This is a genomic window from Buttiauxella gaviniae ATCC 51604 (genome assembly GCF_001654835.1).
Classification (GTDB): domain Bacteria; phylum Pseudomonadota; class Gammaproteobacteria; order Enterobacterales; family Enterobacteriaceae; genus Buttiauxella; species Buttiauxella gaviniae.
This window is the reverse complement of sequence record NZ_LXEP01000031.1, coordinates 346,029-461,371: the sequence shown is the minus strand read 5'-3', so window position 1 is coordinate 461,371 and position 115,343 is coordinate 346,029. Positions and strand designations below refer to the sequence as shown.

Here is a 115,343-nt window from a genome sequence, read left to right as displayed (position 1 = left end):
TTTTGATATTTTTGCGCAGGCGGTTCGCGTAATCATCAGCGATCTGGCCTGATTGCACACCCGTGCTGGTGGCAGATAATTGATAGTTTTTCTGAACACAATCCAGCGGGCCGTTCTTCGCTTTAAACTGGCGTTCGGCACGCAGTTGCAGGCAGCTAAGCAAATCCGGAGATGCGCTAAACAGTGACAAATTCCAGCCGCCAAAATGGTTTTTCATATTGCGGCCAAGCAGGCTGTGCAATGCAATCAGCGCAGGTTCGCTATCCAGACGCTCGCCGTATGGCGGGTTACTGACAACCGTACCAACCGGGCCTTCCGGCAGCGGATTGGTTAATTTAGCCACGTCTTTGACTTCGTAACTGATGATATCGCCCAGACCCGCACGACGGGTATTGGCACGAGCGCGTTCGATAACGCGTGAATCGTTATCCGAACCATAGAAACGCGAAGTATATTCGCCAAGGCCTTTGCGAGCGCGAACCTGTGCTTCGGTGGTGATCTCTTTCCACAGATCGAAATCATGGTTCGCCCAACCAAGGAAGCCCCAATGTTTGCGATGTAAACCAGGCGCACGATCGGTGGCGATCATCGCAGCTTCAATCAACAGCGTGCCGGAACCGCACATTGGATCGAGCAGCGGAGTACCCGGCTGCCAGCCTGAACGCATAACAATAGCTGATGCCAGCGTTTCTTTAATAGGAGCAGCACCAGTGCTATCGCGGTAACCGCGCTGATGTAGACCTTCGCCGCTTAAATCCAGCGCGATGCTGGCGGTATCTTTGTTCAGCCAAACGTTAATGCGCAGATCTGGTTGTTCACGTTCAACGTTCGGACGCGGCAAGTTTTTACGTGTGAAGGAGTCAACAATCGCATCCTTCACTTTTAACGCGCCGTACTGACTGTTACGGATAACGTCATTCAGACCACTGAAATGCACTGCAAATGTGGCATCCGAGCCAAACAATGCAGGCCAGTCGATGGTCTGTACACCCAGATATAAATCCAGGTCGCTATAAACACTGCATTCATTTAATGGCAGCAAAATGCGGGACGCAAGACGGCTCCACATCAAGCTTTGATAGAGCAGACGTGAGTCCCCCTGGTAATGTACGCCGCCCTGAACCACCTGGCATGCTTGCGCACCAAGGCCCTCCAGTTCAGTTTTTAATAGCTCTTCAAGCCCACGCGCCGTACTGGCAAACAGAGAATTCATATCGTCACTTAATCAGGTATAAAAAGAAAATTGTGGCGCATTATAGCCAATCCGCCACGCATGTCATAAAGTTGGCCTCTTATATTCTCTTTTTCTTCATTTATGCAAGGAGCGCGTGCGTATCATGATCACCCTATCTCAGCTTTATATTCACCCGGTGAAATCGATGCGCGGCCTTGCGCTCTCCCATGCTCAGGCAACTACCAGCGGTTTAGCTTTTGACCGCATCTTTATGGTGACAGAACCTGACGGCACTTTTATTACCGCACGCCAGTTCCCGCAAATGGTGCTATTTACTCCGGCCATTATTCACGATGGTCTATTTTTGAGCGCGCCAGACGGCAGTTCCGCCACAATACGCTTTAGCGATTTCCGGCCTGAGGCCGCGCCAACGGAAGTCTGGGGAAACCATTTCACCGCGCAAATTGCTCCCGATGATATCAACCAATGGCTGAGCGGTTTTTTCTCACGCCCGGTACAACTGCGCTGGCTGGGTGAAAATTTAACGCGCCGCGTTAAACGTCATGAAGAGGTACCACTCTCTTTTGCCGACGGTTTCCCATTCTTGCTGGCAAATGAAGCATCGCTGCGCGATTTGCAAAATCGCTGCCCGGCGAGTGTAAAAATGACACAATTTCGCCCGAATATTGTAGTCACCGGCGCACAAGCCTGGGACGAAGATAGCTGGCAAGTAGTACGGATTGGCGGCGTAACATTTGATGTCGCCAAACCTTGTAGCCGCTGTATTTTCACCACCGTCAGCCCGGAGCGTGGCCGAAAACACCCGAACGGTGAACCTCTCGCGACATTACAAAAATTCCGGACCGCACTGGATAATGGTGATGTCGATTTCGGCCAAAATCTGATTGCCCGCAATAGCGGTGTGATTCGTGTGGGTGATGAACTCGAAGTACTGGCGACAAAACCTGCGAAAGTTTATGGCGCAGGAGTGACCGAAGAAGCTCTTGAGCCTTTAGAGCAGCAAGAAAGCATGGTGGCGATTGACTGGCAGGGCCAACAATTTCGCGGTAACAACCACCAAATTTTACTAGAACAACTCGAACAACAAGGAATTCGCGTGCCCTATTCTTGTCGGGCCGGGATTTGCGGCAGCTGCCGGATAAAGTTAGTCAGTGGGGAAGTCAAAGCGTTGAAGAAAAATGCTATCATTGATGATGGCACAATCCTTTGCTGTAGTTGTATTCCTGCAGGAGATGTAGAGTTAGCGGGAAACTAAACTGCCTGATCAAGGTTAAGGGCGAGACTTGTTGGTTGCGGCCTTAATCTGTCATTCATCACTTTAATCGCATCACCGAGCTGCATGGTACGACCAGCAAGTTGCAAGCCTGGCTGCGCTAATAAACAAAGTGCAGCGTTATCACCTGTTTCTACCACCAGCAGATTCACCTGCTGCATATCGTCACTTAACCACACACAGGCTGCATCGCCAGGTATTGGCTGCCAGCATTCCCCATGAGAGAGAAAGTGCCAGCTTTTTGGCATCTGCGGCTTGAGATAACGAATCGCTACGAGTGCATTTAATACCAGTTCAGCGCGCTGCTCTTTGCTTAATATGAGATCACGACATTTTTCTTCGAAAGAGAAAAATAGAGCTGCATCATCAACACAAAACCCAGTATTTTCAAAGGCATCGGGAGTTAGCATTTTACGAGGGAAACGGGAACGGAAAAGCATGCCATTGGCTAAATCGAGCATCATACGATCATGCTCCTCATCATAATACCAACGCCAATTATCGTCCGGTTTAATCCGCATAATTATTTGCCCTTATCCCCATATACCTGCGATTAGAAATATCCTTATCACCGCTTCGTAAATGAACACATTAATAAAAGACCAATATGTTCAAATTAGCAACAATGACGGAATATAAAACAACCGGGACTCAAAATAAAGCCCCGGTTGTCCGAAAGTAAAACATTCAGAGATTACAAACCTGAAATAATTTCTTTAATCAGAGGTGGGCCTTTAAATATGAACCCGGAATATATTTGTACTAAAGAGGCACCCGCTGCCATCTTCTCGCGTGCTGCAATCAATGAATCAATACCGCCAACGCCAATAATCGGCAAGCGACCATTTAATTCTTGCGACAAGCGGCGAATAATTTCTGTGCTTTTTAACTGAACCGGACGGCCACTTAAGCCACCCATTTCATCGCAATATTTCATGCCCTGAACCAGGCTGCGATCCAATGTCGTATTGGTCGCAATTACCCCATCAATATTATGGCGTACCAAACTATCAGCTACCTGGATCAACTCCTCTTCAGAAAGATCCGGCGCGATCTTCACCGCCACAGGTACATATTTATGATGCAATTCCTGAAGCGCTTGCTGCTTATTTTTGATTGCAGATAACAGATCATCCAGCGCATCGCCGTATTGCAGCGTGCGTAATCCAGGGGTATTTGGAGATGAAATATTAATCGCTATATAACCCGCGTACGGATAAATTTTATCCATGCAGATCAAATAGTCATCTTTGCCTTGTTCAACTGGAGTGTCTTTATTCTTACCAATATTGATGCCAAGAACCCCATCAAAATGGGATTTTTTGACATTCTCAACCAAGTTATCAACACCGTGGTTATTGAAACCCATACGGTTAATTAATCCTTCAGCCTCTACAAGACGAAAGATTCTTGGCTTGTCATTTCCAGGCTGTGGGCGAGGCGTTACAGTGCCAATTTCAATGGAGCCAAAGCCCATTGCACCCAACGCATCTATGCACTCACCATTTTTGTCCAGACCTGCAGCCAGGCCTAATGGGTTCTTAAAGGTCAATCCCATACAAGTGACAGGTTTCGACGGCACATTTTGCCGCACCAGCCATTCGAGAGGTGTACATGATACACGACGCAATTGCTGGAATGTCACTTCATGAGCGCGCTCTGGATCGAGCTTGAATAGGGCTTTACGAACGAAGGGGTAGTACATGAACTCTCCTGGATTCCCGGTATGCAAACCGGGGCCGTATTATCGTCGATAACGTCATTGAATGGAATTGACCTGTGACAAAAAAGGCTGAATCAGCGCAATCGTTTCCCTTACGCCCTGTTGTTATGCGTTTTTTAGCAATTCTTTTCCAGATAAATCATTTAGTGGAATAAGAGTTCTGCGCGAATATCACAGTCAATTGTTATCAATGTTATCTAAAAGCAAACAATTAGTTATAAGGAAACGATATGCGTGTGATTACCCTTGCTGGAAGCCCGCGCTTCCCATCCCGTTCTAGTGCACTGCTGGAATATGCCCGCGAAAAACTGAGCGCTCTGGATATCGAGGTGTGTCACTGGCATCTACAGAATTTCGCGCCTGAAGATTTGCTGTACGCACGTTTCGATAGTCCGGCTCTTTTAGCGCTCATTGAGCAATTGCAGCAAGCCGATGGCGTGATCATCGCAACACCTGTTTATAAAGCTTCATTTTCTGGCGCTCTGAAAACGCTGCTCGACCTGCTGCCTGAACGTGCACTGGATAAGAAAGTCGTTCTGCCTTTAGCCACTGGTGGCACGGTGGCGCACATGCTGGCAGTCGATTACGCATTAAAGCCTGTCCTTAATGCGCTAAAAGCTCAGGAAATCCTGCATGGCGTGTTTGCTGATGACAGCCAGATTGCGGATTACCAGCACAAACCGGTGTTCAGCAACAACTTACAACAACGCCTCGATAACTCGCTGGAAACCTTCTGGCAGGCTCTGCACCGCCGGGATTTCATTGTCTCCTCCCCTTTTAAGACGCAAGGAGTTGCTCATGTTTAACTTTCTGAAACGAACCGCTCCGTGGCTTGCACTCGCAGGAACATTAAGCCTGAGCGCTACACTTCATGCGGCTGATACTGGGCCTGAGCAGCTACGCATTGGTTATCAAAAAGGCTCGGTCAGCATGGTGCTGGCGAAAAGCCACCAGCTGCTGGAAAAAGAGTATCCAAACACAAAATTCCAGTGGATTGAATTCCCGGCGGGCCCGCAAATGCTCGAAGCGCTGAACATCGGCAGCATCGATCTCGGCAGCACCGGCGATATTCCGCCAATCTTCGCGCAGGCTGCGGGCGCAGATCTGGTGTATGTCGGGTCTGAGCCGGCAAAACCAAAAGCCGAAGTGATTCTGGTGCCGGAAAACAGCCCAATAAAAACCGTGGCGGACCTTAAAGGGCACAAAATTGCTTTCCAGAAAGGTTCCAGCTCCCACAACCTGGTGCTACGAGCGCTGCAAAAAGCTGGGCTGAAATTTACCGATGTCCAGCCTGCTTATTTAACGCCAGCGGATGCGCGTGCCGCATTCCAGCAGGGCAACGTTGATGCCTGGGCAATTTGGGACCCCTACTATTCTGCAGTCTTGTTAAACGGTGGCGTGCGCGTGTTAACCGACGGCAGCGAGCTGAATCAGACGGGTTCTTTCTATCTTGCTTCACGCCCTTATGCCGAACAAAACGGTCCGTTCCTGCAACACGTTCTGAAAACATTTAGCGACGCCGATGCGTTAACCCGTAGCCAACGCGATGCAAGCGTTGCGCTGCTGGCAAAAACCATGGGGCTGCCGGAAAACGTGATTGCCACCTATTTCGATCACCGCCCCCCAACGGTGATTACACCTGTCAGCGCCGAGACTGCGGCAAAACAGCAGCAAACCGCAGATCTGTTTTATGACAACCATTTAGTGCCTAAGAAAGTCGATATTCGCACCCGCATCTGGCAACCCTAACCACAGAAATACCCGAATAATTCGAGTTGTATCGCGGCGGCAAGAGAACGCATCCCAATGAGCTTACTTAAGTAAGTGATTAGGGTGAGTGAACGCAGCCAACAAAGAGACAACTTGAAGTATGAAGGGGATTAAGGAAATAAATCATGAGTTTAAATATGTTCTGGTTCCTACCTACCCATGGCGATGGCCACTACTTAGGCAGCAATGATGCAGCGCGCCCGGTTGACCACGGGTACCTGCAACAGATTGCGCAGGCTGCGGACAGACTTGGCTTTACCGGCGTACTCATCCCAACAGGCCGCTCTTGTGAAGACGCCTGGCTGGTTGCCGCATCTATGATTCCCGTGACGCAGCGTTTGAAATTTCTGGTCGCGCTGCGTCCAAGCGTGACCTCGCCAACCGTGGCTGCACGCCAGGCCGCAACGCTCGACCGACTTTCCAACGGGCGCGCTTTATTTAACCTGGTTACTGGTAGCGACCCTGAAGAGTTAGCTGCAGACGGCGTGTTCCTCAATCATAAAGAGCGTTACGAAGCCTCCGCAGAATTTACCAATATCTGGCGTCGTTTGCTGGAAGGCGAAACGGTAGATCACGAAGGCAAACATATTCAGGTCAAAGGGGCAAAACTGTTATTCCCGCCTGTGCAACAGCCTCGCCCACCGCTTTACTTTGGCGGATCATCGGATGTAGCGCAGGATCTTGCCGCCGAACAAGTGGATCTCTATCTGACCTGGGGCGAGCCACCGCATTTGGTGAAAGAGAAAATTGAGCAAGTCCGTGCGAAAGCCGCAGCTCATGGCCGCACGGTACGTTTCGGCATTCGCTTGCATGTGATTGTGCGTGAAACCAACGAAGAAGCGTGGGATGCCGCTAATCGCCTGATTTCTCAGCTGGATGATGAAACTATCGCCAAAGCGCAGGCCGCATTTGCGCGTACCGATTCCGTCGGCCAGCACCGCATGGCGGCGTTGCACGGCGGCAAACGCGACAACCTGGAGATTAGCCCGAATCTATGGGCAGGCGTTGGCCTGGTGCGTGGCGGTGCGGGTACTGCATTGGTAGGTGATGGCCCAACCGTTGCGGAGCGCATCAACGAATACGCAGCGCTTGGTATCGACAGCTTTATTCTATCGGGATACCCGCATCTCGAAGAGGCTTATCGTGTTGGGGAGTTGCTGTTCCCGCATCTGGATGTCGCGATTCCACAAATTCCACAACCGCGCCTGGTTCATGAAAGGGGCGAAGTGGTAGCCAATGACTTTATTCCGCGCAAAGTGGCGCAAAGCTAAGGAGCAGCCAATGACCCCTTCAACGCATAAACTGTTACTGAGGCTGGCACCGTGGTTTTTGCCGGTTGCGGTTATCGCAATCTGGCAACTATCTTCGAGCGCAGGCTGGCTTTCGTCGCGCATCCTCCCTTCTCCGGAAGGGGTGGTAATTGCATTCTGGAACCTCTCAGCCAGCGGTGAATTATGGCAGCACCTGGCTATCAGCTCATGGCGTGCGGTGATTGGTTTTAGCATTGGCGGTTCTCTGGGGTTAGTGCTCGGGTTGATAAGCGGCCTGTCTCGCTGGGGAGAGCGCCTGCTGGACAGTTCGATTCAGATGCTGCGTAACGTTCCGCACCTGGCACTGATTCCGCTGGTGATTTTGTGGTTCGGCATTGATGAATCAGCGAAAATTTTCCTGGTAGCACTCGGCACGCTGTTCCCGATTTACATCAATACCTGGCACGGCATCCGTAATATCGACCAGGGTTTGTTGGAGATGGCCCGCAGCTATGGGTTGTCAGGCTTTAGCCTGTTTGCCCAGGTGATTCTGCCCGGTGCGTTACCTTCGATTATGGTCGGTATTCGTTTTGCGCTCGGCTTAATGTGGCTGACCTTAATCGTGGCCGAGACTATTTCTGCCAACTCAGGAATTGGTTATCTGGCAATGAACGCCCGTGAGTTCTTGCAAACCGACGTCGTCGTCGTCGCTATTATTCTTTACGCCCTGCTCGGCAAACTCGCTGATATCAGCGCGCAATTACTCGAACGTGTCTGGTTACGCTGGCATCCGGCTTATCAGTTGCAGGAGGAGAACGCATGAATACTGCCCGTTTAAACCAGGGGACTCCCCTGCTCCTTAACAGCGTGACCAAACGCTACGGTAATAAAACGATTCTTGATGAGCTGGAGTTACATATTCCTGCCGGGCAATTTGTTGCAGTAGTTGGGCGCAGTGGCGGCGGTAAAAGTACGTTGCTGCGTTTGTTGGCAGGGTTGGAAAATGCCAACGGTGGTTCGCTGATTGCCGGAAACGCACCACTGCGCGAAAGCCAGGATGAAACGCGCTTAATGTTCCAGGATGCGCGACTGTTACCGTGGAAGTCGGTGATTAACAATGTCGGTCTGGGTCTGAAAGGAAACTGGAAAGAATCGGCAATGAAAGCGCTGGAAGCCGTTGGCCTTGCCAATCGCGCTACCGAATGGCCGGCTGCCCTGTCCGGCGGCCAGAAACAACGCGTGGCGCTGGCTCGAGCGCTAATTCATCGCCCACGCCTGTTATTGCTTGATGAACCATTGGGTGCGCTGGATGCCCTGACGCGTATCGAAATGCAGGAGTTGATTGTCTCTTTGTGGCAGGAACATGGCTTTACGGTATTGCTGGTGACGCACGATGTTAGCGAAGCCGTTGCGATGGCAGATCGAGTGTTACTGATTGAAGAAGGAAAGATCGGTTTGGATCTGACGGTTGATTTGCCACGTCCCCGTAAGCTCGGCTCTGTCCGGCTGGCTGAACTGGAAGCTCAGGTGTTAGAGCGAGTGATGAAACGGCAGGTTATAGAAGAACCGGCACGCGTGGTGCGCACCGGTTAAATTATGTCGGATGTCGCTTACGCTAATCCGACCTACTCAAACTTTTGTAGGGTGGATTAGCGGTAAGCGACATCCACCTTATAAAAGCGATATTAAGCTAACGCTTTAGAAATCTTCTCGAACAGATCGCCTGACAAATTCTCCAGCCCTTTCAGCTGTTCCAGCGCCGCACGCATCATTTCCTGACGTTTTGCATCGTAACGCTTCAGTCGAATCAACGGCTCAATCAGGCGTGACGCAACCTGCGGGTTACGGTGGTTAAGCTCGCTGAGCATTTCCACCATAAACTGATAGCCGCTACCATCCAGTGCATGGAACGCAGCCGGGTTGCCCGCAGCAAATGCACCAATCAGAGAACGGACCCGGTTCGGGTTACCCATGCTAAACGAACGGTGGTTCAGTAACTCACGCACTTTGCTTAACGTGTCTACTGCCGGGCTTGTGGCTTGCAACACAAACCATTTATCCATCACCAGACCGTCCTGATGCCATCTCTCATCAAATGCGGCCAGCAGTTCTACACGGCAAGGCAATTGCGCCGCAACCGATGCAGATAAAGCAGCAATAGAGTCCGTCATGTTATCAGCGCTTGCGAACTGGTTACGCACCAGTTGCTCAGCAAGCTGTTTCTCGCCGAAAGCCAGATAACGCAGGCAAGTATTACGCAGCGCGCGTTTGCCGATATCCGCATGTTCTACGCGATAAGCATCAAGTTTGTTGGCGTTATAAACTGCCAGGAACTCATCAGCCAGCTCATTTGCCAGCGTGCGCGTTAAGGCTTCATGCACGGCGGCAATCGCCTGCGGGTCGATTTTCTGGAACAGTTCGGCAATTTCATTCTGTGATGGCAGCGTCAGAATCTCTGCCGCCAGTGCCGGGTCGATTTTCTCATCCAGCAAAATCGCACGGAACGCATCAGCAACATGCAGCGGCAGCGACAACGGCTGGCCCTGTTGGCTACGATTGACGTTCAGCTTGATGTACGTCGCCAGCAGACTTTGCGCAGCATCCCAACGAGAGAAATCGTTACGCGCATGGCGCATCAGGAACGTCAGCTGCTGGTCGCTCCATTTGTATTCCAGTTTCACTGGCGCTGAAAACTCACGCAGCAAAGACGGAACCGGCTGGAAATAGACGTTATCGAAAACAAATGTCTGCTCTGCCTGAGTCACATTCAGCACATGGTGAATCGGGTGACCATTTTTCTGCAACGGAATCACTTTGCCTTCGTTGTCATACAGTTCAATGTCGAACGGAATATGTAACGGGTGCTTTTCCTGCTGCTCAGCAGTTGGCGGCGTAGTCTGGTTGATGGTCAGTGTATACAGCTCGTTTTCCGGGTCGTAATCATCATGCACGGTGACTACTGGCGTACCGGCCTGGCTGTACCAACGGCGGAAGTGCGATAGGTCAACGTTCGACGCATCTTCCATCGCCTGCACGAAATCATCACAGGTTGCTGCGCTGCCATCATGGCGTTCAAAATACAGCAGCATCCCTTTCTGGAAGTTCTCTTCACCCAGCAAGGTGTGCAGCATACGGATAACTTCTGAACCCTTCTCGTACACCGTCAGTGTGTAGAAATTGTTCATTTCAATGACTTTGTCCGGGCGAATCGGATGCGCCATCGGGCTTGCGTCTTCAGCAAACTGCGCAGCACGCATGGTGCGCACATTCTGAATGCGGTTTACTGCACGTGAACCAAGGTCAGAACTAAATTCTTGATCGCGGAAAACAGTCAGCCCTTCTTTCAGGCTTAGCTGGAACCAGTCGCGGCAGGTCACGCGGTTGCCGGTCCAGTTATGGAAGTATTCGTGGCCAATAACACGTTCGATATCGAGGTAGTCTTTATCGGTCGCCGTTTCAGCACGTGCCAGCACATATTTGGAGTTAAAGACGTTAAGCCCTTTGTTCTCCATTGCGCCCATATTGAAGAAGTCGACAGCAACAATCATATAGATGTCGAGGTCGTATTCGAGACCGAAACGGGTTTCATCCCATTTCATCGATGCTTTGAGCGAGGTCATCGCCCAGCTTGCACGGTCGAGATTGCCGCGATCGACGAACAACTCCAGCGCGACATCGCGGCCAGAACGCGTTTTAAAGGAATCACGTAATACATCGAAATCACCCGCCACCAGCGCAAACAGGTAGCACGGTTTCGGGAATGGATCTTGCCACTGAACCCAATGGCGGCCGTTATCCAGTTCACCTTCGGCAATGCGGTTGCCGTTAGATAAAAGGAAAGGATATTTGGATTTATCGGCAATGATTTTGGTGGTGAAACGTGCCAGAACGTCTGGTCGGTCGAGATACCAGGTAATGTGGCGGAAACCTTCAGCTTCACACTGAGTGCAAAGCGCATCGCCTGAAAGATAAAGCCCTTCGAGCGCGGTATTAGTTGCCGGGCTGATTTCATTAACGATGGTCAGCGTGAAGGCTTCTGGCAGCGATTCAAGAATCAATGCGCCCTCTTCCTGGCGATAATCGTCCCAGGTAGCACCATTGACATCAATTGAAACCAGCGTCAGATCTTCACCATCAAGACGCAGCGGCGCACCAGCGGCGCCCTGGCGGGTAATCTGGCTAATGGCAGTGACCAGGGTTTTTGTGGCATCAAGGTCAAAGGTCAAATCGATATCGGTAATCGTGTAATCCGGCGCACGGTAGTCGTGGCGGTATTTGGCTTGTGGCTGTTGTGTCATAAAAAACCTTATACATCATCCGTAAGTTTGCGGTGTTCAGTCTATACCCTGTTGCCTGAATGTTGCTATGCAGAATCTTCAACTTTTCTGGGCAATTCACTCGAATTGCTACATATATATAACAAGTGGCACGAATCGCCATCGACCAGATTCCCAGCGTATGTTGTGATCCAGGTTTAATAAACAGATAATCAGGGTATACTCCTGCGTCTTTTATCTGCTTAGCCCTTGATGGAAACGCTCCTGTGAGAGGATGCTGCAACGCGCCATGACACGATACGCTTCCCCGATTTTGCAAACGCTTCTGGATACTGACGCCTATAAGCTTCATATGCAGCAGGCGGTTTTCCACCGTTATCACGACGTGAGCGTCGCGGCCGAGTTCCGTTGCCGCGGTGACGATCTGCTGGGCATTTATGCAGATGACATCCGTGAACAGGTTGATTTAATGCAGCACCTCGCGCTGAGCGACGAGGAATTTACCTTCCTGGAAAGTCTGCCGTTCTTTAAAGCAGATTATCTTGCGTGGCTGCGTACTTTTCGCTACGACCCCTCGACAGTCCATATCCGCAATAACAATGGTCATTTAGACATTCGTCTGACCGGCACCTGGCTGGAAGTGATTATGTGGGAAGTGCCGCTGCTGGCCGTGATCAGTGAGGTGGTGCATCAACACCGTTCACCTGGCGTCACGCCGCAAATGGCGCTGGAGAGTCTGGAAAGTAAGCTGGTTCAATTCAAAGAACTGACAGCGGATATCGACCTTTCCACATTCCGTCTGATGGATTTTGGGACCCGCCGCCGCTTCTCGCGTGAAGTGCAGGAGGCTATCGTCAGCCGTCTGCAACAAGAAGCGTGGTTTGTGGGCACCAGCAATTACGATCTGGCTCACCGCCTGGATTTAACCCCAATGGGTACTCAGGCACATGAGTGGTTCCAGGCACATCAGCAAATAAGCCCGACGCTGGCGAACAGTCAACGTGCAGCACTTCAGGCATGGCTTGACGAGTACCCTGACAAACTCGGTATCGCATTAACGGATTGCATCACTATGGATGCCTTCTTGCGCGACTTTGACCTCTCGTTTGCCAGCCAGTACCAGGGATTGCGCCACGACTCCGGGGATCCGGTCGAATGGGGCGAAAAAGCTATCGCTCATTATCAGAAACTGGGTATCGATCCTAAAACCAAAGTATTGGTGTTCTCTGATAATTTGGATTTGCCAAAAGCTATTGAGTTGTATCGCCACTTCGATGCGCGCATCAATTTAAGTTTTGGTATCGGTACTCGCCTGACCTGCGATATTCCACAGGTGAAGCCGCTGAATATTGTTATCAAGCTGGTGGAGTGTAACGGCAAGCCGGTGGCGAAACTTTCTGACAGCCCGGGCAAAACGATTTGCCATGATAAAGCGTTCGTCCGCGCATTGCGTAAAGCCTTCGATTTGCCACAGGTTAAGAAAGCCAGTTAGTCCTGATAAAACCCATAAACAATATTCAACTTGTTTATGGGTTCCTTTCTTTATTGTATTTCTTCATCTCCTTTGATTTTTCTGCTTGTCTGTAGGCTCGCTACAGGTAACATAGATAACCCCCCGTTTGTGGGTAATTATTTTTTGCCACTGACTATTTAATAGAGAGAAAAATATGAGCGTTGTGCCTGTAGCCGACGTACTCCAGGGCCGTGTAGCCGTTGACCAAGAAGTCACCGTGCGCGGATGGGTGCGTACTCGTAGAGATTCAAAAGCTGGTATCTCCTTCCTTGCCGTCTATGACGGTTCCTGCTTCTCTCCTGTACAGGCCGTCATTAATAATACTCTGCCTAATTACAATGAAGACGTACTGCGCCTGACCACTGGCTGTTCAGTCGTTGTCACAGGTAAAGTTGTAGAGTCTCTCGGTCAGGGTCAGAGCTTTGAAATTCAGGCAACTGAAGTTGAAGTGACCGGTTGGGTTGACGATCCTGATACATACCCGATGGCGGCAAAACGCCACAGTATTGAGTATCTGCGTGAAGTTGCCCATTTGCGTCCGCGTACCAACATGATCGGTGCTGTTGCACGCGTTCGTCATACTCTGGCCCAGGCGCTGCATCGCTTCTTCCATGAGCAAGGATATTTTTGGGTTTCTACACCACTGATTACTGCCTCAGACACCGAAGGCGCAGGCGAGATGTTCCGCGTGTCTACGCTGGATATGGAAAACCTGCCACGCACTGACGCAGGCAAAGTCGATTTCGATAAAGACTTCTTTGGTAAAGAAGCGTTCCTGACCGTATCGGGTCAGTTGAACGGTGAAACCTATGCGTGCGCGTTGTCCAAGGTTTATACCTTCGGCCCAACCTTCCGTGCTGAAAACTCTAACACCAGCCGTCACCTGGCTGAGTTCTGGATGTTAGAACCGGAAGTCGCTTTCGCAAATCTGGACGACGTAGCAGGTCTGGCTGAAGCCATGCTGAAATATGTCTTCAAAGCGGTGCTTGATGAGCGCATGGATGACATGGAGTTCTTCGCAGAGCGCGTTGACAAAGATGCAGTAGAACGTTTACAGCGTTTCATCGATGCTGACTTTGCCCAGGTTGATTACACCGACGCTGTTACAATTCTCGAGAATTGTGGCCAGAAATTCGAAAACCCAGTTTACTGGGGTGTTGACCTTTCTTCCGAGCATGAACGTTACCTTGCTGAACAACACTTCAAAGCGCCAGTAGTTGTGAAAAACTACCCGAAAGATATTAAAGCGTTCTATATGCGCCTTAACGAAGACGGTAAAACCGTTGCCGCAATGGACGTATTAGCTCCGGGCATTGGTGAGATCATCGGTGGTTCTCAGCGTGAAGAGCGTCTGGATGTGCTGGATGCGCGCATGGCTGAGATGGGTCTGAATAAAGAAGACTACTGGTGGTACCGCGACCTGCGTCGTTACGGCACCGTTCCACATTCGGGCTTCGGTCTTGGTTTTGAGCGCCTGATTGCCTATGTAACCGGTGTTCAGAACGTTCGTGACGTGATTCCATTCCCACGTACACCGCGTAACGCAAGCTTCTAAGTAGTCGTTTTTCTAAGGCCAGCATTGCTGGCCTTTTTTCTGCCTGTCGTACAAACGTCTTTTTTCTTCAACGAAAGTTAAACAAACGTCAATTTCAACCCCTTCCTGCAACTTGCCCGTTATCAATTGTGTCCATGAAACAGACAAACACAAAATAACCTTACTTTCCGCTTGCATCCTCAGTCTGATGTTTGACTTAGCACATTCGGCCAAAATTTACACAGGCGTCTGGACATCCAAAAAACACTCGAGAAATGTGCAAATGTAAGCGAAGAATTCACTAAGTTTCTCCTTATACGGATTAAACATAAGTAATTCATATATATAGGAATGGAGAGGTCGAATTTCATACGAAGCGGCTAAGAAGTTTGAGTTAGTTCACAAAGTTCCATGAAATACACATTTAGTTACACATAGTTTCTTATTGTAACTCACTCTCGATGTTTGTAGCACTTTCAGACTAGCGAAACGGTTTCATGGATGGAAAGATGCCTGACAGATACAGAAAGACACCAAACTCTCATCAATAGTTCCGTATAGAATTATTGACGGCAGTGGCAGGTGTTACAAAAAAACCTAATGAGGGTAATAAATAATGATGAAGCGCAATATTCTGGCAGTGGTAATCCCTGCTCTGCTGGTAGCCGGTGCAGCTAACGCTGCAGAAATCTATAACAAAGACGGCAACAAAGTTGATTTATACGGTAAAGCGGTAGGCCTGCATTATTTCTCCAAAAACAACGGTGATAATAGCTACGGCGGCAACGGCGACAAAACCTACGCACGTCTTGGCTTCAAAGGCGAAACCAAAATCAACGACCAACTGACCGGTTTCGGCCAATGGGAATACAACTTCCAGGGTAACAACTCTGAAGGTGCTGACGCTCAGGCAGGCAACAAAACCCGTCTGGCCTTCGCTGGTCTGAAATTCGGCGATGCAGGCTCTTTCGACTACGGTCGTAACTACGGTCTGGTTTATGACGCAATCGGTGTTACCGATATGCTGCCAGAGTTCGGTGGTGATACCGGCAACAGCGACAACTTCTTCTCTGGTCGTAACGGCGGTCTGGCTACATACCGTAACAGCGACTTCTTCGGTCTGGTTGACGGTCTGAACTTCGGTGTTCAGTACTTGGGCAAAAATGAGCGTACCGATGCAAGCCGTTCAAACGGTGACGGTTGGGCGACTTCTCTGAGCTATGACTTCGAAGGCTTCGGCATTGTTGGTGGTTACGGCGCAGCAGACCGTACCAACGCACAGGAAGCACTGGCTCGTGGTAAAGGTTCTACCGCTGAGCAGTGGGCAACTGGTCTGAAATACGATGCGAACAACATCTACCTGGCAGCACTTTACGGTGAAACCCGTAACGCAACCCGTATCACTGACGGTTTTGCTAACAAAACTCAGGACTTCTCTGTTGTAGCACAGTACCAGTTCGATTTCGGTCTGCGTCCATCCGTCGCTTACTACAAATCAAAAGCGAAAGATGTTGAAGGTATCGGTAGCGAAACTTACATCAACTACATTGAAGTTGGCGCTACTTACTACTTCAACAAAAACATGTCTACCTATGTTGATTACATCATCAATCAGATCGATGACAACAATAAACTGGGTGTAGCTTCTGACAACACCGCAGCAGTTGGTATCGTTTACCAGTTCTAATTATCCGGCAAATTTGTTGCAAGGATGATTTAAAAACAGGGCTTCGGCCCTGTTTTTTTATGCCTGAAAAGTAGAAAAACTTATCTTGTGACGGGGGCTGTTTCTTTTTGTTGCAAACGGTTGGCATTTGCTAAAACAGCAGTTAACCTGAGAGCGTTACTCCCTCGATATCACAATGGAAACCCGTCATGTTTGAGAACATTACCGCTGCTCCAGCTGATCCAATTCTTGGTTTGGCCGATCTGTTTCGCGCCGATGACCGTCCGACAAAAATTAACCTCGGCATTGGTGTTTATAAGGATGAAACGGGTAAAACTCCGGTTTTAACCTGTGTTAAGAAGGCGGAGCAGTATCTGCTGGAAAATGAGAACACCAAGAACTACCTCGGCATCGACGGTATTCCAGAGTTTGGTAGCTGCACCCAGGAATTGCTGTTCGGGAAAAACAATGCTCTGAGTGCTAACAAGCGCGCTCGTACGGCACAAACCCCTGGTGGTACTGGCGCGCTGCGTGTTGCCGCTGACTTCCTCGCTAAAAACACCACAACCAAACGTGTGTGGGTGAGCAACCCAAGCTGGCCGAACCACAAAAGCGTCTTTAACTCCGCCGGCCTGGAAGTGTGCGAGTATGATTATTACGATGCACAGAACCACTCTCTGAATTTCGATGGCCTGGTCAACAGCCTGCAAGCTGCACAAGCGGGCGACGTAGTTTTGTTCCACGGTTGCTGCCATAACCCGACCGGTATCGACCCAACAGCTGAGCAATGGAAAGTCCTGGCAGAGATGTCTCTGGCCAAAGGATGGTTACCGCTGTTTGACTTTGCATACCAGGGCTTTGCCCGTGGTCTGGAAGAAGATGCAGAAGGCCTGCGTATCTTCGCAGCAAGCCATCAAGAGCTGATTGTGGCGAGTTCCTACTCTAAGAACTTCGGCCTCTACAATGAGCGTGTAGGTGCCTGTACGCTGGTTGCTGCTGATGCAGATACCGTTGACCGTGCATTCAGCCAGATGAAATCTGTAATTCGTGCGAACTACTCTAACCCACCAGCTCACGGTGCATCGGTTGTAGCAACGATTCTTAGCAACGATGCCCTGCGTACACTTTGGGAACAAGAGCTGTCCGACATGCGCCAGCGTATTCAGCGTATGCGTCACCTGTTTGTAAATACCCTGCAAGAGAAAGGCGCTAATCGCGACTTCAGCTTCATCATCAACCAGAACGGCATGTTCTCGTTCAGCGGCCTGACTAAAGAGCAGGTACTGCGTTTACGTGAAGAGTTTGGTGTGTATGCAGTAGCATCCGGCCGAGTAAACGTAGCAGGTATGACGCCAGACAACATGGCGCCACTGTGCGAAGCGATTGTCGCTGTGCTGTAAGCCAGAATAGATAAAAAAAGAGCCGCGCAATGCGGCTCTTTCTATTTCTCCGGCCTGATTTACCAGACAGGTAATTCGTCTTGCAAGAAGGGGTTGTGCAGGCGTTCGTAACCGAGTGTCGATAATGGCCCATGACCGGGAATAAACGTCACATCATCGCCCAGTGGCAATAGCTTACGTTTAATTGAGTCGATGAGTGCTGCATGATTGCCCTGCGGGAAATCGCTACGCCCCACTCCACCTTTGAAAATCACATCACCGGAAATCAGTAACTGGGATTGAGCATCAAAGAAAACAACGTGGCCAGGTGTATGGCCCGGGCAATGCAGAACCTGGAGGGACACATTCCCTACCGACACCGTGTCGCCTTCGTTCAGCCAGCGATCTGGCGTCAGCGGCAAACACTCTTCGAGGCCAAACATTTGGCTTTGTGCCGGCAAACCCTGCAACCAGAATTCGTCTTCTTTTTCCGGCCCAACCACAGGAACACCATAATGCTCAGCCAGTTCAGCAGCGGCTCCAACATGATCAAGATGGCCATGAGTTAACAGGATCTGCGTAATTGTCACGCCTTTCGCAGTAACTTGCTGTTTGATCTTTTCGGCTTCACCGCCTGGATCAACCAATGCTGCCTGCTGAGTTTCTTCGCACCAAATCAGAGAACAGTTTTGGGCGAATGCGGTGACCGGAATAATGTGATAGTTCATGACGCTCCAATACCGGCAACACTCGCCGGATTCCGTTGTTTTACCAGTTCCTTAGTGGCCCGGTATCAATATGCACAAAGTTGCTGCTTGGGTAGTATCCTACACCACCAGCGCGCATAGATAATGCTGCTTTGCGAACATTGCTTAACGAAATCCCTTCAATATGAAAATCCATTGCTTGGCCTTTGGTGTGATAGCTCTTTTTAGCTACACCTCGGCTGTGGGCACGTAACTCATTGTTCGTGTCCAGGGAGCGATAACCAGATACCAGTTGCACCGGTTTGTTGGTTCCTAACAAACCTTGCAGGCGATAAAGCTGGTCAAATAATTTAGGGTCGATGGATTTGATTTTGTTTGCGCGATAATCACGGAAGAAATGATTAAGCCTTGCTAATTCATCCTGAATATAGCCTTTACCATCGAAAAATTCAGCCTTCAATGACTCCCCGGTATGCAGGTTATTAAGAGTCAGAATGCGTGGGCGCGGTGTTGATAGCATGGCAAACGCTTGTGTTGGTAACAGCGAGGCGCCTAAAGCCACGCCACCCAACGCCAGCAGCTTGCGGCGGTTTGCGTCAAATTTGTCCATGATGTCCAGGTCTACAGGTAAAAAACGATCGAATAATATGCACTTTGGGCGCACTGCTGGGCACCTTAACCGCCAAAACAAAGCGAGTCAAGGCGTGCAAAACCCAGTAAAACCGGGCCCTGTAGAGGACCCGGAAGGGCTAAGCAATTATTACGACCGCTAATTCATTAGAATTACTGCATTTAGCGTATTAATAGTTCAGCTTTTGAAAGGATTTGTGCGCCTGATCGCGCGGTGAGATCATAATTGTAAATATCTGTACGGAACTGTGTGCGTCCGTCGTCACCAACAAAAGCAGTCAGGTAATAGAGACTCACCGGGATGGTTTGACGAATATTCACGTATTTAGTATTGCCATCTTTCAGTTGACTTGAAATCCGGGCATCGTTCCATCCTGCGTCTTGCAACAACATGCTTGCCAGCTCAGAGGCTTTGTTGACTCGTACACAACCTGAACTCAACGCTCGCGCATCTTTCTGGAACAAGGTGTGGTTTGGCGTATCATGCAAATAGATAGCATCAGAACTCGGCATATTAAACTTGTAACGCCCTAACGAGTTCTGTACCCCAGGTTTTTGCTGGAAGCGGAAAGGCAAGTTGCTGGCAGTAATAGTTTCCCAATCAACATGCCATGGGTCGATTGCTTCTGCATTATTACTCCAACCGCGAAGCACACTGTAACCATGACGGTCGAGATAGCCTGGGTCCTGGCGCACTTTGGGCAAAATATCGTTGCGTGCAAGTGTTGGTGGAACATTCCACGGCGGGTTAACGACCACATTATTAAGCGCACTGCTCATCATTGGCGTTTTGCGATCAGGTCGCCCAACAATCACCCGCGAAGCCAATACTTCACTACCGTTAAGGTAATAGCTCAACGAATAGTTAGGAATATTGACCATAATGCCAGTATCGAGTTTCTTCGGAAGTAAGCGCAAACGTTGAATATTTAACGCCACCAGCGACGCACGTTGTTGCGGTGTGACGTTCAGCCAGTCGCGTGTTAATTGCCCGATTGAGCCATCAACACCCAAGCCTTGCCACTTCTGGAAACGTTTTACACCTTCAACCAGCTCTTTGCTGTAGGCACTTCGTACCGCTGGAGTTGATTTCTTTTTCTTCCCAGCCACTGCATCTGGCGTCTGTTGCGTGGTTTGCTCGCCGTCTATCTGAATAGCTGACGGGCTAACGGCAACCGCATTCTTAGAAGCACTGTCGCGCTCAGGAAGGGGAATCGAAGGTTCGGCCTGCAACATGCCAGTACGCGCGAGTATTTCCCGTAGCGCTGGAACATCATTGCTCCACTGGCCGGGACGCAGAGTTTCAGCGCTGGTCAATTGAGGCCATGGGCGCGAGTCAGTGAGTAAGTGCACCAACGACTGGTGCAGCTTGGCGTATTGCGGATGCTGAGGGGCTAGCGTTTCAACAAAACTGACTAGCGTCCCTTGATCTACCGCCACTTGCCATTGGTTAATTACCGAGATAGGCGGGGTTTGCAGCTTGTAAGGCTTAGCGCTGTACAACCAGCGATTGCCTTCCGTCGGAATGCCATAAACAAATTGCAAATAACCCATCATCGCATCAGACAATACAATATCGCGCGATAACCCCGTGACAGACGGATCGGTAAGCAGTTCTACCCAAGTAGTAAACTGTGGTTGGATGCCAGAAATGGCAACTTCGGCAAGTTGCTGCTGGAAGGCCTTCACGGCATCGCGATTCTCCCACATCGGTTTCATCTCGCGGGCAGCGTAAAATGCAGACAACGCATTTAGATAAACCGGGGTGTAGCCCGCAGGTAAATGCGCCACGAGCTGAGAACGGCTTTGTGCGGCAGACATGCCGGTAGAATTTAGCGGCAACACTCCCACCATGGTAGCGGTAGCAGCAGATTGCGGTAATGGTTGGTCTGGCGAGCTGGTAGGTTCAATGCTCACAGCAGAGCTGTCAGAAGGAACGACCGCTGGCTCATCGGCCTGCGCCATAAACAGTGGAGCGAAACTCAGTGCCAGCCCGTAACCGAGCGCTGACAGCTTAAAACCGTGCAATTTTGTTAGCAACATCCCTTGCCCCCTGTTTATACCTGTTTTTACATCACCCAGCTTTTGTCGCTGGGTTTTAATAATCAGTATATAAACAGCGAATATTATTTGCCCGTATAAATGTAAATAAAATTAAAGATTAAGAATTCTGAGAAAAGAAAACGCGGGCCGTAGCCCGCGATTTTTATGATGCCTCTATTGTGCCGGCAACCGGCTCGGGAGGCGGTGGTGCAAAGCCCCTGAGTCCTACAACATGGACGTGTTCATGATTCTGAACAACCTTACGTACCAACTTGTAGGTGGTGCCTTTTTCCGGGCTGATGTTCTCTGGCGCTGCAATGATCAGTTGCATTTCAAGTCGCTCACACAGCTCAAACAACGTAGCAATTGACTTCGCATCCAGTCGTGCCGCCTCATCGAGGAACAGTAAACGGCATGGGGAGATATCTTTACCACGCAGTCGGCGCGACTCTTCTTCCCAACTCTGAACAACCATTACCAGTATAGACATACCGGTACCGATAGCTTCACCGGTCGACAATGCGCCACTTTCCGCACGCAACCAGCCATCTGAACCACGGTTTACTTCAACTTCCATTTCCAGGTAATTGCGATAATCGAGCAGCTCTTCACCAATAGTTTGTGGCGTCCGCTGGCCCATATCAATTTGCGGATTCAGGCGTTGATACAGTTTCGCTAATGCTTCCGAGAAGGTCAGACGGTTGCTGTTAAACAGATCCTGATGTTGCTCATGCTGTTCTGACAGTACATCCAGTAATGTTGCATGCGTTTCACGCACGTTCACATTTAAACGCACGCTGTTTACCTGGCCAAAGGAGACGCTTTGCAACCCTTGGTTAAGCATACGGATACGGTTCTGCTCGCGCTGAATCGTCTTGCGAATGATGTTCGCCGCACTGCGCGAACTGATTGCCAGTTTTTGCTCACGAGAGGTCAATTCTTCCGTCAGACGGCTCAGCTCAATTTCCATCTGCTCAATAGCTTCGACAGGATCATCGGTACGGATAATATCCTGACGAATACGTTCGCGCAGATGCTGATAAACCGCGACAAAGAACTGAATTTTGCGCTCAGGTCGTTTTGGATCTTCTGACATACGAAGCACATCGCGCAGGTGTTCGTTATCCGCAACAGCAAGGCGCAAAGCACCCAACGCTTTATCCGAGATTGAACGAAGCTCGTCGCCGGTGACATAGGCCAACTCGCGGCGATGCAAACGACGCTCTACGCCATTTTCTTTCACCATGCGCATCACGGCACACCAGCCTGCTTTCGCGGTGACAACATGCTCACGCATTTCGAAATAGCTGCGCTCAAGTTGCTTGAGCTTGCGGATCAGGTTGTTCATTTCCGCTTCACACATGGTCAGCGCTTTTTCGAGCTGATTACGGCGTGAACGGTTATTGCTCAACGCCGTGTGCAGTTCATCTCGGCGGGCGCGTGCACGTTCTTCTGCCCCGATATCCGCACGAACGCCGATATCCTGCAGCTCTTTATGCAGGTCGGTTAACAGCTCTTTTTTGGTGTCAAAGGAGCTTTTCAACGACGCCATTAACTGGCTGAACTGACTCAGTTGCTGTGCATGGCTACGCAGTGCCTCACGCGAACGGGTACGCTCAGCTTCAGCATGCTCAAGGCGGTTACGCAGTTTTTCATTCAAATCGCTATTGCCATCGAGCATAGCGGCTGAGTCAGAGTAACCAAAGTGCGCACGACGCTGCACCACTTCGGTCAGTGCGAACGCCTGCTGGCGCGCATCGCGCTGAACTTGTTGCGCGTACTGATAATCTTCTTTTAGCTGTTCGAACTGCTCAGGGTCACTTTGCAATACCGAAGCCACAGCTTCGAGTTTAACCAACTGATTACCGAACTGATGGAGGAAACGCGCAGCTTCATCTGCTTCATCCAGACGTTCACGAATTTCGTCACAGCGATCGGCCAGAGTTTCGTCATTGAGCAAACTGATACGAGGCAACAGACGGTTAAGTTGATCAACCCCTTCTTTAGCCTGTTCAAATTGCTGACGCTGTTGCTGATTTTCATTTTCGTGGTTGTTGATAGCGCGTTCAACTTCACCACGACGAGTGTTGAGCTGACGAATTTCCACTTCTGGATCATCATCAAATGCCACACCCAAATGTTGCCCAATAAAGCGGCTAAATGACTGGTGTAAACGCTGAGATTTCTGAACATCAAACGACAAAGTCGCGAAACGTTCCGCCAGGGTTTCACGCTCGGCATGGAGGTTTTCAAGGCGATTCTCACGTGCTGCACGGCCAAACAGAGGCAACACTGGCAAACGAGAATAACGCCACTGGCGCTCGGCAGTTTTTACCAGAACAGCAGCATTAAGCTCTTCAACGGTAAACACGCTGTCATCGAATGAAGATGGGTCCCCTTCAATCAGATACAGGTCTTCCGGGCAATCTTCGAGATTATCCAGTTGATCACGAACCAGTGACAAATCTGGCACCACGATTGCGTGACGCGATGGGCCATACAACGCAGAGAAGTACGGTGCGTCATCGATGCTAATGTCGTCATAAATCTCTGACAACAACACGCCGCCAAAGCGTTCAGCCAAGGCATTTAAACGTGGATCTTCAGCGCCACCAGGTTGGCTAAGACGTTCAATTTCATCGTCGATAGCACGTTTACGCGCACCAACTTCATCACGCTCAACCGTAACTTCACGCTCACGCTCAAGCAGTTGCTGCATGTATTCAGTAACTTGCTGGCTGCTTTCAAACTGCTCATGGCTCTGCTCGCACAACTGTGTGAGGCTGGTTTGTGCCACAAGCCAGATTGGCGCGCGGCTTTGGAGGCGTTTAATACGAGACTGAATCTGCTCTTGTTCCTGACGCAAGTTGGCACGCTGGTCGCTGGCGTCTGAAACGCGTTGCTGTAATGTCTCGATGCGTTCAGAAAGTTCTTCGTGCAACACTTCCAAATCTTCAGGATCGAAGTGTTTGCCCTGACGCTTGCAGAACTCAGCAAACATGCGTTCGGCTTCTTGCTGTTCGCGCAGGCGTTGTTCAAGTTCATTAAGGCGCGCTCTGAGCGGCTGAACTTGTTCCATCAGGTGACGCTGGTTATTGCTGTCACGTAGTAATTCACGCGCAACATTCCAGGCTTCACTACGGCTCACTGGACCATTAATAGCAGTGACTAGCTGATAAGCATGCTCAAACTGGCTATGCGCCGTTTGTGCCACACTCATTTTCTGCTCAAGTGTCAGAAGTTTTTCAGTTGTTTCCTGCTCTTTCGCCTGGAATGTTTCCAGCCACTCTTCCGCGCTTTCAGCAGTCAAATCTGGCAAGTGACAAAGCGCACGCGCGCGTTCAAGTGCTTGCAATGCTTGCTGGTATTGAATAGCACGCGTCTGCTGCACATCAAGTGCTTGCTGGTAATCGGCCAGTTGGTTTTTCAGCTCGTCGACTTCCAGCTCGGCAGCTTCCACGCGGGCTTCGTTCTCTTCTTGCTGCTCTGAGGCTTCGGCAACAATTTCATTTTGTTCTTCGAGGCGCATCTGCAGTTCATCGAGATCAGCTTCGTAACGCTCGATTTTTTCCTGCTGGCGAATCGCCGTTTGCACCAGATTCAGGTGGTCACTGGCCGCCTGGTAATCTGTTTCCAGATCCCCTTCCGAGCCGCTGTGTTCAGCAAGCTCACGCGCCATCTCGACATGTTTGTATTGTTCAGCAGCCAGTTGCTTACGGCTGGTCAACAATTCACGGCGGAATTCGAGCGCCTTATCTAAATGAATGCGGCGTTCGTTGGCATGACGCATGTAGTCCGCAGCCACATAGTTGGTGGCTTCAGAAATCAAATGCTTAAACAGGTCACGGTCAGACTGGGTGACGCGAATCGCTTCAAGCGTCATACGGTTTTCACGCAAAGCCGCTTCCATATCCTGGAAGGCTTTACGCACACCGCCGTTTTCTGGCAACAGGTAGTCGCGCAGTGAACGAGTAATGGCACTGGAAATCCCGCCATACAGCGAGGCTTCAATCAGGCGATAGTACTTGCTACGGTCCGAGGCACTGCGCAGACGACGCGCGACAATACCCAAATCGAACATCAGCGAGTGGTAATCAGTAATCGAGTTGAACTGTTTAAATTGAACGCCTTCGATGGCTTCCACTTTATCTTTCAGTTCTTGCAGACTCAGAACGCGAGCCTGACGTTCGTTTAGCGTTTCCGTCAGCAACTGAGTCGGCTGAATAGAGGACGGTAAACCTTGAATCGCAAACGGCTTAATATCGACTTTACGGTCGCGGCCAGCCACTTGTTGCAGACGCACACCGACCACAACACGCTGATTACGTGAGTTGACCACATCGAGCAAGGAGTAGCAGACACCAGCTTTTAACTTGCCGTGCAGACCTTTATCACGTGAACCTGATGTAGCCCCCGCTTCGGTGGTGTTACGGAAGTGCAACAGTGTTAAGTCCGGGATTAGCGCAGTTACAAACGCCGCCATAGTAGTGGATTTACCGGCACCATTACCGCCAGAAAGCGTGGTCACCAGTTCATCTAAATCAAAAGTACGCGCGAAGAAACCGTTCCAGTTAATCAGCGTTAGTGAGCGAAACTTACCGCGTTCAATCATTCCTGTTCATCCTCCGCGTTATCTGAAGCCAATTGCGACTCTTCAGTTTCATCATTGAGTTGCAAACGAGTCTCTACCGGCATCGCTTCACCATCACGGATCATGCGGAGTTGCGCTTCACGCGCATCGTCGCCAGCACGTACATCGGCACCAAAGCGGAATACTGATTCGGTAATGCGGAATTTGCTGCTGTCATGGCCCATAAACCAGATCATACCAAGACGGCGTAAACGCGTTAATGAGGCACGGACTTTTTCTTGCAGCTTTTGACGGTCAAGATCTGAGCCAGTAGAACGGTTATTCACAAGCTTAAGCAGCTTGTTTTCATCCGCAAGCGTCAGCAGCTCATCGTACAGCTCAGCCTGCGTAAAAATACCTTCGTTCGCCAGACGTTCCGGACTCAAATAGAGGTAACAGAGAATCTTACCCACCATCATGTCCAGCTCAGATAGCACTGAGCGCGGGATCAATGTGGTGGAGCGCGGACGCAAATAGAAGAAACCTTCCGGCGCGCGAATCAACTCCACGTTATAACGGGTATAGAACTCTTCCAGTTCATCCTGGAAGTCCATCAAATAAGCATGATTATCCAGTTCATCGAGCCCAACATGGCGACCTGCGCGCAGTTGGCTATCGAGTGCTGGAAATAACGGATTGGCCAACGCCTGTGCCAGTTTTACTGGCATCACTTTTTCAATATTTGTTGATGACATGCGCCTGTACCTTGGCTCCGTAATCGTTAATTGCCTGCCACTGTGGCGGCAAGCCAGTAAAGTCTGCTTCAGCCACACCCAGACGTACTGCCTGGTCGACTACGATTCTCGCCACATCAAAATGGCGTGCGCGTGGGTATTGCGCCAGATAGTCCCGCATGACAACGCCTAAATCTAGTGGCACTTGTCTGGTTTTGTAGACCTGAAGTGCAGCCTCGATCATTGCGGCGAGTTGTTCACGGATTTCATTGAACTCTTCAAATTCCAGATCACTTGGCAGTTCGCCCATAACTTCATCGTCACGCAACGTCATTTCTTCATCGCGCATATCCAGCAGACGATCGGCGTTAGCGTAGGTCAGAGCCCATGGCGCATCGAAATAGTTTTGAACCGACACACGCAGGCGTTGCGCAAAGACGCGGTTTTTATCCATATCGATGGCGGTACGAATGAATTTATGAACATGGCGGTCATAGCCAATCCACAGGTCGATAGCCTGCTGGCCCCAACTGACGATGCGGTCGAGTTTGCTTTGCAGATCAAACACCAGACGGTCAACAAAGTGCAGATCGTCGCGGCCCAGAATCGAATCTTGAATACGCAATAAATTTGCCTGCAATTTATCGCCCGCAGCTTCCAGGGTGTCCTGCAACTCACGCAACGTGCCAGAAGTTTCCGACAACAGCATTTCGCAGCTGGAGATGGCCGCACGCCAGTCTTTGTTCAGCAGTTGCGCGATATCATCTTTAACCTGTTGCTGGTGTTCATCCATGATGCGCTGTGTGAGATCGATGCTGTCAAAAATCTCGGCGACGGAATATTTCAATGGCGCGAAAACGTTGCGGTGCCAGTGGAACTCATCACCGCCTTCATCCGCAGAGTCGGCTGCACGTTTCAATTCGCCTGCAACTATCGACAATTGCATAGATAAACGCAGCGTTGAAAACTCACGCTGGCGGATGTAGTAATCGGTAATGCCAATACCGAGGGGCGTAAGGCGATAAATGGCATTGCCTTCATTGATTTCACTGACGAAACGGTTGATCAAACGCTGGCGCACCATGTCATTGATGGCGTTGTTGGCACGAACGTTAATTGTTTCGCTGGTCTGATCAAAGCCTTCGCTCACGTAACGGAAAGCGTCAATCAGCTCGCCTTCACTCATTTCGCCGTCTAGCCGCTCACCGTTTAGGGTCGCGATCGCCAACAGAAACGTCAGACGCTCTGTAGGTAGCGAAATCGAGTAGTCATTTTTCCTGGCCCAGGCAACCAGCTCCGGCACTGTCTGGGAAACATCACTCATAATTTTTCCTTGGCTCAAGCGGCTTGATTGCTGTCACGTGGATATAACGGCCGAGGCTAACAAAAGGTTCCTGGCGGCAATAACGCGTTTCCAGTTCAAGCAAATTCTCAAAACCATCGTGTTGTTTATGCTTATCACGCAAGTAATCGTGGAATACTCGCACACCGGTTTTACCGGTAATCTGCCAGCCAATTTGCTCCAGCCAGTGATAGACCTGTTCTGGCTGTAGCGGATTGTCAGGCGAAAGCGTTTTCCGTTTGTTCTTTTTCATACCCTGAAGAACATATTCAAAGTTGCCGACAAACATGTTCCGCATCAGCAAGCCGTTAGCATTGTAGAACATCAGGGATAATGCACCGCCGGGTGCAAGGCAATCCCATAATGTTTTGAGTACGGCTTGCGGATCTACGACCCATTCCAGCACCGCGTGAAACAATATCAGATCAACCGGTTTTTCCAAATGTTGGCCAATATCTTGAGCGGAGGAATGAACGAAATGCATGTTGTCGCTCACACCTTTCTCTTCGGCCTGAGCCTGAGCCCGGGAAATCATCTCAGCGGAAACATCACAAAGCAGAACTTCGTGGCCCCGCTGCGCAAGACCACACGCCGTTTGCCCTTCGCCGCCACCCGCATCCAAAACGCGGATTTTTTCAGGCATGGTTGCCAGCAAAGCATCAAGGTCTTGCCATAAGATGGCTTGGCGGAGCTGTCCTTTGGTTGTACCGTAAATGTTGCGTGAGAACTTCTCAGCAATATCATCAAAATTGCGGTCACGCACGGGTACGGCTCCATGGGGGAAAAGGGTTCATACGAGAAAGTGGGTATTTTGGCACAGCTGCGCCAGGAATGAACCCGTCTGGTGTAATATCACCAGCGTTTGCCTACTATATGGCTAAAAAGGACCCATAATTCATGCTTTTTATCCTGAAAAAATTTATTGGTGGGCTACTGCTGCCTCTCCCTTTTTTATTATTGATGATGGGGGTGGCACTTTGCTTGTTGTGGTTCACTCGTTGGCAAAAAAGCGCCAAAGCGCTATTAAGCGTGAGCTGGTTAGTTTTACTGCTAATTAGCCTGCAACCGGTGGCCGACAAAATGCTCAAACCCATAGAAGATACCTACCCAACCTGGCGTGGTTCTGAGAAAGTGGACTATATCGTGGTACTCGGCGGCGGCTATACATGGAACCCAGAATGGGCACCAAGTTCCAATCTCATTAGCAATAGTTTGCCTCGTCTGGCCGAAGGGGTGCGCTTATGGCAGGCAAATCCAGGTGCGAAAATGATCTTCACGGGCGCCAGAGCAATGACCAACCCGGTGAGTACCGCTGAAGCGGGTGCGCGAGTTGCCGAAAGTTTAGGTGTACCGCGCTCGCAAATAATTACCCTTGATGAACCAAAAGATACTGAGGAAGAAGCCGCTGCGGTGGCAAAAACGATTGGCCAGCAACCATTCTTATTGGTGACTTCAGCTTCCCACCTACCAAGGGCGATGATTTTCTTCCGCAATGCCGGTTTGCACCCTATTCCTGCACCAGCTAACCAATTGGCAATTGAATCACCGCTAAATCCTTGGGAGCGCATAATTCCATCGCCAATTTGGTTAATGCATAGCGACCGTGTTGGCTACGAAACCCTCGGTCGCATATGGCAGTGGTTGAAAGGGCCGTCAGGCGATCCAGGGAAGTAAGTTTTTCGCAGCCACATCGAAGGCGGGTCGATTAAGTCGGCCCGTCTGTAGTAATTGCGCTACGCCATCCCACAGAATATACAACCAACGTCGCCACAGAAATGACTCCGCAACCGGAGCTCGTTGTAAATAATGCCACAGCAGGCTTTCTGACTGGCCGGGCTCAAACAAACGAAATATTTCATATTCACGCGGCGCCCAAAGCATGGTTCCAGGATTGACGATCGCCAGAAGCTGATCGCTACGCCCATCTTTTAACATACTGCTAAGCGTAAAGTTGCCATGCACCAGTACACAGTTGTCGTTAAAGTCTTCGAATAAACGCGGCAAACACTCGCGGGTGCGGAATAAAATGCGCCTGTCTTGCATCGTCAGGCCATTATTGGGGTATTGATTGATGGTTGCCCACAATGTTTCAACATGCTGCCGATACCATGATGGCCAGATATTTTCTTGTGTGTTGTCGACGTTGCCGACACATCCACGGCTATCGACGCGATGCCAGGCGAGAAGCCCTTCAACAATTTGATCTTTTAGATGATCCCAACGATCGGGGGTGCGAGTTGGCGCTTCAACAGGAACACCCCGTAGACGCTCCATTAACAGCACATCTGGCCCCGGCGTCTCGTCATGAGTCACCACGCCATAAACCACAGGCATGCGAATCGTTCCGGAACGCGCTAGCATGGATATTTTCCAGGCTAGCTGAGCTGCGAGCCCCGGAGTACTAAAACTTTTAGCCAGCAATGACATCGCATTGCCGTCACTGTCATACAGCGACCACAAGGTGCTATTTGGCTGTTCATTGATACATTCAATCCGGCTTAGTTTTTCACCCAGCAGATGACTCAATTCCTTGCGTAGCAACTCCATGACTCATTACCCCTGACAACACTGGTGGTTTTATAATGAGCCTGCGCACGAAAGTTGTCATCACCTCAGATCAATATGCCTTCAGATAATAAAAAACCGGCGCTCAGCACCGGTTTTTTTCTAAGCATTGATACCTGCAGATTAAATCATCGCTTGTCGTACACGTTCTAAATCTTCCGGCGTATCAACACCAATACTCGGGACTTCTTTCGCAACCGCAACATGGATTTTTTCACCATTCCACAGTACGCGCAACTGTTCGAGCATTTCGATTTGCTCAAGCTGGCTTGGCTCCCAAGTCACGTAGCGGCGGATGAAACCTGCGCGATAGCCGTAGATACCGATGTGACGTAAAAGGGAATCACCGATCTGTTCACGCGATTGTGCAAAGCGGTCTCTGTCCCATGGAATGGTCGCACGAGAGAAATAGAGCGCGTAACCCTGCGCATCCATCACCACTTTTACTGCATTCGGGTTAAACGCTTCTTCAGCGGAGTCGATTGGCACAGCAAGCGTTGCCATACCCGCCTGACTGTTCGCAAGATTGCTGGCAACCTGGCTAATGATCGCCGGTGGGATCATTGGCTCATCGCCCTGCACATTCACAATCACGGTGTCATCGCTAAAACCGCATTTTTCAATGACTTCAGCAAGACGCTCGGTGCCGGACTGATGATCAGCGCGAGTCATACAAACTTCGCCGCCCGCGGCTTCCACTGCACGAGCAACATCCTCATGATCGGTTGCCACAATGATACGTTCAGCACCCGATTCGCGAGCACGTTCCATAACGTGAACGACCATCGGTTTGCCATTGATATCTTTTAGCGGTTTGCCCGGCAAGCGTGTAGACGCGTAGCGAGCAGGAATTATGGCCACAAAACTCATGGATTTTTCTCGTCAGAGGTCAGAACTCGAGCTTCAGTCTCCAGCAGCACTGGAATACCATCGCGCAGTGGAAACGCCAGATGATCAGGTTTGCAGATAAGCTCCTGCTTTTCCTGATTAAAGTAGAGCTTGCCGTTACAAACAGGACAAGCAATGATTTCAAGTAATCGATGATCCATGGTTACTCCAGAATGGCTGCCATCAAAGGCAGCAGAATAACATAACTTACTCGCTCTCCGGGCTAATTTCCCAGCCTTCACCCCAGGATGCCGCTAACGTGGCGGGAATATTCCCGAGGCGAATCAAGGTTGCACCCTGCCAATGAGCAAAATCGTTTAGTGCCTTGTGTAAGCCGTTAATCAATGATTGCTCAGGCTTAATACCTTCTTCAAGATAGAGACTGATAATTTCCAGCTCGTCACTCTTGCGATGCATTTTGGCGTCCATTCTTCCCACCAACGCGCCTTGATGTAACAGCGGCAGGACAAAATATCCGAACTTGCGCTTAATCGCCGGGGTATAACATTCGAGGCGATAAGAGAAGTTAAACAGCACTTCTGCACGCTTGCGGTCCCAGACGACAGGATCGAACGGCGATAGCACCGCACTATGAGTGGCACGCAGGGTATTTTTCTCAGCTTTTTCCAGCAAAGGCCATAGATCGCGGTGCAACCACATTTCGCCAATTCCCTCGACATCAACGGGAATGACGATGCCCTTTACCTGCCATTGAGCTAGCAGTGGCTTGATTGAGACATGCTTCAGGCGATAATAATCAGCCAGCCATTCAGTACGAAAAATGCCAAGGCTGCGCGCGCTGTTTTCCAGCATTTGCTGTTCGGCATCGGCTTGCTGTATGAGGTGCAAATCGTCATTCCAGTTCGGCATCACCCGTGAGGTAAGATCGTATACACGCTGGAAATTGCGGCGCTCGACCACCATCACTTTCCCTGCGGTAAACAGGCCTTCAAGATGCTTTTTATGCGGTTTCCATTCCCACCAGCCGCTGGCACCTTTGCGAGGGTGCTCAAAATCGACAGAACGCACCGGGCCATTGATCTCGATGTGTGTTAAGAGTTTTTCGATCTCATCGGCGTGCACCACCATCCATTCCGCGCGGTATTTCCAGCCCATTTTTTCGGGATTGAGCATGCGGTGGCGTATCAGCGAAAAATCTTTTCTCGGTAAAAAACAGGCTTCATGCGCCCAATACTCCATCAAATAACCATTCACCAGCGCATCATCAAGCCAGGTTTGTGGGTAACTGCCTAATCGGCTGAACAGCACCAGGTAAGGGCTGCGCGCAACAATATTGATGGTATCAATTTGCAGAAGGGACATGCGGGAAATAGTGGCAACAACATCGGCGGGTTTAGCACGGCGACGAGGCTTTACTAATAAGCCTTGTGCCGCAAGGTGCAGATGACGTGCGGCACGTAAAGTCAGTTGCGGTACAGACATGGAGGATACCTGTCGTCAGCAAACTCAAATGCTGATGCAGTAACGTAGACTTATCGCACCAGCGCCAATAGTAACTGCAATAATTCGTCGGCCTGGGGTTGTGCAAGATGTGCGTCGACCGGCAAATACCACCAGTTATCGTGCCCTGTAACGAAAACACGGCATTTAACTGCATCTTTTTCAGTCATCAGTAAGGTTTGCCCCGGCTGGACTAATTTAACCACATCACTTTCACTCAGAGCCTGATGGTCTGCGAGGCTAACCGTATTAACTGGAGTCACGCCACATTGCTGCAAAGTAGCAAAAAAACGAGGCGGATGGCCAATTCCTGCCATGGCGACCACGTTTTCCAGTGTGTGTACAGGTCGGTGCTCACCAGTAAGTAAATTAACCGCATCGCCCGGGCGCAGCGTCATGGCTATTTCACCAGCCTGAGCATTGCCACCATTGGTGATAATTGCATCGACAGAAGCAAGGCGCCCCGTTCTCTCACGCATTGGACCGGCAGGAAGCCACCAGCCGTTACCGAACCGCCTGACACCATCAACAACCACAATTTCTTTATCACGCCCGAGGGCGTAATGCTGCAAGCCGTCATCTGTAATAATCAGCTGTGGCTGTACTTTTTCCACCAGCATTTGCACAGCATCATTTCGACGGGGCGCAACCGCTACAGCAGCACCAGTGCGTTGATAAATAAGGACGGGTTCATCGCCTGCCTGCAACGTCGTCGTGTTCTGGTCAAGTAACAACGGATAATGCTCAGATTTACCGCCATAACCGCGAGAAACAACACCAACGCGAACTCCGCGCTCCTGTAGCTGTTCGACAAGCCAGATAACAACCGGCGTTTTACCGTTACCTCCGGCAGTCAGGTTACCCACGACCACCACAGGTACCGGCGCACACCAGGTTTTTTTAAAACCTAATCGATAACTAAGACGAATAGCACCGCTCACCAGGCCATAAAGCCAGGAGAGCGGTAAGAGCAAAAGGTAGAGAGGAGATTTCCCCGACCAAATGCGCTCTATCATTGGCCGAATTGCATCCTGTGCAATTGCGCGTAAACACCGCGATGCTCAATCAGTTCTGCGTGTGGGCCACGTTCCACGATACGGCCATCTTCAACAACCACGATCTCATCAGCCTGTTCGATGGTTGATAGGCGGTGAGCAATAACCAGCGAAGTACGGTTTTTCTGGAGTTCATCAAGTGCCGCCTGAATAGCACGTTCTGATTCAGTATCCAGCGCAGAGGTCGCTTCATCCAGAATCAGGATTGGGCTATCACGCAACAATGCACGGGCAATAGCGATGCGCTGACGCTGACCACCTGAAAGCAACACGCCATTTTCACCAATGACAGTATCGAGGCCATTTTCCATTTTATTGATGAAGTCCATGGCGTAGGCCATGCGCGCGGCATTCTCGATATCGCTACGGCTATACTGTTCAGTACGTGCGTAAGCAATGTTGTTGGCAATCGTGTCATTAAACAAATGGACGTTTTGTGAAACCAGAGCAACCTGGTTACGCAAAGAAGATAAGGTGTATTCACGAATATCTACGCCATCAATGGTAATGCTACCTTCCTGAATATCGTAAAAACGCGTCATCAGGCTGGCGATGGTTGATTTACCTGAGCCGGAACGCCCCACCAGTGCCACTGTTTTACCAGCTGGAATGGTCAGGTCGATTTTACGCAGAGCAGGTATTTCACGACCAGGATAGGTAAAGGTCACGTCACGGAATGCAACATCACCTTTCGCACGTTCAATGACGCGAGTTCCTTCGTCTTTCTCTTGCTCGGAATCGAGAATTGAGAACAGAGTCTGGCATGCCGCCATACCGCGCTGGAACTGGGCGTTGACGTTAGTCAGCGATTTCAGTGGGCGCATCAGGGCAATCATAGAAGAGAACACAACGGTGATAGTACCCGCTGTCAGCGTTTCCATGACACTTGGGAAGCTTGCCGCATAAATCACGAACGCCAGCGCCAGAGATGCAATCAGCTGAATAATCGGGTCAGAAATAGACGAAGCAGATACCAGTTTCATACCCTGGCGACGCATACGGTTACTGACTTTGTTGAAACGCTCGGTTTCCACTTCCTGACCGCCAAAAATCAATACTTCTTTGTGGCCTTTCAGCATCTGCTCTGCACTGGTCGTTACCTGCCCCATCGTGTTTTGCATATTTTTGCTGATATTACGGAAACGTTTGGAGACCATGCGAATAGCAAAGGAAACGATAGGCGCAAGGACTATCAGGATCAGCGAAAGCTGCCAGCTATACCAGAACATCAGCACGAATAGGCCAATGATGGAGGCGCCTTCACGTACAACTGTTATCAATGCGCTAGATGAAGATGACGCAACTTGTTCAGAGTCGTAGGTAATACGGGAAAGCAGTGTACCTGTGGACTGTTGATCAAAGAACGAAACTGGCATTCCCATCATATGGCTGAACAAGCGACGACGCATGTTCATTACTACCTGCCCTGAAACCCAGGAAATGCAATAGCTTGAGACATAGCTTGTGATACCGCGCATCACCATAAGCCCGATGACAACCAGTGGCATCCATAACAAAACGGATTTATCCGTTTTACCAAAACCATCATCCAGTAACGGTTTGAGCAGCGATAACATAAACGTATCGCTGGCTGCGTTGAGGATTAACGCAATCCCAGCCACGATCAGACCAGCTTTAAAAGGCGCAATCATCGGCCATAGACGGCGGAAGGTCTGCAATGTGGAGAGATCTTTATCGTTCTGCATTAAGTCGAACCAGCATTTGATGAAATAGCCGCATATTCTACCCATTATCCCGAGATACACCAAACCACTGATGATACCAACGGGGTGAAATTTGTGCTCTGAAGCTATTGATTTGCCATTTATCACTATTTATGTCGATAGTGAGTTGGCCCGATTGCGCGGTGTCATACCATTTGTACCCCTGCGACTGGTAACGTTGAACTACTTTTGCAGATGGCAAATGCCAGGCGTTATAGCGCGATGAAGAAGATAACGCAGCACTTCCAGCGACGGCACGTAACAAAGGTGCACTCGAAGATGTACGGCTACCATGATGAGGGACCTGAATAATATCAGCATATAAGGTACCCCATCGCCTCTTCAGCATAGCTAATTCCGCTTCCGCTTCCACATCTCCGGTTAATAAAATGCGAACGTTACCGTCACTGACCATCACCACGCATGAACCATTATTACCTTTCATGGCTGGCTGTGCAGGAGGCCACTGGACGGTAAATTGTAAACCCTGCCATTGCCATTGATCCCCTTGAAAACATGAGTGATGCCCTTCCCAGCGCAGCGGGCTGCGAATTTTTAGTGCTGGCCATGCACGTTGCAAACTGGGCAAACCACCACGGTGGTCAAGATGTTCATGACTGATGACCACTTGTTCGAGCGATAAATGGTGCCAGCGCAACCAGGGAATAATAATTTGCTGGCCTACGTCACCGTCAGGCCAGGCGTTGCCGGTATCGTACAGAAATACTTTTCCCTGCCGGACAATAGCAATTGCCAGCCCATGCCCTACGTCCAGCATAGTGACTTGCCACGAACCATCTTTTTCTTCTGTTCGCAAAGTGGGCATAACCAATGACACCATCAGAGCCATTATTGACAGGCACGAACTGCGCCACAAGGCTAAACGATGAATAACAACAGCTAGCCAACCACTCAAACTCAGAACCTGAAACCGTTTATCAACGTCCAGCCAACCTTCAGGCAGCAGAGAAAGAGCCTTGAAAAGTAGAGCCAGCAAGCGATCGACGCCCCACCAGAGATATTCTCCTGCCCACGGAATATCGGTAATGACCAGGCCTGCCAGCAACGCTGGGACCACGGCAAATGAAATCAGTGGCACTACGAATAGGTTCGCGATCAATGCGCTAAGACTCATCCCATGGAAAATTAATATCTGCAGCGGCATCAGTAAAAACATGATGCCAATTTGCAGATGCAATAAGGCTAATGGATATCGATAAAACCATTTTGCGGTCTTCAGGCTTCTAGGTAGTGGTATCCACTGATACCAAAAAATCAGTGCGGCTACGGCCAGTGCCGATAACCAAAAGCTATCTGACAAAACCGTCAGTGGGTCGGATATCAAAATCCCGCTTATGCAGCAGAGCCAGACCTCCCAACCAGACCAGTTTCTGCCTTTTAGCCGGAGCAATAGCCATATTATTACGCCAATGAATGCCCTTATCGCGGGTGGGTTTCCTCCTGCAAGCCAGGTATAAATCCCTGCGGCGAAAACACTGGCGATTAACGGTAACCTGAAATGAATACGGTGCGCCGGGAAACTCAGTTGCACTAAACGTGCAACTAACCACCCCATCATCGCTGCCAGTGAAATATGCATCCCTGAAATAGCCATCAGATGTGCGGTTCCCGTCTGGCGCAACAGGTTCTTTTGCTCGTCGCTCATTCCAGACCGCTCTCCAAATACCAGCGCCAGAATGATGCCCTGATAAGGCAACGACTGGGTTATGGCGGTGACATGAGCAAGCCAACGGGCACGCAAATTACAGCTTCCTGTCACGCTTTGGGCCGAGATAATACGCGCACTGAGCGGTTGGCGCTGAGCAAGCGCATAGCGTTGACTATCAAAACCCCCAACATTGAGTTGCCCGTGCACAGGGCGCAGATGCACTTTCATGCGCCAGCGCTGTCCTGCGCATGTGCTATTCGGGAAGTATTCTCCCCGAACTCGAATACCAACAGATGGGAAAACTCTTAGCCCTTCCAACGATACTATTCTCAACTCATGATTCTCTTTGCCATCGCTGCGGTCCATAACCGCCTCCACAGTTACGGGTTTGCCTGTCCACTTTTCGAAGGGTGCCAGGCTTTCTTTTGCATTGATTAGCGCCCAGCAAAAGCACAGCAGAATAAACGCGACATAACGCGCTAAGCGGTACGGAATAAAGGCAATGCATAAAGAGGCAGCGAGCAGCGCGGCTATAACTGGAAATTGTGGGATAGCGGCTAACCACATTAATGGCGCGATGCCGATAATTGAGCAAAAGCAGAACCCTGTTAGATTCCTCACATGCACCTCCTTGTTACAAGGAGTTTGAGGCATCCTGGTATTGGCGTCTGTAGGGGGTTCTTAACTCTACGAGAAGGGTTCCAGAGCTTTAATGCTGGATGAAAAAATATTACAGAGTTTTGCGAGTGGCCTCGAAAACAGCCCATTCAGATATAAAAAAACGGCACCCGAAGGTGCCGTTCTTAAGAATCAAATCCGAAGATTTAATTGCCGTAAATGTTGGCGCGGTCACGTAATTCTTTACCTGGTTTAAAGTGCGGAACGTATTTGCCTTCCAGATCCACTTTATCGCCAGTTTTAGGGTTACGTCCGGTGCGAGGTGCGCGATAGTGTAAGGAAAAACTGCCGAAACCCCGGATTTCAATACGCTCACCTTGGGCGAGAGTAGAGGCCATATGCTCCAGCATCTCTTTAACTGCATCTTCTACAGCTTTCGCCGGGATGTGAGATTGCTGAGTTGCAAGTCTTTCTATCAATTCTGACTTGGTCATGATTCCTCCGGTTTCCTTTCAGGAAAATTAACTTACACCTATCAATCGAACAAGGGCGGCCGTAGCCGCCCTGATTTAGTGCTCGGACGATTACTCGCCTTTAGCTGCTTTGAATGCTTCAGCCATAGCGTTAGAGAAGTTCGGTGCATCTTCCTGTTTGTTGTTAACAGTAGCGATTGCATCTTTCTCGTCAGCTTCGTCTTTAGCACGAACAGACAGGCTCACAACACGGTTTTTACGGTCAACGCCGGTGAATTTAGCTTCAACGTCGTCGCCTACGCTCAGAACCAGAGTTGCATCTTCAACGCGGTCACGGGAAGCTTCAGAAGCACGCAGGTAGCCTTCTACGCCATCTGCTAATTCAACTGTAGCACCTTTCGCGTCAACTGCTGTTACTTTACCAGTAACGATAGTACCTTTCTTGTTCAGTGCAACGTAGTTGTTGAACGGATCTTCTGCGAGTTGTTTAACACCCAGGGAGATACGCTCACGTTCTGCGTCAACTTGCAGAACCACAGCCGCGATTTCGTCGCCTTTCTTGTATTCACGAACTGCTTCTTCGCCTGCAACGTTCCAGGAGATATCAGACAGGTGAACCAGGCCGTCGATGCCACCGTCCAGGCCGATGAAGATACCGAAGTCAGTGATAGACTTGATTTTACCTTCAACGCGGTCGCCCTTGTTGTGGGTTTCAGCGAACAGCTGCCATGGGTTAGATTTGCACTGCTTCAGACCCAGGGAGATACGACGACGTTCTTCGTCGATATCCAGAACCATAACTTCCACTACATCACCAACGTTAACAACTTTGGATGGGTGGATGTTTTTGTTGGTCCAATCCATTTCGGAAACGTGAACCAGGCCTTCAACGCCTTCTTCGATTTCTACGAAGCAGCCGTAATCAGTCAGGTTAGTCACGCGACCAGTCAGTTTGGTACCTTCTGGATAACGCTTAGCGATTGCGACCCATGGATCTTCGCCCAGTTGTTTCAGACCCAGAGACACACGAGTACGCTCACGGTCGAACTTCAGTACTTTAACGGTAATTTCATCGCCAACATTCACGATTTCGCTTGGATGCTTAACGCGTTTCCATGCCATATCAGTGATGTGCAGCAGGCCGTCAACGCCGCCCAGATCAACGAATGCACCGTAGTCAGTAAGGTTCTTAACGATACCTTTAACTTCCATGCCTTCTTGCAGGTTTTCCAGCAGTTGATCACGTTCTGCGCTGTTTTCGGATTCGATAACTGCACGACGAGAAACAACAACGTTGTTACGCTTCTGGTCCAGCTTGATGACTTTGAACTCAAGCTCTTTGCCTTCCAGGTGCAGAGTGTCACGTACCGGACGAACATCTACCAGTGAACCTGGCAGGAACGCACGAATACCGTTCAGCTCTACAGTGAAGCCACCCTTAACTTTGCCGTTGATGATACCGACCACAGTTTCAGCTTCTTCGTAAGCTTTTTCCAGCGTGATCCAAGCTTCGTGACGCTTAGCTTTTTCACGGGACAGCAGAGTTTCGCCAAAGCCATCTTCAACAGCGTCCAGAGCAACATCAACTTCGTCACCAACCTGGATTTCCAGTTCGCCAGCAGCATTTTTGAACTGCTCAATCGGAATTGCAGATTCAGATTTCAGACCGGCGTCAACCAGTACTACGTCTTTATCGATAGAAACTACAACACCGCGAACGATGGAACCCGGACGGGTTTCGATTGTTTTAAGGGATTCTTCAAAGAGTTGAGCGAAAGATTCAGTCATGTTGTTAATCTTCAAGGTTCTTTAGTTTAACGTCCATTTAGCATCCCGCCGAATGGGGTTGTTTCACATACCCCGCCATTGGCTCCATGCCGACAGGGTTTAGGTTACAGGGGTAAAAATCTACCCGATATGTCAGGATACCACTATGGCAATATCATGACAAATATGACAAAACAGACACCAGCACAATATTGACTATTGAGCTGGTGTTAAAATTTTCTGCGCGTATGTCAGCGCTTGTTTGATGACTTCGTCAATTGACATGCTGGTTGAATCCAGCACCAACGCATCTGCGGCTGGCACTAACGGTGCTACTGCACGGTTACGGTCACGATCATCACGTTCTTTAATTTCTGCCAAAAGGCGCTCAAAGTTAACACTAAAGCCCTTCTCCTGCAACTGCAGCATACGCCTTTGGGCACGCTCTTCAGATGAGGCATCAAGGAAGATTTTTACCGGTGCATCAGGGAAAACGACTGTTCCCATATCACGTCCATCAGCAATCAGGCCAGGAGCCTCTCTGAACGCACGCTGACGGCGTAACAACGCCTCACGTACACGAGGAAAAGCGGCAACCTGAGAAGCTGCATTTGCCACGTCCTGCGTACGGATTTCCGCGCTGACGTCTTCTCCTTCAAGAATGACTTCCAGCTCGCCATTGTTGGCAACAAAGCGCACATCAAGATGTGCCGCCAGTGGAACCAGGGCATCTTCAGATGTAACGTCAACCTGGTGATGCAAAGCCGCTAATGCCAGAACTCGATAAATGGCTCCAGAATCAAGAAGATGCCATTGCAACGCTTCCGCCATGGCCTTACAAAGCGTGCCTTTTCCTGCGCCGCTTGGGCCATCAATCGTTATTACCGGGGCGGGTGCCGTCATCGTACTCTCCTCTCGCTGGAATTGCGGATCTAAAATATCAACGCCGCATATTATACGCCGCCAGATTACTGACCGTTATCTTTCCTGCCAATTATCGTAGTTAATGAGGCTGAGTGTAGAAGAATTGCGCAACTTGAGGTGGGGCTGGAAAAAACCAGCCCCAAATTCAGAGAGGTAGTTTATTTTTTATCTGCTGCTATGCGGTCACGGACATTTTGCGCACGTTCAGCTGATGGTGGATGTGAATCAAACATAGACTTCGATGTACCACCATCAAGCGTTGCAAGCTTAGCAAAACTGCTTGCCAGTCCTTGAGTATTGATTTTGCGTTTTTTTAGGAGATCATATGAGAAATCATCAGCCTCTGACTCTTCACTGCGCGAGAACGTCGCATTAACCGCCGCTTCGGCTAAATCACCAAGTTGTGACTGAGATAACTGTGATGCCACTCCGCTGGTTGCAGAAACTGCGTCCTTGGCCGCCATAGTGGCATAGGCTGTTTGCAGTTTTTCCTTTGAATGACCCAAGGCTACGTGACCCATTTCATGACCAAGAACACCTTCAACTTCGTTATCGGTCATCATGTCCATTAAGCCGCTGTAGACACGTACACAGCCGTTGGCCATCGCCCAGGCATTTATATCGCTGGTCAAATACACTTTATAATTTACTGGTGTACCGTCGACCTGATCCCCAAGGGCCTTGGCAATTTTGTTCAAGCGTTTGGCATATTTGCTGGATTTACCCGCGAGTTGGTTTTCACTATCTGCTTGTTTACAGGACTGGTTTGCCACTGCCTTAACATCCGCATCGCTGAGTGTTGCGGCTTTGAAGGCCGACATTCCGGACGATACCAGTTTATCGCCATTCATGTTCTTACACGCTACCAAAGATCCCACCATTAACACTGCCAATACTACCTTTTTGAAAGTCTTCATAGTTATCTTCCGTTGATGAGCTATACATGAAACAAATCATCGATTTGTTGATCAAATCGGACGTGAGATTAACAGTGGTACAAGCAGGTGCAATAAAAGCGGAGGTACGAAAACGGAGTTGATCTTATGCGGGATATTGAGAATTTACTCCGGCACTCAACGTTACCGGAGCAAATGGTGGTGCATTACTTGAGGGTGCTAATACGCGCTAACTGCTCAAAATAGTCCGGAAAAGTTTTCGCGGTACATTTCGGGTCAAGGATAGTTACTGGTGTGTCTGACAACGCCACCAGCGAGAAACACATCGCCATACGGTGATCGTTATAAGTGCCGATTTCAGCAACTTGGAGCTGAGCAGGTGGCGTCACAGTAATGTAATCTTCGCCCTCTTCCACCACCGCTCCGACTTTACGCAACTCTGTTGCCATCGCGCTCAGGCGGTCAGTCTCTTTCACACGCCAGTTATAAATATTACGCAGCGTGGTAGTGCCTCTGGCAAACAAGGCCGCCGTTGCGATTGTCATCGCAGCATCTGGAATATGGTTCATATCCATATCAATGGCGTTAAGTTCCCCGCGCTCACAGGAGATGAAATCATCGCCCCAGGTAATTTTTGCACCCATTTTTTCCAGCACATCAGCAAAGCGGATATCGCCTTGTACGCTGTTACGGCCAATACCCGTGACTTTTACCGTACCGCCTTTAATTGCACCAGCCGCGAGGAAGTAAGAAGCAGAAGAGGCATCGCCTTCCACCAGATACGCGCCCGGTGAAATGTACTGCTGGCCGCCACGAATAACAAAGCTGCGGTAATCACGGTTTTCGACTTCTACACCAAAAGTTTTCATCAGGTGTAGGGTGATATCGATATACGGTTTCGATACCAGCTCACCTTTAATGGTGATTTCGGTGTCGCTTGCCGCCAGTGGAGCAGTCATTAACAGCGCCGTCAGGAACTGGCTGGATACACTACCATCAACCGAAACCTGGCCGCCGCTAAAACCGCCACGCAAACGCAGCGGCGGGTAATTCTCCTGCTCCAGATAATCAATCTGAGCACCACCCTGACGTAATGCATCAACCAGATGACCAATTGGACGTTCTTTCATGCGCGGTTCACCCGTCAGCACGATGTTATTGCTGCCCAGACACAGTGCCGCCGCCAGTGGACGCATCGCCGTACCTGCGTTTCCTAAGAACAGTTCCAGCTCGCCTGACGCTTGCAGTGGACCACCCATGCCAGTCACTTCGCAACGCGTGCGGTCAGCAGAAAGCGTATAGCTCACGCCCAGTGCTTTCAGCGCGTTAAGCATATGACGCACATCGTCGCTATCCAGCAAATTAGTCAGTTCAGTGGTGCCATTAGCCAGCGCTGCCAGCAACAGAGCTCGGTTAGAGACACTTTTTGAACCAGGAAGATTAATTGTGCCGTCGACAAGGGCGATGGGTTGTAACGTCAGGGATTCCAGCATGGGGAAAATACTCTCAACTCAAACAGAATAAAAACCCCGCGAAGCAAGTCGCGGGGAGAATAACAACGAGCAACGATTAACCGTGGCGACGTTCGAAGTCGACCATAAAATTGGTTAACGCTTGTACGCCTTCGAGCGGCATCGCATTGTAGATGGATGCGCGCATTCCACCCACAACACGGTGGCCCTTCAATGCATGCAGACCAGCGGCAAACGACTCTTCCAGGAAGACTTTATCAAGTGCGCTATCAGCTAACTGGAACGGAATGTTCATGCGCGAACGGTTAGCTGAAGCAACATCGTTACGGTAGAAGTCGCTTTTATCGATAACACCATATAACAACTCAGCTTTTGCTTTGTTGATTTTGTCCATTACTTCGACGCCACCCTGCTCTTTCAGCCACTTAAATACCAGGCCGGAAAGATACCAGGCAAACGTAGGTGGGGTGTTAAACATGGAGTCGTTTTCGTTTAGCACGGTGTAGTCAAGAATTGACGGACACGCTTTATGCGCCTTGCCGAGCAAATCTTCACGCACAATAACTAACGTCAAACCCGCAGGACCAATGTTTTTCTGCGCGCCTGCGTAAATCACACCAAAGCGGCTGACATCCATTGGATGCGACAAAATAGAGGATGAGTAGTCAGCTACCACGACTTTATCGCCGAAATTCGGCGTTTCATGAGTCGCGATACCGTCAATAGTTTCATTCGGGCAATAGTGCAGGTAGGCACTGTTTTCAGAAACCTGCCACTCGCTCATCGGTTTGATGGCACGCAGGCCGTCGATGGTAACTTTGGCATCAATAACATTCGGAGTGCAGTATTTATGAGCTTCTTTTACAGCACTGCTCGCCCAGTAACCGCCATCAACATAATCAGCGGTAGTTTTGTCGCCCAGCAGGTTTAACGGTACACCAGCAAATTGGCCGCGACCACCGCCGTGACAGAACAAAACTTTGTAGTTTGAGGGGATTTGCAGGAGATCACGAAAATCTTTTTCAGCTTCTTCAGCGACCTCAATAAACTCTTTACCACGATGGCTAATCTCCATTACGGAGGTGCCTAAGCCTTGCCAGTCGCAGAGTTCAAGTTGCGCACGACGAAGCACTTCAGCCGGCAGCATTGCCGGGCCGGAACTAAAATTGTATACCTGAGCCATTTCCCCTCACCACGCTTAAAGCAATAAGTTTTATCACGCTATCGGTTTTATCACTCAGATGCAGAGGCTGCAACGGTTAATCAGGCATGGCTGGGTAATGTGCGCAAAATCACACAACATAATCAACTAGTGGCTGAATTAAATGCCCGATAACCGCCCGTCACGTCACTCGCGTGGCGGTACAGGCTTTGACCCAGAACTTGTGTTCACAACGTGGGCAAGGCGTTTCATCCCCGGCATTAAGTGTCACCACTTCGCTGCAGTGAATACAGGCGTAATCTGCATCTTCAGGGACTTTAAGAAACCGTTCGCAGCAGGGTTCGGGTAAAATAGGTAACCCCGGCCTGACGAGTTTATCGGGGAAAAAGTAGACGCTGATTTGACCGTTAGTTTCCAGTATGGCTAGCCGTACCTGCCCAAGATGTTCAACACCCACCAATCGTAGTTCCATAAAGAACTCAAATTCAGTCATGTTTTGCGACTTCATTTTTTCCCAGGCAAACTCGCCTTCTTCAATCAGAACCGAAGGTTTGCCTTCAAGCAGGTTTTCAAGTTTTTCGCTGTGGCTCATCAACCACATCACCAGGCGATAAAGCAGCCCCAGCGTGACGAACACAATCAAGACGGGCAACATGGGGACATCATGATAAAACGCCACATCGCCTGCCGCAGAGCCGAGTGTCAGAATGATCAATACTTCAAATAGCGACATCTGCCGAACACCGCGCCGCCCCGTTATCTTCAAAAATAGAAATACCAATATAAAGGTGTAGAGACTGCGTAAAGCGACTTCCCAAAGAAAATCGAGGGGAACGTCATTTAATGCCATCCGCTGGAGATCAAAGGACTTCATTTATACCGCCATAACAGTAGGTTACTGACAATAAGCATAGCCTGTTATGCTAGAACCGCCTGCATGCTGCTGACGATGGCGTCAGTCTGCTAAAACCCGTATCATTGCGCGCTTTGCGTACGACAAAAGTGAAACCTCATGACTCAAACCTTTATTCCTGGCAAAGATGCCGCTCTGGAAGACTCCATCGCTCGCTTTCAGACCAAACTCGCCGATCTTGGCTTTAATATAGAAGAAGCCTCCTGGTTAAACCCTGTACCGAACGTCTGGTCAGTGCATATCCGTGATAAAGACAGCGCGCTGTGCTTTACCAATGGTAAAGGTGCAACTAAAAAAGCTGCTTTAGCTTCAGCACTGGGTGAATATTTCGAACGTCTCTCGACTAACTATTTCTTTGCTGATTTCTGGTTGGGCAAAACCATCGCTAATGGCCCATTTGTGCATTATCCAAACGAGAAGTGGTTCCCAATCCCAGAAGATGAGCAACTGCCGGAAGGTATTCTCGACGATCGCCTGCGCGCGTTTTACGATCCAGAAAACGAAGTGACTGCAGGTATGCTTATCGACCTGCAATCAGGTAATGAAGAGCGTGGGATTTGCGCGCTGCCATTCACCCGCCAGTCAGATCAAGAAACCGTTTACATTCCGATGAACATTATCGGCAACCTGTACGTATCAAACGGAATGTCCGCAGGTAACACTGCCAATGAAGCGCGCGTTCAGGCACTTTCCGAAGTGTTCGAGCGCCACATCAAGAACCGTATTATTGCCGAAAGCATCAGCCTGCCAGAAATTCCACAAGAAGTGCTGGCTCGTTATCCGGGCGTGGTTGAGTCAATTGCTACCCTTGAAGCCGAAGGTTTCCCAATCTTCGCGTATGACGGTTCATTAGGCGGCAAATACCCCGTTATCTGTGTGGTATTGTTCAACCCAGCTAACGGCACTTGCTTTGCATCGTTTGGTGCTCACCCTGATTTTGGTGTTGCGCTGGAACGTACCGTGACAGAACTGCTTCAGGGCCGCGGTCTGAAAGACCTGGATGTGTTTACTCCACCAACCTTTGACGACGAAGAAGTGGCTGAGCATGCAAACCTGGAAACTCACTTCATTGATTCCAGCGGTCTGATCTCCTGGGATATGTTCAAGCAAGATGCTGACTATCCATTTGTTGACTGGAGCTTCTCCGGCACAACAGAAGAAGAGTTCGCCACGTTGATGGCAATTTTTGATGCAGAAGACCAGGAAGTCTACATCGCTGATTATCAGCATCTGGATGTTTATGCTTGCCGCATCATCGTGCCAGGCATGTCCGATATTTACCCGGCTGAAGACCTGCTGCTCGCAAACAACAATATGGGCTATCACCTGCGCGATACGATTTTGGCTCTGCCGGGTAGCGAGTGGGAGAAACAAGATTATCTGGGCCTGATTTCTCAGTTAGATGAAGAAGGCCACGATGACTTCACCCGTGTGCGCGAATTGCTGGGTCTGGCGACAGGTAAAGATAACGGTTGGTACACGCTGCGTATTGGCGAGTTAAAAGCCATGCTGGCTCTGGCTGGCGGCGATACCGAACAAGCGCTTATCTGGACTGAATGGACAATGGAATTCAATGCGTCTATTTTCAGCGCCGAACGTGCAAACTATTACCGCTGCCTGCAAACATTACTGCTTTTGGCAATGGAAGAAGACCGCCAGCCGCTGCAATACCTGAATGCCTTCGTACGCATGTACGGTGCAGAAACTGTTGAAGCGGCGAGTGCTGCCCTGAGTGGCGAAGCTGCATTCTATGGCCTGCAAGCTGTAGATAGCGATTTAAAAGCCTTCCCTGCTCATCAGGCGCTGTTAAGCGCGTATGAAAAATTGCAACGCGCAAAAGCGGCATTTTGGAAATAAAGTAACAAAAAGAAACTCAAAGGTGCGTAAACCATAATGTTTACGCTATATTACGGGGCGATTTTTATCGCCCCGTGTATTTATTGGCAGCGTAATAATTTCACTTGTGACTCAATAGTTAAATATTGGTGAAATATTATTAAGTGAAACTACAAATAATGTTGCCAAATTACTGAAATACTCCATTCTAATTAATCAAACACAGGAGCTTCGAGGTTAAATATCAAATTACACTATAAACTTTAAACTTTATTTTTATCATAAAAATCAATAATCTGAACTGAAAAATAGCTAAACACCTGCTTTTTTCAGGCCTATAAGCTTGGCGAGATATGATCCATATCAAATTTTACTCTATAATGCTTTGTTAGTATCTCGTCGCCGAATTAAATAAGAGAGAGTTAGTGTGAAAGCTGACAACCCTTTTGATCTATTGCTCCCAGCTGCTATGGCGAAAGTTGCCGAAGATGCTGGCGTCTATAAAGCAACAAAACACCCGCTAACCACGTTTTATTTAGCGATAACCGCGGGTATGTTCATCTCGATTGCCTTTGTCTTTTACATCACTGCTACTACCGGTACTGCAACAATTCCGTTTGGTATTGCAAAACTGATTGGCGGTACTTGCTTCTCCTTAGGACTTATCCTGTGTGTCATCTGCGGTGCAGACCTTTTCACTTCTACAGTGTTAATCGTTGTTGCTAAAGCCAGTGGACGTATCACTTGGGGTCAGTTAGCCAAGAACTGGGTTAACGTTTATATCGGTAACCTGTGCGGCGCTTTGATGTTTGTGGTGTTGATTTGGTTGTCAGGCATGTATATGACAGCAAATGGTGCGTGGGGTCTGAATGTGCTTCAAACCGCGGACCACAAAATGCATCACACCTTTATTGAAGCTGTGTGCCTCGGTATTTTAGCTAACCTGATGGTCTGTCTGGCTGTCTGGATGAGCTACTCCGGTCGCAGTTTGATGGACAAGATGTTTGCTATGATCCTCCCGGTCGCCATGTTTGTTGCTAGTGGTTTTGAGCACAGTATCGCAAACATGTTCATGATCCCTATGGGTATCGTAGTACGCAACTTTGCAAGCCCGGAATTCTGGACCGCAGTTGGGTCGTCTCCGGACAATTTCACACACTTGACCGTGTTGAACTTCATCACCGATAACTTAATCCCCGTAACTATCGGGAACATCATCGGTGGTGGTTTACTGGTTGGGTTGACGTACTGGGTAATTTATCTGCGCGGTGGCGATAAGCACTAAGTGCTAACTGTCGTGTAGGGAATAAGAAATCCACATTAGAAGGTAGGTGTTAAATGTCCGAACTTAATGAAAAGTTAGCCACCGCTTGGGAAGGTTTTGCTAAAGGCGACTGGCAGAATGAAGTCAACGTGCGTGACTTTATTCAGAAAAACTACACCCCTTACGAGGGCGACGAGTCCTTCCTGGCAGGTGCTACAGATGCAACTACCGCTCTGTGGGACAACGTTATGGAAGGCGTTAAACAGGAAAACCGCACTCACGCGCCTGTTGACTTCGACACTGACCTCGCATCCACCATCACCTCCCACGATGCTGGTTACATCAACAAGTCCCTCGAAACTATCGTCGGCCTGCAAACTGATGCTCCACTGAAACGTGCAATTATTCCGTTTGGTGGCATCAAAATGGTTGAAGGTTCTTGCAAAGTATACGGTCGTGAACTTGACCCAATGCTTAAGAAGATCTTCACCGAATACCGCAAAACTCACAACCAGGGTGTGTTTGACGTTTATACCAAAGACATCCTGAACTGCCGTAAATCAGGCGTAATCACCGGTCTGCCAGATGCTTACGGTCGTGGTCGTATCATTGGTGACTACCGTCGCGTAGCACTGTACGGTATCGACTTCCTGATGAAAGACAAATTCGCTCAGTTCAACTCTCTGCAGAGCAAACTGGAAAACGGAGAAGATCTGGAAGCAACAATCCGTCTGCGTGAAGAAATCTCTGAACAGCACCGTGCTCTGGGTCAGATCAAAGAAATGGCTGCTAAATATGGCTGCGATATCTCTGGTCCTGCTAAAAATGCTCAAGAAGCAATTCAGTGGACTTACTTCGGCTACCTGGCTGCGGTTAAATCTCAGAACGGCGCTGCAATGTCCTTCGGTCGTGTTTCCACCTTCCTGGATGCATTCATCGAACGTGACCTGAAAGCAGGCAAAATTACTGAGCTTGAAGCACAGGAAATGATTGACCACCTGGTCATGAAACTGCGTATGGTTCGCTTCCTGCGTACCCCTGAGTATGATGAGCTGTTCTCTGGTGACCCAATCTGGGCGACTGAATCTATCGCCGGTATGGGTGTAGATGGCCGTACTCTGGTTACCAAATCTAGCTTCCGTTTCCTGAACACCCTGTACACCATGGGGCCGTCTCCGGAGCCGAACATCACTATTCTGTGGTCTGAAAAACTGCCACTGAACTTCAAGAAGTTCGCAGCTAAAGTTTCCATCGATACCTCTTCTCTGCAATACGAGAACGATGATCTGATGCGCCCTGACTTCAACAACGATGACTACGCAATCGCATGTTGCGTAAGCCCAATGATTGTTGGTAAGCAAATGCAGTTCTTCGGTGCTCGCGCTAACCTCGCGAAAACCATGCTGTATGCAATCAACGGCGGCGTTGATGAAAAACTGAAAATTCAGATCGGTCCTAAAGAAGCGCCAATCATGGCTGACGTTCTGGACTACGATAACGTTCTTGACCGTCTTGATCACTTCATGGACTGGTTGGCTAAACAGTACGTCACCGCGCTGAACATCATTCACTACATGCATGATAAATACAGCTACGAAGCGTCTCTGATGGCTCTGCATGACCGTGACGTTGTTCGCACCATGGCTTGTGGTATCGCGGGTCTGTCTGTTGCAGCTGACTCCCTGTCTGCAATCAAATACGCGAAAGTTAAACCTGTTCGTGACGAAGACGGCCTGGCTGTAGACTTCGAAATCGAAGGCGAATACCCAATGTTCGGTAACAACGATTCTCGCGTAGATGATATCGCTGTTGACCTGGTAGAACGTTTCATGAAGAAAATTCAGAAACTGACTACTTACCGTAACGCTATCCCGACTCAGTCTGTTCTGACCATCACCTCTAACGTGGTTTATGGTAAGAAAACCGGTAACACCCCAGACGGTCGTCGCGCTGGCGCTCCATTCGGTCCAGGTGCTAACCCAATGCACGGTCGCGACCAGAAAGGTGCTGTTGCCTCTCTGACTTCCGTTGCTAAACTGCCGTTTGCTTACGCTAAAGATGGTATCTCTTACACCTTCTCTATCGTTCCTAACGCACTGGGTAAAGACGACGAAGTTCGTAAAACTAACCTCGCGGGTCTGATGGATGGTTACTTCCATCACGAAGCGTCCATCGAAGGTGGTCAACACCTGAACGTGAACGTAATGAACCGTGAAATGCTGCTGGATGCGATGGAACACCCTGAGAAATATCCTCAGCTGACCATTCGTGTTTCTGGTTACGCTGTACGTTTTAACTCCCTGACTAAAGAACAACAGCAGGACGTTATTACCCGTACCTTCACTCAAACCATGTAATTCACGGTTTGTCTGAAAAGGCGTACAATGAAGGCTCCACCTCGGTGGGGCCTTTTCTTATGTCAGAACCAGTTTTGCAAGATAACTGCTACGTTTAGGTTATCTCGCAAAATTGATTCGACGCGGCAAGACTCTATTCGACCGCGCTCAACCTGGTTCCTGCTTTTAAGGCATGGACCAATACTGGAGAGAACACCGCAATGTCAGTAATTGGCCGAATTCATTCCTTTGAATCCTGCGGTACCGTGGATGGTCCCGGTATTCGTTTTATTACCTTTTTCCAGGGCTGCCTGATGCGCTGCCTGTATTGCCACAATCGTGATACATGGGATACGCATGGTGGCAAAGAGGTCAGTGTTGAAGAACTGATGAAAGAAGTGGTGACCTATCGCCACTTTATGAATGCATCTGGTGGTGGTGTAACGGCCTCAGGCGGCGAAGCTATTCTGCAAGCAGAATTCGTACGTGACTGGTTCCGGGCCTGCCGTAAAGAAGGGATTCATACCTGTCTTGATACCAACGGTTTTGTGCGCCGCTACGATCCGGTAATTGATGAATTGCTGGAAGTGACCGATCTGGTCATGCTCGATTTAAAACAGATGAACGACGAAATTCACCAGAATCTGGTTGGCGTCTCTAATCATCGTACGCTGGAATTTGCACGCTACCTTTCTGATAAGAACGTTAACGTCTGGATTCGCTATGTTGTGGTACCGGGCTGGTCTGACGATGACGACTCAGCACATCGACTGGGTGAGTTCACACGTGATATGGGTAATGTAGAGAAGATCGAATTACTGCCTTACCACGAGCTGGGTAAACACAAATGGGTGGCGATGGGTGAAGAGTACAAACTTGATGGCGTACACCCGCCGAAGAAAGAGACAATGGAACGCGTAAAAGGCATTCTGGAACAGTATGGTCACAAGGTGATGTACTAAGTTTTAGATATCCGATTCGTCGCTCAATGCAAAAAGCCCCTTCGAGGGGCTTTTTTGTATCTTCAATTTCAGGCGTGGGCAACTGGTGTTGAATGAGGCCCTGCTTTGCGTAGCAGCATGAGTAAGTAGACAAACGCGACGCCTGCTATCATAACGAACAGCAAATTGTCCGAGAAATTTTGCATCAACATTGAGGTAAACGTTGGGCCAAGCAAGCTACCTACGGTATAGCTGAGCAGGAGAGCCTGGTTCATTGCTACCAACTGATGGTGCTCAACTTTCTCACAGGCCCAAGCCATTGCTACTGGATAAAGAGTAAACCCTGCCGCGCCTAGCACAAACAACGTAGGCCCCATCGCCGCATTGCTTAGCATTGCCAAGCAACCCAGAATCACAATAAATACCTGAACACGCAGCACCAGTAAACGGCCAAAACGATCTGCCAGGCGCCCTACCGGCCACTGTCCGACAATACCTGCACTGACCATCACCGCCATCCAGAAACCAATACCGGCATCGCTGACGCCCTGATGGTTTAGATACAGCGGCATCAACCCATAAAGGGAGCCGAGTACGATCCCGGAAATAATGCAGCCGTTCACGCCAAGACGTGCATGTCGCAGGCGCAGCATTGGCCAGACAGGCGTCACTTCCTGGTTTTCACTCCGATCATTCACAATGCGAGTAAACAACAGCGGAAGAATCGCGGTTAAAATAAGCGCCGTCACCCATGGTAGGACGCTGGCTAAATCGGTCGGCATTTTGCTGATCATCAATTGGCCTAACACCGTGCCAACGTAATAAACCATCATGTAGGCTGCCAGCAAGCGCCCACGATTGTGAGAAGTGCCGCTGCACATCAAGGCGCTTTCAACCACCACCCAAATCATCGCACAGCCGATACCCGCGATGAAACGCCACATCATCCAACTCCAGAAACCGGTCATCAGCCCCAATCCTGCACAACCCGCAGCAAAAATCAGCGAGGCAAGATAGTAGCTACGGTTGAAACCCTGACGTTTAATTAGCCATCCGGTCAGCAAAGTACCCACCAAGTTTCCAGTAAAGTACGATGAACCCACCATCCCGACTTGCCAGGTTGGAAGATTTTCGTGAGCTAACCAAAGTGGAACCAGCGTATTTAAAACCGCTATCGCCAGGGTCAAAAGCATCAGACCACAGAGCAAAAGCATCACTGGCCGGGTATAGGTGGACATGTAGAAACCGCGAGGAAGAGAATAATTTGTGCGCATCATGCCACTGGAAAAATGATTGTCAATCGAGTGCTGACGGGGCCTGGCACGATTTGAAAACTGTCGATTTGAAAAACTTATCTTACTTGTGAGCAAAGCATATAGACGAAATGCTATCTCTCTGTTTTTGATGGGATCAGGTATTGGGAATCGAAGCGGGTTGGATGAAAAATTTCATGGTAAATTGCATGATATTTTTTATCCGAAAAGATTAAATGCGCCCGAAAGCGCATTTAATCGCGATGGCATTAACTTGCGATAGCCATACCAACCGTCATATGCAGACCGTAGAACACACCGCGGCCGATTAGCTCACCAACAATAACCAACACGAAGGCGAATGTCAGAACTGCAGGGTTTGCCTGGCCACCTTTAAGTTGCGGGATAATCCAACAAGCTAATGCAAGCGCCAGCACCAACAAGCGCCATGACATCAATGCACCATATTCAGGAACCAGTGCAGATGCCTGCATGATTGAGCTGTGGATTGTCGCTAAATCCATACCCTGTAACATCACAACCACGGTACTTATTACAACAGCCAGCAATGAAATTGCAGGAAGAAGACGCATTCCCCAACCCGTTACGCCTGCAACGCGTAGCAGTAAGTAACCGAGCAGCGGCCCACCTATAAACATCGTCAGGAAGAAACTGAGCGGAGTATAAACACTATACCAGGTTGGTACGGTATCAATCAGGTAGACCTTACACATCATCCAGACAAAGAACACGCCCAGAATCATCGTCAGCATCATCCAGATTTTACCCAGTGCCTGCGGCATTTTGCCCAGCACGGTAACCAGCCACCAGAAACCACCCACCGCGAAGAAGACTGAGCCGCTGGCAATTTCATTACTGAGTGCTGATTCCCCGATGCGATTAAGCGAGTTGAAGGCGCGTAGTGGTGAGCCGAGATGCAGTACTGAGGCCATAAAACCAATGCCCATCAACACCCACAGCACGATCATTGCCCAATGCACACGCTTTTGCTGTACACGGTCGGAAACACCGGTCAGCAATGCTAATGCCATAACAATAAAACCACCCGCGACGCACTGCCCTAAAACCGTAAAGACCATTAGTGGCCATTCATGCCATCCGTTACCCATCTCACACCTCCTTCGGGTTTGCCAGATAACCGGTTTTATCCCCACATGGGCGGCTGTTGGCGTTAGGTTTAATGACAATATTTGGCTTAGTGAAATGTGCTGATGGCAGCGGAGCAATGGCTGCCTGTTCACCATACTTCGCGCGTAGTTCAGCAATCGGTGCCATATCTAGCGCACGTAATGGGCAGGATTCGACACAGACAGGCTTCTTGCCCTCAGCAATACGCTCATGACAGCCATCACACTTAGTCATGTGACCTTTTTCAGCGTTGTACTGTGGTGCGCCGTATGGGCAGGCCATATGGCAATAGCGGCAGCCAATACAAACATCTTCATTAACGACCACAAAACCGTCTTCACGCTTATGCATCGCACCGCTTGGGCAGACCTTGGTACAAGCCGGATCTTCACAATGGTTACAAGCAATCGACAGATAGTAGGCGAAGACGTTTTGCTGCCAAACCCCGTTGTCTTGTTGCCAGTCACCGCCAGCATATTCATAAATGCGACGGAAGCTGACGTCCGGGCCTAAATTTTTGTAATCTTTACAAGCCAGCTCGCAGGTCTTACAACCAGTGCAGCGGCTCGAGTCTATATAAAATCCGTATTGGGTAGTCATCAGCTATTCCTTACGCCTTCTCGACCTGGACGAGGTTACTGTGGGATGGGTTGCCTTTTGCCAGTGGCGACGGCCGCTGCGTGGTTAACACGTTAATGCTACCCGAGTGGTCAACTTTATTGGCATCCGGGCTATACCAGGCCCCTTCCCCCATCGCGACAACGCCAGGGATTATGCGCGGTGTCACTTTCGCATTGATTTGAACTTCCCCACGCCCATTGAAGATACGCACTATGTCGCCGTTCTTAATCCCACGTTGCTGTGCATCAATTGGGTTGATCCACATTTCCTGACGACAGGCTGCTTTCAACACATCCACATTGCCGTAGGTTGAGTGGGTACGCGCTTTGTAATGGAAGCCCGTCATCTGCAATGGCCATTTCTCGGCCAGCGGATCGCCAAAGTTTTCAAAGCCCGCACTGTAAACTGGTAGCGGATCGATGACGTCTCCTTCATTAAGTTGCCAGGTGGCTGCAATTTCGGCTAACTGTTCAGAATAGATTTCAATTTTCCCTGATGGTGTCGTCAGTGGATTCGCCGCTGGGTCTTCACGGAAGGCTTTATACGCCACGTGGTGGCCTTCAGGGTCACGCTGCTTGAAGATGCCAACTTTTCGGAATTCATCAAAACTCGGTAGGTCAGGAATCGCTTCCTGAGACTGCTGATAGAGATGACGCATCCAGCCTTCTTGCGTGCGCCCTTCTGTGAACTGTTGCTCAACCCCCATGCGTTTTGCCAGTTCAGTAGTCATCTCATAAATAGTTTTGCACTCAAAACGAGGTTTAATCACCTGATCGGCAAAAATCACATAAGCCATGTTGCCGCATGACGCATCGAGGCAGAAGTCCATCTGCTCAGATGCGGTGCAATCAGGCAGCAATATATCTGCGTATTTAGCAGAGGAAGTCATGTGGTTATCGATCACCACAATCATTTCGCATTTCTTGTCGTCTTGTAGGATATCGTGAGTACGGTTAATTTCTGAGTGCTGGTTAATCAGGCAGTTACTGGCATAGTTCCAGACCATTTTGATTGGCACATCGAGATTATCTTTGCCGCGCACACCGTCACGAGTTGCGGTCATTTCTGGGCCGCGCTCGATGGCATCCGTCCACAAGAACATCGAAATACTGGTTTGCACCGGATTTTCCAGCGTCGGCATACGCACAAATGGCAGGCTATAAGAGCCTTCGCGTGCGCCGCTATTACCGCCATTGATTCCCACATTACCCGTCAGGATCGACAACATGGCGATGGCACGTGAAACCAGTTCACCGTTTGAGTGGCGTTGTGGCCCCCAGCCCTGGCTAATAAAAGCAGGTCTCGCGGTGGCGATTTCACGAGCAAGTTTAATAATGCGGTCGGCAGGAATACCGGTAATTTGGGCCGCCCATTGTGGCGTTTTGGCCTGGCCATCGGCTCCTTCGCCAAGAATATAGGCTTTGTAATGTCCGTTAGCAGGAGCCGTTTTTGGAAGAGTTTTTTCGTCGTAACCGACACAGTATGTATCGAGGAATGGCTGATCAACCAGATTTTCAGTGATCATTACCCATGCTAAAGCTGAGATAAGGGCGGTATCAGTACCCGGACGAATTGGAATCCACTCATCTTCACGCCCGGCACCGGTATCGGTGTAACGAGGATCGATGATAATCATGCGAGCATTAGATTTTTCGCGAGCCTGCTCAAGATAGTAAGTCACCCCGCCGCCACTCATACGCGTTTCGCCAGGGTTATTGCCAAACAGCACGACTAATTTGCTGTTTTCAATATCAGATGGGCTATTGCCATCCGCCCAACCGCCGTAGGTATAGTTCAGGCCAGCGGCAATTTGTGCAGTTGAATAGTCGCCATAATGGTTGAGATAACCGCCACAGCAGTTCATCAAACGGGCGATTAATGTTGACCCTGGTGGCCAGGAGCGGGTCATGGTGCCACCCAGCGTACCGGTGCCGTAATTCAGGTAAATAGCTTCGTTGCCGTACTCTTTGATAATGCCTTTCATGCTATTGGCGATGGTATCGTAGGCTTCATCCCAACTGATTTGCTCAAACTTCCCTTCTCCACGCGCACCAACACGCTTCATCGGATATTTCAGGCGGTCGGCATTATAGACGCGACGACGCATTGAACGACCACGCAGGCACGCGCGGACCTGATGCAACCCTTCGTAGTTATCATCACCGGTGTTGTCTGTCTCAACATATTTGATTTCGCCATCCGCCACATGCATACGAAGTGGGCAACGGCTACCGCAGTTTACTGTACAGGCGCTCCAGATAACTTTTTCAGCATCTGTTTGTGTATCAGCGGCAGTCTGTGCAAAAGCCAGGCGGCTAAAGGGAAGTGTTAATGCTCCACTCGCAGCGGCAAGACCACCGATAGCTGTAGTTTTCACCAGCTTACGGCGACTCACTTGTGCGGTAAGGACCGCATTAGAAGTTTTCTCTTTCATAATGACCCACTTGTTTAGTGCTCACATTTAAACAAGCTGGCAACGGTTGCTGACTAAATTGCGGCATGCGTATCCATTGCTCAGCCCAAAAGAGAAAGGAGTGTATTGGTTTATGTCAGGGCCACAATTGGTAGTCCAGTTACATCATGTAATCTGAAACCATCAATTGATAAGGACGCCGAATGAATTGTATTAATAATCACCACTCTCTTTCTGGGAGAGATAATACTCATATAGGGGTATTTGTTATTGTCTGGTGTCAATAAAGGCAGATTATCTATGGGAATGAGAATATTTACGGCATAAAAAAAGCGCCCGCAGGCGCTTTTAAGCAATTAAATAGCACTAATACATTAGCCGATGTACTCAAGCCCTTTCATGTAAGGACGCAGCACTTCCGGAACTTCGATACGACCATCTGCTTGCTGGTAGTTTTCAAGTACCGCAACCAGTGTACGACCTACAGCCAGACCAGAACCGTTCAGGGTATGCACCAAACGAGTTTTCTTATCTGATTTGCTGCGGCAGCGAGCCTGCAAACGACGCGCCTGGAAATCTCCGCAGTTGGAGCAAGAGGAGATTTCACGGTAAGTATCCTGCCCAGGCAACCACACTTCCAGATCATAAGTTTTGACCGCGCCAAAGCCCATATCACCAGAACACAACAACACTTTGCGGTATGGCAGATTCAATAACTCCAGCACTTTCTCCGCGTGGCTGGTCAACTCTTCCAGTGCTTCCATAGAGTCTTCCGGACGCACAATCTGCACCATCTCAACTTTATCGAACTGGTGCTGACGGATAAGACCACGCGTGTCACGACCGTAAGTACCCGCTTCAGAACGGAAGCATGGGGTATGTGCGGTCATTTTCAGCGGCAGAGCATCTTCATCGAGAATTTCATCACGCACCAAGTTGGTCAACGGCACTTCTGCGGTTGGGATCAACGCGTAGTTGCTTGCATCAGCTTCTTCTTCCAGCGGACGAGTATGGAACAAGTCACCAGCAAATTTAGGCAATTGGCCTGTACCATAAAGCGTGTCGTGGTTTACGAGATACGGAACATAGTTCTCAATATAACCATGCTGCTCAGTATGCAGGTCAAGCATGAACTGGCTCAGGGCGCGGTGCAGACGAGCAATTTGCCCTTGCATCACAACAAAACGAGCACCGGTCAGTTTAACAGCAGATGCGAAATCCAGACCTTTAGCCATTTCGCCCAGCGTCACGTGGTCACGCACTTCAAAATCGAATTTACGCGGCTCACCCCAGCGGCAGATTTCAACGTTTTCGCTGTCATCTTTACCCATCGGCACGCAATCGTCCGGGATGTTAGGCAACGTCAGCGCGATGTCGCGGATCTCTGCAAGCAGGATATCAAGTTCAGTTTTCGCTGCATCCAGCTCTTCACCCAACTGGTTGACTTGCAAACGCAACGGCTCTATATCTTCTCCACGCGCTTTCGCCTGGCCAATGGATTTCGATCGCGAGTTACGTTCAGCTTGCAGATTTTCAGTTTTCACCTGCAATACTTTACGACGCTCTTCTAAAGAGCGCAGCGTTTCTACATCCAGCTTGAAGCCTCGGCGTGCCAGTTTTTCAGCGACTGCGTCTGGCTCTGTACGCAGTAGATTGGGATCGAGCATGCTTATCCTGTGCTTATCGAATTAAATGAAGGGGATGCGGCCACAGATTGCAACCACAGTGATAGTTTTCCTAACCTTACCGCAACGTCTGCTTTAGCGGTAGCGTTTTGTCGGGCTATTTTGATCCTGTTCAGCAAGCCAGGCCAGCTTTTCGCCAATCTTGCCTTCAAGACCTCTGTTTGTCGGCCGATAATAGCGCGTTTGTGCCATTTCCTGCGGGAAGTAGACCTCGCCGGAAGCATAGGCATTGGTTTCGTCGTGAGCATAACGATACTCCTGACCGTACCCCATCTCTTTCATCAGCTTGGTTGGTGCATTGCGAAGATGGACAGGAACGTCATAATCCGGGCGTTCACGGGCATCCGCCATGGCCGCCTTGAATGCTGTATAAACCGCATTACTTTTCGGCGCACAGGCCAGATAAACAATTGCCTGAGCGATAGCACGCTCACCTTCGGCAGGGCCTACGCGGGTAAAGCAATCCCAGGCAGAAATAGCGACCTGCATGCCACGAGGGTCAGCATTACCGACATCTTCCGAGGCAATCGCCAGCAAACGGCGAGCGACATATAAAGGGTCGCCACCCGCGGTGATAATACGCGCATACCAGTACAGAGCTGCATCAGGTGAAGAACCCCGCACCGACTTGTGTAAGGCGGAGATAAGATCGTAAAAACGGTCGCCTTTATTATCAAATCGCGCACTGCGTTCACCAGCAATTTCGGTCAAAAGCGCAATTTGTAGAACGCGGTTGCCGCTCGCATCGGTTTCAGCCATATCAGCCATCATTTCCAGCGTGTTCAATGCACGCCGGGCATCACCGTTGACCAGTTCTGCAATAGCAAGACGCGTGTCATCGGGCAGGACAATGTTTTGCCCGCCATACCCACGCGCAGAATCGCTCATCGCCTGGCTCAAGACTTTTTCAATGTCTTCAGTGGTCAGCGATTTAAGCAAATAAACGCGTGCACGCGAAAGCAGTGCTGAGTTCAGTTCAAATGACGGGTTTTCTGTGGTTGCGCCGATAAACGTAATCGTGCCGTCTTCAATGTGCGGCAAAAAAGCATCTTGCTGGCTTTTGTTGAAGCGATGGACTTCGTCGACAAATAGAATCGTTCGCCGCCCCGCGTTGCGATTCTGGCGCGCACGCTCTATGGCTTCGCGGATTTCTTTGACGCCTGAAGTGACAGCCGAAATGCGTTCTACATCGGCGTCAGCATAGTGAGCAATCACTTCAGCAAGCGTAGTTTTGCCCGTACCTGGAGGTCCCCATAAAATCATAGAATGGAGATGCCCCGCTTCGATTGCTTTAGGAAGCGGTTTGCCTGGAGCGAGCAGATGTTGTTGGCCGATGTATTGCGCGAGGTTCTCTGGCCGCATACGCGCAGCCAGAGGTTTGAAGGTATTCTCAGAAAAATCGAGCGACAGGTTGCTCACTCATACCTCTACTTACGTTGGTCGTCCACCGTCACACCAGCAGGCGGGGTAAACGTAAACTTGCTCATATCAACCGCACCATTTTGCTGGGTTTTCAGCGCATAGCTGCTGCGTTGATCGTCTTGCTCAATCGCGCTGAATTGATGGATAGTGCCATCGCTTCCGACATTAATAGTGAATTGCTTGAGATTGCCGGCGCTGGTTTTTGGAGTCAGTACAAAATCATCACCGCTTTGTTTAATGTTGTATTGCTGCCAGTCACTGCTCTGGTTGCGCGCAATCAACATAAACGGTGTATTACCGGTGGCATCTTTCAGCCAGGTCGCACTGACTTGCTCAACAAACGGGTTGTAGAACCACAATGTTTTGCCGTCAGAGACCAGAATACTTTCATCAGGTTGAGTCATGTGCCAGTTAAAAAGGTTTGGACGTTTAACCCACAAATCCCCCTGGCCTTCCTGAACAGCCGCGCCACTACCATCGGTCACTTTCTGCGTGAAGCTGGCGTGGAAGCTGCTGACCTTATCCAGACGCGTTTTCAGGTCGCCTGCGGCATCAGCCCAGGCAGCGGTTGCGGTAAGAGCGGTCAACAAAGCACAAGTAATAGCGATTTTTTTCATTATGATCCCTTTAAATACACGCACCACAAAACGAATACACAGTGGCATTTCTGCTGCCCACTCTAGTCGAGAGCCATTCTGTAGCAACAGAAGAATAAGCTGATTTTCCGGTAATTTACCCATCTTTGCAAAAGAGTCTCAATCACGACTCTTTTGCACAGGGTTACTCAAATGGCGGTGGCGCAAGCACTTCGCGGTTACCATTATGCCCCTGTGGACTCACGATACCCTGCGCTTCCATCTGCTCAACAATTCGCGCCGCACGGTTATAACCAATGCGGAACTGGCGCTGAACACCAGAAATTGAAGCTTTACGCTTTTCAACCACAAACGCGACAGCCTGATCAAATAACGGGTCGAGTTCTTCATCACCGTCAAGACCGCCACCTGCACCGCCTTCACTTTCGGTATCTGAAGTAATACCGGTGATATATTGTGGGCGGCCACGTGCTTTCCAGTCCTGAACAACTGCATGCACTTCCTGATCACGAACAAACGCACCATGCACACGCACTGGCAGCGTAGAGTTTGGCCCGGAATAGAGCATATCGCCCATCCCCAGCAGTGACTCAGCACCGGCCTGGTCAAGAATAGTGCGGGAGTCAATTTTGCTCGACACGGTAAACGCCACACGCGTAGGAATATTGGCCTTAATCAAGCCGGTAATCACGTCTACAGATGGGCGCTGAGTAGCCAGCACTAAGTGAATACCCGCAGCACGCGCTTTCTGCGCCAAACGAGCGATCAACTCTTCCACTTTCTTGCCGACCGTCATCATCAGGTCGGCAAACTCATCTACCAGCACGACGATATACGGCAGTTTCTCAAGCATTGGATGAGAAACTTCCATGCTGTCGCCCGGCTTCCAGAATGGATCTGGGATTGGGCGACCCATACGTTCAGCTTCCAGCACGCGTTCGTTATAACCCGCCAGATTTCGCACGCCTAGCGCGGACATCAGCTTGTAACGACGTTCCATTTCGTTAACGCTCCAGCGCAATGCATTGGCAGCATCTTTCATATCTGTTACGACTTCAGTTAACAGATGTGGAATGCCTTCATACACTGACAACTCAAGCATTTTCGGGTCGATCATAATAAAGCGCACTTCGTCAGGTGTGGCTTTATACAACATGCTGAGGATCATGGCATTAACGCCAACGGACTTACCGGAACCGGTCGTACCAGCTACCAGCAAGTGAGGCATTTTTGCAAGATCGGCAATCACCGGCTCGCCGCCGATGTCTTTGCCCAACACCACTGTTAGCGGCGAAGTACTTTCACGGAATTTGGCACAATCGAGCACTTCGCGTAGGTAAACGGTCTGGCGCTTTTTGTTTGGTAATTCCAGGCCCACGTATGGTTTACCCGGAATAACCTCTACAACACGCACCGCGACAGTCGACAACGAACGCGCCAGGTCACGAGACAGGTTAGAAATACGTGCAGCTTTAACTCCCGGCGCTAAATCAAGTTCAAAGCGCGTGATTACAGGGCCTGGAGAGTAATCCACCACATCGGCTTTAATACGATAATCCGCAAGACGAGCTTCAACCAGACGCGCCATTTGCTCAAGAGCAAAGGTATCTACTGGCTCAATTTCCGCAGGTGGAGACGTCAGCAAGTCCAGAGATGGCAACGGCGTGGTTGGGCGCTGCAACGGACGGTCATCACCATTACGCATCAAGAAAGGATGGATCAAACTCTCTTTGAATGACGGGGCGGTAACTGGTGCAGGTGTCGGTTGTTGTTGGACATGCGGCTGCGGAACAGCCTGCCAATTTTGCGATTGCTGCACAGGAACCGGTTCTTCAACGTGACCCGGCGTAAACAATGGCTCACTAGGTCCATCGTTCACTAACGTTTTCATTGGCGAGAAATCAAAATCATCCAATGAGAACGGAACATTATTTGGCTGTTGTTGATTCGGTTGCTGCTGGGGTGCTGAATAACGCTGTTGCTGTTGTGCAGCGAACTGGCGCGCTAATTCAACCTGCTCAGCCTCATCTTCGTCTTGCTGCAAAGAGTCGTCTTCATACTCTTCGCCGTAACGCTGTTGTTGCTGGGCTGCAAACTGGCGAGCAAGTTCATGCTGTTCCATTTCTTCGGCATCGTCAGCATAGTCTTCTTCAATATCCATACCATTCTGGCGACGCGCTTCTTCTTCAGCCATACGCTGCGACGGCAACTTAATTCCGTAAGAGGCGAGTTCACGACGTGTCGGCACACGTACACGATTTGGACGTGGTAACTGAGGGCCAATCCCCTCTTTAATCTGAGGGCGCGGCGCATCGCTGGCAATGCTGAATACCGGACTAAAGGCAGCCACAGCACTCGCAACTTTTGCCGCATCTTTGACACTTTGAGGAACAGGTGGAGCCGCTACAACAGGAATCTCAGGCAAAACGCCAGAGAAGCCCTGAGGAATAGCTGTCGCTTCAAAGCGTGAAGAATCGGTTACAGACGTTGAGGCAAAAGCAGGAGAGCTGTCATAACCGTAAGGATCAGGTTTTGGCTCATTAACCGGTTGATACCAGGCAGCTAGTTGTTCACGCTCACGAGCACGTTTCGCTTCGACTTCTTCAAAATGATAGAGAGGCGGGCGAACGGCCGGTTTTATCTCTTCAACCGGCTCAGGCTCAACAATTGGTTGCGCTGGGGTTGGATCATAATAAATTGGCTGAACCGGAGCTTGTTCAACAACTGGCTGCACCATTTCTGGCTCTGACCAATGGCTGGTCACCTGTTGAGGGTTGTATTGTTCCGCGGCGCGAGGCGCTTGATAACTTTCAGGTGTCGGCGCAAGCACAGGCTCAGGTGTTACCGTAGTCGGTGCCGGCTGCCAGGCAATAGCCGGAGTCTCTACTACTTCCGGCGCAGGCGTAGCAACAGGAGATACGGTACCTGTCGGCATCACCGGGGCGGCGTAAGCTGGGTTCGCCATAGCGGCCGCAGCAGCGACTGGCGCAACGATAGACTGCCCGTGTAATAACGGATCGTACTCATCGCTTTCCGGCAGCGTTGCTTTATTACCAGAGAACAGTACGTCATCTTCCGGCTGAGTGGCTTTGTTGGACGAGAACAGAACATCATCCTCGGCATCATCCATACGCTTACCAGAAAACAGCGCTGAATCTGTTTTGCGTGCGTTTGGATTAGCGAATTTTTCTGAGATGCGTTGCTTGCGGGCCAGTGCGCCACGCAAAATACGCGCACGACGAGACTCACGCTTTTCTACTGCTGGCGCGTGTTCGTCATCATTTTCTTCTTCGTCGTCGTAATCATCGTCCTGCCAGGTGTTATCCCGACGAGTGCGGTTGCTGGCAAACGTCAGCACGCTTAAAGTCGCGCTACCAATTTTCTCAGCGATCCCGACCCAAGACCAACCAGTAAACAACGTTAACCCTGCCGCCCACACGCACAACAGTGCAATAGTGCCGCCACTGCTGTTAAGCAATGGCATCATTGCTGTACTCAGCAAGCTACCAATTACCCCACCGGAGGCAAAATACCAAATATCATCGGCGTTAATTGAAGCAAGGCCGCAGGCGGTAAGAACCATAGCCAACACGCCTATCAGGCGTAAGGAAACGGCAAAATAATCAATAAACTCTTCGTTATCCCGATTGCGGAAAGTAAACCAACACGCACCGATAATGATAACCGGGATGGTGTAGGCCATTACGCCAAAAATAAACAGCAGTGTATCGGCCAACCACGCACCTGGCATCCCACCTAAATTATGGATAGGTTCATGCCATGCGGTTTGTGACCAACTGGGATCGGAAGGATTAAAACTGAGCAACGCCACCATCAAATAGACGGCAAAAATGGCAACAAGGAGCAGTAAGGCTTCTAATGCCCGACGCCCGCTGCTGAGTTTCCTCAATGTAACTTCTTTTTCTTCGGTGTATTCCTGGCTCAAGTAAGACTCTCCAGGTCCTTAATAACTATGGAGAGCAACAGTGCCGGGCATTCCCGGCACTGTTGCTGTATGAATTACCAGGAGTGTAACCAAAATACGCAGATTTTGCACCTGGCCCGTGTTAACGGGTCTTAATAACCAGACGATTGCTCTGTTTGACCTCTTCCATGACCACATAGGTACGGGTATCGTTCACACCCGGCAGTCGCAACAAGGTTTCGCCTAGTAATTTGCGGTACGCTGACATATCAGGTACGCGGGTTTTCAACAGGTAGTCGAAATCACCGGATACCAAATGACATTCTTGAATTTCTTCAAGTTTTTGAACAGCGGCGTTAAATTGCTCAAACACATCTGGTGCGCCACGATTCAGAGTAATCTCAACAAAAACCAGAAGTGATGCATCCAGATAATGCGGGTTCAGCAGAGCTGTGTAGCCCTGAATGAAACCCTGTCGTTCCAGGCGACGCACGCGCTCAAGGCACGGAGTCGGTGAAAGCCCTACTCGCTTCGAAAGCTCGACGTTGGAAATACGTCCATCCTTCTGCAGCTCGTTTAGAATGTTACGATCGATGCGGTCGAGATCTTTGCCAGGGCGCTTCTTACTATCTACCATTATTATTGTCTCTCTGTGTTCCTTCCTTCACCTGCCATAACCCGGGCAACGTCAATGTTCCGAGTGTACGTGAGAAGACCGGTGCCCAATGGCCGCCATCGACATCACTTATGGCGTCTGTCCACGCCATGAGTAGATTTCAATAACCCGGTAAAATTGCATCAGGTATGCGTGATTATTTTGCAGCTCTCATACCAAATGTTTTTCTTCCTCGAATGTTTTCGCAAATGCTTAGCGGATTGTCAAAGCAAAACATCGAAATTTAGTGGAACGTGCCATATATCCGGGACAGTTGACGATTATTCATCACTTTACCTGCGTGACTAATTACCCTATTCAGATGGATTTTTATGCGCTTTCAGTGAATTGTTCTACGGCTGATTGAGTACAGCTATTGCACATATAGTTAACAAAATCGCTGCACCCTTTTTTTACCCCGCCAAATTCCCTACAATCCCTCGATTGTCTGCCAACGAACAATGAGGATCTCATGGGCACCGCTAAACACAGTAAATTGCTAATTCTTGGCTCCGGCCCTGCGGGCTACACCGCAGCAGTCTACGCGGCGCGCGCCAACCTCAAGCCCGTTTTAATTACCGGGATGGAAAAAGGTGGCCAATTGACCACTACGACTGAAGTCGAGAACTGGCCGGGTGATCCAAATGACCTGACTGGCCCAGCTCTGATGGAGCGCATGCACGAGCACGCAACCAAATTTGAAACCGAAATTCTGTTTGATCACATCTCTAAAGTTGATCTTCAGAATCGTCCATTCCGACTGACGGGTGACAGCGGTGAATACACCTGTGATGCATTGATCATCGCAACCGGCGCCTCAGCACGTTACCTGGGTCTGCCTTCAGAAGAGGCATTTAAAGGCCGTGGTGTTTCTGCCTGTGCTACCTGTGATGGTTTCTTCTATCGCAATCAAAAAGTGGCGGTCATCGGTGGTGGTAACACCGCAGTTGAAGAAGCGCTTTATCTGGCAAACATTGCCTCTGAAGTGCATTTAATTCACCGCCGTGACAGCTTCCGGGCTGAGAAAATCCTGATTAATCGACTGATGGATAAGGTGAAGAACGGCAATATCGTACTTCACACTAACCGCACGCTGGATGAAGTAACTGGCGATCAAATGGGTGTTAGTGGTTTGCGTCTGCGCGATGCGCATAATACTGACCAGACGGAAGAGTTAGAAGTTGCGGGTCTGTTTGTTGCTATCGGTCACAGCCCGAACACTGGGATTTTTGACGGTCAGCTAGAGTTGGAGAATGGTTACATCAAAGTGCAGTCCGGTATCCACGGTAATGCCACGCAAACCAGCATCCCTGGTGTATTTGCAGCTGGTGATGTTATGGACCATATCTACCGCCAGGCAATTACCTCAGCAGGCACAGGATGTATGGCTGCATTAGATGCTGAGCGTTACCTGGACGGACTCGCTGAACAGAATAAGTAACTCTCGTAACCCATAGCGACAGTTTGAAGATACGTAAAGGCGACTGAATAAGTCGCCTTTCTTTTGCCTGCGTTGTAACATTGCCCGCAAATTTTGCCTGATAATTCATCATTTACCTGCACTGGCAACCATGAATAAAACCCGTCAACAAGAACTTAGCCGCTGGCTAAAAACACAAAGCATTATCTCGCGCCGCTGGCTGGGGCTTTCCCGTTTTTTGGGTTTGGTCAGTGGGCTGTTGATCGTTGCACAGGCCTGGATTTTAGCCAGGATGTTGCAGCATATGATTATGGAAAACATACCGCGTGAAGCTTTGCTTCTGTTGTTCGTTATCCTGATTCTGATTTTTGTATTACGAGCCTGGGTCGTATGGCTGCGTGAAAAGGTCGGTTTCTATGCCGGGCTGCACATTCGGCAGGAAATACGCCGTAAAGTGCTCGATCGCGTTCACGAAGCAGGGCCTGCCTGGATTCAGGGTAAACCTGTCGGCAGTTGGGCAACGATGGTTCTCGAACAGATTGAAGATATGCACGATTATTACGCCCGTTACCTGCCGCAAATGTCGCTTGCAGTGATGGTTCCGGTACTAATTTTAATCGTAATTTTCCCATTTAACTGGGTCGCCGCATTGATTTTGCTCTGCACCGCACCGCTAATCCCGCTGTTTATGGCGATGGTAGGTATGGGCGCTGCTGATGCGAACCGCCGTAACTTCCATGCGCTGGCTCGCCTTAGTGGCCATTTCCTTGACCGCCTTCGCGGCATGGAAACCTTGCGTTTGTTTAACCGAGGCCATGCAGAAACAGAGAATATCCGCGTTGCTTCGCAGGATTTCCGCCAGCGGACAATGGAAGTATTACGCCTTGCGTTCCTCTCCTCCGGCGTGCTGGAGTTTTTCGCCTCGCTGTCTATTGCCGTGGTCGCGGTTTACTTTGGTTTCTCCTACCTTGGCGAGCTGAACTTTGGCCATTATAGTACTGGCGTGTCGCTGTTTGCGGGTTTCCTGGCGCTGATTCTGGCACCTGAATTTTTCCAGCCGCTACGCGACTTAGGCACTTTCTATCACGCTAAAGCACAAGCCGTGGGAGCAGCTGATAGTCTGATGACATTCCTCGATGCGCCATTGCAGGAACGTAAAAAAGGCAGTGCGCAATTTAATTGCAACGAGCCAATCTGCATTGAAGCGCGTGATTTAGTTATCCTGTCGACCGAAGAAAAAGTTCTTGCAGGGCCTCTGAATTTCACCCTTTCAGCCAACCAACGCGTCGTTTTGGTTGGGCAAAGTGGTGCTGGTAAAAGCTCACTGCTCAATGTGTTATCTGGTTTTTTACCTTATCAAGGGCACTTGCTAATCAACGGTGTTGAGCTTTCAGAGCTTGACCCTAAATGGTGGCGCGAACAACTCAGTTGGGTTGGGCAAAACCCACAACTTCCGGCTCTAACCATCCGTGAAAACGTGCTGTTGAGTGCTCCAGATGCGAGCTCTGAACAATTAGCTACTGCACTGGAAAAAGCCTCTATCAGCGAATTCCTGCCGTTGTTACCGCAAGGTATTGATACACCGCTTGGCGAAGCCGCAGCGCGCTTATCGGTCGGCCAGGCACAACGTGTTGCCGTAGCACGAGCCTTGCTGATGCCATGCGGATTGTTACTGCTGGATGAACCAGCCGCAAGCCTGGACGCTCACAGCGAGCAGCGAGTGATGGATGCTTTGAGTGACGCTTCCCGCCAACAAACGACGTTAATGGTAACGCACCAATTGGACTACATCAGAGACTGGGATGAGGTGTGGGTGATGCGTGAGGGTCGTATCGTGCAACAAGGAAATTACGCAACGCTTGCCTCTCAGGAAGGCCCGTTTGCTACGTTACTGGCTCATCGCCAGGAGGAGATTTAATGCGCGCTTTACTGCCCTATCTGGCGCTTTATTGCCGTCATAAATGGCTACTGACACTTGGCGTGGTGCTGGCGATTATCACACTGCTGGCAAGCATTGGGCTGCTTACGCTTTCAGGCTGGTTCCTCTCCGCGTCGGCTGTGGTCGGCGTTGCCGGTATTTATAGTTTTAACTATATGTTGCCTGCCGCGGGTGTACGTGGTGGCGCAATTACGCGTACCGCAGGGCGCTATTTTGAACGCTTAGTCAGCCACGATGCGACGTTCCGCGTGCTTCAGCATCTGCGCGTTTCCACTTTTAGCAAACTGCTTCCACTCTCCCCTGCTGGGCTTGCTCATTTTCGTCAGGGTGAATTGCTTAATCGCCTAGTTGCGGATGTCGACACCCTTGATCACCTTTACCTGCGCGTGATTTCGCCGATGGTCGGTGCATTTGTCGTCATTGCCGTTGTCACGTTTGGTTTGAGCTTCCTGGATGTGCAGTTAGCTCTAACGCTCGGCGGTGTTTTGCTTGCGACATTACTCATATTACCGCCCTTATTTTATTACGCGGGAAAATCAACCGGTGAGGCGATTACCGTCCAACGTGGACAATACCGTCAGCAACTCACAGCATGGCTACAGGGCCACGCAGAATTAACCATTTTTGGTGCTACCCAGCGCTATCGCCAGCAACTCGAAGCGACTGAAGACAGTTGGCAAGAAGCACAGCGCCGCCAGGCGGAGCTTACAGCTCTTTCACAAGCCGTTATGCTGCTTATCAGCGGTGTTGCCGTCATATTGATGCTGTGGATGGCTGCGGCTGGTGTAGGTGGAAATACAACACCTGGTGCGCTTATTGCGTTGTTTGTGTTCTGTGCCCTGGCCGCCTTTGAGGCACTGGCCCCGGTGACCGGAGCGTTTCAACATTTAGGTCAGGTTATCGCATCCGCGTTACGCGTAACTGAAATCACCAGTCAAAAACCAGAAGTCGTTTTCACCGAACAACCTCACTCCATCCCTGAAAGCGTAGCTTTGGATATTAACAACGTTAGCTTTGCCTATCCTGAACAGTCTCAAATGGCGTTGCGAGACATTTCTCTCAGAATCAAGGCTGGGCAACATGTCGCGATTCTCGGGCGCACAGGCTGTGGTAAATCAACGCTGCTTCAGTTGCTTACCCGTGCATGGGAACCACAACAAGGCGAGATCAATCTTAATGGCGAAGCGTTAAGCCAGTTTGATGAAACGGCTTTGCGTTCGGCTACTAGCGTCGTCTCTCAGCGAGTCCATCTATTTAGTGCCACGCTGCGCGACAACCTTTTGCTCGCTGCCCCCCAGGCAAGCGATGAACAACTGAGTCGTGTCCTGACGCGTGTAGGTCTTGAGAAGTTGTTAGACGACGCGGGCCTGAATAACTGGCTTGGCGAAGGTGGCAGGCAGTTATCAGGTGGTGAATTGCGCCGTCTGGCGATTGCCCGAGCCTTGCTGCATGATGCCCCGCTGTTTTTACTCGACGAGCCGACCGAAGGTTTAGATGCGGAAACTGAACGCCAGATTCTTGATTTGCTGACTGAAGTGACTAAAGAAAAAACCGTGCTGATGGTGACGCATCGCCTGCGCGGGCTGGCCAATTTCGACAGCATAATTGTGATGGATAACGGGCAAATTATTGAGCAAGGTAATCACCCGGATTTGATGGCCAGCGGTGGGCGTTATTATCATTTCCATCAGCGTTTGTAGGCTATGTAATGAATGCCATCCCAATAGGCGTTATTGTTGCAGTCAGTTTGAACAGGGACAGCGCGCAGGAACATTCTGAGCACAGCCTAGTTTCAAAATGGCAAATTAAATAGCCCTAATGGGATGAGCACTTAGTCTATTATCAATAATTATTGCTGTACTGCGGAGTTCACAAGTCATGCGCCTTATTCAGCTTTCCCGTGACTCAATCGCCTTCCCTTCACCGGAAGGCGCGTTGCGTGAACCTAATGGGTTACTGGCGCTCGGGGGCGATTTGAGCCCGGCTCGTTTGTTGATGGCTTACCAGCGGGGCATCTTTCCCTGGTTTTCACCAGGCGACCCTATTTTATGGTGGTCGCCAGACCCGCGCGCGGTGCTTTTCCCGGATCAGTTTCACCTGAGTCGCAGCATGAAGCGTTTCCACCGCAACTCCCCGTACCGAGTGACGCTGAACCACGCATTCGAGCGTGTTATCGCCGAGTGCGCAGACGATCGCGACGAAGGAACCTGGATTACACCTGAAATCATCGACGCCTATAAACGACTCCATGAACTGGGCCATGCTCATTCGATAGAAGTCTGGGAAGATAAAGAATTGGTGGGTGGAGTATATGGTGTAGCGCAAGGCTCTCTGTTTTGTGGAGAGTCAATGTTCAGTCGCCGGGAAAATGCATCAAAAACGGCGCTGCTGGTGTTCTGCCAACACTTTCTAAGTTATGGCGGCAAACTTATAGATTGCCAGGTACTTAATGCCCATACCGCATCGCTAGGAGCAATTGAAATTCCTCGCCGTGAATATCTGGAACATCTGTCCATATTTCGTCCACAACAACTTGCATCTTATTGTTGGGTGCCACAAATCCTGTCGTAACGATAATGTTTACGGCACATTACTGTTAAGAGTGTTATAATTAGCCCCGCAGAGTGAGCTCTGCTCATTACCCCGCCGCCGTTTGGGATTAGCTTTAACAGGGACAACCCATCGTTTATCTCTTCGCAGCCCTCATCCTAAGCGCCATTAGTGCAGCTTTTGAGTGGGTTTTGGGTAATGCGCAAATTGCACTTTCGCTGGTGATTTCACCAACAATTCTTTACATGATACGTGAACTTGGGCATTATCTTGCCGGTTCAAAACTATGGTAGTGATACCCTCGAGGATTAGATGGCCAAAGAAGACAATATTGAAATGCAGGGTACCGTACTTGATACGTTACCTAACACCATGTTCCGCGTTGAGCTGGAAAACGGGCACGTGGTTACCGCTCATATCTCCGGTAAAATGCGTAAAAACTATATCCGCATCCTGACGGGTGACAAAGTCACTGTAGAGCTGACCCCGTACGACCTGAGCAAAGGCCGCATTGTCTTCCGTAGTCGCTGATAGTTTTATTTAGCGCTGCGGCAACAACAGGCGGCGTGAACAATTAAGTACAAATTAGTAATAGAAAGGCCAGGTCGATGACCTGGCCTTTTTTTATTCCGTCATACGGATAAATTAATGAGCCGCTTCCGGTTTATGTTTCTGCGCACTATGGAAATTATAAATCAGTTTCTGATTCTCTTTATCCAGTGCCACAGATACCTGGCCCCCATCCACCAGTGAACCAAATAACAGTTCGTTAGCGAGTGGTTTTTTCAGGTTGTCCTGAATAACACGCGTCATTGGACGAGCGCCCATTGCACGGTCGTAGCCTTTTTCTGCCAGCCAATCGCGCGCTTCCTGGCTCACTTCCAGAGAGACACCTTTCTGATCCAACTGCACCTGTAGCTCAACAATAAACTTGTCGACAACCTGGTGGATCACATCGGTAGACAGATGGTTGAACCAAATAATGTTGTCCAGACGGTTACGGAATTCCGGGGTAAAGATCTTTTTGATCTCTTCCATTGCATCAGTGCTGTTGTCCTGACGAATCAGGCCAATAGACTTACGCTCGGTTTCACGCACACCGGCGTTGGTGGTCATCACCAGAATCACGTTACGGAAATCCGCTTTACGCCCGTTGTTATCTGTCAGCGTACCGTTATCCATCACCTGCAATAACAGGTTAAATACATCCGGGTGCGCTTTTTCGATTTCATCAAGCAACAACACAGAGTGAGGATGTTTAATGACCGCATCCGTCAGCAGGCCGCCCTGGTCGAAACCAACGTATCCTGGAGGTGCACCAATCAAACGGCTCACCGTATGGCGTTCCATGTATTCCGACATATCAAAGCGCAGCAGCTCAATACCAAGCGATTTCGCCAACTGAACGGTCACTTCGGTTTTACCGACACCCGTAGGCCCGGCAAACAGGAATGAACCCACTGGCTTATGATCATGCCCTAAACCGGCACGGCTCATTTTGATGGCTTCGGTTAACGCCTCAATGGCTTTATCCTGGCCAAACACCAGCATTTTCAGGCGATCGTCAAGGCTTCGCAGTGTGTCACGATCGCTTGCTGAAACACTCTTCTCCGGAATACGCGCAATACGGGCGACCACGGTTTCGATATCAGCAACATTGACCGTTTTCTTACGCTTGCTCACCGGCATCAGGCGGCTGCGAGCACCCGCTTCGTCGATAACGTCAATGGCTTTATCTGGCAAATGACGATCGTTGATATATTTCACCGCCAGTTCCACCGCGGCACGAATCGCTTTTGCGGTATAACGCACGTCGTGGTGCGCTTCGTACTTCGGTTTCAGGCCGTTAATAATCTGAACGGTTTCTTCAACGCTTGGCTCAGTAATATCAATTTTCTGGAAGCGACGCGCCAAAGCACGGTCTTTTTCGAAGATATTGCTGAACTCCTGATAAGTGGTAGAACCGATAACGCGGATCTTGCCACTCGAGAGCAGCGGCTTAATCAGGTTTGCGGCGTCAACCTGCCCACCCGATGCAGCACCCGCACCGATGATGGTATGAATCTCATCAATAAACAGGATGCTGTTCTGATCCTGCTCAAGCTGTTTAAGCAGCGCTTTGAAACGTTTTTCAAAGTCACCACGGTATTTTGTGCCCGCCAGCAGCGAACCGATATCCAGCGAGTAAATGGTGCAATCGGCAATCACTTCCGGAACATCGCCCTGCACAATACGCCAGGCAAGCCCTTCGGCAATCGCGGTTTTACCGACACCCGATTCACCCACTAACAGCGGGTTGTTTTTACGACGACGACACAGAACCTGAATGGCGCGCTCGAGCTCTTTATCGCGACCAATCAGCGGATCGATCCCTCCCACGCGTGCAAGCTGGTTGAGATTGGTGGTGAAGTTTTCCATACGTTCCTCCCCGCCTGCTTGCTCTTCATTGACCGGATTTTCTGCACCGGGTGCCTGATTAGGTTCGTCTTTACGTGTACCGTGAGAGATGAAGTTCACCACATCAAGGCGGCTGACTTCATGTTTACGCAGCAAGTACGCTGCCTGGGATTCCTGCTCGCTAAAGATAGCCACCAGCACGTTTGCGCCAGTCACTTCACTGCGACCAGAAGACTGGACGTGGAACACCGCACGTTGCAGCACGCGCTGGAAGCTAAGCGTAGGTTGAGTGTCACGCTCTTCTTCACTGGCTGGCAGAACCGGTGTGGTTTGTTCGATGAAGGCCTCGAGTTCCTGTCGCAGCGCCACCAGATCTACGCTACACGCTTCCAGCGCTTCACGAGCCGATGGGTTACTGAGCAAAGCCAGTAACAGATGCTCGACAGTCATAAACTCATGTCGGTGCTCGCGCGCTCTGGCGAAAGCCATGTTTAAACTGAGTTCCAGTTCTTGATTGAGCATAGGCACCTCCCCCAAATTTTGCCTTCTTCAGGCTTTTTCTAGCGTACACAGCAGCGGATGCTCATGCTCCCTTGCATACTGGTTCACTAACGCGACTTTGGTTTCCGCTACTTCTGCAGTAAAAATGCCACAGATAGCTTTACCCTGATAGTGCACAGTGAGCATCAATTGCGTCGCACGTTCTACATCATAAGAAAAGAACTTTTGCAGCACGTCAATAACAAATTCCATCGGCGTGTAGTCATCGTTCATTAACATTACTTTATACATGGAGGGTGGTTTAAGCGCTTCGCGCAGTTTATCACCCACTAGCTGGTCAAAATCCAACCAATCGTTCGTCTTACCCATTGCAAATCGTCATCATGTTAAATCGCCCGTTATCATTAAGGCGAAGCCCATAGGTTGAGTGTAATACGCTTTCAGTTAACGTGACTCATTGAGTTCAAAAGGGACAGTAAATCGTGATCGAGAGCTGTGTCACATTAATCACAATAGCGTTAACTGCTTCAAATTTTTGATTCATTTTCAATCGATCCCACCCGTGCAACGCTTGACGACATGGTTAAATTATCTACATTGTACAAGCGTGAGTTGGCGAGGTTTTGAACAGCCCGCCCTCACCCACCGGTTCATTCCATCTCACTTATAAGATTTTCGAAGGATGTAGAAGCATGGAGACGGGTACAGTTAAATGGTTCAATAACGCCAAAGGGTTCGGTTTTATCTGCCCTGAAGGCGGCGGCGAAGATATCTTCGCTCATTACTCCACCATTCAGATGGATGGTTACAGAACGCTTAAAGCCGGGCAAACAGTCAGGTTTGATGTACATCAGGGGCCAAAAGGCAATCACGCTAGCTTGATTGTACCTCTGGAGCTCGAAGCCGCGGTCGCCTGACCTTTTGTTTCATTGTGTACATGCCTAAATCAAAATGCCAGCTTGTACGCTGGCATTTTTATAACCAAACGTAATACCTCAGATTAAAATCATTCACGCGCCAGCGCATCAATCGGGTTCAATCTTGCGGCATTTCTCGCTGGCAGCCAGCCAAAAATAATTCCCGTCGCAGTCGAACAGGCAAATGCGGTTAACAATGCCATCGGCGAGAAACCAATTTCCCAGCCCGGTAACACCAGTTGCAGCGTAAAGGCAATCAGCAGAGATAACGAAATCCCTAACGCACCGCCCACCAGACACACCAGCACCGCTTCAATCAGGAACTGCTGCAATACATCGCTGGCTCGTGCGCCAACCGCCATGCGAATACCAATCTCTTTGGTGCGTTCGGTTACCGACACCAGCATGATGTTCATCACGCCAATACCACCTACCAACAACGAAATGACCGCCACCAAAGTCAGGAACATCTGAAGAGTACGTGTGGTCTTTTCCGCCGTTTTCAATAGGCCGTCCATATTGTAGGTAAAGAAATCCTTCTTACCGTGACGTAACTGCAACAAACGATTGAGCTGCTGCTCAGCTTCATGGCTGTTGTAGCCTTCCTTGACGCGCACCGTGATAGAGTTGAGCCAGCTTTGCCCCATCACTCGCCCGGCCATGGTGTTATACGGCAGCCAGACACGCAGAATTTTACTGCTGCCAAACATCGACTGCTTCTCTTGCGCTACACCAATTACCGTCGCGGGCATATTCCCCACCAGCACGATTTCACCCACCACTTTGGCTTTATCGGGGAACAACTGACGTTTGGTGTTGCTGTCGAGCACCACCACCTGTGCGCGCCCTGCCAGCTGCTCTTCGTTAAAGGTGTTACCTTCACTGAAAGTCATGCCGTAGACGTTAAAATACTGGCTGCTGACACCGTTCACGCTGGCGGCAGCATCAACATTGCCATAACGTAAACGTAAGTTGCTTGAAAGCGCAGGTGTGGCTGAGCTGACCCACGGTTGCTGGCTTATTGCTGCCAGATCGTCATATTTCAGCGCCTGCTGATATTGCGGGTCATCGTCGCCAAAATCTTTACCAGGATAGATATCAATCGTATTGGTGCCTATCGAACGAATGTCCTGCAACACCATCTGCTTTGCCGCATCCCCGACAATCACAATCGACACCACCGAAGCGATGCCGATAATGATCCCAAGCATCGTCAACAGCGTGCGCATTTTGTTCGCCGCCAGCGCAAGCCAGGCCATGGTAAATGCTTCACGGAAACTACTTAGCGTTTGCTGAAATGCCGAGTTTACAGGCTGAGGTTTCACCTCTTTCGGCGCGCCTGCCTGTTGAACCACAGATAGTGGATTGCTGATAATCTCCCCATCACGAATTTCGATAACACGCTGTGCTTGCGCGGCTATCGTCGGGTCATGGGTCACAATAATGACCGTATGCCCCTGCTCACGCAGTTGCTTGAGCGTCGCCATCACTTCTTCACCCGAATGGCTATCGAGTGCACCAGTTGGTTCATCAGCAAGAATAACTTGCCCGCCATTCATCAGCGCACGGGCGATACTGACGCGCTGCTGTTGTCCGCCTGAAAGCTGGGAAGGTAGGTAGTCAACGCGCTCAGCAAGCCCCAGACGCATCAGTAACGCTCGTGCGCGTTGCTGGCGATAAACCCGCGCCGTACCGGCATACACCGCTGGCACTTCGACGTTTTGGGTCGCATTAAGATGCGAGAGCAAATGGTAGCGCTGGAAGATAAAACCAAAGTGCTCACGGCGTAATGTGGCAAGTGCGTCGCTATCAAGCAGCGCGACATCCTGCCCGGCCACTGTGTAGCTGCCACTGCTGGGTTTATCGAGGCAACCAAGAATGTTCATCAGCGTGGATTTGCCAGAGCCTGATGCCCCGACAATCGCCACCATCTCACCGGCTTCAATAGTGATATTGATGCCCTTAAGCACTTCAACTTGTTCGTCTCCCGACGGATAGCTACGGCGAATATCCCGTAGCTCAAGCAGTGCTGTCATGGCGCACTCCCGGCGGTGCTTTTGCCGATCACAACTTCTTCACCTTCGGTGAGGCCTGTGGCAACCTGCGCCTGGGTGTCATTACGCATACCGAGGGTAATTTCGCGGTCACGGGTTTCGCCATTACGTAAAACCGAAACTTTATAGCGGTTATCGCCAACCGGCTCGCCTAGTGCGGCAAGTGGAATGGTTAACACGTCTTTCACGCCACCAAGCTGAATATGCACCTGCGCCGTCATTTCCAGACGCAGCACACCTTTAGGGTTCGGGACTTCAAAACGGGCGTTATAAAAGATCGCGTCGTTGACCTTAACCGGCGTCGGCAAAATATCAATTAACAGCCCTTCATAGCGCGTTAGCGGATCGCCAATCACGGTAAACCACGCTTTTTGGCCGGGCTTCAGGTGAATCACGTCAGCTTCAGAAACCTGAGCTTTCACCAGCATTGTGCCGAGATCGGCAAGTGTCAGAATGTTCGGCGCTTGTTGAGCAGCAATCACCGTCTGACCTTGCTTAGTGGTGATTTCCGTCACTTCACCCGCCATTGGCGCCACTATTTGCGTGTAATCAAGGTTAGTTTTTGCCGTATCTAATGAGGCCTGATTACGTTTAATTTGCGCATCAATAGTGCCGATTTGTGCCTGCCTGACTTCCAGATCGGTCGCGGCGGTGTCCAAATCCTGTTGTGATATTGCCTGTGTTTTGGCCAGTGCCTGCTGGCGGCTTAACGTCACTTGTGCGAGTTTAGCCTGCGCCTGTGCCTGGCGACGCTGAGCACGCAGTTCCATTAACGTCGCTTCTACTTCTTTAATTTGGTTTTGTGCTTGTTCGGGATCGATAACTCCCAACAGCTGATCTTTCTTCACTTTATCGCCGATATTTACCGACAACGTTTTGAGCTGCCCACTCACCTGAGCACCCACGTCAACTTTACGCAAAGCATCGAGTTTACCCGTTGCCAGCACACTTTGTTGCAGCTCGCCTTTGCGCACAATCATGGTCTGATAAACCGGCGCTGGCGCATTCAGAAATTTCCAGAGCCAAATGACGAACAGCAATACCAACAGGCCCAGAAGCCAATAACGTTTTTTTATTTTTCCCTTGAATCTCATAGGTATCCTGCAAACTGACTGGCTAATTAAATAAAGTCTCAACAAAAACCGCGAGTCTACGGCTCTATGGCTACTGATTGAACATTCATTGAACTTAAGAGTGGTGAAATTACACCATTCTTTATCAACCAGGTTTCAATCATGTCGCCAATTACCGTAGACGAACTTATTTCAACACCGCAACTTAGTGGATGGCAGCTATTTCTTTGTCTGGCAAAGGGACAGTGGACGCCTGGTAGCGCGTGGAAAAATCCGGCTTACCGCCGCAAGTTTGTCCTGCGGTTGCTGGTAAATCCATGGGCTACGGCACGTTTACTGAGCGATTTATCTCATCAGCCCTGGCTTGAAAAACTGCTTAACGTGCAGCCTGGTTTACCCTGCCGAACCCATCGCCCTTATTTAACAACGAATTTTAACCGCAAGGCTGTGGCGAATGCATTGTCTTTCCACTACAACGAGCTAACCAATGCCTTGCCTGTAACCCTACTACAGCAGCACTTTTCAGAAAAAGGGGCCCACCTGGCAACCATAACGGGTAAAGATGAATGCTTCTACTACCTGAATTTTTGCGCCATCGCCAATCTCGACAAAGAAGGTGAAGCGACGTTGACTTTCACCCGTCAGGATGGGATTGCGCTTGCTGGATTAACCTTCACTTTGTGCCAGCATCAGGGCCAAAAGACACTGTTTATCGGCGGATTGCAGGGCGCCCAAAGCGACATACCCCATGAATATATCCAGGTCGCCACGAAAGCGTGTCACGGATTGTTCCCAAAACGCCTGGTTCTTGAAGCTGCCTGCCAACTGGCACGCCATTTGGGAGCGGAAAAAATCCTGGCGGTGAGCAACAGCTCGCATATCTATCGCTCATGGCGTTATGCGAAAAAGAAGAAAGATAAAATCCATGCTGATTACGACAGCTTCTGGCAATCAATGAGCGGTGAGTTATTGCCAGAAGGTTTCTTTAGCATGCCTTTGAGCGTGGCGCGCAAACCCCTTGAGGATATCGCCAGCAAAAAACGCGCGGAGTATCGCCGCCGCTACAGCTTGTTAGATGAGATGACAACGCATATTGAGCAGCAGTTTTATTAAGCAACTGCCGGGCTAATCAGCCCGGCCACGTGCCAGCCATAACACGCGTGAGAACATTTTTCGCAACAACGACGGCACGGCATCAACGCCACGCCTGCCCGCCTCCATCGCCACTTCAATAGCTAAATCAGGCTTAGAAGAACGGTGGATGGCTTTTACAATAATGCGCCGCATATTCATCGGCACGTTTTCCGGAAGCTGTGCCACACGGTGAAAAACATCAGCAAACCCCTGGCGGTACATAAAATGCTCCATGTCCATCGCAGGCAATGTCGTCAGATGGTCGCGTTCCTGATCACGATCATTTTCAAGAATGCCGCGCACCACAGACGCATATTTTTTGCCCGCTTCATCGCCATCAACCAGCACGTGCCATTCAATACCCATACGCCTCGCAAATTTAATCAATGGGCGCAGGCCAGACTTTGCAAACTCAATGACCTTCACCCCTTCGGCGTCAAAATGGTGCCCACACTGGCGCGCCAGTTCGTTCATCACCCACACCTCTGTTTCCCCTTCGACTAACAACCAGCAGCGAGCAAACAGTGATGAGGCCCGATTAAAACGGATGTGAAACGCAATGCGGCGGCTATCTTCAGCATTCATTCCGCCAGGACCGAGCCGCCAGGCGGCAACTTTCGAAGATTCACGCACCAGGCGACAGACATTCTCAACCGGGGTGAGTGATAACAATTCACCAGAATTGGTGGTGGTGATTTTTTGCAGCGGCAGCAGGTTTAATAAATGCCAGGCCACTGACAACATAATAGGGTGCAGTCGCGTTTCGGGATCTTCCACCAGCAACAGGGGCCGCGCGTCTTTATCCAGCGCTACGGTACCTTTTGCTTGCAGAAGTGTTGAAAACATTCCCAGTAATATCATGCGATGAGCACGACTATTGGGTTTGTCTATCATGCGGTTGATGACATCCAGATAACGCCAGCTTCGTTGCTCATCGTGCGAGCGACGTCGTAACAGGCGCTGATGTGCGGCAGCACCCTGCTCGGAAAAATAGTGTTCAAGCAATTGCACCATGGCCGACAACCCCTGGCGCAACTGTGCATCTGTGAGATTTTGCGGGCGAGACACCAGTTCACGAGCGAGGAAATCAAGCTGACGGGCCGTCATCTCAGTGTCTGGCATTACCGGGATGCTATCGTTGCGCAGGCGGCGCATAAATCGCGCATCACGCAAGCGTAACACGGGGTTAAGACGGATAATTTGCCGGGCAAGCGTATCAATATCATCAAGCTCAACGGAGTGGCCGTTGTTATCAAGGAAGCTGCGTAGCGTCAGAATTGTGCCATCTTCAGCAAGCTCACCGACCAGACGATACATGATGCGATGGAAGCCATCATTCCCTTCCACCCATACAGGCGCCAGAGAGCGGTAACGCCGTCCGAGATGATGACCAGGTGCTGTTTCCCGAAAGGTCAGCACAATATGTAAATGGTGTTCCCGGCCTTGTAAATCGCCCGGAGGGAAATAGAAATCGTCACGACCGAAGTGATAGAGATTTTCGTGCGGTGACAACAACAAAGTGAGCGCATCCAGCAAGCTGGATTTACCCCATGCGTTTTCGCCAATCAACACGTTATTTTGCTCAAGCATTAACGATAGACGGTTAATACCCCTGAATCCGACAATTTCTACACGCTCGAGAAACATAATCCCTCCAGATTGGTTAATGCTTTCCTTTAGCTACACGCCACAGCCTGCATAGCTCGAGTATATACCCTTCCCCCTCTGGCGACAGGTTAGCCCATCGAGTTATTTGTGGCGTAGCAGGATAGTATTAATTTTTCCATTTTTATTCGCTCCAAAAATAAACAAATAATTTTATTGCTATCACTTGTAATTCCACCAACTGATAAAAAGTGCGTTTAATACAAGACAATTCTTACTTTATTAAAAACTCTTCTATACTTCCAACGTGTTTATTCTTGAAAGGAATGCCATCTCATTGCCCTAAATCAATTTTTTAGGATTTTATAGTGTGGCTCTAACTAAGTGAAATCATTAACATTGCTGCTCTTTTATTATTTACGTTACGTCTTAAACGGTTGTAACAAACAATAATCGGGTAGATGCCTTTATTTACATCACCCGGGATTCACTGTTTTTGAAATGCAGAGGTGGTTATGTTTAGGAAATTAGCGGCAGAATTCTTTGGCACATTCTGGTTGGTATTCGGTGGTTGTGGGAGTGCAGTGTTGGCAGCGGCATATCCTGAGCTAGGGATTGGTTTTGTCGGTGTGGCATTAGCATTTGGTTTAACCGTATTAACTATGGCTTATGCCGTAGGTCATATTTCCGGCGGCCACTTTAACCCAGCAGTCACTCTGGGCTTGTGGGCTGGCGGTCGTTTCCCAGCTAAAGATGTTATTGGTTATATTGTGGCGCAAGTGATTGGCGGTATTGTTGCAGCCGGTATTCTTTATTTAGTTGCCAGCGGCAAAAGTGGCTTTGATGCAGCGGCAAGCGGTTTTGCTTCTAATGGATATGGTGAACATTCGCCAGACCATTATTCCATGCTGTCAGCAATCATTATTGAAATCGTCTTGACCTGCGGCTTCTTGATTGTGATCCATGGCGCAACTGATAAGTTTGCACCAGCGGGCTTTGCACCTATTGCTATTGGCCTTGCGTTAACCTTGATTCACCTGATTAGCATCCCAGTCACCAATACCTCTGTGAACCCAGCACGTAGTACTGCCGTTGCTATCTTCCAGGGCGGTTGGGCATTACAGCAACTGTGGCTGTTCTGGGTGATGCCAATCATTGGCGGTATCCTGGGTGGTGTTATCTACCGGACATTGCTGGAAAAACGTAACTAATTTGATTCAAGCGTCACCGGCTTCAATTTGGCTGGTGGCGCTGTATTTACTTGCCCTACTCCAAATTCTCAACCTGCATAAAAATCCTTTTTTTTCGTAGCTTTACTCATTCTCTTTCTTTGGGTAGTGTGACATACGCCGTTACTTCTATCGCAAGGATTGTCCGCACCATGTTTTCGGGATTGTTAATTATCTTAGTGCCGCTGATTATCGGTTATCTGATTCCTCTGAAACAAACCAGTCTGTTAAAGCTCATTAATCGCCTATTGAGCTGGATTGTGTATGTGATTTTATTTTTCATGGGCATCAGCCTCGCATTTCTCGATAACCTGGCAAGTAACCTGCTGGCAATCCTTCATTACGCTGCGGTCACTGTTGTGGTGTTATTGCTCTGCAATGCTGCTGCACTGCTTTGGCTTGAGCGTTCCATGCCATGGCGACACAATCACGAGCAAGAAAAACTCCCTTCACGAATTGCGATGGCGCTGGAATCACTAAAACTATGCTTCGTGGTGATAGCTGGTTTTCTGCTTGGCCTGACTGGCTGGCCAATTCTGCATCACGCGACCGACGCCAGTGAATACACCCTTATATTCCTGTTGCTGCTGGTCGGTATCCAACTGCGTAATAGCGGCATGACGTTAAAACAGATTGTGCTTAATCGGCGCGGTATGATCGTGGCTGTAGTCGTGGCATTGAGCTCACTTGCCGGTGGTGTTATCAACGCCTTTATTCTCGACCTACCGATTAAAACTGGTTTAGCGATGGCATCGGGATTCGGCTGGTATTCACTGTCGGGTATTTTGATGACGGAATCCTACGGGCCAGTAATTGGTAGTGCAGCATTCTTTAATGACCTGGCGCGAGAACTAATTGCCATCATGTTGATTCCCGGACTGGTACGCCGTAGCCGCTCAACCGCCCTCGGGTTGTCTGGCGCAACGTCGATGGACTTCACCCTGCCTGTTTTACAGCGCAGCGGAGGGCTGGAAATTGTTCCAGCGGCGATTGTTCACGGGTTCATCCTCAGCTTACTGACCCCGCTTCTCATGGCATTTTTCGCCTCCTGATACCTCATTGGCGGTAGGTTTCTGCCGCCAAATTTGCGCTAAATCAATCTCCTTTTAAGTTGTATAAGAAATACCTTTTCCCTGTGTTGCACTGAGCATAACCTTAAACATGTATATCAAATATAACTTTAAAAGGTACGATCATGTTTTGTGTGCAATGTGAACAAACAATCCGCACCCCTGCGGGCAACGGCTGCTCTTATGCTCAGGGCATGTGCGGGAAAACGGCTGAAACATCAGACCTACAAGATTTGTTGATCGCAACACTTCAGGGTTTATCCGCATGGGCAGTGGCCGCACGTGAAGTTGGCATTATCAGTCATGAAATTGATCACTTTGCACCGCGTGCCTTTTTCTCAACACTGACCAACGTCAACTTCGATTCCCCACGCATCGTTGGCTATGCCCGCGAAGCCATAATCGCGCGCGAAAGCCTGAAAGCTAGCACCCTCGCGATTAACCCAAACATTACCGTCACCAATCCAATGGCTGAACTGCAACTTGTCAGCAACGATTTGGGCGACCTGCAACGCCAGGCGGCTGAGTTCGCGCCAAACCGCGACAAAGCAGAAATTGGTGACGATATTCTCGGCCTGCGCTTGCTGTGCCTGTACGGCCTGAAAGGTGCTGCTGCCTATATGGAACACGCCCACGTTCTCGGCCAGTACGACAACGACATCTACGCGCAATACCACAAAATTATGGCGTGGCTCGGCACCTGGCCTGCGGACATGGGCGCACTGCTTGAGTGCTCCATGGAAATCGGCCAGATGAACTTCAAAGTGATGAGCATTCTGGACCGGGGGGAAACCGAGAAATACGGTCACCCAACACCTACGCAAGTTAACGTGCGCCCGGTCGCAGGCAAATGTGTTTTGATTTCCGGCCACGATCTGAAAGATCTGTATAACCTGCTGGAACAAACTGAAGGTACCGGCGTAAACGTCTATACCCATGGCGAAATGCTGCCAGCCCATGGTTACCCGGAACTGCGTAAATTCAAACATTTGGTCGGCAACTACGGCAGCGGCTGGCAGAACCAGCAAAGCGAATTCGCCCGCTTCCCTGGCCCAATCGTGATGACCTCAAACTGCATCATCAATCCGGAAGTCGGCTCCTACACTGATCGCATCTGGACGCGTAGCATTGTCGGCTGGCCGGGTGTAAGCCACCTCGAAGGCGATGATTTCACATCAGTCATCACCCAGGCTACGCAAATGGCGGGCTTCCCATACAGCGAAATCGAACATCTGATCACCGTGGGCTTTGGTCGCCAGACTTTACTGGGCGCTGCCGATACCCTGATTGACCTGGTCAGCCGTGAAAAACTGCGCCACATCTTCCTGGTAGGGGGTTGCGACGGTGAACGCGGCGAGCGTAGCTACTTCACCGATTTCGCCACCAGCGTGCCAAAAGACTGCCTGATCCTGACGCTTGCCTGCGGTAAATACCGCTTTAATAAACTGGACTTCGGCGATATCGAAGGCCTGCCGCGCCTGATCGATGCCGGTCAGTGCAACGATGCATACTCAGCAATCATTCTTGCTGTAACGCTTGCTGAAAAACTCGGTTGTGGCGTGAACGACCTGCCGCTGAGCCTGGTGCTTTCCTGGTTTGAGCAAAAAGCGATTGTTATCCTGCTGACCCTGCTGTCGCTCGGTGTGACCAATATTGTCGCCGGCCCTACTACACCGGCCTTCCTGACGCCAAATCTGTTGGCTGTGCTCAATGAGAAGTTTGGCCTGCGCGCCATTACCACCGTTGAAGACGATATTAAACAGCTGATGGGCGCATAAGGAGAAGTCATGACAATGCCAACGCCACTGTGCCCGTACCGCATGCAGGTGCATCATATTCATCAGGAAACGTCGGATGTCTGGACGCTGTCGCTGATCAATCACGACTTTTATCCTTACAAGGCCGGGCAATATGCGCTGGTGAGTATTCGTGATAGCGATGAAACGCTACGGGCTTACACCATTTCATCCACGCCAGGACTCAGCCCATTCGTCACGCTGACTATCCGCCGTATCGAAAATGGCGTTGGTTCGCAATGGCTGACCCAGGATGTAAAACCTGGCGACTACCTGTGGCTGTCAGAAGGACAAGGGGAATTTACCTGCGAAAACCTGCCGACAGACCACTATCTGTTGATGGCTGCTGGTTGTGGCGTAACGCCAATTATGTCGATGCGCCGCTGGCTGGCAAAGCACCGTCCACAAGCCGACGTGCAGGTTATTTATAACGTTCGAACGCCAGAAGATGTGATTTTTGCCGATGAATGGCGTGATTACCCGGTGACACTGGTGGCCGAGAATAACGCGACGCACGGTTTCATTTCCGGGCGCATCACTCGCGAAATTCTGGCTTGCGTGCCGGATATTACCTCGCGCACCGTCATGACCTGCGGCCCTGCTCCGTATATGGAATGGGTGGAAAAAGAAGTTCAGGCATTGGGCGTGAGCGCGTTTTATGCGGAGAAATTCTTTACGCCGGTCGCCGCACCTGTCGAAAGTGGATTGAAGTTCACGACGCTAAAACCGCTGCGCGAGTTCTACGCGCCGGTGGGCAGCTCGCTGCTGGCGGTAATGGAAAGCAATAAAGTGCAAGTGAATGCAGCTTGTCGTGCTGGTGTGTGCGGCAGCTGTAAAACCAAAGTTGAGTCCGGTGATTACATCGTCAGCAGCACCATGACATTGACCGACGCAGAAGTTGCCAACGGTTATGTGCTGGCTTGTTGCTGCCACCCGCAAGGGGACTTAGTTCTCGCTTGATCCACTCATGCCACTCAGACTCTGAGTGGCACTTTCTGCCCAGCCTCTTCTGTTTCCTTGACTAAGCTTGTTTACGTTAACTGAATCGTGACAAGGAGAACCAATGAAACAGACCGTAGCAGCTTACCTGGCAAAAACACTTGAAAGTGCAGGCGTAAAACGAATCTGGGGCGTCACGGGCGACTCCCTCAACGGACTAAGCGACAGTCTGAACCGCATGGGCACTATTCAATGGATGCCGACACGACATGAAGAAGTCGCCGCTTTTGCCGCAGGCGCAGAAGCCCATCTATCAGGTGAACTGGCGGTGTGTGCGGGTTCCTGTGGCCCCGGTAATCTGCATTTAATCAATGGCCTGTTCGACTGCCATCGAAATCGCGTTCCGGTACTGGCTATTGCAGCGCATATTCCATCAAGCGAAATTGGTAGTGGCTATTTCCAGGAAACCCACCCCGAAGAGTTATTCCGCGAATGCAGTCATTATTGCGAGCTAGTGTCATCCCCGGAACAAATTCCACAGGTACTGGCGATTGCGATGCGTAAAGCGGTATTGAACCGTGGCGTTTCGGTCGTGGTTTTACCCGGCGATGTGGCGCTTAAACCTGCCCCGGAAACCGCCAGTACCCACTGGTACCCGGCACCGCAGCCGATTATTGTGCCACCACATGACGAACTCAAAAAACTGGCACAGCTGCTGCGTTATAACGACAACATCGCGCTGATGTGCGGCAGCGGTTGTGCGGGTGCGCATGAAGAACTGGTGCAGTTTGCGGCCACGCTTAAAGCGCCGATTGTTCACGCGCTGCGTGGCAAAGAACACGTTGAATACGATAACCCTTACGATGTTGGCATGACCGGGCTAATCGGTTTTTCGTCAGGTTTCCATACCATGATGAACGCCGACACGCTGATCCTGCTCGGTACCCAATTCCCCTATCGCGCCTTCTACCCGACCGATGCAAAAATCATTCAGATTGATATCAACCCCGGCAGTATCGGCGCGCACAGTAAAGTGGATATGGCGCTGGTCGGCGATATTAAAGCCACCCTTGCGGCACTCATTCCGCTACTGGAAGAAAAAACCGACCGCAGTTTCCTTGATAAAGCGCTGGATAATTATCGCGAAGCGCGTGAAAGCCTCGATGAACTGGCTCAACCCGGTGACGGCAACGTCATCCATCCCCAATATGTCGCGCAGCAAATCAGCCGGTATGCTGATGAAGATGCCATTTTCACCTGCGATGTCGGCACACCCACCGTGTGGGCTGCGCGATATCTGAAAATGAACGGTAAACGCCGCCTGATTGGTTCGTTTACCCACGGTTCAATGGCGAACGCCATGCCACAAGCGCTGGGCGCAAAAGCGACGGCACCCGACCGGCAAGTTATCGCCATGTGCGGCGATGGCGGTTTCAGCATGTTGATGGGGGATTTTCTCTCGGTCGTGCAGATGAAACTGCCCATCAAAATTGTGGTGTTTAACAATAGCGTGCTGGGTTTTGTGGCAATGGAAATGAAAGCTGGCGGTTACCTGACAGACGGCACGGAACTTCACGATACTAACTTTGCCAGTATCGCCAATGCCTGCGGAATCACTGGTATTCGGGTGGAAAAAGCCGCCGATCTCGACAACGCCCTGCAACGCGCTTTAAGTATTGATGGCCCGGTGTTGGTGGATGTCGTGGTGGCGAAAGATGAGCTGGCGATTCCACCGCAAATCAAACTTGAACAGGCCAAAGGGTTCAGTCTGTATATGCTGCGCGCTATCATTAGCGGGCGTGGGGATGAAGTTATCGAACTGGCGAAAACGAACTGGTTCCGGTAAAAGTAAGGATAATTTTGAACAATAATAAGGATCCACCGTGATTGACTTGCGCAGCGACACCGTAACCCGCCCGAGCGAAGAAATGCTCAAACGCATGATGGCAGCACCCACTGGCGATGACGTCTACGGTGATGACCCAACGGTCAACGAACTACAAGATTACGCCGCCAAACTCAGCGGCAAAGAAGCCGCGCTATTTCTGCCAACCGGCACTCAGGCAAACCTGGTGGCGCTGCTGAGCCATTGCGAACGTGGTGAAGAGTATATTGTTGGGCAACTTGCGCACAATTATCTCTACGAAGCCGGTGGTGCTGCGGTTTTAGGCAGTATTCAGCCGCAGCCTATTGATGCCAACCCGGACGGTTCGCTGCCGCTTGATAAAGTGGCCGCGAAAATCAAACCTGACGATATCCACTTTGCGCGCACCAAATTGCTTAGCCTCGAAAACACCCATAACGGCAAAGTTTTGCCGCGTGAGTATTTGAAGCAGGCCTGGGAATTTAGCCGCAATCACAACCTGGCTTTGCACGTTGACGGTGCGCGTATCTTTAACGCCGTGGTGGAATATGGCTGCACGCTTGAAGAAGTGGTGCGCTATTGCGACACCTTCACGATTTGCCTCTCTAAAGGTCTGGGAACACCGGTTGGTTCGCTGTTAGTCGGCAGCCATGAGTACATTAAGCGTGCGACGCGCTGGCGTAAAATGGTCGGTGGCGGCATGCGTCAGGCTGGAATTCTGGCGGCAGCGGGTTTATACGCGCTGGAGAATAACGTGCAGCGCCTGAAAGAGGATCACGACAACGCCCATTGGCTGGCAGGCGAGTTGCGTGAAATCGGTGTTGATGTCTCTCGTCAGGATACCAATATGGTGTTTGTACGCGTGCCGGTTGAACAAGCAGAAAGCCTCGGTAAATTCATGAAAGAACGCGGTGTTTTGATGAGTGCAGGCCCGGTAACTCGCCTGGTGATTCACCTAGATGTGAACCGTGATCAGTTGGCCGAAGTGGTTTCTCACTGGCAGACTTTTTTACAACGCTAAACAGAGGTCACGGACGATGACACAGCCACAAAACATTCTGGTGCTCGGTGCTAGCGGCTACATAGGCCAACATCTGGTGCCAAAGCTTGCCGCTGCCGGGCATCATGTTACTGCTGCGGCAAGACGTGTCGAGTGGCTGGAGAAACAACCCTGGCCGGGGGTCGTTTGTCGCCATGTCGATTTACAGTGGCCAGGAACGCTTCCCGCACTTCTGGAAAACATCGATACCCTTTACTACCTGGTACATAGCATGGGCGACGGCGCTGATTTTGTTGCCCATGAACGCCAGACTGCGCTCAATTTGCGTGATGCACTACGAGAACATCCGGTAAAACAGCTTATCTTTCTGAGTTCACTGCAGGCTGCCGAAGGTGACGGTGATTCTGCACACCTTCGTGCTCGCCAGCTCACCGCCGATATTCTGCGTGATGCAGGAGTTCCGGTAACTGAAGTTCGGGCTGGCATTATTGTTGGCGCAGGTTCTGCCGCCTTCGAAGTCATGCGCGATATGGTTTATAACCTACCGGTACTCACGCCCCCACGCTGGGTACGCTCACGCACCACACCAATCGCACTCGTAAACTTGCTGCATTATTTAACTGAACTGCTCAATCATCCATCACAGGAAAATCGTGTTTTCGAAGCCGCGGGTCCGGAAGTACTGAGCTATCAGCAGCAGTTCGAGCGCTTTATGGCAATTAGCGGTAAACATCGCCCACTTATCCCTATTCCGTTACCCACCAGTTGGATCTCAGCGTGGTTCCTCAACATGATCACCTCGGTGCCACCAACGATTGCTAAAGCGCTGATCCAAGGGTTGAAGCACGATCTTCTGGCCGACGATCGTGAACTTCGCGCGTTGATCCCGCAAAAGCTACTTACCTTTGATGATGCCGTTCGTGCAACGCTTGAAGATGAACACAAACTCGCTAACTCGCAGGACTGGGGTTATGACGCCCAGGCATTTGCGCGTTGGCGACCAGATTACGGTTACTTCCCCAAGCAAGCGGGCTGCACGCTAAAAACAAGCGCTGAGTTGGCAGATTTGTGGCAAGTAGTTAATCAGATAGGTGGAAAAGAGGGGTATTTCTTCGGCAACGCTCTGTGGAAAACGCGCGGCTATATGGACCTGCTGGTGGGCCACAGGCTGGCAAAGGGTCGCCCTGAGCGGCCAATGCTTGAAGTAGGCGACCATGTAGATAGCTGGAAAGTGATTATTGTTGAGCCACAAAAAGAGCTTACATTGCTGTTTGGTATGAAAGCGCCAGGACTTGGGCGGCTTTCCTTCACGCTGCGTGACCACGGTAAGTATCGAACTCTGGATGTTCGTGCCTGGTGGCACCCCCATGGAAGCGCAGGTTTGTTCTACTGGTTGATAATGATCCCCGCTCATCTGTTCATTTTTCGGGGTATGGCCCGCCGGATTTGCCAGGTTTGCGAACAATTGTCAGAGAAACATCGTTAACTCCTCCTAATCTTTGGCTTTCCCCATTGCAAGCGCCGCCATTTCACGGAAAAATGCGCAGCGTAAATCTCAATTATCATGAGTTGGTCGACATGAAGGTACTGGTAACGGGCGCCACCAGCGGTTTAGGCCGAAACGCGGTCGAATTTCTTCGCGCAAAAGGCATCAGCGTCCGGGCAACTGGTCGTAATGAGGCCATGGGCAAACTGCTGGAAAAAATGGGTGCAGAGTTTGTTCATGCAGACCTAACCGATCTGGTTTCTTCGCAAGCCAAATTGATGCTGGCCGATGTCGATACGCTTTGGCACTGTTCAAGCTTTACTTCTCCGTGGGGAACGCAGGAAGCATTCGATCTCGCCAATGTCCGCGCCACTCGCCGTTTAGGTGAATGGGCCGTTGCCTGGGGCGTGCGCAACTTCGTGCATATCTCCTCGCCGTCGCTCTATTTTGATTACCATCACCATCGCAATATCAGCGAAGAGTTTCGTCCGGTGCGTTTTGCTAACGAATTTGCGCGCAGCAAAGCCGCCAGCGAAGAAGTGATTCAACTGTTAGCGCAGTCAAACCCCCATACACGTTTCACGATTCTGCGCCCGCAAAGCTTATTTGGCCCGCATGATAAAGTCTTTTTCCCACGCCTGGTGCAGATGATGCGCCACTACGGCAGCGTACTGTTGCCACGCGGCGGCGAAGCGATGGTCGATATGACTTATATCGAAAATGCGGTGCATGCGATGTGGCTTGCCACGCAGTGCGAAACGCAACCGTCAGGCAGGGCGTACAACATCACGAATATGGAAGCTCGCCCGCTACGCGTTATCGTGCAGAAACTGATTGATGAGTTAGAGATTAAGTGCCGGATTCGTTCTGTGCCCTACCCTATGCTAGATGTCATTGCCCGCAGCATGGAGCGTCTGGGTAGCAAGTCAGCAAAAGAACCGGTGCTGACTCACTACGGTGTGTCGAAGCTGAATTTTGATTTAACGCTGGATACGAGTCGAGCTGAAACCGAACTAGGCTATAAACCGATTGTCACCCTTGATGAAGGTATTCGTCGTACGGCGCTTTGGTTACGTGACCACGGTACGCTGCACCGCTAGATCCACCATTCTTCGAGTTGCTGCCAGGGACTAACCCTAGCCGTATTTCTCGAGCAACGCTTGTGCAATGGATTCAGTTTGCGCATCCGGCAGGCCCGAATATTCTTTTGGCCGGAAGTGCATCTGGAAAGCCTGAATCACTCTTTTTTGCTGTTCCGACGACATTTCAGGCGTCACCTGATAACCATAACGCGATAGCAAATCGAGCAAACCTCGCTTATCCACAGGCTGGTATGGTCCACGGCCATTCAGATAAAAGGCCACTCTGTTAGCATCCGGCCAGGCACCTACACCCTGCTGCGCCAGTTCTTGCCACGGGAATAGTGGGCCAGGATCAACTTTACGCTGCGGGGCAATATCCGCATGTGCGACCACGTTTTGCGGTTGGATTTGATAACGAGCGATAATCACTTTCGCCAATCTCTCCAGCGCCGAGATCTGCGCCGGGTTGAACGGATAAAACTGCTTTACGCGGCCCTGGCGCGTAAAACCTTTATTCTCCAGTTCAATACCAATCGACGTGTCATTAATCCGCGTCGCGCCACGCCAGAAACTCACCCCGGCATGCCAGGCTAACTCACTTTCAGGCACCAGTTGCCAGATAACCGGTTTGCCGCCGGAGGTGGGTGGTGTATCGGGGATCAAGTAGTGGGAACTGACATTTTGGTCAGTCAAAGTGGATAACGAACCGGCAAAATCATCTGCCGTATAGTGAATAACCAACACTTTCACACGTGGGTAGGCAGCCCGTGCAGTGTGGCTGGTGTCGACTTTAAAATCGCCGTTGTCGACAACGGTTTTTTCAGCAACTTCAGGCTTGCTGGCACACCCCGCGAGCAAAAGCGCGATTAAAAATGCGGCTAGGCAACCTTTCATCGACTCGTTTTCACCGCAGTGCCGGTGACGCTTACCATCAACATGCTGCCATCTTTGCCCACTGTTTCGTAGTCGATATCAATACCCACCACGGCGTTAGCTCCCAGGCTTTCTGCCTGCTCCTGCAATTCTCTAAACGCTATCTCACGCGCTTTGCGCAACTCTTTTTCGTAAGCACCGGAACGGCCACCGACGATATCGCGCACGCCAGCAAAAAAATCACGGAAAATATTGGCACCCAGAATCGCTTCCCCAGTCACCACGCCACAATATTCCGTGATGCTCTGCCCTTCAAGCGTAGGGGTTGTTGTAAATTGCATAAGCTTCTCCTCTCTTTGTATCAACATCTTAGCGCATAAACCCGCCACGCATTTTGACAGCGATACGCTATGCTAAGTTAGTCCTCCTGAGAAGATAAGGAAATAAAAATGCGCAGCTCAGTTTTGGTTCTTCTTCCGTGCGCGATGTTACTCACGGCCTGTACCACCAGCGTCACTCCCGCTTTTAAAGATATTGGCACCCGCAGCGGCCCTTGTATTGATGGTGGCCCGGATAGCGTGGCGCAACAGTTTTACGATTACCAAATTAGCCATAAAACCCAGGGCAGCAGCGCGATTACCGGCTTACGTCCTTATATGAGTGACGCGTTGGCACAACAAATGCAAAAAGCCAGCGCCTCACCGAACGCGCAGAATGAGTTTATGCGAAGCAATATGTTCACCAGCAATGCCGATGGCGCAGACAGTGCCGAAGTTGCCTCCGCATCAACCATTCTTAATACTGATGCACGCAATATTCCGCTGCGTGTAAAACTCACGAAAGGCAGTCAAAGCTGGCAAGACGAAGTGCTGATGATTCGTGAGGGCCAATGTTGGGCAGTTGATGACGTGCGTTACTTAGGCGAGAACAGCCATGCGCCTTCAGGCAGTCTGCGTCAGGCGATAGAAACAAACTAATATTTACATTCACCATCTGGCGGGAAAGGTAACCCTTGTAAATAGTCTGGAATTTTTGCATAACTCCGACATTTATTCTTGCCTCCCTCCCGCCTCGCTATATTGTGCTACCTTTAATGCATGGGAGTAGTTATTTTTAGGTTTTAACGCACAAAGATTGCATAACTATTCTGTTAAAGGTACCCTTTGCGGCTTCAATTGCTATTCAACTTATGCGCATGAGTATTCAACTAAACGGCATTAATTGTTTTTATGGCGCTCATCAGGCGCTGTTCGATATCACCCTTAGTTGCCCACAGGGCGAAACGCTGGTGCTGCTTGGTCCAAGTGGCGCAGGTAAAAGCTCGCTTCTGCGCGTACTCAATTTGCTTGAGATGCCGCGCTCTGGGCAACTCACCATTGCAGACAACCATTTTGACTTTGCAAAAGCGCCTGGCGATAAAGCCATTCGCGAATTACGTCGCAACGTTGGCATGGTGTTCCAGCAATATAATCTTTGGCCTCATCTCACTGTGTTGCAAAACCTGATGGAAGCGCCTTGTCGTGTCCTGGGTATCAGCAAAGATGAAGCACGCCTTCGTGCCGACAAACTGCTTGAGCGTTTACGCCTGAAACCTTATCAGGACCGTTTCCCGCTCCACCTTTCTGGTGGTCAGCAGCAGCGTGTCGCGATTGCACGAGCATTGATGATGGAACCACAGATTCTGCTGTTTGATGAACCGACCGCAGCACTGGACCCGGAAATCACCGCACAAATCGTCAGCATTATTCGTGAGTTGGCTGAAACCAACATCACTCAGGTCATCGTTACCCACGAAGTGGAAGTTGCGCGTAAAACCGCAAGTCGCGTGGTGTATATGGAAAATGGCCACATCGTCGAACAAGGTGATGCGAGTTGCTTCGCAAAACCACAGACCGAAGCGTTTAAATTCTATCTGTCACACTGATGTATCCGGGAAAATAACCATGAAAAAAGTTCTGCTTGCCACATTATTAGCCAGCCTGAGCCTTTCCGCGACGGCTGCACAAACTATTCGTTTCGCAACGGAAGCTTCTTACCCTCCGTTTGAATCTATGGATGCCAGCAACAAGATCGTTGGTTTTGATGTCGATTTGGCTAATGCGCTGTGTAAAGAGATTGATGCTACTTGCACATTCTCCAACCAGTCTTTTGATAGCCTGATCCCAAGCCTGAAATTCCGTCGTATCGACGCAATCATGGCGGGTATGGACATCACTCCTGAGCGTGAAAAACAAGTTCTATTCAGCAACCCTTACTACGATAACTCAGCTCTGTTTGTCGGTCAGAAAGGCAAAGTGGCTGATATCGCTGCCCTTAAAGGCAAGAAAGTTGGCGTGCAGAACGGTACTACGCACCAGAAATTCATCATGGATAAACATCCAGAAATCACCGTAGTTCCTTACGATAGCTACCAGAACGCGAAGCTGGACCTGCAAAATGGTCGTATCGATGCGGTATTTGGTGATACAGCTGTGGTGACTGAGTGGCTGAAAGCAGAACCTAAACTGGCCGCGATTGGCGACAAAGTGACAGACAAAGGCTACTTCGGTACCGGTTTGGGCATCGCGGTTCGTCAGGGCAACACTGATTTGCAGGCGAAGTTCAATACCGCGCTGGAAAAAGTGAAGAAAGATGGTACATACCAGACCATCTACGAAAAATGGTTCCAGAAGTAATCTGAATGAACGAAATGTTTCCTTTAGCGAGCGCCGCCGGGATGACCGTCGGCCTTGCCGTTTGTGCGCTGATCATCGGCCTGGCTCTGGCGATGATTTTTGCCGTATGGGAGTCTGCGAAATGGCGTCCGATAGCCTGGCTGGGTTCAGCTTTGGTTACGGTGCTACGCGGTCTGCCTGAAATCCTGGTGGTGCTGTTTATTTATTTCGGCTCCTCCCAGTTATTGCTGATTCTTTCAGATGGTTTTGTCCTCAACCTCGGTTTTGCACAAATTCCTATCCAATTGCAGATTGAGAATTTCGATGTCAGCCCGTTCCTGTGCGGCGTCATTGCCCTTTCCCTGCTCTACTCGGCTTACGCCTCACAAACTTTGCGTGGCGCACTTAAAGCCGTGCCAGTTGGGCAATGGGAGTCTGGCCAGGCATTAGGCATGTCGAAGGCGGCCATTTTCTTCCGCCTGGTGATGCCGCAAATGTGGCGCCATGCGCTGCCAGGTTTAGGTAATCAGTGGTTGGTATTGCTCAAAGATACCGCGTTGGTATCGCTGATAAGCGTTAACGATTTGATGCTACAGACCAAGAGTATTGCCACTCGTACTCAGGAGCCGTTTACCTGGTATGTGGTTGCCGCCGCGATCTACCTCGTGATCACCCTCATAAGCCAGTATGTTCTCAAACGTATTGACCTGAGAGCGACGCGTTTTGAACGGAGACCCGGCTGATGCTCGAGTATTTACCGGAGCTGTTTAAAGGCCTGCATACCAGTCTGACACTCACCGCGGCATCTATTGTGGTCGCGTTGGTTTTATCGCTGCTTTTCACCATCGTTTTGACGCTGAAAACACCGGTACTGGTTTACATTGTGCGTGCCTATATCACTCTCTTTACCGGTACGCCGTTGCTGGTGCAAATCTTCCTGATTTACTACGGCCCGGGTCAGTTCCCGTCCATTCAGAACTACCCTGTTCTGTGGCATCTGCTTTCTGAGCCATGGCTATGTGCGTTGATTGCGCTGTCGTTAAACAGTGCGGCATACACCACTCAACTGTTTTACGGAGCAATCCGTGCCATTCCTGAAGGCCAGTGGCAGTCATGCGGTGCATTAGGGATGAGTAAGAAAGATACGCTCGCCATTTTGCTTCCTTATGCATTTAAACGCGCACTTTCTTCTTATTCGAATGAAGTGGTTCTGGTGTTTAAAAGTACCTCACTGGCGTACACCATTACGCTGATGGAAGTGATGGGCCACGGGCAACTGCTATATGGTCGCACTTACGATGTGATGGTGTTCGGGGCTGCGGGCTTGGTTTATCTGGTGGTTAACGGACTATTAACGTTGTTGATGCGTGTGATAGAACGCCGTGCGCTGGCATTTGAACGCCGTAACTAAAACGTAAAAATCAGTCGAATCAGGCGGGGACTTTCCCGCCTTTTTTACGCCCGCATAAATATAATTATACATTTTTATTGCATATAAATTCACTTGATGGCATGCTTTTTTGACGCCGGGAAACGGCGAATACAACAAAACATGACAGACGGGAGCAACACACATGAAGAAGTTTATTTTGGCCGCAATGTTCGCTACAGCCGCATTCAACGTGGCTGCCGCAGACAAAATCAACTTTGGTTCTTCGGCCACTTATCCGCCATTTGAATCACTTGATGCCAACAATCAGATTGTAGGTTTCGATATCGATTTGGCTAAAGCTTTATGCAAACAAATGCAGGCAGAATGCACCTTCACTAACCATGCATTTGACAGTTTGATTCCGTCGCTGAAATTCCGTAAATATGACGCGGTAATTTCAGGTATGGATATTACGCCTGAGCGTAGCAAACAAGTTTCTTTCACCACGCCGTACTACGCTAATTCAGCCGTCGTCATTGCCAAAAAAGGTGCATTCAAATCCTTTGAAGAGCTTAAAGGCAAACGTATAGGTATGGAAAATGGGACCACGCACCAAAAATATCTCCAGGACAAACATCCGGAAATTAAAACCGTCTCTTACGATAGCTACCAGAATGCGATTATTGACCTGAAAAACGGCCGTATTGATGGGGTATTTGGTGACACTGCAGTGGTAAACGAGTGGCTGAAAACAAACCCGCAATTAGGCACAGTTGGCGAGCATGTTACTGATGCAGAATACTTTGGCACAGGTTTGGGTATTGCTGTACGCCCTGACAACCAGGCTTTGTTGACCAAATTGAATACCGCGCTGGCAGCGATTAAAGCTGACGGGACTTATCAGAAGATTAGTGATCAGTGGTTCCCGCAGTAAATATTGCCCTTACCCTGCCCTCTCCCACAGGAGAGGGAGATACCAGACAGTTCCCTCTCCCTGGGGAGAGGGTTAGGGTGAGGGGAAAACTACCCGCGCACCAGCAACGTCAAAACCTCGTAATGCGCCGTGTGCGGGAACATATCGAATAACTGCACGCGCTCTACACGATAACCCGCCAGTGACGAGATATCTTGCGCCATGGTCTGCGCATTACAACTTGAATAGATAATGTATTTCGGGGCCATGTTATTGAGGAAATAACACAGCGCCTGACCGATACCGCGCCTTGGCGGGTTCACTAAGACCAGGTCAGGAATATCTTGCTGCTCGGTGGCAAATTTCGTTGAATCCAGCGCCTGAAAATGAATATCCGTTAACCCGAGTTTTTCCGCCGACTGGCGCGCACAAGCAATCGCTTCTGGCGCAATTTCAATACCCGTTAGTTTCATTTCCGGCGTGGCGCAATGCAGGCCAAACCCGCCTACTCCACAGAACAAATCCCACATATGTTTGACTGGCAATTCGCGCACCCAGTCACGTGCAGTTGCATACAATGAAGCAGCAACGGCCGGGTTGGTCTGGAAGAAACTTTGCGGACGGATAAACAGCGGCACGCCGTTGAATTGTTCTTCCAGCGCCTGCTGCTCAGTAAATGGGATCTCCTGCTCGCCTTCCAGAATCGCCATATGCACTGGCTGGATGTTGGCAGAAATCACTTTGAGCTGCGGAAGCTGCTGTTGTAACCAGGGTATCGCTGCACGCAGTTGTTCCAGCTTAGCTTCTGATCGCAGAACAAAACGCAGCATCATGCCACCATCTATTTGGCTTTCAGTCAGCAACAGGTATTTCAACTCGCCACGTTTGCGCGACACGTTATAAGGCGTCAAGCCAGCACGGGCGATAAAAGGCTTCAGTACGGCAAACACCGTCTGGAATGAAGCAGGATAAAGCGGGCACTCGGTTAAATCTTCCGGTGTTCCATCGCGATGCAGCATCCCCAGCAAGGGTTTTTCTACGCTGCCGCTGACCACCATTTTGGCTTTATTGCGAAATGCCTGTTCAGGGCCACTCATCGGCTCACGCCAGTCATGCACCACAATACCCTCCAGCAGGTGCTGAAGTTCGTTCATTTTGGCGGTGAGCTGTTCGGAAATCGGCTGTTCAATCCACTGACAAGAGCGGCAGCGATTTGCCTGATAGAGCGCGCAATACATAATTAAGTCCTGGAAACCGGGGGCACAGATTGTAGCACTACGCGGTTATTGAAGTTTAAAAAAAAGCCGGCTCCGCGTGGGGATAAACAGCAGAAATAGCACTAACAGGTCGGGAAGTTTTTGCGTCATCAACGAACGGAATATTTCACGCTTTGATTCACCAGGGATACTGAATAGCTCGGGGTACCCCCAACCAAGCGACGCCGACCACAGATATCCAACTGCAATAACTTGCGTGGCAAGAAATACCCAGCGCCCCCAATTACGCCCTTTCATAATGACAAACGCACAACGTAATTCGATACACAGCATCACCAGACTGCCGAGAAAAATCAGCGTCAAGTTCCACGTTTGCACACTGCGGTGAACAAAATCAATAACGCCACGAACCCCGAGCATGTTGAAAAGCAACATAAGATCGAGCACCCGCGTTGAAAGAATAGCAATTGCCGCCACCAGCACTAAAGTGGGAGCGTTCAATTTAGCTTGTGTTTGACTTCGTTTCCTGAGAATTTCCGCAAACCTCGTGTTCCATACGACATAGTGCCGCGTCTGACGCGGCACTATGGGAATTATCGCTGCAGATTTTAAGTTGCAAGGGTGCTGGCTGCAACCCGAATTATCTAAGCTGTACGCCTTGCACGCTGGATATCACGCAGACGTTGCTTTTCTGCTCGAGCCATAAACCACCAGGCTATTAAACCAATAACCCCGACGACTCCCAAAATTATAGACGCCAATGCGTTAATTTCAGGATTCACTCCCATTCTTACGCTTGAGAATACCAGCATCGGCAAGGTTGTTGCCCCTGGCCCAGAAACAAAACTGGCAATAACCAAGTCATCAAGGGATAAAGTGAATGCCAACAACCAACCAGAGATAATCGCTGGAGCTATCATCGGAACGGTTATCACAAAGAAAACTTTCAGCGGTGTCGCCCCTAAATCCATCGCTGCTTCTTCGATAGAGTGGTCCAGCTCTCTTAAACGCGAGCTTATCACCACCGAAACATACGCGGTACAGAAGGTAACATGCGCAAGCCAGATGGTTAGCATGCCCCGATCGCTTGGCCAACCAATAGCGTGACCCAATGCCACAAACAGCAGCAGCAATGAAAGACCGGTGATGACATCAGGCATTACCAACGGTGCCGTGAGCATGAAAGCAAACCCCGTCGAGCCACGGAATTTACCAAAACGCACCATTACCACTGCCGCAATTGTTCCGAGAATAACCGCCGCCGTGGCCGCAGCCGCCGCAATGGTCAAACTAAGCCCAACGGCGCTCATCATTGCTGAGTCCTGGAACAACTCAACATACCAACGCGTTGACCATCCCGCCCATACCGTCACCAGTTTTGAGCTGTTGAATGAGTAGATCACAAGCATCAGCATCGGCGCGTAAAGGAAGGTGAAGCCGATCACCAAAATCAAAATGCGCCAGGGTGAGCGCACTATCGGTAAATTGTTCATGCGTGGTCCCCCGCCGTTTTATTCTGGTATTTGTGGAACCACATAATCGGCACAATCAGCAAGATAAGCATGGTGATCGCCACCGCTGACGCCACCGGCCAGTCGCGGTTATTGAAGAACTCCTGCCACAATACGCGACCAATCATGATGCTATCTGGCCCTCCGAGCAGTTCTGGGATAACAAACTCGCCTACCGCCGGGATAAATACCAGCATCGAACCGGCAATAATGCCGCCTTTAGTCAGAGGTACGATGACGCTGAAGAACGTTTTCAACGGACGTGCGCCCAGATCCAAGGAGGCTTCCACTAATGAATAATCGAGTCGTGTCAGCGCGGTATAAATCGGCAATACCATAAATGGTAAGTAGGCATAAACGATACCGATGTAAACCGCCAGATTGGTATGCAGAATCACCAACGGTTGATCGATAACGCCTAACCACATCAACACATTGTTCAGGACACCGTTATTTTTCAGGATCCCCATCCATGCGTAAACGCGGATCAAGAACGATGTCCATGAAGGTAAAATAACCAGCAGCAACAGAATATTGCGGGTTGATGGCTTACTGTGGGCCACCGCCCATGCCAAAGGATAGCCCATTAGCAAACAACAAATGGTAGAAACACCTGCCACTTGCAGCGACTGCAAATAGGCTTCGGCATAGAGCGGATCGTCGGTTAACTGGAGATAGTTCGCCAGATTAAGTACGAAGGTTATCTGATCGTCAGCCCAGGTGATTAAGTCGGTATAGGGTGGAATTGAACGGGCTATTTCACCAAAGCTAATCTTGAAGACAATCAAGAATGGCAGCATAAACAACAAAATCAGCCAGAGATAAGGCAAAGCGATAACCAGCTTGCGGCCATGGCGCATCTGCAATTTCCCCAGCCACAATTTAAAACTGCTTGCCGGTGGCTCAGCCGGGCGTTCCGTGATCGTGCTCATTTCGCCCCCTTAAACAGTCAGAACGACACAACTTTCAGCATCCCAACACAGGCGAACTTCATCGCCCCATGTTGGCATCCCTCTACGATTGCGGTTCTCGTTTTGTAACTGTGCGCTGATCATCTGGCCGCTTTTCAGGCGCACATGATAAATCGACAGATCGCCAAGATAAGCAATGTGTACCACTTCACCGACCGCGAAGTTGAAACCGTCGGCTGGCGGTTCTTCGCACAGCATGACCTTTTCCGGGCGCAGGGCGACGTAGACCGGCACGCCATCGACAACAGAAATATCAGGGTCAACTTTTAGCGGATGTACAAGCCCTGGGCTATCAATCACCAGACCATCGTCCTGGCGTTCTTTAAGCAACCCTTCAAAGACGTTCACCGAGCCGATAAATTCAGCGCTGTAGCGGGTTGCCGGGTACTCATACACTTCTTCCGGTTCGCCAATTTGCTCGAACTTGCCGCGATTCATGATAGCAATACGCCCCGCCATGGTCATCGCTTCTTCCTGATCGTGGGTTACCATGACGCAAGTTGCCCCCACGCGCTCAAGAATATCCACCACTTCGAGTTGCATACGGTCGCGTAATTTTTTATCCAGTGCGCCCATTGGCTCATCAAGCAGCAAGAGTTTTGGCCGTTTTGCAAGGCTCCTTGCCAGCGCCACACGCTGGCGCTGCCCGCCAGAAAGCTGGTGTGGTTTACGTTTCGCGTACTCTTGCATATGCACCAGCGCCAGCATTTCCTGTACGCGCTGAGTGATTTCACTTTTCGGGAGTTTGTCTTGCTTGAGGCCAAACGCAATGTTCTGCTCCACGGTCATATGTGGGAAAAGCGCATACGACTGGAACATCATATTGATCGGACGCTGGTACGGCGGCACGTGCGATAAATCCACGCCATCGAGCATGATTTGCCCGGCACTTGGCTGTTCAAAACCTGCCAGCATGCGTAACAACGTGGATTTGCCACAACCAGACGGCCCGAGCAGTGCAAAAATTTCGCCTTTATAAATAGTGAGATTGACATCATCAACGGCATGTTGCCCGTCAAAGGACTTAGTGAGGTTGCGAACTTCAAGCAGCGGGGTGAGCGCTTTACGCGTTTTCGCATGCGGACGAGGGGTTGCGTCGTTCAATTATGTTGCTCTCCGGCATAAACAAAAAGATGTACGACCCGGTTGCCGTACCAATGACGTGACAGAGGCTTGTGCCTCTGTCCGTGTTGGGGCGCATGCACTATTTCGGTGCGCCGCTGCGTTGCAAATCTAATTAGATAACACTTATACCCAAAATAATTCGAGTTGCCCAAAGGCGACCAGGCCGTAAGTCCCCAGGAACATAGATAACTATGTGACTGGGGTGCACGGGTGCAGTCAACGCATCTGCGGCTTGAAGTATGACGGGTATTATTTGCCTGTCTTAACCTTAGTCCACGCGCGGGTAATTACACGATCAACTTTTGGTGATTGCACGCCCTGAGTAAACAGCTTGGCGCGCACATCAGCCGGTGGGTAAATCCCTGGGTTGTCACGAATCTCCGCGTTCAGCAATGGCAGCGACTCTTTATTCGCGTTCGCGTAATAAACGTGGTTACTGATATTCGCCACCACATCCGGGCGCATCAGATAGTTCAGGAACTGGTACGCTTCGTCTTTGTTTTTCGCATCAGCCGTCATTGCGAACATATCGAAGTACACCATCGCCCCTTCTTTAGGAATGGTATAAGCAATATTCACGCCATTTTTTGCTTCTTTGGCGCGGTTTGCTGCCTGGAGAATATCGCCGGACCAACCGATCGCTACACAGATATCGCCGTTAGCCAGGTCATTGATATATTGAGATGAGTGGAAATAACGAATAGACGGGCGAAGTTTCAGCAGCAGATCATTCGCCGCACCGGTGTAATCTTTCGGATCGGTGCTGTTAGGATCTTTGCCCAGGTAATGCAACACGGATGCGTAAACTTCGCTTGGTGCGTCAAGGAAGGAAACGCCGCAGCTTTTCAGCTTCTCAAGGTTTTCTGGTTTCAGGATAAGATCCCAGCTATTAACCGGAGCGTCTTTGCCTAATGCCGCTTTCACTTTCTCGACGTTATAGCCGATACCTGTGGTTACCATCATGTACGGAATGCCGTATTTATTGTCGTGGTCGTTATGGGCCACCAGCTTGAGCATTTCCGGATCGAGGTTTTTATAGTTCGGCAGTTTGCTCTTATCGAGAGGCTGGAAAATACCGGCCTGAGCCTGGCGCTCGAGGAATTGCGAAGACGGTACCACTAAGTCGTAACCGGTGCTCCCCGCCATCAACTTCCCTTCCAGCACTTCGTTAGAATCGAAAACGTCGTAAACCACTTTAATGCCAGTTTCTTTGGTGAAGTTTGCCAGCGTATCCGGCGCAATATAATCAGACCAGTTATAAACGTGCAGCGTCTTTTGTTCCGCAGCAAATGTGGTAGCAGAAACAGCCATTAGCGCTGTCATCAGCGCACCTGCCACCACACCCGACAACAATTTTTTACGTTGGGTAAACATATGTGATTCCTTCTGAAAAAGTCTAATTCCCGCTTTCGCGAGCATAATTTACTCAATCATACTTTTACGCATTTTTTTCTCGCTTCTGGCACATGCAAGAATCATGCATCTCTATGCAAACTGCAGTAAAAAAGTACAGACGCCTTGCTGCAGATGTTGCACGCTTGTAGCGTCCCGCAAGAATAACTGTAGCCAGACTTCGAGACTATAGCCCAAGCAGAAAAGTGACTTTTATCAATTTTTTAACCATAAAACATCTATGGTATGGCGCAAAACTGGCAGGAGTGGCGAGAATAATTCTGGTCGGAGGCTAAGAAGGCAGAATAAAAAAACGTGGAACGCAGCGGGTATAGTAGCCGCTGCGGTTAAGAATGAAACAATTAGTGAAGAAAGTGAGTTTGAATAATGGTGCCGTCTTGCTCTTCTTCTTCAGAGATATAGAGCAGCTGGTTTGCGCAGGCTTCCAGAATCACCATCGAGATTTGCTCTTCGCTCTGTTTCACAAAAGCCGCAAACTGTTCGCGGGTAATTCCCACCGACGCCTGCAATGACTGGCAAACCACTAATTTTGGCAGGTTATCATCCTGAATATCTAAAAACGCTTTCACGGTTAGCGAGCTTGCGTTAATTGATGACAGATCGGATGCCAGTGGCAGTAAAGCAGATGGCTTTACTTCAGCCAACGCTGAAAACAAAACGATATCGTCGACCAGATCGATTTTGGCATCATAGACACCATCGAAATTCTGCATATGCGGCAGATGGAGCGCCTGGCAAGTATCGCACTCGAAAATGGTCACACCGATTTCATCAAGCCAGCGGCGTAAGATGTCCAGAGTAGGGACAACGAGTGAATCCATAAATGCCGTAGCCTCTTTAAAGGGAGTGATTAAGTCGCGCCATAGCTTACGCAAAAATGGCGGCTCATACTAATTTTATGCGCCCAATGGCGCATTCGCTCGAATTTAGCCGCCAGTTTTCAGGCAAAATCCTGGCTGTGCTTGCTGCTCAATCCACTTGATCATCAGCGTCGCGATATCCACGCCACTGGTTTTTTCAATGCCTTCAAGACCCGGTGAAGCGTTGACTTCCATCACCAGCGGGCCACGTTCAGCACGTAAAATATCCACCCCTGCGACATCCAGACCCAGGGTCGCCGCCGCATGTAAGGCGATTTCTCGCTCACGTTCCGTAATTGAGACCTGATTCGCTACCCCACCACGGTGCAAATTGGAGCGGAAATCTCCCGGTTTTGCCTGGCGTTCAATTGCGGCAACGACTTTATTACCCACTACCAGGCAACGAATATCCCTGCCTTGCGCTTCTTTTATATATTCTTGCACCAGAATATGGGCATTCAGACCGCGAAACGCGTCTATTACACTTTCCGCCGCCTGGCGCGTTTCGGCTAACACCACACCAATTCCCTGGGTGCCTTCCACCAGTTTCACCACCAGCGGCGCACCGCCTACCATGTCAATTAAATCGCTGGTGTCATCTGGAGAGTGAGCAAAGCCTGTGACCGGCAGGTCAATCCCCTGACGCGCCATCAACTGCAACGATCGCAACTTGTCACGCGCGCGCGTAATGGCAACTGATTCGTTGAGCGGGTAACTACCTAACATCTCAAACTGGCGCAATACCGCCGTGCCGTAGAAAGTGATCGCGGAGCCGATACGTGGAATTACCGCATCGTAATGAGGAAGCTGGCGACCTTTATAGTGCACTGATGGTGCAGACGGATTGATGTTCATGTAACAAGAAAGGGGATCGATAATTTCGACTGCATGACCACGGCGTGACGCCGCTTCACGTAGGCGTTTACAAGAATAAAGCGTTCCATCCCGGGATAAAATGGCGATTTTCACCCTGCACCTCAGCGTTTCCAGTCCAATAATGACAGCGCAACTATCATATCACTGCCATCTGGTTTCAACGAACGGGCAATGTGTCTGGCGACTGCTTTAACACGTCGATTAAATGACGCGTTGTAGATGCCAAATGATGCGGATCGTACACCACATAAAGATCTGCCGGGATCGCTTTTGTAAGCGGACGGAAGGTGACGCCCGGCCAACTCATCTGCGCATAACTATCGGCCATAATAGTCAGCCCTATGCCGATGCTGACCAGCGCCAGTACGGTCTGCGGCTCAACAGCTTCTCTGACAATACGAGGCGAAAAACCCGCTTCGCGACAGACACCTTGCAAAAAAGTCCAGTCAGAATGCACCGCAGTCATAGTGACAAATGGCTCATGACGCAGTGACTCAATATCAATGGCGGATTGTTTCGTCAGCGGATGTTTTTCTGGCAAAGCAACGAGGAACGTAGCGTCATGTAGTTTTTCACTTCGTAGACCCGGGGGAGGATTGGTTTCCATACGCCAGATACCGGCATCAATTTCGTGACGCTCAATCAAGGAGATTTGATCTCCCGGCGACTTCTCGCGAAATAGAATATCAATGGCCGGAAAATCGGCGATAAACTGTTGTAACCCAAGACGTAATCCACCCCAAATCGCCGTACCAACAATTCCCAGATGAATGCGCCCGCCTTCACCACGCCCAATTTGTTCTACCCGGGCCAATGCAAGGTTTGCGCTGTCGAGCAATCGACGGGTCTCTTCAAGCAAGATTTCTCCCGCATGTGTCAACGCAACACTCCGTGAATGACGAATAAACAAAACGGTACCGAGTTGAGACTCAAGCTCTTTGATATGAAAACTCAGTGGTGGCTGGGACATGTTTAGCCGCAAGGCCGCTTTGCCAAAGTGCAACTCTTCCGCCACTGCCTGGAAATAGCGCAGAAGTTTTAAGTCGGTACGGTAAGTTCGCTGTGAAATAGTCATGGGGCTCCCTATGTTCTGGCAGCCCCATACGTTATCACTCCTGCTGCTCGATGTAATCCGGCCGACTGTTAATGTGCGACCGGTGCCGAAGCCTTAAGCGTTGGGTTATGGCGATACTGGAAACTAAAGTGGAAGATAACCGCCAGTACTAACGCATATCCGGCAAACACCAACCAGATTGTGGTCCAGTCTTTGACTCCATCAACGCTGAAGTAGTCGACGACATATCCGCTGAGAATCGCACCGAGATAGGCGCCAATTCCGTTGACCATTGTCATAAACAGCCCCTGAGCACTAGCACGTATGCGCGAATCCACTTCTTGTTCTACAAACACAGAACCGGAGATATTGAAGAAATCGAAGGCACAGCCGTACACCACCATCGAAAGCAGCAGTAATACAAAACCAAACGCCGATGGGTCACCCCAGGCAAAGAGTGCAAAACGCAGCACCCAGGCCACCATACTCATCAACATCACCTGCTTGATACCAAAACGGCGCAGGAAGAACGGAATGGTCAGGATAAATGCCACTTCCGACATCTGAGAAACAGACAACAGAATCGACGGATATTGCACCACGAAACTATTGGCAAACTCAGGGTTGCGGGCGAAATCATGCAGGAACGGATTGCCGAAAGTGTTCGTTATCTGTAGTACCGCACCTAACAACATGGCGAATAAGAAGAAAACAGCCATGCGCGGGTTCTTGAACAATACAAAAGCATCAAGCCCCAGACGGCTTACCCAAGTACGAGAGATCCCACCTTTCACCACTGGAATAGTTGGCAAAGTTAGTGAGTAGAGAGCCAGCGCTAATGACGCCCCAGCTGCGATATAAAGCTGAATATTGCTAAGTTCAAAGCGCATCAGACTCACGGTCCACATTGCCGCAATAAACCCAATAGTGCCAAAGACGCGGATCGGTGGGAAATGGCTGACAGTATCCAGCCCTGCTTTTTCGAGGCTGGCATAAGAAATAGTATTCGACAGTGCAATTGTTGGCATAAACGCCATGGCGTTGCCCAACATAACCCAGAACATCAACCCCGGCTGATTAATGCTGGCCGCCCAGGCAAGCATTAGCGCACACACCAGGTGGCATAGAGCATAGACACGATTCGCGGGCAGCCATTTGTCGGCAATAATACCGACAATACCTGGCATTAATAGCGCAGCAATACCCTTGGTGCTATACACCATGCCCACATCAGCCCCTCGGAACCCGAGGGTATTAATCATGTACGAACCCAGCGTGACCAGCCAGGCCCCCCAAATGAAGTACTGCAAAAACAACATGATTTTCAAGCGATGTTTAATCGCCATAGAGTTAATAGCCATGTGTTTTACCCGGTGTGTTGGAAGTGCCTCAGGCGAGTTTGCCCAGGAAACCGCAAATCAGATTGATAAAGTTCTGGCGTGATAGTGCCGCCGCCGCCAGTGTTTGCGCGTGGGAGAGCTGCACACTGCCAAGGCCTTCAGCGAGGTTAGTAATTGCCGAAACCGCAACAACTTTCAGGCCGCAATGGCGCGCGCTGATAACCTCAGGCACCACAGACATACCGACCACATCGCCTCCGATGATTTGCATCATGCGAATTTCTGCTGCTGTTTCAAAGTTCGGGCCAGGGTAAGAAACAAACACACCCTCAGTCAACGGGAAGCCCTGCTCTTTTGCCACGCTTTGCAAAACACCACGGTAGTCCGCGTCATAAGCATTCGCCAGCGAGAAGAAGCGCTCACCAAAGCGGTCATCGTTCGGACCAACCATCGGTGTGCCAGGCATGGTGTTGATATGGTCGTTCAGCGCCACCAGTTGACCAGGGCCAACTTCAGGGCGTAATGAACCGGCGGCGTTAGTGGAGAACAGAATTTCACAACCGAGCAGTTTGAATGTACGAATCGCGTTGGTCATCACCGACATACCGCGCCCTTCGTAGAAGTGACCGCGCCCCTTCATGCAAGCGACAGGAACACCCGCCAGCGTACCGACAACCAGCTCACCCGCATGGCCATGCACGGTGCTAACCGGGAAACCAGGCAACTCATCGTATGGGAACACAACCGCCTGTTCGATTTTCTCAGCCAGCTCGCCAAGGCCAGAACCCAGAATGAAAGCCACGCGTGGCACAAGCCCGTTAATACGAGAACGAATAATATCTGCGGCGTAATACGGGGAGTTATCAAGTGTTGTCATCGGCATCGGGAGTTCCTTATCAGAAGGTCGAAGTAACAGAGTAAAAATTCTGAAACTGTTATACCGACTGATAAGTACCCTCAACCAATACCGTTTAGGCGGCTGATTGATAGTGAAAATGTATTGATTAGCGGTGGCAGGTGCCACCGCTTAATGATCTAGCGCGTTGCCCAACCCTGCTTATGCAGATAATCGAGAATGAAAGGACGGCTTTCTTTAATGATGGTGCGACGAATATGGTCACTCCACGTGTCGCGGCGCGTGTTACTGCCACGTGAGAGATAATACTGCGCCATCTCTTCGTCGTACTGAGCCAGAACGTTTTCATCCACTGGTTGATAGCTGTTCTCATGCATTAGCATCGCGGCTGGCATACGCGGTTTGATACCGTGATCTTCATCAGGCCAGCCAAGACACAGGCCGAATAGCGGCAGCACGTGCTTTGGCAAAGCCAGTAATTCCGTTACGGCTTCAATGCCGTTACGAATACCACCAATGTAAACGCCACCTAAACCCAGCGACTCAGCTGCAGTAAACGCGTTTTGTGCAAGCATTGCTGTATCAACAACGCCAAGCAGCAACTGCTCTGCAAGGCCGAGCTGCGCTTCGGGGCAAATTTGCAAATGGCGGTTAAAGTCGGCGCAAAATACCCAAAACTCTGCCGCTTGTGCCACATGCTGTTGGCCACCGGTCAGCGGAACAAGTTGCTCACGCAGCGACTTATCCGTGATGCGAATAATCGACGTGCACTGTAAAAAACTGGAACTCGAGGCCGCCTGGGCACTGGCAACAATCGCTGCACGCTGCTCGTCTGTAATCGGCTCGTCGGTGAAGCGACGAATGGAACGGTGTGAACGCAGCAGATCAATGGTCGGCGTCATCGCGTTTATCCTTTGGCTTGTTTGAATGAGATTTATCGAGTGGGGCCTGGCGTTTGGTCAGCAGCGGCGCAACGTTTTGAGCCATCGCCCAAACCATAAATGCTGCCGCCGGGAGCATCAGCGCAATGCCTAAAAATACCATGATGATAGCCGCCGTGGCATTCCCAAAGGGTGCGGGTAAAGTCACGTAGCTGTTCAGGGAAAGATATGACAGCAGTAAAAAAGCGATACCGATAACTTCGAGGATTAACACAGGTTTCGGTAACGCACCGAGTGAACGCATCCACTTGTCTCCAAAGCAATTATCGATTCATTATATACCCGACATATTTCAGGCTGCATCTTTGTAATCTACATTTTATACCCTAAATAATTCACGATGCGGGCAGGCGGCAACGCAGGGAATCCACGGGAGCTTACTCAAGTAAGTGACCGTGGTGAGCGAGGACAGCCAACGCACCAGCAGCTTGAAGTATGACGGGTATATAGGCGAGGAATATCAGACTAACAGGTAAGACCTTCTTTCCATTCGCAACAGTTAGCGGCATTATAGTTGCCATTCGCCGGTACGTATCGGCCACAAAAAATAAAGGAGATTCCATGTTTGCAGTAATCTTTGGTCGCCCTGGCTGCCCATATTGTGTTCGTGCTAAAGAGTTGGCTGAGAAATTGACCGCTGAGCGTGACGACTTCAACTTCCGTTATGTTGATATCCATGCTGAAGGCATCAGCAAAGCCGACCTGGAAAAAACTGTTGGTAAACCTGTTGAAACCGTACCGCAGATTTTCCTCGACCAGAAACACATTGGCGGTTGCACTGATTTTGAAGCGTATGCTAAAGAACACCTAAGCTTGTTCCAGAACGCGCAATAAGCTGAAAAAATTTAGATATAAAAAAACCGGCTCAATGAGCCGGTTTTTTTATCGCCGCTGACGGCGGAGCACACTACGTACAAATAAGTAGCACAATGCTCCAAGAGCACACCAAAACACAGCACTAAACATCCAGGCCATTTCTTGCCAGAACGTTCGCGTTGGCGACAACCAAAAATGAATGATTAACAGACAAAATGGTGAAGCCAGCACTGCGCCCATCAGCGGTTTGATCACTCGGCCATGGCGTGAAAACACGCTAGCAATGACACCCGGCAGGATAAAAAATAACAATCCCCACTCGGAATGTCTGTCACCCGGGTAGCTGCTGGCAGCACTTAGTTTCTGCGAGAGAAATACGCCAACAAACAACACGAAGCAGCAAATGACTCCAAACCAACGTTGTCCACGCATGAACACACATCCCCCTGACGATCGCTTGTATCGAACTTAAATTTTCAGCTCCGCACGCCGAACCTTGCCCCAGTCAGATAAAGTCTCAGCCATCCCTGCTAAAAAAATAGATAGTGTAATTAGCACAATATTCTTACTAGCCGTAAAACTTCATAAAGATTAAACTAACGGCTATTATCAGGTCTGCGCACTGGATATTTTAATGCACTAGAAATACATTAAATTGCGTCGTAATTAGTAGAAACCCTAACGCAAAAAACCATTTCTTTCAACAAGTTACTAGTAAACAAGAAGTTATCCTTCGTGAATATAAACGTCGCAGATTTGTTAAGCGGGAATTACATCCTGTTATTATTTGTTGTTCTGACCTTAGGTTTATGCCTGGGTAAATTACGCCTTGGTCCAGTCCAACTGGGTAATTCCATTGGTGTTTTAGTAGTCTCTTTATTACTCGGCCAACAACATTTTTCCATTAACACAGACGCCCTAAATCTGGGTTTTATGCTGTTCATTTTTTGTGTCGGAGTGGAAGCTGGGCCAAACTTTTTTTCAATTTTCTTCCGCGATGGCAAAAATTACTTGATGCTGGCACTGGTGATGGTGGGAACCGCCATGTTGCTTGCCTTAGGGTTGGGGAAACTCTTTGGCTGGGATATTGGCCTCACGGCGGGGATGCTCGCAGGCTCAATGACCTCAACGCCAGTGTTGGTAGGTGCAGGTGATACCTTGCGCCATTCCGGTGCTGCCGGAGCCCAGTTAGCCACATCGCTCGACAACTTGAGCCTCGGCTACGCACTGACCTATCTTATCGGCCTGGTGAGTCTGATTGTTGGCGCACGCTACCTGCCAAAACTCCAGCACCAGGATTTGCAGACCAGCGCGCAGCAAATTGCTCGCGAACGTGGCCTGGACACCGATGCCGCACGTAAAGTTTACCTTCCTGTTATTCGCGCCTATCGCGTAGGTTCTGAGTTGGTTGCATGGGCTGATGGTAAAAACCTGCGTGAGCTGGGAATTTATCGCCAGACCGGTTGCTACATCGAACGTATCCGCCGTAACGGCATCCTGGCAAACCCGGATGGTGACGCCGTGCTGCAAAAGGGTGATGAAATCGCACTGGTAGGTTACCCGGATGCGCATTCACGCCTCGATCCAAGTTTCCGTAATGGTAAAGAGGTTTTCGACCGCGACCTGCTGGATATGCGCATCGTTACTGAAGAGATTGTGGTGAAGAACCACAATGCTGTCGGCCGCCGTCTTGGGCAATTAAAGCTGACCGACCACGGCTGCTTCCTGAACCGTGTTATCCGCAGCCAGATTGAAATGCCAATAGACGATAATATCGTGCTGAACAAAGGTGATGTTTTACAGGTCAGCGGTGATGCCCGTCGCGTGAAAACCGTTGCTGAACGTATTGGCTTTATCTCGATTCACAGCCAGATAACTGACCTGCTCGCCTTCTGTGCCTTCTTCATTATTGGCCTAATGATTGGCATGATCACCTTCCAGTTCAGCTCGTTCAGTTTTGGCGTCGGCAACGCCGCAGGCTTGCTATTCGCAGGTATCATGCTTGGCTTCCTGCGAGCCAACCACCCGACATTCGGCTATATCCCGCAAGGTGCGCTGAATATGGTGAAAGAGTTTGGCCTGATGGTGTTTATGGCCGGCGTCGGCCTAAGCGCCGGTAGCGGCATTGGCAACGGCCTGGGTGCCGTTGGCGGGCAAATGTTGATTGCTGGACTTATCGTAAGCCTGGTGCCCGTTGTTATCTGCTTCCTGTTCGGTGCATATGTTTTACGTATGAACCGCGCATTGCTATTTGGGGCAATGATGGGTGCACGTACCTGCGCACCAGCGATGGAAATCATCAGCGACACTGCGCGCAGCAACATTCCAGCACTTGGGTACGCCGGGACTTACGCTATCGCTAACGTGTTGTTAACGCTGGCGGGGACGCTTATCGTAATCATATGGCCCGGTTTGTGATCGGTGCCGCAGACAAAGAAACAAGATTTTTTTATGACAGTGCGAACTTTTTGCCTGGGGCAAAGTCTTAATTAGTGCCACTGCTTTTCTTTGATGTCCCCAATTTGTGGAGCCCATCAACCCCGCCTCTTTGGTTCAAGGTTGATGGGTTTTTTATTGCCTGAAATTTGAGTTCTCTTTCAAATCAATTTCTTACCATCCTCTGTTCCATTCACGCTTTAATCACCACCAAATCTAAATCCATCGTTCATAATTTGAAGATTGAGAGTTGATGAGCGAGGATTCGTGATGCTACTTAAAAACAAAATCGTGGTGATCTTCGGTGGTAGTGGTGCCATCGGCAGAGCGGTTGCGCATGTAATAGCGCGCGAGGGGGCGCATGTATATTTGGGCGCACGCAGCCAGGAAAGGTTGCACCAGATTGCTGATGATATCCGCGCAGCGGGAGGTAGCGCCGAAACATTCAATATCGACGTGCTCGATGAACAATCAACTATCGAGCGAATTGCACAACTGGCCCAGCAGACCGGTGGCTTTGATGTGGTGATAAACACAACCGGTTTTGTGCATGACCAGGGAAAGAGTGTTATTGAATTATCCCTGGCGCAATTTAGACAAGGGTTTGACCCGTTCCTCACAGCTCAATTCAACATTTCAAAAGCAGTTGCTCCGCATATGGGTGGCGAACGAGCGGGAAGTATCCTGACGGTTGTCCCTCCCGCAGGCGTAATGGTGATTGCGGGTCACTCTGGCCATATTGTCGGCTGCGCGGGTATTGAAGCGTTTGTCAAAGCTCTTGCCTGCGAACTTGCTCCCAAAAATATTCGAGTTCTCTGCGTGCGTTCGCATGCGCTTGTCGGCGCGGTTGAGGCAGGTTCCTACACCAACGAAGTGTTCGCTTCTAAGGCGCAAGCAATGGGGTTAACCGTGGAGCAGTGGGTGGGAGGTGCGGCGCAAAGCACCATGTTGAAACGCCTGCCAACGCTTTCACAAGTAGCGGAACTTATGGCTTTTCTGGCGTCAGATCATGCAGGTGCAATGACAGCAACGGTGATCAACATGACGGCGGGCACAACAACGACATAACGGGTTTGAAATTCAAACTCTAGCCTACAATTTTCGCCAGCATTCTTCTGAGGTCTTCACGACTCAGCGGATTCCTGTCGGTCACATAATGTAGCGTCATACCTTCGATAAAAGCATCCAACGCGCGCGCGGTAATCGGGTCAAAGAAGGCTTCCAACACTTGTTGGCTGCGGCACATCCAGTCCTGCATGATGATTTTTAGCGCCGGGTTGCGGTTGGCGTAAGCGTAAAGCTGATACATGACATGCATGTTGTACGAAGTGGCAATTTTCTCCCCGCAAATCATATCGACTATCGCCTCGCAGGCTTCATCACGATTGCGGGCTTGTTCCATGCGGTGACGGTAATCGTCCGACATCTGATATGCAAACTGCGTAAACGCTTCACTCAGTAGCGATTCGATGCCGTCAAAATAATAGGTCATTGACCCTAAAGAAACGCCCGCTGCTTCGGCAATTTTACGGTGCGTGATATGGCTAATACCGTGTTCTACCAGCATATCCAGCGTGGCTTCCACAATGCGGGCTCGCCGGTCTGGATCGTTGCGCCTTGGGGCTTTGCTCATCATTTTCGCTCGGTAATAACTAACTAAAAGAGTTTACCAGGCAATATGTACAAATGTACACAAACTTGCTAGTGTAATTTGTATTCACCGCCAACCGGTATTTCTATGTCCGCCGCCATTAGCCATCGCAAAGCCACTCAACTTCGCACCTGGGCGCTGTTCGCCTTCTTCTTTCTGCCCGGTCTGGTTATGGCCTCCTGGGCCACACGAACTCCAGCCATTCGCGACACGTTAAGTGTTTCGACTGCGGGTATGGGGATTGTGCTGTTTGGCCTATCGGTGGGCTCGATGAGCGGAATTTTATGCTCCGGCTGGCTGGTTAAGCGTTTTGGGACTCGCAATATCATCCGCAGTGGTATGACATTAATGGTAACCGGCATGCTGGTTATGGGCATTGCGCTATACCTTTCCTCACCGGTGCTATTTGCTCTGGGCTTAGCCATTTTGGGAGCCGGACTTGGTTCAGCGGAAGTGGCGATGAACGTCGAAGGTGCCATTGTTGAAGGGTTGCTGAAAAAGACCGTGTTACCGATGATGCATGGTTTCTATAGCCTCGGCACTCTTGTAGGCGCGGGTATCGGCATGAGTTTAACTGCCATCAATTTCAGCGCCTATGGGCACTTATTGGTCATTGGCCTGCTCGTCATTGCGCCAATTGTTATTGCCATTACCGCCATTCCGCATGGAGTAGGTAAGAGCAACGCTGCCGTAGATGCAGAAAACCCGCACGAGCCCCACCCGCCCTTTTATAAAGATCTCCAACTGATATTAATCGGCACCATTGTGCTGGCGATGGCGTTTGCCGAAGGCTCAGCGAATGACTGGCTGCCGCTTTTGATGGTGGATGGCCATGGCTTTAACCCAACATCTGGCTCGATGATTTATGTCGGCTTTACTCTGGGCATGACAGTCGGGCGTTTTACAGGCGGCTGGTTTATTGACCGTTATAGCCGCGTGACGGTAGTGCGAGCCTGCGCGTTGATGGGCATTTTGGGTATTGGTCTAATCATCTTTGTCGATAACGCCTTTGTGGCGGGTATTTCTGTCATTTTGTGGGGATTGGGCACCTCGCTCGGTTTCCCATTAACCATTTCGGCCGCAGGCGATACCGGCCCAGATCCGGCGACTCGCGTAAGC

At 50.0% G+C, this 115,343-nt stretch carries 96 protein-coding genes (2 of these 96 cut by a window edge); 40 read left to right on the top strand and 56 right to left on the bottom strand.

What is annotated here, in order from left to right; translation table 11 throughout:
• Positions 1–1,213, bottom strand: partial view of a bifunctional 23S rRNA (guanine(2069)-N(7))-methyltransferase RlmK/23S rRNA (guanine(2445)-N(2))-methyltransferase RlmL gene (gene rlmKL, locus M977_RS17910; protein ID WP_064517590.1) — the 5' portion only. The gene continues 905 nt to the left of window position 1, outside the view; only the first 1,213 of its 2,118 coding nucleotides appear in the window; it begins with the start codon at positions 1,211–1,213; its stop codon lies beyond the left edge, outside the window.
• Positions 1,214–1,337: 124 nt separating this feature from the next.
• Between rlmKL and M977_RS17905 the strand changes: the two genes are divergently transcribed.
• Entirely contained in the window at positions 1,338–2,450 is a 1,113-nt protein-coding gene (locus tag M977_RS17905) for a YcbX family protein (RefSeq protein WP_064517587.1), read from the top strand.
• Here the strand turns inward: M977_RS17905 and zapC are convergent.
• Together zapC and pyrD are read right to left on the bottom strand one after the other, a co-directional pair.
• The gene (gene zapC, locus M977_RS17900; protein ID WP_064517585.1) at positions 2,447–2,989 is read right to left on the bottom strand and encodes a cell division protein ZapC; all 543 of its coding nucleotides are present in this window, start codon (positions 2,987–2,989) and stop codon (positions 2,447–2,449) included. The two genes, M977_RS17905 and zapC, sit on opposite strands and share 4 nt — an antisense overlap.
• A 173-nt stretch (positions 2,990–3,162) precedes the next feature.
• Positions 3,163–4,173 (bottom strand): quinone-dependent dihydroorotate dehydrogenase, encoded by a 1,011-nt coding sequence (gene pyrD, locus M977_RS17895; protein ID WP_064517583.1) that lies wholly within the window; start codon positions 4,171–4,173, stop codon positions 3,163–3,165.
• A gap of 248 nt (positions 4,174–4,421) precedes the next feature.
• Here pyrD and ssuE point away from each other — a divergent pair, with 248 nt between their 5' ends.
• The 5 genes from ssuE (at position 4,422) to ssuB (ending at position 8,804) form a co-directional block, all read left to right on the top strand.
• Complete coding sequence (ssuE, locus tag M977_RS17890; protein WP_064517580.1) at positions 4,422–4,997, top strand: NADPH-dependent FMN reductase; 576 nt, start codon at positions 4,422–4,424, stop codon at positions 4,995–4,997.
• Positions 4,990–5,940, top strand: coding sequence for a sulfonate ABC transporter substrate-binding protein (locus M977_RS17885; protein WP_064517577.1), 951 nt, complete (start codon positions 4,990–4,992; stop codon positions 5,938–5,940). The genes ssuE and M977_RS17885 overlap by 8 nt, the downstream gene beginning before the upstream one ends.
• A gap of 146 nt (positions 5,941–6,086) precedes the next feature.
• Positions 6,087–7,232 (top strand): FMNH2-dependent alkanesulfonate monooxygenase, encoded by a 1,146-nt coding sequence (gene ssuD, locus M977_RS17880; protein WP_064517574.1) that lies wholly within the window; start codon positions 6,087–6,089, stop codon positions 7,230–7,232.
• 10 nt (positions 7,233–7,242) lie between these two features.
• The gene (gene ssuC / locus M977_RS17875; RefSeq protein WP_064517571.1) at positions 7,243–8,034 is read left to right on the top strand and encodes an aliphatic sulfonate ABC transporter permease SsuC; all 792 of its coding nucleotides are present in this window, start codon (positions 7,243–7,245) and stop codon (positions 8,032–8,034) included.
• Positions 8,031–8,804 carry an aliphatic sulfonates ABC transporter ATP-binding protein gene (gene ssuB / locus M977_RS17870; protein ID WP_064517568.1) on the top strand — a complete coding sequence of 258 codons (774 nt, stop codon included), beginning with the start codon at positions 8,031–8,033 and terminating at the stop codon, positions 8,802–8,804. The genes ssuC and ssuB overlap by 4 nt, the downstream gene beginning before the upstream one ends.
• A gap of 92 nt (positions 8,805–8,896) precedes the next feature.
• Here ssuB and pepN read toward each other — a convergent pair whose 3' ends face one another.
• A complete protein-coding gene (pepN, locus tag M977_RS17865) occupies positions 8,897–11,509 on the bottom strand; it encodes an aminopeptidase N (protein WP_064517564.1) in 2,613 nt (870 codons plus the stop codon).
• Positions 11,510–11,777: 268 nt separating this feature from the next.
• Here pepN and pncB point away from each other — a divergent pair, with 268 nt between their 5' ends.
• The 4 genes from pncB (at position 11,778) to M977_RS17845 (ending at position 17,601) form a co-directional block, all read left to right on the top strand.
• Positions 11,778–12,980 (top strand): nicotinate phosphoribosyltransferase, encoded by a 1,203-nt coding sequence (gene pncB, locus M977_RS17860; RefSeq protein WP_064517690.1) that lies wholly within the window; start codon positions 11,778–11,780, stop codon positions 12,978–12,980.
• A 175-nt stretch (positions 12,981–13,155) separates the two neighbouring features.
• Positions 13,156–14,556 (top strand): asparagine--tRNA ligase, encoded by a 1,401-nt coding sequence (asnS, locus tag M977_RS17855; protein WP_064517561.1) that lies wholly within the window; start codon positions 13,156–13,158, stop codon positions 14,554–14,556.
• A 595-nt stretch (positions 14,557–15,151) separates the two neighbouring features.
• Complete coding sequence (ompF, locus tag M977_RS17850) at positions 15,152–16,222, top strand: porin OmpF (RefSeq protein ID WP_064517558.1); 1,071 nt, start codon at positions 15,152–15,154, stop codon at positions 16,220–16,222.
• Positions 16,223–16,410: 188 nt separating this feature from the next.
• Positions 16,411–17,601, top strand: coding sequence for an amino acid aminotransferase (locus M977_RS17845; protein ID WP_064517556.1), 1,191 nt, complete (start codon positions 16,411–16,413; stop codon positions 17,599–17,601).
• A gap of 59 nt (positions 17,602–17,660) precedes the next feature.
• Here the strand turns inward: M977_RS17845 and M977_RS17840 are convergent, their stop codons facing one another.
• From M977_RS17840 to cmoM, 7 genes are all read right to left on the bottom strand, one after another.
• Positions 17,661–18,308, bottom strand: a complete 648-nt coding sequence (locus M977_RS17840) for an MBL fold metallo-hydrolase (protein WP_064517553.1) — start codon at positions 18,306–18,308, stop codon at positions 17,661–17,663.
• Positions 18,309–18,348: 40 nt separating this feature from the next.
• On the bottom strand, positions 18,349–18,897 hold the full coding sequence (gene mepK / locus M977_RS17835; protein ID WP_064517688.1) for a peptidoglycan L,D-endopeptidase MepK: 549 nt from the start codon (positions 18,895–18,897) through the stop codon (positions 18,349–18,351).
• A gap of 182 nt (positions 18,898–19,079) precedes the next feature.
• Positions 19,080–20,960, bottom strand: coding sequence for a L,D-transpeptidase (gene ldtD / locus M977_RS17830; RefSeq protein WP_064517550.1), 1,881 nt, complete (start codon positions 20,958–20,960; stop codon positions 19,080–19,082).
• 163 nt (positions 20,961–21,123) lie between these two features.
• On the bottom strand, positions 21,124–25,572 hold the full coding sequence (mukB, locus tag M977_RS17825) for a chromosome partition protein MukB (protein ID WP_064517546.1): 4,449 nt from the start codon (positions 25,570–25,572) through the stop codon (positions 21,124–21,126).
• Positions 25,569–26,285 carry a chromosome partition protein MukE gene (gene mukE / locus M977_RS17820; RefSeq protein ID WP_064517544.1) on the bottom strand — a complete coding sequence of 239 codons (717 nt, stop codon included), beginning with the start codon at positions 26,283–26,285 and terminating at the stop codon, positions 25,569–25,571. The genes mukB and mukE overlap by 4 nt, the downstream gene beginning before the upstream one ends.
• Positions 26,266–27,588: a chromosome partition protein MukF gene (gene mukF / locus M977_RS17815; RefSeq protein ID WP_064517543.1), complete on the bottom strand. Its 1,323-nt coding sequence runs from the start codon at positions 27,586–27,588 to the stop codon at positions 26,266–26,268. The genes mukE and mukF overlap by 20 nt, the downstream gene beginning before the upstream one ends.
• A complete protein-coding gene (cmoM, locus tag M977_RS17810; protein WP_064517542.1) occupies positions 27,581–28,369 on the bottom strand; it encodes a tRNA uridine 5-oxyacetic acid(34) methyltransferase CmoM in 789 nt (262 codons plus the stop codon). The genes mukF and cmoM overlap by 8 nt, the downstream gene beginning before the upstream one ends.
• A 134-nt stretch (positions 28,370–28,503) precedes the next feature.
• On the opposite strand from cmoM, the gene elyC reads away from it, so the two are divergent.
• Positions 28,504–29,280 (top strand): envelope biogenesis factor ElyC, encoded by a 777-nt coding sequence (gene elyC / locus M977_RS17805; protein WP_064517541.1) that lies wholly within the window; start codon positions 28,504–28,506, stop codon positions 29,278–29,280.
• On the opposite strand, the gene M977_RS17800 is transcribed toward elyC, so the two are convergent.
• From M977_RS17800 to M977_RS17735, 14 genes are all read right to left on the bottom strand, one after another.
• Positions 29,260–30,153, bottom strand: coding sequence for a YcbJ family phosphotransferase (locus M977_RS17800; RefSeq protein ID WP_064517538.1), 894 nt, complete (start codon positions 30,151–30,153; stop codon positions 29,260–29,262). The two genes, elyC and M977_RS17800, sit on opposite strands and share 21 nt — an antisense overlap.
• A gap of 141 nt (positions 30,154–30,294) precedes the next feature.
• A complete protein-coding gene (gene kdsB, locus M977_RS17795; RefSeq protein WP_064517535.1) occupies positions 30,295–31,041 on the bottom strand; it encodes a 3-deoxy-manno-octulosonate cytidylyltransferase in 747 nt (248 codons plus the stop codon).
• Positions 31,038–31,220: a protein YcaR gene (gene ycaR / locus M977_RS17790; protein WP_034456356.1), complete on the bottom strand. Its 183-nt coding sequence runs from the start codon at positions 31,218–31,220 to the stop codon at positions 31,038–31,040. The genes kdsB and ycaR overlap by 4 nt, the downstream gene beginning before the upstream one ends.
• A 46-nt stretch (positions 31,221–31,266) precedes the next feature.
• A complete protein-coding gene (locus M977_RS17785) occupies positions 31,267–32,502 on the bottom strand; it encodes a winged helix-turn-helix domain-containing protein (protein ID WP_064517532.1) in 1,236 nt (411 codons plus the stop codon).
• Between the two features lie 50 nt (positions 32,503–32,552).
• Positions 32,553–33,536, bottom strand: coding sequence for a tetraacyldisaccharide 4'-kinase (lpxK, locus tag M977_RS17780; RefSeq protein WP_064517529.1), 984 nt, complete (start codon positions 33,534–33,536; stop codon positions 32,553–32,555).
• Positions 33,533–35,281 carry a lipid A ABC transporter ATP-binding protein/permease MsbA gene (msbA, locus tag M977_RS17775; RefSeq protein ID WP_064517525.1) on the bottom strand — a complete coding sequence of 583 codons (1,749 nt, stop codon included), beginning with the start codon at positions 35,279–35,281 and terminating at the stop codon, positions 33,533–33,535. Before msbA ends, lpxK begins: the two co-directional genes overlap by 4 nt.
• Positions 35,282–35,318: 37 nt before the next feature.
• Positions 35,319–37,589 (bottom strand): ComEC family protein, encoded by a 2,271-nt coding sequence (locus M977_RS17770; RefSeq protein ID WP_280643832.1) that lies wholly within the window; start codon positions 37,587–37,589, stop codon positions 35,319–35,321.
• A gap of 203 nt (positions 37,590–37,792) precedes the next feature.
• Positions 37,793–38,080 (bottom strand): integration host factor subunit beta, encoded by a 288-nt coding sequence (gene ihfB, locus M977_RS17765; RefSeq protein WP_034456367.1) that lies wholly within the window; start codon positions 38,078–38,080, stop codon positions 37,793–37,795.
• 90 nt (positions 38,081–38,170) lie between these two features.
• Positions 38,171–39,847, bottom strand: a complete 1,677-nt coding sequence (gene rpsA, locus M977_RS17760) for a 30S ribosomal protein S1 (protein WP_064517522.1) — start codon at positions 39,845–39,847, stop codon at positions 38,171–38,173.
• A gap of 195 nt (positions 39,848–40,042) precedes the next feature.
• Positions 40,043–40,729 carry a (d)CMP kinase gene (gene cmk / locus M977_RS17755; protein WP_064517519.1) on the bottom strand — a complete coding sequence of 229 codons (687 nt, stop codon included), beginning with the start codon at positions 40,727–40,729 and terminating at the stop codon, positions 40,043–40,045.
• A 179-nt stretch (positions 40,730–40,908) separates the two neighbouring features.
• Positions 40,909–41,667: a metalloprotease LoiP gene (loiP, locus tag M977_RS17750; protein WP_064517516.1), complete on the bottom strand. Its 759-nt coding sequence runs from the start codon at positions 41,665–41,667 to the stop codon at positions 40,909–40,911.
• A gap of 185 nt (positions 41,668–41,852) precedes the next feature.
• Positions 41,853–43,136 carry a 3-phosphoshikimate 1-carboxyvinyltransferase gene (gene aroA / locus M977_RS17745; RefSeq protein ID WP_064517686.1) on the bottom strand — a complete coding sequence of 428 codons (1,284 nt, stop codon included), beginning with the start codon at positions 43,134–43,136 and terminating at the stop codon, positions 41,853–41,855.
• 79 nt (positions 43,137–43,215) lie between these two features.
• Positions 43,216–44,301, bottom strand: coding sequence for a 3-phosphoserine/phosphohydroxythreonine transaminase (gene serC / locus M977_RS17740; RefSeq protein ID WP_064517514.1), 1,086 nt, complete (start codon positions 44,299–44,301; stop codon positions 43,216–43,218).
• A gap of 160 nt (positions 44,302–44,461) precedes the next feature.
• Complete coding sequence (locus M977_RS17735) at positions 44,462–45,154, bottom strand: DUF421 domain-containing protein (RefSeq protein WP_064517511.1); 693 nt, start codon at positions 45,152–45,154, stop codon at positions 44,462–44,464.
• 138 nt (positions 45,155–45,292) lie between these two features.
• On the opposite strand from M977_RS17735, the gene ycaO reads away from it, so the two are divergent.
• From ycaO to pflA, 4 genes are all read left to right on the top strand, one after another.
• Positions 45,293–47,050, top strand: a complete 1,758-nt coding sequence (gene ycaO, locus M977_RS17730) for a 30S ribosomal protein S12 methylthiotransferase accessory factor YcaO (protein ID WP_064517507.1) — start codon at positions 45,293–45,295, stop codon at positions 47,048–47,050.
• Positions 47,051–47,456: 406 nt separating this feature from the next.
• Positions 47,457–48,314, top strand: a complete 858-nt coding sequence (focA, locus tag M977_RS17725) for a formate transporter FocA (protein WP_064517504.1) — start codon at positions 47,457–47,459, stop codon at positions 48,312–48,314.
• Between the two features lie 53 nt (positions 48,315–48,367).
• Positions 48,368–50,650, top strand: coding sequence for a formate C-acetyltransferase (pflB, locus tag M977_RS17720; RefSeq protein ID WP_064517500.1), 2,283 nt, complete (start codon positions 48,368–48,370; stop codon positions 50,648–50,650).
• 200 nt (positions 50,651–50,850) lie between these two features.
• A complete protein-coding gene (pflA, locus tag M977_RS17715; RefSeq protein WP_064517497.1) occupies positions 50,851–51,591 on the top strand; it encodes a pyruvate formate lyase 1-activating protein in 741 nt (246 codons plus the stop codon).
• A 68-nt stretch (positions 51,592–51,659) separates the two neighbouring features.
• On the opposite strand, the gene M977_RS17710 is transcribed toward pflA, so the two are convergent.
• The 9 genes from M977_RS17710 to lrp form a co-directional block, all read right to left on the bottom strand.
• Entirely contained in the window at positions 51,660–52,808 is a 1,149-nt protein-coding gene (locus M977_RS17710; protein WP_064517495.1) for an MFS transporter, read from the bottom strand.
• Between the two features lie 284 nt (positions 52,809–53,092).
• Complete coding sequence (locus M977_RS17705) at positions 53,093–53,953, bottom strand: dimethyl sulfoxide reductase anchor subunit family protein (RefSeq protein WP_064517491.1); 861 nt, start codon at positions 53,951–53,953, stop codon at positions 53,093–53,095.
• 1 nt (position 53,954) lies between these two features.
• Entirely contained in the window at positions 53,955–54,572 is a 618-nt protein-coding gene (locus M977_RS17700) for a DMSO/selenate family reductase complex B subunit (RefSeq protein WP_064517490.1), read from the bottom strand.
• A 10-nt stretch (positions 54,573–54,582) separates the two neighbouring features.
• Positions 54,583–57,027 carry a dimethylsulfoxide reductase subunit A gene (gene dmsA / locus M977_RS17695; protein WP_064517487.1) on the bottom strand — a complete coding sequence of 815 codons (2,445 nt, stop codon included), beginning with the start codon at positions 57,025–57,027 and terminating at the stop codon, positions 54,583–54,585.
• A 353-nt stretch (positions 57,028–57,380) separates the two neighbouring features.
• Positions 57,381–58,673, bottom strand: a complete 1,293-nt coding sequence (gene serS, locus M977_RS17690) for a serine--tRNA ligase (protein WP_064517484.1) — start codon at positions 58,671–58,673, stop codon at positions 57,381–57,383.
• A gap of 93 nt (positions 58,674–58,766) precedes the next feature.
• Entirely contained in the window at positions 58,767–60,110 is a 1,344-nt protein-coding gene (locus tag M977_RS17685; RefSeq protein ID WP_064517481.1) for a replication-associated recombination protein A, read from the bottom strand.
• 8 nt (positions 60,111–60,118) lie between these two features.
• Positions 60,119–60,730 (bottom strand): outer membrane lipoprotein periplasmic chaperone LolA, encoded by a 612-nt coding sequence (lolA, locus tag M977_RS17680; protein WP_064517684.1) that lies wholly within the window; start codon positions 60,728–60,730, stop codon positions 60,119–60,121.
• Between the two features lie 163 nt (positions 60,731–60,893).
• Complete coding sequence (locus M977_RS17675; protein ID WP_064517478.1) at positions 60,894–64,655, bottom strand: DNA translocase FtsK 4TM domain-containing protein; 3,762 nt, start codon at positions 64,653–64,655, stop codon at positions 60,894–60,896.
• A gap of 121 nt (positions 64,656–64,776) precedes the next feature.
• Positions 64,777–65,271: a leucine-responsive transcriptional regulator Lrp gene (gene lrp, locus M977_RS17670; protein ID WP_000228469.1), complete on the bottom strand. Its 495-nt coding sequence runs from the start codon at positions 65,269–65,271 to the stop codon at positions 64,777–64,779.
• A 490-nt stretch (positions 65,272–65,761) separates the two neighbouring features.
• Between lrp and trxB the strand changes: the two genes are divergently transcribed.
• The 5 genes from trxB (at position 65,762) to infA (ending at position 71,729) form a co-directional block, all read left to right on the top strand.
• The gene (gene trxB, locus M977_RS17665; RefSeq protein WP_064517474.1) at positions 65,762–66,730 is read left to right on the top strand and encodes a thioredoxin-disulfide reductase; all 969 of its coding nucleotides are present in this window, start codon (positions 65,762–65,764) and stop codon (positions 66,728–66,730) included.
• Positions 66,731–66,860: 130 nt separating this feature from the next.
• Complete coding sequence (cydD, locus tag M977_RS17660) at positions 66,861–68,627, top strand: heme ABC transporter permease/ATP-binding protein CydD (RefSeq protein ID WP_064517471.1); 1,767 nt, start codon at positions 66,861–66,863, stop codon at positions 68,625–68,627.
• Positions 68,627–70,348, top strand: a complete 1,722-nt coding sequence (gene cydC, locus M977_RS17655) for a heme ABC transporter ATP-binding protein/permease CydC (protein WP_064517468.1) — start codon at positions 68,627–68,629, stop codon at positions 70,346–70,348. The genes cydD and cydC overlap by 1 nt, the downstream gene beginning before the upstream one ends.
• Before the next feature lie 178 nt (positions 70,349–70,526).
• The gene (aat, locus tag M977_RS17650; protein ID WP_064517465.1) at positions 70,527–71,219 is read left to right on the top strand and encodes a leucyl/phenylalanyl-tRNA--protein transferase; all 693 of its coding nucleotides are present in this window, start codon (positions 70,527–70,529) and stop codon (positions 71,217–71,219) included.
• Positions 71,220–71,510: 291 nt separating this feature from the next.
• A complete protein-coding gene (gene infA / locus M977_RS17645; RefSeq protein WP_002211347.1) occupies positions 71,511–71,729 on the top strand; it encodes a translation initiation factor IF-1 in 219 nt (72 codons plus the stop codon).
• A 114-nt stretch (positions 71,730–71,843) separates the two neighbouring features.
• On the opposite strand, the gene clpA is transcribed toward infA, so the two are convergent.
• Together clpA and clpS are read right to left on the bottom strand one after the other, a co-directional pair.
• On the bottom strand, positions 71,844–74,117 hold the full coding sequence (clpA, locus tag M977_RS17640; protein WP_064517462.1) for an ATP-dependent Clp protease ATP-binding subunit ClpA: 2,274 nt from the start codon (positions 74,115–74,117) through the stop codon (positions 71,844–71,846).
• Positions 74,118–74,144: 27 nt separating this feature from the next.
• Complete coding sequence (gene clpS, locus M977_RS17635; RefSeq protein WP_034456405.1) at positions 74,145–74,465, bottom strand: ATP-dependent Clp protease adapter ClpS; 321 nt, start codon at positions 74,463–74,465, stop codon at positions 74,145–74,147.
• A gap of 323 nt (positions 74,466–74,788) precedes the next feature.
• Here clpS and cspD point away from each other — a divergent pair, with 323 nt between their 5' ends.
• Positions 74,789–75,013, top strand: a complete 225-nt coding sequence (gene cspD / locus M977_RS17630; protein ID WP_034456407.1) for a cold shock-like protein CspD — start codon at positions 74,789–74,791, stop codon at positions 75,011–75,013.
• Between the two features lie 89 nt (positions 75,014–75,102).
• Here the strand turns inward: cspD and macB are convergent, their stop codons facing one another.
• Complete coding sequence (macB, locus tag M977_RS17625; protein WP_064517458.1) at positions 75,103–77,049, bottom strand: macrolide ABC transporter ATP-binding protein/permease MacB; 1,947 nt, start codon at positions 77,047–77,049, stop codon at positions 75,103–75,105.
• Positions 77,046–78,161 (bottom strand): macrolide transporter subunit MacA, encoded by a 1,116-nt coding sequence (gene macA, locus M977_RS17620; protein WP_064517455.1) that lies wholly within the window; start codon positions 78,159–78,161, stop codon positions 77,046–77,048. The genes macB and macA overlap by 4 nt, the downstream gene beginning before the upstream one ends.
• Positions 78,162–78,302: 141 nt before the next feature.
• Between macA and M977_RS17615 the strand changes: the two genes are divergently transcribed.
• Complete coding sequence (locus tag M977_RS17615; protein WP_064517452.1) at positions 78,303–79,253, top strand: VirK/YbjX family protein; 951 nt, start codon at positions 78,303–78,305, stop codon at positions 79,251–79,253.
• Positions 79,254–79,265: 12 nt separating this feature from the next.
• Here M977_RS17615 and M977_RS17610 read toward each other — a convergent pair whose 3' ends face one another.
• Positions 79,266–80,921, bottom strand: a complete 1,656-nt coding sequence (locus tag M977_RS17610; protein WP_064517449.1) for an ATP-dependent endonuclease — start codon at positions 80,919–80,921, stop codon at positions 79,266–79,268.
• Positions 80,922–81,394: 473 nt separating this feature from the next.
• On the opposite strand from M977_RS17610, the gene aqpZ reads away from it, so the two are divergent.
• The 8 genes from aqpZ to M977_RS17570 all read left to right on the top strand — a co-directional run bounded on the left by aqpZ (position 81,395) and on the right by M977_RS17570 (position 91,363).
• Positions 81,395–82,090 carry an aquaporin Z gene (aqpZ, locus tag M977_RS17605; protein WP_034456414.1) on the top strand — a complete coding sequence of 232 codons (696 nt, stop codon included), beginning with the start codon at positions 81,395–81,397 and terminating at the stop codon, positions 82,088–82,090.
• A gap of 170 nt (positions 82,091–82,260) precedes the next feature.
• A complete protein-coding gene (locus tag M977_RS17600) occupies positions 82,261–83,160 on the top strand; it encodes a LysO family transporter (protein ID WP_064517446.1) in 900 nt (299 codons plus the stop codon).
• A 143-nt stretch (positions 83,161–83,303) separates the two neighbouring features.
• On the top strand, positions 83,304–84,956 hold the full coding sequence (gene hcp / locus M977_RS17595; protein ID WP_064517443.1) for a hydroxylamine reductase: 1,653 nt from the start codon (positions 83,304–83,306) through the stop codon (positions 84,954–84,956).
• 9 nt (positions 84,957–84,965) lie between these two features.
• Complete coding sequence (hcr, locus tag M977_RS17590; protein ID WP_064517441.1) at positions 84,966–85,934, top strand: NADH oxidoreductase; 969 nt, start codon at positions 84,966–84,968, stop codon at positions 85,932–85,934.
• Positions 85,935–86,037: 103 nt separating this feature from the next.
• Entirely contained in the window at positions 86,038–87,759 is a 1,722-nt protein-coding gene (poxB, locus tag M977_RS17585; protein WP_064517438.1) for a ubiquinone-dependent pyruvate dehydrogenase, read from the top strand.
• A 37-nt stretch (positions 87,760–87,796) separates the two neighbouring features.
• Complete coding sequence (gene ltaE / locus M977_RS17580; protein ID WP_064517435.1) at positions 87,797–88,798, top strand: low-specificity L-threonine aldolase; 1,002 nt, start codon at positions 87,797–87,799, stop codon at positions 88,796–88,798.
• Between the two features lie 16 nt (positions 88,799–88,814).
• Entirely contained in the window at positions 88,815–90,263 is a 1,449-nt protein-coding gene (locus M977_RS17575; protein ID WP_064517432.1) for an SDR family oxidoreductase, read from the top strand.
• A gap of 92 nt (positions 90,264–90,355) precedes the next feature.
• Positions 90,356–91,363, top strand: coding sequence for an NAD-dependent epimerase/dehydratase family protein (locus tag M977_RS17570; protein WP_064517682.1), 1,008 nt, complete (start codon positions 90,356–90,358; stop codon positions 91,361–91,363).
• A gap of 36 nt (positions 91,364–91,399) precedes the next feature.
• On the opposite strand, the gene M977_RS17565 is transcribed toward M977_RS17570, so the two are convergent.
• Both M977_RS17565 and M977_RS17560 read right to left on the bottom strand, forming a co-directional pair.
• Positions 91,400–92,239, bottom strand: coding sequence for an N-acetylmuramoyl-L-alanine amidase (locus M977_RS17565; RefSeq protein WP_064517429.1), 840 nt, complete (start codon positions 92,237–92,239; stop codon positions 91,400–91,402).
• Positions 92,236–92,559: a heavy metal-binding domain-containing protein gene (locus tag M977_RS17560; protein ID WP_064517426.1), complete on the bottom strand. Its 324-nt coding sequence runs from the start codon at positions 92,557–92,559 to the stop codon at positions 92,236–92,238. The genes M977_RS17565 and M977_RS17560 overlap by 4 nt, the downstream gene beginning before the upstream one ends.
• A 108-nt stretch (positions 92,560–92,667) precedes the next feature.
• Between M977_RS17560 and M977_RS17555 the strand changes: the two genes are divergently transcribed.
• From M977_RS17555 to artJ, 6 genes are all read left to right on the top strand, one after another.
• Complete coding sequence (locus tag M977_RS17555) at positions 92,668–93,195, top strand: lipoprotein (RefSeq protein ID WP_064517424.1); 528 nt, start codon at positions 92,668–92,670, stop codon at positions 93,193–93,195.
• A gap of 218 nt (positions 93,196–93,413) precedes the next feature.
• Entirely contained in the window at positions 93,414–94,142 is a 729-nt protein-coding gene (gene artP / locus M977_RS17550; protein WP_064517680.1) for an arginine ABC transporter ATP-binding protein ArtP, read from the top strand.
• Between the two features lie 19 nt (positions 94,143–94,161).
• Complete coding sequence (gene artI, locus M977_RS17545; protein WP_064517421.1) at positions 94,162–94,893, top strand: arginine ABC transporter substrate-binding protein ArtI; 732 nt, start codon at positions 94,162–94,164, stop codon at positions 94,891–94,893.
• A 5-nt stretch (positions 94,894–94,898) separates the two neighbouring features.
• Positions 94,899–95,615, top strand: a complete 717-nt coding sequence (artQ, locus tag M977_RS17540) for an arginine ABC transporter permease ArtQ (protein WP_064517418.1) — start codon at positions 94,899–94,901, stop codon at positions 95,613–95,615.
• Complete coding sequence (gene artM / locus M977_RS17535; protein WP_064517414.1) at positions 95,615–96,283, top strand: arginine ABC transporter permease ArtM; 669 nt, start codon at positions 95,615–95,617, stop codon at positions 96,281–96,283. The genes artQ and artM overlap by 1 nt, the downstream gene beginning before the upstream one ends.
• 163 nt (positions 96,284–96,446) lie before the next feature.
• A complete protein-coding gene (gene artJ / locus M977_RS17530) occupies positions 96,447–97,178 on the top strand; it encodes an arginine ABC transporter substrate-binding protein ArtJ (RefSeq protein WP_064517411.1) in 732 nt (243 codons plus the stop codon).
• Between the two features lie 89 nt (positions 97,179–97,267).
• Here the strand turns inward: artJ and rlmC are convergent, their stop codons facing one another.
• The 13 genes from rlmC to M977_RS17465 all read right to left on the bottom strand — a co-directional run bounded on the left by rlmC (position 97,268) and on the right by M977_RS17465 (position 109,565).
• On the bottom strand, positions 97,268–98,395 hold the full coding sequence (gene rlmC, locus M977_RS17525; protein WP_064517408.1) for a 23S rRNA (uracil(747)-C(5))-methyltransferase RlmC: 1,128 nt from the start codon (positions 98,393–98,395) through the stop codon (positions 97,268–97,270).
• 45 nt (positions 98,396–98,440) lie between these two features.
• The gene (locus tag M977_RS17520; protein ID WP_064517678.1) at positions 98,441–98,908 is read right to left on the bottom strand and encodes a YbjO family protein; all 468 of its coding nucleotides are present in this window, start codon (positions 98,906–98,908) and stop codon (positions 98,441–98,443) included.
• Positions 98,909–99,018: 110 nt separating this feature from the next.
• Positions 99,019–99,867 carry a putrescine ABC transporter permease PotI gene (potI, locus tag M977_RS17515; protein WP_064517404.1) on the bottom strand — a complete coding sequence of 283 codons (849 nt, stop codon included), beginning with the start codon at positions 99,865–99,867 and terminating at the stop codon, positions 99,019–99,021.
• Positions 99,864–100,817, bottom strand: coding sequence for a putrescine ABC transporter permease PotH (potH, locus tag M977_RS17510; RefSeq protein WP_064517401.1), 954 nt, complete (start codon positions 100,815–100,817; stop codon positions 99,864–99,866). Before potH ends, potI begins: the two co-directional genes overlap by 4 nt.
• 9 nt (positions 100,818–100,826) lie before the next feature.
• The gene (gene potG / locus M977_RS17505) at positions 100,827–101,960 is read right to left on the bottom strand and encodes a putrescine ABC transporter ATP-binding subunit PotG (RefSeq protein WP_157092086.1); all 1,134 of its coding nucleotides are present in this window, start codon (positions 101,958–101,960) and stop codon (positions 100,827–100,829) included.
• A 270-nt stretch (positions 101,961–102,230) separates the two neighbouring features.
• Positions 102,231–103,355, bottom strand: coding sequence for a spermidine/putrescine ABC transporter substrate-binding protein PotF (gene potF / locus M977_RS17500; RefSeq protein WP_064517398.1), 1,125 nt, complete (start codon positions 103,353–103,355; stop codon positions 102,231–102,233).
• Positions 103,356–103,735: 380 nt separating this feature from the next.
• Positions 103,736–104,215 carry a YbjN domain-containing protein gene (locus M977_RS17495; RefSeq protein ID WP_064517395.1) on the bottom strand — a complete coding sequence of 160 codons (480 nt, stop codon included), beginning with the start codon at positions 104,213–104,215 and terminating at the stop codon, positions 103,736–103,738.
• A 105-nt stretch (positions 104,216–104,320) separates the two neighbouring features.
• Positions 104,321–105,223 carry a 30S ribosomal protein S6--L-glutamate ligase gene (rimK, locus tag M977_RS17490; RefSeq protein ID WP_064517393.1) on the bottom strand — a complete coding sequence of 301 codons (903 nt, stop codon included), beginning with the start codon at positions 105,221–105,223 and terminating at the stop codon, positions 104,321–104,323.
• 64 nt (positions 105,224–105,287) lie between these two features.
• Positions 105,288–106,205: a LysR family transcriptional regulator gene (locus M977_RS17485; protein ID WP_064517390.1), complete on the bottom strand. Its 918-nt coding sequence runs from the start codon at positions 106,203–106,205 to the stop codon at positions 105,288–105,290.
• Positions 106,206–106,273: 68 nt separating this feature from the next.
• Positions 106,274–107,530 (bottom strand): nucleoside permease, encoded by a 1,257-nt coding sequence (locus tag M977_RS17480; RefSeq protein WP_064517676.1) that lies wholly within the window; start codon positions 107,528–107,530, stop codon positions 106,274–106,276.
• A 43-nt stretch (positions 107,531–107,573) separates the two neighbouring features.
• Positions 107,574–108,407 (bottom strand): xanthosine phosphorylase, encoded by an 834-nt coding sequence (gene xapA, locus M977_RS17475; RefSeq protein WP_064517387.1) that lies wholly within the window; start codon positions 108,405–108,407, stop codon positions 107,574–107,576.
• A 152-nt stretch (positions 108,408–108,559) separates the two neighbouring features.
• Positions 108,560–109,282 carry an oxygen-insensitive NADPH nitroreductase gene (nfsA, locus tag M977_RS17470; RefSeq protein ID WP_064517384.1) on the bottom strand — a complete coding sequence of 241 codons (723 nt, stop codon included), beginning with the start codon at positions 109,280–109,282 and terminating at the stop codon, positions 108,560–108,562.
• Positions 109,266–109,565, bottom strand: coding sequence for a YbjC family protein (locus tag M977_RS17465; protein WP_064517381.1), 300 nt, complete (start codon positions 109,563–109,565; stop codon positions 109,266–109,268). The genes nfsA and M977_RS17465 overlap by 17 nt, the downstream gene beginning before the upstream one ends.
• A 317-nt stretch (positions 109,566–109,882) precedes the next feature.
• Between M977_RS17465 and M977_RS17455 the strand changes: the two genes are divergently transcribed.
• On the top strand, positions 109,883–110,155 hold the full coding sequence (locus M977_RS17455; RefSeq protein WP_064517377.1) for a GrxA family glutaredoxin: 273 nt from the start codon (positions 109,883–109,885) through the stop codon (positions 110,153–110,155).
• Positions 110,156–110,203: 48 nt separating this feature from the next.
• On the opposite strand, the gene M977_RS17450 is transcribed toward M977_RS17455, so the two are convergent.
• Positions 110,204–110,569: an inner membrane protein YbjM gene (locus M977_RS17450; RefSeq protein WP_034456461.1), complete on the bottom strand. Its 366-nt coding sequence runs from the start codon at positions 110,567–110,569 to the stop codon at positions 110,204–110,206.
• A gap of 303 nt (positions 110,570–110,872) precedes the next feature.
• Here M977_RS17450 and M977_RS17445 point away from each other — a divergent pair, with 303 nt between their 5' ends.
• Both M977_RS17445 and M977_RS17440 read left to right on the top strand, forming a co-directional pair.
• Positions 110,873–112,555, top strand: coding sequence for an aspartate:alanine antiporter (locus M977_RS17445; protein ID WP_064517374.1), 1,683 nt, complete (start codon positions 110,873–110,875; stop codon positions 112,553–112,555).
• Positions 112,556–112,843: 288 nt separating this feature from the next.
• Positions 112,844–113,641 carry an SDR family NAD(P)-dependent oxidoreductase gene (locus M977_RS17440; RefSeq protein WP_064517371.1) on the top strand — a complete coding sequence of 266 codons (798 nt, stop codon included), beginning with the start codon at positions 112,844–112,846 and terminating at the stop codon, positions 113,639–113,641.
• Between the two features lie 19 nt (positions 113,642–113,660).
• On the opposite strand, the gene M977_RS17435 is transcribed toward M977_RS17440, so the two are convergent.
• The gene (locus M977_RS17435; protein ID WP_064517674.1) at positions 113,661–114,206 is read right to left on the bottom strand and encodes a TetR/AcrR family transcriptional regulator; all 546 of its coding nucleotides are present in this window, start codon (positions 114,204–114,206) and stop codon (positions 113,661–113,663) included.
• 105 nt (positions 114,207–114,311) lie between these two features.
• Between M977_RS17435 and M977_RS17430 the strand changes: the two genes are divergently transcribed.
• Positions 114,312–115,343: the 5' portion of an MFS transporter gene (locus M977_RS17430; protein WP_064517368.1), read on the top strand. 192 nt of this gene lie beyond the right edge of the window; the window shows 1,032 of its 1,224 coding nt (coding positions 1–1,032); its start codon is at positions 114,312–114,314; its stop codon lies beyond the right edge, outside the window.

Excerpts from the sequence above, each read along its gene's own strand:
- pncB (WP_064517690.1), top strand. The coding sequence starts at position 11,778 with ATGACACGATACGCTTCCCCGATTTTGCAAACGCTTCTGGATACTGAC.
- ssuB (WP_064517568.1), top strand. The coding sequence starts at position 8,031 with ATGAATACTGCCCGTTTAAACCAGGGGACTCCCCTGCTCCTTAACAGC.
- M977_RS17710 (WP_064517495.1), bottom strand. The coding sequence starts at position 52,808 with ATGTCCACCTATACCCGGCCAGTGATGCTTTTGCTCTGTGGTCTGATG.
- pepN (WP_064517564.1), bottom strand. The coding sequence starts at position 11,509 with ATGACACAACAGCCACAAGCCAAATACCGCCACGACTACCGTGCGCCG.
- M977_RS17905 (WP_064517587.1), top strand. The coding sequence starts at position 1,338 with ATGATCACCCTATCTCAGCTTTATATTCACCCGGTGAAATCGATGCGC.
- poxB (WP_064517438.1), top strand. The coding sequence starts at position 86,038 with ATGAAACAGACCGTAGCAGCTTACCTGGCAAAAACACTTGAAAGTGCA.
- M977_RS17785 (WP_064517532.1), bottom strand. The coding sequence starts at position 32,502 with ATGTCTGTACCGCAACTGACTTTACGTGCCGCACGTCATCTGCACCTT.
- nfsA (WP_064517384.1), bottom strand. The coding sequence starts at position 109,282 with ATGACGCCGACCATTGATCTGCTGCGTTCACACCGTTCCATTCGTCGC.
- M977_RS17450 (WP_034456461.1), bottom strand. The coding sequence starts at position 110,569 with ATGCGTGGACAACGTTGGTTTGGAGTCATTTGCTGCTTCGTGTTGTTT.
- ycaO (WP_064517507.1), top strand. The coding sequence starts at position 45,293 with ATGACTCAAACCTTTATTCCTGGCAAAGATGCCGCTCTGGAAGACTCC.
- M977_RS17570 (WP_064517682.1), top strand. The coding sequence starts at position 90,356 with ATGAAGGTACTGGTAACGGGCGCCACCAGCGGTTTAGGCCGAAACGCG.
- M977_RS17840 (WP_064517553.1), bottom strand. The coding sequence starts at position 18,308 with ATGAACTATCACATTATTCCGGTCACCGCATTCGCCCAAAACTGTTCT.
- pflA (WP_064517497.1), top strand. The coding sequence starts at position 50,851 with ATGTCAGTAATTGGCCGAATTCATTCCTTTGAATCCTGCGGTACCGTG.
- hcr (WP_064517441.1), top strand. The coding sequence starts at position 84,966 with ATGACAATGCCAACGCCACTGTGCCCGTACCGCATGCAGGTGCATCAT.
- mukE (WP_064517544.1), bottom strand. The coding sequence starts at position 26,285 with ATGTCATCAACAAATATTGAAAAAGTGATGCCAGTAAAACTGGCACAG.
- aat (WP_064517465.1), top strand. The coding sequence starts at position 70,527 with ATGCGCCTTATTCAGCTTTCCCGTGACTCAATCGCCTTCCCTTCACCG.
- elyC (WP_064517541.1), top strand. The coding sequence starts at position 28,504 with ATGCTTTTTATCCTGAAAAAATTTATTGGTGGGCTACTGCTGCCTCTC.
- cydC (WP_064517468.1), top strand. The coding sequence starts at position 68,627 with ATGCGCGCTTTACTGCCCTATCTGGCGCTTTATTGCCGTCATAAATGG.
- ompF (WP_064517558.1), top strand. The coding sequence starts at position 15,152 with ATGATGAAGCGCAATATTCTGGCAGTGGTAATCCCTGCTCTGCTGGTA.
- ssuD (WP_064517574.1), top strand. The coding sequence starts at position 6,087 with ATGAGTTTAAATATGTTCTGGTTCCTACCTACCCATGGCGATGGCCAC.
- loiP (WP_064517516.1), bottom strand. The coding sequence starts at position 41,667 with ATGAAGACTTTCAAAAAGGTAGTATTGGCAGTGTTAATGGTGGGATCT.
- M977_RS17435 (WP_064517674.1), bottom strand. The coding sequence starts at position 114,206 with ATGAGCAAAGCCCCAAGGCGCAACGATCCAGACCGGCGAGCCCGCATT.
- M977_RS17705 (WP_064517491.1), bottom strand. The coding sequence starts at position 53,953 with ATGGGTAACGGATGGCATGAATGGCCACTAATGGTCTTTACGGTTTTA.
- ldtD (WP_064517550.1), bottom strand. The coding sequence starts at position 20,960 with ATGTTGCTAACAAAATTGCACGGTTTTAAGCTGTCAGCGCTCGGTTAC.
- M977_RS17560 (WP_064517426.1), bottom strand. The coding sequence starts at position 92,559 with ATGCAATTTACAACAACCCCTACGCTTGAAGGGCAGAGCATCACGGAA.
- cydD (WP_064517471.1), top strand. The coding sequence starts at position 66,861 with ATGAATAAAACCCGTCAACAAGAACTTAGCCGCTGGCTAAAAACACAA.
- infA (WP_002211347.1), top strand. The coding sequence starts at position 71,511 with ATGGCCAAAGAAGACAATATTGAAATGCAGGGTACCGTACTTGATACG.
- M977_RS17885 (WP_064517577.1), top strand. The coding sequence starts at position 4,990 with ATGTTTAACTTTCTGAAACGAACCGCTCCGTGGCTTGCACTCGCAGGA.
- M977_RS17845 (WP_064517556.1), top strand. The coding sequence starts at position 16,411 with ATGTTTGAGAACATTACCGCTGCTCCAGCTGATCCAATTCTTGGTTTG.
- zapC (WP_064517585.1), bottom strand. The coding sequence starts at position 2,989 with ATGCGGATTAAACCGGACGATAATTGGCGTTGGTATTATGATGAGGAG.
- M977_RS17610 (WP_064517449.1), bottom strand. The coding sequence starts at position 80,921 with ATGTTTCTCGAGCGTGTAGAAATTGTCGGATTCAGGGGTATTAACCGT.
- M977_RS17565 (WP_064517429.1), bottom strand. The coding sequence starts at position 92,239 with ATGAAAGGTTGCCTAGCCGCATTTTTAATCGCGCTTTTGCTCGCGGGG.
- macA (WP_064517455.1), bottom strand. The coding sequence starts at position 78,161 with ATGAGATTCAAGGGAAAAATAAAAAAACGTTATTGGCTTCTGGGCCTG.
- kdsB (WP_064517535.1), bottom strand. The coding sequence starts at position 31,041 with ATGAGTTTTGTGGCCATAATTCCTGCTCGCTACGCGTCTACACGCTTG.
- M977_RS17700 (WP_064517490.1), bottom strand. The coding sequence starts at position 54,572 with ATGACTACCCAATACGGATTTTATATAGACTCGAGCCGCTGCACTGGT.
- ssuE (WP_064517580.1), top strand. The coding sequence starts at position 4,422 with ATGCGTGTGATTACCCTTGCTGGAAGCCCGCGCTTCCCATCCCGTTCT.
- artM (WP_064517414.1), top strand. The coding sequence starts at position 95,615 with ATGCTCGAGTATTTACCGGAGCTGTTTAAAGGCCTGCATACCAGTCTG.
- potF (WP_064517398.1), bottom strand. The coding sequence starts at position 103,355 with ATGTTTACCCAACGTAAAAAATTGTTGTCGGGTGTGGTGGCAGGTGCG.
- lpxK (WP_064517529.1), bottom strand. The coding sequence starts at position 33,536 with ATGATAGAGCGCATTTGGTCGGGGAAATCTCCTCTCTACCTTTTGCTC.
- M977_RS17735 (WP_064517511.1), bottom strand. The coding sequence starts at position 45,154 with ATGAAGTCCTTTGATCTCCAGCGGATGGCATTAAATGACGTTCCCCTC.
- M977_RS17480 (WP_064517676.1), bottom strand. The coding sequence starts at position 107,530 with ATGGCGATTAAACATCGCTTGAAAATCATGTTGTTTTTGCAGTACTTC.
- mepK (WP_064517688.1), bottom strand. The coding sequence starts at position 18,897 with ATGGACAAATTTGACGCAAACCGCCGCAAGCTGCTGGCGTTGGGTGGC.
- M977_RS17575 (WP_064517432.1), top strand. The coding sequence starts at position 88,815 with ATGACACAGCCACAAAACATTCTGGTGCTCGGTGCTAGCGGCTACATA.
- cmk (WP_064517519.1), bottom strand. The coding sequence starts at position 40,729 with ATGACGGCACCCGCCCCGGTAATAACGATTGATGGCCCAAGCGGCGCA.
- lrp (WP_000228469.1), bottom strand. The coding sequence starts at position 65,271 with ATGGTAGATAGTAAGAAGCGCCCTGGCAAAGATCTCGACCGCATCGAT.
- asnS (WP_064517561.1), top strand. The coding sequence starts at position 13,156 with ATGAGCGTTGTGCCTGTAGCCGACGTACTCCAGGGCCGTGTAGCCGTT.
- potI (WP_064517404.1), bottom strand. The coding sequence starts at position 99,867 with ATGAACAATTTACCGATAGTGCGCTCACCCTGGCGCATTTTGATTTTG.
- M977_RS17600 (WP_064517446.1), top strand. The coding sequence starts at position 82,261 with ATGTTTTCGGGATTGTTAATTATCTTAGTGCCGCTGATTATCGGTTAT.
- serS (WP_064517484.1), bottom strand. The coding sequence starts at position 58,673 with ATGCTCGATCCCAATCTACTGCGTACAGAGCCAGACGCAGTCGCTGAA.
- clpS (WP_034456405.1), bottom strand. The coding sequence starts at position 74,465 with ATGGGTAAGACGAACGATTGGTTGGATTTTGACCAGCTAGTGGGTGAT.
- hcp (WP_064517443.1), top strand. The coding sequence starts at position 83,304 with ATGTTTTGTGTGCAATGTGAACAAACAATCCGCACCCCTGCGGGCAAC.
- macB (WP_064517458.1), bottom strand. The coding sequence starts at position 77,049 with ATGACAGCACTGCTTGAGCTACGGGATATTCGCCGTAGCTATCCGTCG.
- M977_RS17495 (WP_064517395.1), bottom strand. The coding sequence starts at position 104,215 with ATGGATTCACTCGTTGTCCCTACTCTGGACATCTTACGCCGCTGGCTT.
- M977_RS17615 (WP_064517452.1), top strand. The coding sequence starts at position 78,303 with ATGTCGCCAATTACCGTAGACGAACTTATTTCAACACCGCAACTTAGT.
- M977_RS17465 (WP_064517381.1), bottom strand. The coding sequence starts at position 109,565 with ATGCGTTCACTCGGTGCGTTACCGAAACCTGTGTTAATCCTCGAAGTT.
- serC (WP_064517514.1), bottom strand. The coding sequence starts at position 44,301 with ATGGCTCAGGTATACAATTTTAGTTCCGGCCCGGCAATGCTGCCGGCT.
- mukF (WP_064517543.1), bottom strand. The coding sequence starts at position 27,588 with ATGAGTGATGTTTCCCAGACAGTGCCGGAGCTGGTTGCCTGGGCCAGG.
- M977_RS17800 (WP_064517538.1), bottom strand. The coding sequence starts at position 30,153 with ATGGAGTTGCTACGCAAGGAATTGAGTCATCTGCTGGGTGAAAAACTA.
- artI (WP_064517421.1), top strand. The coding sequence starts at position 94,162 with ATGAAAAAAGTTCTGCTTGCCACATTATTAGCCAGCCTGAGCCTTTCC.
- M977_RS17455 (WP_064517377.1), top strand. The coding sequence starts at position 109,883 with ATGTTTGCAGTAATCTTTGGTCGCCCTGGCTGCCCATATTGTGTTCGT.
- potH (WP_064517401.1), bottom strand. The coding sequence starts at position 100,817 with ATGAGCACGATCACGGAACGCCCGGCTGAGCCACCGGCAAGCAGTTTT.
- trxB (WP_064517474.1), top strand. The coding sequence starts at position 65,762 with ATGGGCACCGCTAAACACAGTAAATTGCTAATTCTTGGCTCCGGCCCT.
- artP (WP_064517680.1), top strand. The coding sequence starts at position 93,414 with ATGAGTATTCAACTAAACGGCATTAATTGTTTTTATGGCGCTCATCAG.
- rlmC (WP_064517408.1), bottom strand. The coding sequence starts at position 98,395 with ATGTATTGCGCGCTCTATCAGGCAAATCGCTGCCGCTCTTGTCAGTGG.
- pflB (WP_064517500.1), top strand. The coding sequence starts at position 48,368 with ATGTCCGAACTTAATGAAAAGTTAGCCACCGCTTGGGAAGGTTTTGCT.
- M977_RS17440 (WP_064517371.1), top strand. The coding sequence starts at position 112,844 with ATGCTACTTAAAAACAAAATCGTGGTGATCTTCGGTGGTAGTGGTGCC.
- M977_RS17555 (WP_064517424.1), top strand. The coding sequence starts at position 92,668 with ATGCGCAGCTCAGTTTTGGTTCTTCTTCCGTGCGCGATGTTACTCACG.
- M977_RS17485 (WP_064517390.1), bottom strand. The coding sequence starts at position 106,205 with ATGACTATTTCACAGCGAACTTACCGTACCGACTTAAAACTTCTGCGC.
- ssuC (WP_064517571.1), top strand. The coding sequence starts at position 7,243 with ATGACCCCTTCAACGCATAAACTGTTACTGAGGCTGGCACCGTGGTTT.
- lolA (WP_064517684.1), bottom strand. The coding sequence starts at position 60,730 with ATGAAAAAAATCGCTATTACTTGTGCTTTGTTGACCGCTCTTACCGCA.
- artQ (WP_064517418.1), top strand. The coding sequence starts at position 94,899 with ATGAACGAAATGTTTCCTTTAGCGAGCGCCGCCGGGATGACCGTCGGC.
- artJ (WP_064517411.1), top strand. The coding sequence starts at position 96,447 with ATGAAGAAGTTTATTTTGGCCGCAATGTTCGCTACAGCCGCATTCAAC.
- clpA (WP_064517462.1), bottom strand. The coding sequence starts at position 74,117 with ATGCTCAATCAAGAACTGGAACTCAGTTTAAACATGGCTTTCGCCAGA.
- ycaR (WP_034456356.1), bottom strand. The coding sequence starts at position 31,220 with ATGGATCATCGATTACTTGAAATCATTGCTTGTCCTGTTTGTAACGGC.
- mukB (WP_064517546.1), bottom strand. The coding sequence starts at position 25,572 with ATGATTGAACGCGGTAAGTTTCGCTCACTAACGCTGATTAACTGGAAC.
- aqpZ (WP_034456414.1), top strand. The coding sequence starts at position 81,395 with ATGTTTAGGAAATTAGCGGCAGAATTCTTTGGCACATTCTGGTTGGTA.
- rpsA (WP_064517522.1), bottom strand. The coding sequence starts at position 39,847 with ATGACTGAATCTTTCGCTCAACTCTTTGAAGAATCCCTTAAAACAATC.
- msbA (WP_064517525.1), bottom strand. The coding sequence starts at position 35,281 with ATGCAGAACGATAAAGATCTCTCCACATTGCAGACCTTCCGCCGTCTA.
- pyrD (WP_064517583.1), bottom strand. The coding sequence starts at position 4,173 with ATGTACTACCCCTTCGTTCGTAAAGCCCTATTCAAGCTCGATCCAGAG.
- ihfB (WP_034456367.1), bottom strand. The coding sequence starts at position 38,080 with ATGACCAAGTCAGAATTGATAGAAAGACTTGCAACTCAGCAATCTCAC.
- dmsA (WP_064517487.1), bottom strand. The coding sequence starts at position 57,027 with ATGAAAGAGAAAACTTCTAATGCGGTCCTTACCGCACAAGTGAGTCGC.
- xapA (WP_064517387.1), bottom strand. The coding sequence starts at position 108,407 with ATGCCGATGACAACACTTGATAACTCCCCGTATTACGCCGCAGATATT.
- cspD (WP_034456407.1), top strand. The coding sequence starts at position 74,789 with ATGGAGACGGGTACAGTTAAATGGTTCAATAACGCCAAAGGGTTCGGT.